General features: G+C 58.3%; 63 protein-coding genes, 2 tRNA genes and 2 pseudogenes. 33 read left to right on the top strand and 34 right to left on the bottom strand.

Annotated features, from left to right (window positions below):
- The 7 genes and pseudogenes from B5D61_RS22985 to hemQ all read right to left on the bottom strand — a co-directional run.
- Window positions 1-4,234: pseudogene (locus tag B5D61_RS22985) on the bottom strand (hypothetical protein); the annotation flags it as partial.
- 1,280 nt (window positions 4,235-5,514) lie between these two features.
- Window positions 5,515-5,600 (bottom strand) — tRNA-Tyr (locus B5D61_RS22980).
- A 116-nt stretch (window positions 5,601-5,716) separates the two neighbouring features.
- On the bottom strand, window positions 5,717-6,775 hold the full coding sequence (locus tag B5D61_RS22975; RefSeq protein WP_176159629.1) for a class I SAM-dependent methyltransferase: 1,059 nt from the start codon (window positions 6,773-6,775) through the stop codon (window positions 5,717-5,719).
- 135 nt (window positions 6,776-6,910) lie between these two features.
- Window positions 6,911-7,699 carry a thiazole synthase gene (locus B5D61_RS22970; RefSeq protein WP_078815786.1) on the bottom strand — a complete coding sequence of 263 codons (789 nt, stop codon included), beginning with the start codon at window positions 7,697-7,699 and terminating at the stop codon, window positions 6,911-6,913.
- A 19-nt stretch (window positions 7,700-7,718) separates the two neighbouring features.
- Window positions 7,719-8,030 (bottom strand): type II toxin-antitoxin system RelE/ParE family toxin, encoded by a 312-nt coding sequence (locus B5D61_RS22965; RefSeq protein WP_078815785.1) that lies wholly within the window; start codon window positions 8,028-8,030, stop codon window positions 7,719-7,721.
- Window positions 8,015-8,266, bottom strand: a complete 252-nt coding sequence (locus tag B5D61_RS22960) for an addiction module protein (RefSeq protein ID WP_078815784.1) — start codon at window positions 8,264-8,266, stop codon at window positions 8,015-8,017. The genes B5D61_RS22965 and B5D61_RS22960 overlap by 16 nt, the downstream gene beginning before the upstream one ends.
- 31 nt (window positions 8,267-8,297) lie before the next feature.
- Window positions 8,298-9,110, bottom strand: a complete 813-nt coding sequence (gene hemQ / locus B5D61_RS22955; protein ID WP_078815783.1) for a hydrogen peroxide-dependent heme synthase — start codon at window positions 9,108-9,110, stop codon at window positions 8,298-8,300.
- A gap of 201 nt (window positions 9,111-9,311) precedes the next feature.
- On the opposite strand from hemQ, the gene B5D61_RS22950 reads away from it, so the two are divergent.
- On the top strand, window positions 9,312-9,545 hold the full coding sequence (locus B5D61_RS22950; protein WP_078815794.1) for a ferredoxin: 234 nt from the start codon (window positions 9,312-9,314) through the stop codon (window positions 9,543-9,545).
- 95 nt (window positions 9,546-9,640) lie between these two features.
- Complete coding sequence (locus B5D61_RS22945; RefSeq protein WP_078815782.1) at window positions 9,641-10,063, top strand: hypothetical protein; 423 nt, start codon at window positions 9,641-9,643, stop codon at window positions 10,061-10,063.
- Between the two features lie 33 nt (window positions 10,064-10,096).
- On the opposite strand, the gene B5D61_RS22940 is transcribed toward B5D61_RS22945, so the two are convergent.
- Complete coding sequence (locus B5D61_RS22940; protein ID WP_078815781.1) at window positions 10,097-11,347, bottom strand: glycosyltransferase; 1,251 nt, start codon at window positions 11,345-11,347, stop codon at window positions 10,097-10,099.
- Between the two features lie 232 nt (window positions 11,348-11,579).
- On the opposite strand from B5D61_RS22940, the gene B5D61_RS22935 reads away from it, so the two are divergent.
- Complete coding sequence (locus B5D61_RS22935) at window positions 11,580-12,308, top strand: PEP-CTERM sorting domain-containing protein (protein WP_078815780.1); 729 nt, start codon at window positions 11,580-11,582, stop codon at window positions 12,306-12,308.
- A 19-nt stretch (window positions 12,309-12,327) separates the two neighbouring features.
- Entirely contained in the window at window positions 12,328-24,369 is a 12,042-nt protein-coding gene (locus B5D61_RS22930) for a beta strand repeat-containing protein (RefSeq protein ID WP_078815779.1), read from the top strand.
- 17 nt (window positions 24,370-24,386) lie between these two features.
- Here the strand turns inward: B5D61_RS22930 and B5D61_RS22925 are convergent, their stop codons facing one another.
- Window positions 24,387-26,597, bottom strand: a complete 2,211-nt coding sequence (locus B5D61_RS22925) for a M60 family metallopeptidase (RefSeq protein ID WP_176159628.1) — start codon at window positions 26,595-26,597, stop codon at window positions 24,387-24,389.
- Window positions 26,598-26,832: 235 nt separating this feature from the next.
- Here B5D61_RS22925 and B5D61_RS22920 point away from each other — a divergent pair, with 235 nt between their 5' ends.
- The 3 genes from B5D61_RS22920 to B5D61_RS22910 all read left to right on the top strand — a co-directional run bounded on the left by B5D61_RS22920 (window position 26,833) and on the right by B5D61_RS22910 (window position 28,833).
- Entirely contained in the window at window positions 26,833-27,600 is a 768-nt protein-coding gene (locus B5D61_RS22920; RefSeq protein ID WP_139373447.1) for a hypothetical protein, read from the top strand.
- Between the two features lie 51 nt (window positions 27,601-27,651).
- A complete protein-coding gene (locus B5D61_RS22915) occupies window positions 27,652-27,930 on the top strand; it encodes a hypothetical protein (RefSeq protein ID WP_078815776.1) in 279 nt (92 codons plus the stop codon).
- A 102-nt stretch (window positions 27,931-28,032) separates the two neighbouring features.
- Window positions 28,033-28,833, top strand: a complete 801-nt coding sequence (locus B5D61_RS22910; RefSeq protein WP_078815775.1) for a TatD family hydrolase — start codon at window positions 28,033-28,035, stop codon at window positions 28,831-28,833.
- A gap of 95 nt (window positions 28,834-28,928) precedes the next feature.
- Here B5D61_RS22910 and B5D61_RS22905 read toward each other — a convergent pair whose 3' ends face one another.
- The 4 genes from B5D61_RS22905 to B5D61_RS22890 form a co-directional block, all read right to left on the bottom strand.
- Window positions 28,929-30,815 (bottom strand): sulfatase-like hydrolase/transferase, encoded by a 1,887-nt coding sequence (locus B5D61_RS22905; RefSeq protein ID WP_078815774.1) that lies wholly within the window; start codon window positions 30,813-30,815, stop codon window positions 28,929-28,931.
- A gap of 52 nt (window positions 30,816-30,867) precedes the next feature.
- On the bottom strand, window positions 30,868-32,112 hold the full coding sequence (locus tag B5D61_RS22900) for a M48 family metallopeptidase (protein ID WP_078815773.1): 1,245 nt from the start codon (window positions 32,110-32,112) through the stop codon (window positions 30,868-30,870).
- 110 nt (window positions 32,113-32,222) lie between these two features.
- Entirely contained in the window at window positions 32,223-32,462 is a 240-nt protein-coding gene (locus B5D61_RS22895; protein ID WP_078815772.1) for an acyl carrier protein, read from the bottom strand.
- Between the two features lie 104 nt (window positions 32,463-32,566).
- The gene (locus B5D61_RS22890; RefSeq protein ID WP_139373446.1) at window positions 32,567-33,295 is read right to left on the bottom strand and encodes a hypothetical protein; all 729 of its coding nucleotides are present in this window, start codon (window positions 33,293-33,295) and stop codon (window positions 32,567-32,569) included.
- A 154-nt stretch (window positions 33,296-33,449) separates the two neighbouring features.
- On the opposite strand from B5D61_RS22890, the gene B5D61_RS22885 reads away from it, so the two are divergent.
- From B5D61_RS22885 to B5D61_RS22875, 3 genes are all read left to right on the top strand, one after another.
- Window positions 33,450-34,142 (top strand): zinc metallopeptidase, encoded by a 693-nt coding sequence (locus B5D61_RS22885; RefSeq protein ID WP_078815770.1) that lies wholly within the window; start codon window positions 33,450-33,452, stop codon window positions 34,140-34,142.
- 166 nt (window positions 34,143-34,308) lie between these two features.
- Complete coding sequence (locus B5D61_RS22880) at window positions 34,309-35,058, top strand: YdjY domain-containing protein (RefSeq protein ID WP_139373445.1); 750 nt, start codon at window positions 34,309-34,311, stop codon at window positions 35,056-35,058.
- Entirely contained in the window at window positions 35,055-36,224 is a 1,170-nt protein-coding gene (locus B5D61_RS22875; protein WP_078815768.1) for a prenyltransferase/squalene oxidase repeat-containing protein, read from the top strand. The genes B5D61_RS22880 and B5D61_RS22875 overlap by 4 nt, the downstream gene beginning before the upstream one ends.
- 196 nt (window positions 36,225-36,420) lie before the next feature.
- On the opposite strand, the pseudogene B5D61_RS22870 reads toward B5D61_RS22875, so the two are convergent.
- From B5D61_RS22870 to B5D61_RS22840, 7 genes and pseudogenes are all read right to left on the bottom strand, one after another.
- Window positions 36,421-37,155 (bottom strand): annotated as a pseudogene (locus B5D61_RS22870) (manganese catalase family protein); the annotation flags it as partial.
- 249 nt (window positions 37,156-37,404) lie between these two features.
- Window positions 37,405-38,238, bottom strand: a complete 834-nt coding sequence (locus tag B5D61_RS22865) for a biotin--[acetyl-CoA-carboxylase] ligase (protein WP_176159627.1) — start codon at window positions 38,236-38,238, stop codon at window positions 37,405-37,407.
- Complete coding sequence (locus B5D61_RS22860; protein WP_078815793.1) at window positions 38,235-38,924, bottom strand: HAD family hydrolase; 690 nt, start codon at window positions 38,922-38,924, stop codon at window positions 38,235-38,237. The genes B5D61_RS22865 and B5D61_RS22860 overlap by 4 nt, the downstream gene beginning before the upstream one ends.
- Window positions 38,925-38,991: 67 nt before the next feature.
- Window positions 38,992-39,750, bottom strand: a complete 759-nt coding sequence (infC, locus tag B5D61_RS22855) for a translation initiation factor IF-3 (protein WP_078815765.1) — start codon at window positions 39,748-39,750, stop codon at window positions 38,992-38,994.
- Window positions 39,751-40,278: 528 nt separating this feature from the next.
- Window positions 40,279-40,776: a hypothetical protein gene (locus B5D61_RS22850; RefSeq protein ID WP_176159626.1), complete on the bottom strand. Its 498-nt coding sequence runs from the start codon at window positions 40,774-40,776 to the stop codon at window positions 40,279-40,281.
- Between the two features lie 190 nt (window positions 40,777-40,966).
- Window positions 40,967-43,501, bottom strand: coding sequence for a DEAD/DEAH box helicase (locus tag B5D61_RS22845; RefSeq protein WP_078815763.1), 2,535 nt, complete (start codon window positions 43,499-43,501; stop codon window positions 40,967-40,969).
- A 71-nt stretch (window positions 43,502-43,572) separates the two neighbouring features.
- Window positions 43,573-44,460, bottom strand: coding sequence for a NosD domain-containing protein (locus B5D61_RS22840; RefSeq protein WP_078815762.1), 888 nt, complete (start codon window positions 44,458-44,460; stop codon window positions 43,573-43,575).
- Between the two features lie 89 nt (window positions 44,461-44,549).
- On the opposite strand from B5D61_RS22840, the gene B5D61_RS22835 reads away from it, so the two are divergent.
- The 4 genes from B5D61_RS22835 to B5D61_RS22820 are packed head-to-tail and all read left to right on the top strand — an operon-like array spanning window position 44,550 to window position 49,163.
- Window positions 44,550-45,854 (top strand): DNA polymerase Y family protein, encoded by a 1,305-nt coding sequence (locus B5D61_RS22835; protein WP_078815761.1) that lies wholly within the window; start codon window positions 44,550-44,552, stop codon window positions 45,852-45,854.
- Between the two features lie 52 nt (window positions 45,855-45,906).
- The gene (locus tag B5D61_RS22830) at window positions 45,907-46,554 is read left to right on the top strand and encodes an SGNH/GDSL hydrolase family protein (protein WP_078815760.1); all 648 of its coding nucleotides are present in this window, start codon (window positions 45,907-45,909) and stop codon (window positions 46,552-46,554) included.
- Window positions 46,555-46,580: 26 nt separating this feature from the next.
- Window positions 46,581-48,473, top strand: a complete 1,893-nt coding sequence (locus B5D61_RS22825) for an O-antigen ligase family protein (RefSeq protein WP_078815759.1) — start codon at window positions 46,581-46,583, stop codon at window positions 48,471-48,473.
- 18 nt (window positions 48,474-48,491) lie between these two features.
- Complete coding sequence (locus tag B5D61_RS22820) at window positions 48,492-49,163, top strand: SanA/YdcF family protein (protein WP_217699052.1); 672 nt, start codon at window positions 48,492-48,494, stop codon at window positions 49,161-49,163.
- Between the two features lie 306 nt (window positions 49,164-49,469).
- On the opposite strand, the gene B5D61_RS22815 is transcribed toward B5D61_RS22820, so the two are convergent.
- A complete protein-coding gene (locus B5D61_RS22815) occupies window positions 49,470-51,068 on the bottom strand; it encodes an arylsulfatase (RefSeq protein ID WP_078815758.1) in 1,599 nt (532 codons plus the stop codon).
- 269 nt (window positions 51,069-51,337) lie between these two features.
- Here B5D61_RS22815 and B5D61_RS22810 point away from each other — a divergent pair, with 269 nt between their 5' ends.
- The gene (locus B5D61_RS22810) at window positions 51,338-52,318 is read left to right on the top strand and encodes a LamG domain-containing protein (RefSeq protein ID WP_078815757.1); all 981 of its coding nucleotides are present in this window, start codon (window positions 51,338-51,340) and stop codon (window positions 52,316-52,318) included.
- An 86-nt stretch (window positions 52,319-52,404) separates the two neighbouring features.
- On the opposite strand, the gene B5D61_RS22805 is transcribed toward B5D61_RS22810, so the two are convergent.
- Window positions 52,405-52,815, bottom strand: coding sequence for an FKBP-type peptidyl-prolyl cis-trans isomerase (locus tag B5D61_RS22805; RefSeq protein WP_217699051.1), 411 nt, complete (start codon window positions 52,813-52,815; stop codon window positions 52,405-52,407).
- 101 nt (window positions 52,816-52,916) lie between these two features.
- On the opposite strand from B5D61_RS22805, the gene B5D61_RS22800 reads away from it, so the two are divergent.
- On the top strand, window positions 52,917-53,327 hold the full coding sequence (locus B5D61_RS22800; RefSeq protein WP_078815755.1) for a hypothetical protein: 411 nt from the start codon (window positions 52,917-52,919) through the stop codon (window positions 53,325-53,327).
- A gap of 126 nt (window positions 53,328-53,453) precedes the next feature.
- On the opposite strand, the gene B5D61_RS22795 is transcribed toward B5D61_RS22800, so the two are convergent.
- Genes B5D61_RS22795 through B5D61_RS22785 form a run of 3 tightly spaced genes read right to left on the bottom strand, consistent with a single transcriptional unit; the run spans window position 53,454 to window position 56,849 of the window.
- Window positions 53,454-55,538: an FAD-dependent oxidoreductase gene (locus tag B5D61_RS22795; RefSeq protein WP_078815754.1), complete on the bottom strand. Its 2,085-nt coding sequence runs from the start codon at window positions 55,536-55,538 to the stop codon at window positions 53,454-53,456.
- A gap of 41 nt (window positions 55,539-55,579) precedes the next feature.
- A complete protein-coding gene (locus B5D61_RS22790) occupies window positions 55,580-56,326 on the bottom strand; it encodes a hypothetical protein (RefSeq protein WP_139373443.1) in 747 nt (248 codons plus the stop codon).
- Window positions 56,313-56,849 (bottom strand): hypothetical protein, encoded by a 537-nt coding sequence (locus B5D61_RS22785; RefSeq protein ID WP_078815752.1) that lies wholly within the window; start codon window positions 56,847-56,849, stop codon window positions 56,313-56,315. The genes B5D61_RS22790 and B5D61_RS22785 overlap by 14 nt, the downstream gene beginning before the upstream one ends.
- 104 nt (window positions 56,850-56,953) lie before the next feature.
- Between B5D61_RS22785 and B5D61_RS22780 the strand changes: the two genes are divergently transcribed.
- Window positions 56,954-58,510, top strand: a complete 1,557-nt coding sequence (locus B5D61_RS22780; RefSeq protein WP_078815751.1) for a PQQ-binding-like beta-propeller repeat protein — start codon at window positions 56,954-56,956, stop codon at window positions 58,508-58,510.
- Between the two features lie 145 nt (window positions 58,511-58,655).
- The gene (gene aroQ / locus B5D61_RS22775; RefSeq protein ID WP_176159625.1) at window positions 58,656-59,225 is read left to right on the top strand and encodes a gamma subclass chorismate mutase AroQ; all 570 of its coding nucleotides are present in this window, start codon (window positions 58,656-58,658) and stop codon (window positions 59,223-59,225) included.
- 36 nt (window positions 59,226-59,261) lie between these two features.
- On the opposite strand, the gene B5D61_RS22770 is transcribed toward aroQ, so the two are convergent.
- From B5D61_RS22770 to B5D61_RS22760, 3 genes are all read right to left on the bottom strand, one after another.
- On the bottom strand, window positions 59,262-59,669 hold the full coding sequence (locus B5D61_RS22770) for an HNH endonuclease (RefSeq protein WP_217699050.1): 408 nt from the start codon (window positions 59,667-59,669) through the stop codon (window positions 59,262-59,264).
- An 8-nt stretch (window positions 59,670-59,677) separates the two neighbouring features.
- Window positions 59,678-59,938 carry a hypothetical protein gene (locus B5D61_RS22765; protein WP_078815748.1) on the bottom strand — a complete coding sequence of 87 codons (261 nt, stop codon included), beginning with the start codon at window positions 59,936-59,938 and terminating at the stop codon, window positions 59,678-59,680.
- Between the two features lie 162 nt (window positions 59,939-60,100).
- Window positions 60,101-61,330, bottom strand: coding sequence for a DUF1015 domain-containing protein (locus B5D61_RS22760; RefSeq protein WP_078815747.1), 1,230 nt, complete (start codon window positions 61,328-61,330; stop codon window positions 60,101-60,103).
- A 410-nt stretch (window positions 61,331-61,740) separates the two neighbouring features.
- On the opposite strand from B5D61_RS22760, the gene B5D61_RS22755 reads away from it, so the two are divergent.
- The 4 genes from B5D61_RS22755 (at window position 61,741) to B5D61_RS22740 (ending at window position 65,851) form a co-directional block, all read left to right on the top strand.
- Complete coding sequence (locus B5D61_RS22755) at window positions 61,741-62,520, top strand: lipopolysaccharide kinase InaA family protein (RefSeq protein WP_176159624.1); 780 nt, start codon at window positions 61,741-61,743, stop codon at window positions 62,518-62,520.
- 34 nt (window positions 62,521-62,554) lie between these two features.
- Complete coding sequence (locus tag B5D61_RS22750) at window positions 62,555-63,520, top strand: hypothetical protein (RefSeq protein ID WP_078815745.1); 966 nt, start codon at window positions 62,555-62,557, stop codon at window positions 63,518-63,520.
- Window positions 63,521-63,554: 34 nt separating this feature from the next.
- Entirely contained in the window at window positions 63,555-64,907 is a 1,353-nt protein-coding gene (locus B5D61_RS22745) for an adenylosuccinate synthetase (RefSeq protein ID WP_139373449.1), read from the top strand.
- 77 nt (window positions 64,908-64,984) lie between these two features.
- Window positions 64,985-65,851, top strand: coding sequence for an alpha/beta hydrolase (locus tag B5D61_RS22740; protein WP_078815790.1), 867 nt, complete (start codon window positions 64,985-64,987; stop codon window positions 65,849-65,851).
- A gap of 231 nt (window positions 65,852-66,082) precedes the next feature.
- Here the strand turns inward: B5D61_RS22740 and B5D61_RS22735 are convergent, their stop codons facing one another.
- Window positions 66,083-67,069, bottom strand: coding sequence for a GlxA family transcriptional regulator (locus tag B5D61_RS22735; protein WP_078815744.1), 987 nt, complete (start codon window positions 67,067-67,069; stop codon window positions 66,083-66,085).
- Between the two features lie 212 nt (window positions 67,070-67,281).
- On the opposite strand from B5D61_RS22735, the gene B5D61_RS22730 reads away from it, so the two are divergent.
- The 4 genes from B5D61_RS22730 to B5D61_RS22715 all read left to right on the top strand — a co-directional run bounded on the left by B5D61_RS22730 (window position 67,282) and on the right by B5D61_RS22715 (window position 70,579).
- Window positions 67,282-68,118 carry an alpha/beta fold hydrolase gene (locus tag B5D61_RS22730; RefSeq protein WP_139373442.1) on the top strand — a complete coding sequence of 279 codons (837 nt, stop codon included), beginning with the start codon at window positions 67,282-67,284 and terminating at the stop codon, window positions 68,116-68,118.
- Between the two features lie 52 nt (window positions 68,119-68,170).
- The gene (locus B5D61_RS22725; RefSeq protein WP_078815742.1) at window positions 68,171-68,974 is read left to right on the top strand and encodes an alpha/beta hydrolase; all 804 of its coding nucleotides are present in this window, start codon (window positions 68,171-68,173) and stop codon (window positions 68,972-68,974) included.
- Between the two features lie 293 nt (window positions 68,975-69,267).
- A tRNA-Glu gene (locus tag B5D61_RS22720) sits at window positions 69,268-69,342 on the top strand.
- Window positions 69,343-69,424: 82 nt separating this feature from the next.
- Complete coding sequence (locus B5D61_RS22715) at window positions 69,425-70,579, top strand: tetratricopeptide repeat protein (protein ID WP_078815741.1); 1,155 nt, start codon at window positions 69,425-69,427, stop codon at window positions 70,577-70,579.
- Window positions 70,580-70,619: 40 nt separating this feature from the next.
- Here B5D61_RS22715 and B5D61_RS22710 read toward each other — a convergent pair whose 3' ends face one another.
- Window positions 70,620-71,273, bottom strand: coding sequence for an RNA polymerase sigma factor (locus B5D61_RS22710; protein WP_078815789.1), 654 nt, complete (start codon window positions 71,271-71,273; stop codon window positions 70,620-70,622).
- 40 nt (window positions 71,274-71,313) lie between these two features.
- On the opposite strand from B5D61_RS22710, the gene B5D61_RS22705 reads away from it, so the two are divergent.
- From B5D61_RS22705 to B5D61_RS22695, 3 genes are all read left to right on the top strand, one after another.
- Entirely contained in the window at window positions 71,314-72,258 is a 945-nt protein-coding gene (locus B5D61_RS22705) for a PIG-L deacetylase family protein (RefSeq protein ID WP_078815740.1), read from the top strand.
- Window positions 72,259-72,369: 111 nt separating this feature from the next.
- Window positions 72,370-73,434 (top strand): hypothetical protein, encoded by a 1,065-nt coding sequence (locus B5D61_RS26485; RefSeq protein WP_078815739.1) that lies wholly within the window; start codon window positions 72,370-72,372, stop codon window positions 73,432-73,434.
- 154 nt (window positions 73,435-73,588) lie between these two features.
- Window positions 73,589-74,518 carry a carbohydrate kinase family protein gene (locus B5D61_RS22695; RefSeq protein WP_078815738.1) on the top strand — a complete coding sequence of 310 codons (930 nt, stop codon included), beginning with the start codon at window positions 73,589-73,591 and terminating at the stop codon, window positions 74,516-74,518.
- A 32-nt stretch (window positions 74,519-74,550) separates the two neighbouring features.
- Here B5D61_RS22695 and B5D61_RS22690 read toward each other — a convergent pair whose 3' ends face one another.
- The 3 genes from B5D61_RS22690 to B5D61_RS22680 all read right to left on the bottom strand — a co-directional run bounded on the left by B5D61_RS22690 (window position 74,551) and on the right by B5D61_RS22680 (window position 76,593).
- Window positions 74,551-75,360: a hypothetical protein gene (locus tag B5D61_RS22690; protein WP_078815737.1), complete on the bottom strand. Its 810-nt coding sequence runs from the start codon at window positions 75,358-75,360 to the stop codon at window positions 74,551-74,553.
- A 14-nt stretch (window positions 75,361-75,374) separates the two neighbouring features.
- The gene (locus tag B5D61_RS22685; protein ID WP_078815736.1) at window positions 75,375-75,725 is read right to left on the bottom strand and encodes a hypothetical protein; all 351 of its coding nucleotides are present in this window, start codon (window positions 75,723-75,725) and stop codon (window positions 75,375-75,377) included.
- Between the two features lie 85 nt (window positions 75,726-75,810).
- Window positions 75,811-76,593: an NIPSNAP family protein gene (locus B5D61_RS22680; RefSeq protein ID WP_078815788.1), complete on the bottom strand. Its 783-nt coding sequence runs from the start codon at window positions 76,591-76,593 to the stop codon at window positions 75,811-75,813.
- A gap of 165 nt (window positions 76,594-76,758) precedes the next feature.
- Here B5D61_RS22680 and rpsT point away from each other — a divergent pair, with 165 nt between their 5' ends.
- The 4 genes from rpsT to B5D61_RS22660 all read left to right on the top strand — a co-directional run bounded on the left by rpsT (window position 76,759) and on the right by B5D61_RS22660 (window position 82,817).
- Entirely contained in the window at window positions 76,759-77,031 is a 273-nt protein-coding gene (rpsT, locus tag B5D61_RS22675) for a 30S ribosomal protein S20 (RefSeq protein WP_078815735.1), read from the top strand.
- Window positions 77,032-77,157: 126 nt separating this feature from the next.
- Window positions 77,158-78,072 carry an aldo/keto reductase gene (locus B5D61_RS22670; RefSeq protein ID WP_078815734.1) on the top strand — a complete coding sequence of 305 codons (915 nt, stop codon included), beginning with the start codon at window positions 77,158-77,160 and terminating at the stop codon, window positions 78,070-78,072.
- A 21-nt stretch (window positions 78,073-78,093) separates the two neighbouring features.
- A complete protein-coding gene (locus B5D61_RS22665; protein WP_078815733.1) occupies window positions 78,094-79,065 on the top strand; it encodes an AraC family transcriptional regulator in 972 nt (323 codons plus the stop codon).
- 98 nt (window positions 79,066-79,163) lie between these two features.
- Window positions 79,164-82,817: a hypothetical protein gene (locus B5D61_RS22660; RefSeq protein ID WP_078815732.1), complete on the top strand. Its 3,654-nt coding sequence runs from the start codon at window positions 79,164-79,166 to the stop codon at window positions 82,815-82,817.
- Window positions 82,818-82,911: 94 nt separating this feature from the next.
- Here the strand turns inward: B5D61_RS22660 and B5D61_RS22655 are convergent, their stop codons facing one another.
- On the bottom strand, window positions 82,912-83,532 hold the full coding sequence (locus B5D61_RS22655; RefSeq protein ID WP_078815731.1) for a DUF2238 domain-containing protein: 621 nt from the start codon (window positions 83,530-83,532) through the stop codon (window positions 82,912-82,914).
- Window positions 83,533-83,678: the final 146 nt, after the last annotated feature.

The following is an 83,678-nucleotide window of genomic DNA, read 5'->3' as shown; positions in this document are numbered from 1 at the left end:
TGTAATTCACACCGATATCCGCGAAATCCAACGACAGTTGGAAGTCTTCGGGATTGGGCGTGTTCGGATCGGTAGGGGGACGCATGCCGGAGTCTGCATTCGACACATTGCCAGGGGTGTTGTTGAAAAACTCCACCTGGTTGCCTTGGCCATCGCCATCGAAATCGCCCGCAGCGCCATTGGGGCCGAGGGCATCGTTGGGATCGAGACCGTTCTCGATCTCCCAGTAGTCGGGCAGGCCATCGCCGTCGGAGTCGGCTTGCCAAGGATCTGTGCCATGGAGCAATTCATCAAAATTGGAAAGGCTGTCCTTATCGAAATCATTCAGATGATCGGAAAGGGTGTCGTCATTTTGATCTGAGTCGTTGGGGTCCATGGAGTGCTGGGTCTCCCACGCATCTGGCAAGATGTCACCATCGGTATCGACCTCAGCCACACCGGGATGAGTGCCCAATTTGAATTCTTGCAGATTGGTGAAGCCATCACTATCGAAGTCATCGTAACCGTCGGGTTCTCGATCTGCGTCTTGGTCGTCACTGCTGGGATTGAGAAGGTAAAGGACTTCCCAGCCATCGGGTAATTCGTCACCATCGGTATCGAGCTTATTCGGGTCCGTGCCTGCGCTGACCTCCTGAGCATTGGTCAAACCATCGGCATCGAAATCGTCCGCCCCATCCGTCTGGCTGTTGCTGTTTTGATCCGCGTTGAGGGGATTGAGGGCATATTGAACCTCCCAGCCATCGAGCAGACCGTCATCGTCGGTATCAGGGTCTGTGAGGCTGGTTCCCGCCTGGATTTCCTGAGCATTGGTGAGGCCATCAGCGTCGGGATCGGCCAGACCATCGTCAATATTGTCATCGTTCTCATCGTCATCGAGCGGATCCGAACCATTCAGGACTTCCCAGCCATCGGGGAGACCATCACCGTCAGTGTCAGCATGGGTTGGATGGGTGCCAGCATTGATTTCTTCCAGGTTGTTGAGGCCATCGTGGTCGAAGTCACTTTCGCCATCGGCCACCAGATCCCCATCCTCATCATACTCGTTCGGGTCGAGCCCCATTAACAATTCCCACTTGTCGGACAAAAAGTCTTCATCGGTATCGTTCTTGGTGGGGTCTGTTCCATGCTGAACTTCTTCAGCATTGGTTAGGCCATCGCCATCTGGGTCATCCAGACTATCGAGGAGGCCGTTGTTGTTTTGATCAGCTTTGAGCGGATCCAATCCATAGAAGAGTTCCCAGCCATCGGTGAGGCCATCATCATCGGTATCAGGATCGTTGGGATAGGTGCCGTTAAGATATTCGTCAACATTGGAAAGCCAATCGGCGTCGAAGTCATTGTTGGCATCGGGAATAAGATCGGCATCTTCGTCCGCATTGTCAGGATTGAGCCCGTGGATAATCTCCCATGCGTCAGGCAAGTCATCGCCGTCGGTATCCAAGTCTGGAAGGTTCGGATTGGTGTGCTGGAGATATTCGTTCAGATTGGTGATGCCATCGCCATCCATGTCGTGATTGGCACTGGAGGGATCCCGCGGGTCCAATCCATGGTCGATCTCCCATCCATCAGGCAGCCCATCACTATCCGTATCGGACGAGCTGGGAGACGTGCCATAAAGCCATTCCTCAAAAAGACTCAGGCCATCATCGTCCGTATCGCTTTGAGCCGTCAAATTAGTCAGAGCTCCTAAAGTAGCATAAATTGTTAATTGCTGGAATTCCCATTCATCAGGAAGACCATCGCCATCCCGATCGAGGTCTTGCCAAAAAGCCGATTCGATTTTGTGATTCAGATGATAAATGGAACAATCAGCAGACAGATTTCCTGTCGCAACGGTGGTTGAGGTGTAAACCACAACGCCGTCCTTTAAATACTCCATGATATTTCCGCTGCGACGCCGAATGCCAAACTGCGTTTGAACGGTGTAAGGGCCAACGTCAAGATCGGTGGCACTCTCAGGCCGCTTCACCTTGGCGGTGCTGCTGGTGAGCACAAAGGCATACTCAAGATCTGTGCCAGTAGGATTGTCGTCGGAATAGGTGAGACCGACATACAGGGTGCCGACCGGTGCCACATGAAAAAAGAAAGCGCTGTTTTCTTCAAAACTCTGGGAGCTGACCGCATCGGCGTTGTAGGCATTGCCGCCGCTGGTTTTTTGAAGGCCTCCTTGGGTACCCAGCAAAGTGATATTGTTGTCCACGGTGGACCAAGTGATGGGGGTAAGTGACGATAGCCCCTGCAGGGGATCCGTGCCCGCATAGTATTCTTCAAGGTTGCTGATGCCGTCGCCATCAGGATCATCTGCGGGCTGAAAGGACTGATCCAACTCCGTATATCCTAACGATGTATTGGACAAAAGGCTGGCCAGATGATGGAGTTCCCATCCGTCATCCATGGCATCTTCATCGACATCGCCACTGTAGAGGCGTGCAGAGCTCAGCTCACTGCCGATGGCATAGAAAGAACTGTCGATCAGCATCGGCCCATAGGCTGGGATCAGGGAGGTGTAAGCGAGAACACCGTTTTTGAGATACTCGACCTCCGTGCCCACTCGGCGGATGGTGAACAGAGTGCTATTGTTGTAAGCGCCAAGGGAAGCTTTGGATGACCCATTTTCGTAAACATTCGCGGTGCCATTGGAAGCCGCGCAGATGCTGTATTCAAGATCCGCGTAGCTGCGGCTGTCGTTGCTGTAAGTGAGCCCAACACCGACGGGACCGGTGCCATGGACGGTGAAATGCAAACAACCGCTGGTGACGATGCTCTTCTCCCCGACCGCATCAGCATTGGTCCAAGCCGAGCTTCCCGATACTTTTTTCACTCCCCCCTCGGTGCCGACCACGTTCACATTGGTGGAGGGTTGCCAGACGATAGGCGAAGGGTAATTGAGAGCCTGAAGCGGGTGGGTGCCATAAACGTATTCTTGGGCATTAGAGAGGTCATCCCCATCACGATCGCTATTGGGCTCAAAACCTGTCAGGCTGGTGAGAGTGGCATTTGCGGGCAGATACTCCAACTCCCAGGCATCAGGTAAGCCATCGTTATCCAGATCTCCGGTGTAGATGCGAGCTTTGGAGATTTGAGTGGCGACGGAGTTGAGAGAGCAGTCCACACGAAGCGGGCCACTGCTCAACGTGGTGGAGGTGTGAATGACGACGCCGTCCTTGATGAACTGGACGCGACCCGCGACCCGCTGAATGCTGAAGACGGTGTTCGCCGTGTATTCCCACAATGCGACATCGGCCGAAGACTCAGGCCTGTTGGCGATGGCCGTGTTATTCGGTAGGAGTTGAATGCGATACTCCAGATCGGTGTAGCTTCGGTTGTCATTGGTGGGGGTGAGGCCGACAAATAAATTGGAAGCTAAGGGTGCGCTGAAGGACACCATGCCATCTTCCACAATCACCTGGCTGCTTTCCGCATCGGCATTCCAACCTGCGCTACCTGTTTTTCGCAGCCCTCCTTCAGACCCTGAGACATTTTGAGTGCCCACGAGATTCTGCCAAGTGACGGGGGTTAAATAGCTCAGAGCGTTGATAGGATTGCTTCCGTCTCGGTATTCCTGAATATTGCTGACGTTGTCGCCGTCAGCATCGCCCTCGGGCGTGAAGGCTGAGAGATAGCTCAAATTCGTTTCAATAGGCAGATACTTCTTCTCCCAGTTATCCGGCATGCCATCGGCATCGGCATCCCCATTATCGATACTCGCCGAGGTAAGCGCTGCTCCATCTGGGGTGTAGAGTCGATACATGGAGCAGTCCACCATCATCGGTCCGGCGCACGGAAAGGTGGAAACAGCCGAACTATTGCCATGCGTAGGATCGGTTTTCGAATAAGTGACGACACTGTCGGCTCGTTCAATTGTAAATAAAGAATCAGCCGTATAGCTACCGAGAGTCGGACCCGCGGTCGCACCATGATACACTTGAGCCGTGTTATCATGGCGCAAGACAATGCAGAAATCTAAGTCGTTATAACTGGCGTTTTCATCGACATGGTTGAGGCCCAAGGCGAATCCGCTGTAAAGCGCGGCCGTAAAAACGACTTTACCGCTACCGACCATTTTTTGACTTCCACTACTGGTGGCATCCCGATCCCAAGCGGTGTTGCTGCCACCCGTTTTTTTAAGTCCGCCCGCACTCCCAGGAAGGATCTCGAGACCGGCATCCACCGTCCATTCAATGGCTTCCAGTGCTGCACCCTTAGATTCCCCTGCACTAAATGCCCAAAACACGACCAAAAAACACCATCTCATCATCCTGTGTCATAAGCATAATCAAGCGCTAGATCTAGTTCTTTTTAAGTCAAAATTAATGGATGTGGCGTTGACGTCTTAATGTGGCATGCTGCTGCAATTGGGTACCCGACCAAGGGATCAAGAGGCTCTCGGGCTGTTTGAATTCGGGAGAGGCTCGCCGGTGAGAAGGTGCTGTGGTGCAAGGCAAGGTCTTGAGCGCGTCCTATCCCTCTGTCACCCGAGTTTGGAATGAAAACAGGGATCGCTGGCAAAGTGATTTTCCAGGGCTGCTCCCCAAGGTATCCTGTATTGGATCGCACCACGAGACTTAGGCCGAGACGGTTAAGGGGACTTGGCAAGTCCCTCTCCGTGCGTTCTCATACCCAACTGATGAAATAATGAGTCAAATTCGTGGGCAAGATCGAGTCCGCTCCTCACCCCAACTCTTTCGCTAAGCGAAAAGTGAGGTGAGGGGGCGTGAGAGTCCTGTTTCTACCCTCTCATTTTCATCAGGGGCTCAGACATCTGCGCGGCCTGAAGGGCCGCTGGATTCAGCCCAGGCCGCAAGGCCTGGGAAGGGACGAACGACACCGAATCACCTGCGGAGCGCTCTGAAGGAGCGCGGGAACGTGCGGCATGTTTTCACCTCTCGTTCCCTCTCCCGCGACCCTTCAGGCCGCGACTTTTGAGAGGTGGGTCTCTTCCCACCCACCCAGGGTTTGCTTCGCTTCGCCCTGAGCTGAATCCGGCGATCCTTTGGACCGCAAGCCCTCTTATACCCGCCTGACGAAACAACGCTTCACATTCGACGGGTGAGGAGCGAGATGAAAGGTTTACCCCTTTAAATTTCACTTTGGTCTCGCCCAAGGTCCCGGGGTAATGGCGATGGCGGTTAAGGGGACTTGGCAAGTCCCTCTCCTTGCGTTCTCAGCTCAGGTCTCGGGGTAATGGCGATGGCGGTTAAGGGGACTTGGCAAGTCCCTCTCCTTGCGGTCTCACCCCAGGTCCCGGGGCGAAGGCGATGGCGGCTTGCCCAAACGTGTTTCGCCAAAGCTTGGTTTGATAACTCACGTCGAACCTTATGCCGAAAGGAGGCAGGGCTTTTGGATGGTGGGGTCTAACCAAAAGCATGGGGATAGAAATGATGCCTGAGTCCTAAGCGTGCGAGTTTCGGCGTGGACGAAGAGAACAGGTGGTTTCGACTCCTTGCTTGATTGATGAGCACAAAAAAGCCCGGCTTTGGACCGGGCTTTTTTTGTCTCACGCGAAGATGAAAATGGTGGGCAGGGCTGGGTTCGAACCAGCGTAGGCGTAAGCCAGCAGATTTACAGTCTGCCCCCTTTAACCACTCGGGCACCTACCCATTTCACTTTCGTGCGGGACGTGGAGTTAAGACGAGCCGCTGATCTTTGCAAGAAGCTTTTGCTGTTTATGAACGAAAAAATGCACGGCCTTGGGGAGTGTCATGGAATGACGTGCTTAACGACGGCTTTTGCGTCGCACTTGACGGGTCACCAGGGTGGGTTTGACCCCATGGATAACCTTGAAGCTGCGGGTCTCAGCGATGAGGCTGATGTGCTCGAAGGCTTCACGCAGCAGGTTCTCATAGGGCAGGTGCTTGTTGGCCACGAGCCAGAGGTCACCTGTAGTGCGCAGGGCCTGGGCGGCGACGGTGATGAACTTCAATCCCAGGGTGGGATCGGCATCGCGTCCGTCATGAAAGGGCGGGTTCATCACGACATGGTCATAGCTGGCCGTGCCGACCCCTTGCGTGACATCTTTCCAGAGGATGCGGGGCCTGACGGGGACGGGGATGAGGCCGGTGTTACGACGCGCACATTCCAGAGCACGGGCATCGGCCTCATACATGTCCAGCGTGCGGATGTTGGGGCACTTGCGCAGGAGATGATCACTCAGGTAACCCCAGCTCGCGCCGAGGTCTGCGACATTGCCACCGATGGTGTGCGGGAGATGCTCGGTGAGCAGGGCGGAGCCTTCATCGATGCGGTCCCAGTTGAACAAGCCAGGCTGTGACCAGAAGCGGCCGTCCAGCACGCGGCGCATGGCCCCACCGGCTTTCCATTGCTCGAGCACCTCGGTTTTCCATGAGGCGGGCTGGGTGGCCCAAAAGACGCGGCTGTGATGCTTGGAGAGGGTTTGGACTTCGCCGGCCACTTCGGCCAGATGCTGCTCCATGCGTTTGGCACCCCAGTCGTTGTGAAGTGCGGTGACGAGCATGCCGCCCTCGGCCAGGAGCTCGTGAGCGCGGGCAAAGTCGGAGAGGATGCTATCACGCTGGCGATCTGGCAGCAGCAGGATGAGATCGTATTTCCCCTCGGCCTGACGGGTGTGGCGCTGGCCGGACTCCACCAGGGCATCGGCATGGGGTTTCCAGGTCTGCTCGCAGGTCAGGCGATCTTTGAAGGCCTCCAGGCCGGGGTGAGCCTGCGCGCGGAGGAAGAGGATGCGGGAGGCGGTTTCGACCGGGATCTCCGGCTGGGTATCGAGCGCGTGAAAAAGGGCAGTGAGGGCGTGCATGGAGGCGGGGAGGTCAGCGATCTGAAAGGAGAGGGCTGGGAAAGGGAGTGCGGACACTCTTGTCCGCCGGTTTGGAGTGACTCGTCGCACCCAGATGCGGATAAGTGTATCCGCGCTCCGCTCAAGATCTTGGGACTAGGATTGCTGGTAAAGGAAGGTCGTCAGGGGGCTGGTGGCGCTGGCTTCTTCACTGTGATCGGCGAGACCGATCTCATAGGCGGCCCGTCCAGCTTCGACGGCGGCTTTGAAGGCCTCGGCCATGCGGGAGGGATCGCTAGCGATGGCGATGGCGGTATTCACCAGCACGGCATCAGCTCCCATTTCAAAGGCCTCGGCGGCATGGCTCGGGGCACCGATACCAGCATCCACGACGACCGGCACGGTGGCCTGAGAGATGATGATCTCGATCTGCCGACGGGTGGTGATGCCCTGGTGGGAACCGATGGGGGAGCCCAGGGGCATGACGGTGGCGGTGCCCACGTCCTGGAGGCGCCGCGCCAGCACGGGGTCGGCATTGATGTAGGGCAGCACGGTGAAGCCTTCCTTCACCAGGATCTCGGCGGCTTTCAGCGTCTCGATGGGGTCGGGCAGCAGGTAGCGGGGATCAGGATGGATCTCCAGCTTCACCCAGTTGGGCAGGCCCGCGGCGACGGCGAGGCGGGCGAGGCGCACGGCTTCCTCGGCATTCATGGCACCGCTGGTATTCGGCAGCAGCAGGATGTCCTTGGGGATGAAGTCCAGGATATTGGCGAAGGGGTCGCCTTTGCCAGTGAGATCCGCCCGGCGCAGGGCCACGGTGACGATCTCAGTGCCGGAGGCGATGATGGCTTGGCGCATGAGTTCCCCAGAGGCAAACTTACCCGTGCCCAGCATGAGACGGGAGTTAAAGGTGCGGTCGGCGATGGTGAGGGGCTGATTGGGCATGAAGGGGAAAGGCCGCGGATTAAATGATCCGCCGAAGTTTTTGGAGATTGTAAAGTGGATCGCGACGTTGGTCCAAGACCATCAGCACGACAATGCCATCGTTTATCAGGCGATAATGCACTGTGAAATAAGGGAAGCGTCCCAAAACGACTAGTCGGTGCATTCGATGATGGATGGGATGCAATCCACCTGTAATCAGCAAAGCGTCAATGTGTGTCTCCAGAAATTCGTAAACCTCGGCTCCTAGCCCAAGCTCTTGTTCTTCATAGAACTCCGCGATTTCTTCCAGGTCGACCTGCGCCTCGGGGATGATGATTATTTTTTTCCCCATTTCTGCTTTAGGCGGGCTTTAGCTTCCTCCCATGGAATTGGAACGGAAAGACCTTGCTCAAAAAGACGCAATCTTTCCTGCGCTAGTTGAGCCTCCCATTCGGAGGGCTCTGACACTTCGATTAATTCTGCCTCCAACTTTTCCACGAGGGCCACCTTTTCATCTCTTGAAAGCTTGGCTGCTGAAGCCATTACGGACTCCAGCAGCGGAGAATAAGATATAGAGGCGGCGCTCATGGACGGGATTTTAATCCCAAAGGCTCCGAAATCAAGCCAGCAGCAGGCGCTGGAAGAGTTCCTGACCGTTGAGCTGGATGCCGATGTAGAAGTCTCCAAACTCACCGTATTGGGTGGTCACTTCATCCCAGCGCATCTCGTAGACGATGGTTTTGATCTGGTAGATGTCGTGGGCAAAGAGGGTGACACCCCACTCATGGGTATCCAGGCCGGTGGAGCCGGTGATGAGCTGGCGGACCTTGCCGGAGAACTTGCGACCGGTGCGGGCGTGGCCGCTCATCAGTTCACGGCGTTTGGCGAAGTCCTGGGCATACCAGTTGGCGCCCACGTTACGGCGCTTGCTCATGGGGTAAAAGCACATGACCTGCCAGTCCGGCATGTTGGGATACAGGCGGTCACTGTAGTATTTGTCCATGTGGCCCTTCCACTCGGCCAGGCGCTTGGTGTGAGCTTCGGAGCCGACCTCCAGGTTCTCGGTGCGGGCGATGCGCTCGGAGGCTTCCTCTTCCTTCTCGCTGTATTCCGTCCACTCCGTCATGGAGAGGTAGCAGTAAGCGGGGGTGAGGACTTCAGGCCCGAGGGCGAGGGTCAGCTCTTTTTCAAACTGATTGGCGTCCTGCAGGTCGGGGGTCAGGAGCATGAAGCCGAGATCGAACTTCGGGGTGACCATGCTGAAGCTCAGGAGCTGAGTCTTCGGGTGGGAACGGATTTTCTGGACAGTGGCGTCGAAGTGCTCCATGCGCTCCGCTTTCTCTTCAGGGGTGAGGGCAGCCCAGAAACCGTGGTCGAGGGTATAAAACAGATGCTGAACGATCCAGCCTTCCTGAGGGATGATGGGGGTCATGGCGAAAATGGAGGGGTAGGTTGTGTAAGGGCAGGGGGTGCAGCCAAACAGAGGCCGGATGCACCCACCGTCAATATTCCCATACGCTGGAATGCCTTCTGCTCAATGGTCAGGCGCAGTGATTCGCAAAAAGTGATTGAAACCCCCCAGGCGGGAATTATTTATCCAGTCCGCAAATCCAAGATAAGGAGACATCAAAACATGGCAGACGTAGAAAACAAGTATTCCCAAAACACCCCCGGCGCCTACTACGTGGACGACCAGTGCATCGACTGCGACCTGTGCCGTGAAACTGCGCCCGCCAACTTCAAGCGCGACGACGACGGTGGTCACTCCTTCGTTTACAAGCAGCCTGAGACCGACGAAGAGCGTGAACTCGCTGAGGAAGCCCTCGCTGGCTGCCCTGTCGAAGCCATCGGCCGCGACGGCGAATAATTCTTTTGAGCTTTGACTGAAAGCGCAGCCTCTTCCCGGAGGTTGCGCTTTTTTTGTGCCCTTGTTGTCCCGCCGCCTCTGACTTAGCTTGGGCGATGTCTTCTACCGATTACGTCCTGTTGGCGGAGCAGATCGCCACGGCAGCCCACGCGGGGCAGTTTCGTCGAGGGGGTGAGGTGCCTTACATCGAGCATCCCAGGGCGGTCGTCAGTCGGGTGGGGGAGGATTGGGAGGCTCAGGTCGTCGCTTGGCTGCACGATGTGCTGGAGGACTGTGATCACACCGAGGCCACGCTCGTGGCGGCGGGGATCCCTCAGCACTTGGTGGAAGCCGTGGCGCTGCTGACCAAAACGGGCGAGCTACCGTATGAGGATTACCTGGAGAAGGTGGCGCAGAATCCCATCGCCACGAAGGTCAAGATCGCTGACATGATCTCCAACCTCGCCGATGCACCCACGCCGAAGCAGATCCAAAAATACGCGAAGGGCCTGCATCGCCTAGCGCGGGAACTGGCGTGAAGCAGCGAGAGCGATGCGTTGCTTCGAGTTGGCCTAACCTAAAGTGCGGGATTCGATCCACTCCGTCAGCGCTTCCACGGCAGGACGTTGCTGGATGTGTTGCTGACAGCGCAGGGCGGCTTGTTGGTAGCGAGGCTCGGTCAGCAGTCGGTGCAGGGTTTGACTCACCCGCCGAGGCGTAAAGGTGCGCGGGCTGAGGCCGATGCCGGCACCGAGTTGCTCCAGCCGGTAGGCGTTGTCCGGCTGATCGTGCGCCATGGCCATGATGAGCTGGGGCACCCCGGCGGCGAAGCCTTGGGACAGGGTGCCGATGCCGCCGTGATGGACGAAGACGGAGGCGTGCGGGATGAGGGTGGAAAACGGGGCGTACTCCACCGCTAAAACTCGGGAGGGTAAGGGGGAGGGGAGTTGGCTGAGATCCCGGGTCACGAAGATGGCGCGCTCGCCGAGGGTGGTGACGGCGCTGAGGGCGACCTCGAAGAAACGCCGGGCCTGGATATTGGCGCTGCCAGGGGTGAAGACGATGGGGGCTGTCCCTTCAGCCAGGAAGTCAGTCACTTCGCTCGACAGGGGCCTCTCGGTGGCGATGTCTTCCAGCGGGAAATGCCACTGGAGGAGCTGCGGTGGCCAGTCGGGCTGTGGACGGGCAAACCACTCGGGGAAGAGGGCCAGCACGCCATCGGGAGAGTCGGCCCACTCCCACCAGAGGCGGCGCGGTGCGGCGACACCATGACGGGCGCAGGCGGCCCGCACAGGGGCGGCGGCAAAGCGGTCGGCAGGGTTGGGCAGGCGCACCAGCCACTGCCGAAGTGTCAGCGGCAGTTTTCGGAAGTGCTGCATGCCCGGGAAGAGCACGGGCGTCTCGTGGGCACTGATGAGCACAGCGGGCTGGACATGGACGGAGATCAGCGGGATGCCGTGTTTTTCCCGCGCCAAGCGGGCGCCGAAGACGGTGCAGGGGGCCAGCAGGAGATCGGGGCGGGCTCCCTGTTGGATGAGGGACTCCACCACCGCCAGCACGGGCTCGGTGTTTTCTCCCGCAAATTCGAAGACGAGCTTGGTGCCCTGGTAGAGCTTCCAGACGCGGGGATCGGAAATGAAGCGGTCAAAGAGTTCCGGGGTGCCCATGGGAACCACCTCCAGGCCGGCTTTCCGCACCACCTCCTCGAAAACACAGGCCACCACAACGGTGACACGATGCCCTCGCGCCCGCAGATGCCGCCCGAGCCAGAGGAAGGGGAAGACATCACCGGCACTGCCAAGAGGAAAAAGAACGACGTGCATGGGAAGGGATTCGAACCGGACCCCACCCCCGGTTTCACAGCAAGAGAGAGCCGGATTTGGTTAAAAGAACTTTAAAATCTAGATTTTATTCTTTTTGATAATTACCAAATTAAGATATAATTTCCATATTGTTAACTGGTCCTTAGATGGATTACCCCAAGTCAGAGCCCTTTTCACCCGAGTTTCTTCGCCTCCTTGCCCGAGATGAAGGGGCTCCCAGCCATTCCTCGCTATGAAACCACCCCCCCTCCGCCTTTTGTCCCTGGCCTCCGCGATGGCGGTAGCCATGCTGGGGCTTGCGCAGCCTGCCGTTGCCAGCACCATTTTCTGGGGCAGTTCCATCGGGGTGGACGTATTGATCGACTCCAATGGCCAGCCGCTCGGCGGCGAGTTTTCGTTTGAGATGGGTGTGTTTGACAATGGCTTCGTGCCGACGGTGACGAACATCAACGATTGGGCAGCCAACTGGCGGGTCTTTGACATTGCGTTTGACCCCACACCGACGATTCCGGATGATGGTGATCCTGAGGGATGGTCGGAGGAAAACCAAGCCTTCGCGGGCACGGTGGATCACCTCTCGGATGGCACCTCCGATTCGCCTTATGCCACCCCCGGGTTCCAATTTCAGCAGGGCACGGTGGTTTATCTGTGGGTGTATAACACCAAGGATCGAGTCACGGAAACGGAGTGGGCTCTGGTGACGGATGGGGTGAATACCGGGGATACGCTGAGTGACTGGGTCTTTCCTGATCCGGCCGAGGTGGCAGGCTCTTATGATTGGATGCTGGGAGACGCGGACTCGGCTGTCTATGGGGGGCTGAGTGACAACGGCGGTGGTGGAGTGACGCTCCAGACGCTGGTGGTGCCTGTGCCGGAGCCTGGCTCAGTGCTGCTGCTCGGGGTGACTGTGTTGGGGGCTCTGCTGCATCGCCGCCGCCCGATCAAGACCACCACCTGTTGATCGCGCCTTCCCTGTCGATATGAGTCAACGCCCTCGCCCCTCTACCTCAAGCCATGGCGGTTTCCGGCTGCCATGGTTTTGGCGTTGTTTCGGCGCGCTGGCGGTGGCCTATCTGATGATGGCGGGAGCCGCCATGGGGCAGACCTACGACTTCGGGGATTACAATGCTTTTTCCAGCGCCAGCAGCACGCGGAACTCCAATCTCTACATCGGAGCCACCGTGGATGCGGAAAACACGGCCCAAACGAATGCCACGGCCACGGGCGATGACCTCAATGGCACGGATGATGAGGACGGGGTGACGGTCCCAGCCAGTGTGCAGCGTGGGGAGTCAAGCTCGCTGAAAGTGGTGGTGACGAACAAGCGTGGCAGCACCTCCTATCTGCATGCGTGGATCGACTGGAATAACAATGGATCACTCACGGATTCGGGCGAGCAAATCGCCTCCAACGTGAGCATCAGCAATGGCACGTCCAATTCCACGAAGACCCTCAACTTTACGGTGCCCTCCACGGCCACGCTGGGGGATGTGGGCGTACGTGTGCGCTTGACCTCGGGCTCCAGCCCCGGGCCGACAGGCCTGGATGGATCGGGTGAGGTGGAAGATTACCTGATGACGGTGGGCACCAATCTGAGCATCGGTAACCTCGTCTGGAATGATGCCAATGATAACGGCCTCTATGACAATGGCGAAAGTGGCATCAGCAACGTCCTGGTGGAGCTCTGGAGCCCCGGTGCGGATAATGCCATTGGCGGGACCAGTGGCAACGCCGATACGAAGGTGGCCTCGACGACGACCACCAATGGAGGGGCCTACAGTTTCACGGGGGTAACGGCAGGGAAATACTTTGTCAAAGTGCCCACCCCACCGCTCTCCCGCAGCAGCTCGGTGGTGGATGGTGCGGACAATGGCGACGACAATGACAATGATGGCTCGCAACCGGGCGGCTCAGGCACCTCCGCCTACAGCGGGGTCTTTACCATCGCGGCGGGCACGGAGCCCGGCTCCAGTGGCGGTGGCAATGCGGAAACCACCATCGACTTCGGTTTCGTGTCCAACGTGGGCGCTCCCTTCGTCTGCGATAACCGCTTTTACATCATGCAGAACTGGGAGCCCGTGCCGGGATCGGGCAACTGGGACACGAGCTTGAACTACATCGATACGGATCAGTCCATCGTGCCGATCTTCATCTTCACCGGCAAGAAGCTGAATGGTCTCGTGGCTTACGGGGGCTACCTGTATTGCGTGGATCAGGCGGGCGGGCATCTTTACCGGATCAATTCTCTCGGCACCCTGGTGGACATGGGCGAGATCGAGGGGCTGCCCAACTCGGCCACAGATGGTCAATGGGGCGGCGGCACGGCGCTGACTAACGGGACGATGATCATCAACCGCTACACGTTTAGCAACTCGCGGACGACCCTTTACTTCATCGATCTCGGTTCGGCCTCGCTGATCGGCAGCGCGGTCTCCACCCGCTATGCCAGCACGGGGAGCTACACCACCGGTAACTTCGGTGACATCGTCTGGGACCCGCTGACGGACAAGGTTTACGGCTACAACACCTATGACTCGAGCAACCTGGGCTTGTTCGAGATCAACACCTCCACGGGCTATTGCACACGGGTGGCGTCCTCTTATCTTTCCACCTTCGGTTCCCTCACCATTGATGCGAATGGTTTGGCCTATGGTTATGGTAGCGCCAGCAGTTCCACGTCTCAGGATACCCTGTATGTTTTCAATCGCACGGATGGAGTGCTGAATGGTACGATGACGGCGGTGGGGACAGGGCCGGTCGTGACGAACTCCGATGGCGCGGCTTGCCCTGGTGCGGCACCTTCCATGAAGATCGGGAATCTGGTCTGGAATGACGTGAACAACAACGGTGCCAAAGACAGTGGCGAGGCCGGCATCGATGGCGTGACGATGAAGCTCTTCCTCGGTGGCGAAGATCCCACCACGGCGACTCCGGCGGCGACCACCACAACCTCCGGCGGCGGCCTCTACACCTTCAGTGATCTGTCTCCCGGCCAATACTTCGTTTACATTCAGACCCCGCCCGCATCCTACCCGCTCAGCAGCAGCGTCACGGACACGGCGGATAACTCGCAAGATAACGATGACAATGGTATCCAAACCGCTGCCGGTCAGCCCGTCCGGAGTCCTCTGATCTCCTTGGTGGCAGGCACGGAATCCACCAGTGATGGGGATAGCGATAGCAATACCGACCTAACCATCGACTTCGGCTTCCGCGCGTGCCCCACGGTGACGCCGAGTGGTTCTCCCACGGCAGCGACGGTTGGTTCAGCGTATTCCTTCACACTCAGCGCCACCGGCGGCACCAGCCCCTACACCTGGGCCGTGGCTAGCGGTAGCTTGCCAGCCGGGCTCACGCTCAGCAGTGCCGGGGTGATCTCGGGCACGCCGACGACGCCGAATACCTCCGGCGTTAGCCTCACCGTTCGGGCGACAGACGCGCTCGGTTGCTCAGGCACCCTCACCATCAGCATCGTGGTGCAGCCGAATACGGATTTCGGTGACTACACTTCTTTCCCCAGTGCCTCCAGCGTGGTGACTACGAACTTACGGATCGGTGCCCTGGTGGATGCGGAAGTGAGTGCCACCACGAACAGCACGGCGACGGGCGATGACATCACCGGGAGTGATGACGAGGATGGTGTGACGGTGCCGTCTAACTTTGAGCGTGGTACGTCCAGCAGCATCAGCGTGACCGTCACCAATAGCACCGGCTCCACGGCGTATCTGAATGCCTGGGTGGATTTCAATCGCAACGGCAGTCTCGCGGATTCCGGTGAGCAAGTCGCGACGAACGTTTCGGTGGCCACGGGCAGCTCGAACTCGGTGCGGACGATCACCTTCACCGTGCCATCGGGAGCCAGTCTCGGTGCCAGTGCGGTGCGCGTGCGTCTGACCAGCGTTAGCAGCCCAGGCCCCGACGGGGCGGATGGCAACGGTGAGGTGGAAGACCATGCGGCGACCATCGGCCTCCCGGTCAATGACTTTGGCGACTACTCCGGTTTTGCTTCCGTCTCCAACGTGGCGAATACCAACCTGCGTTTCGGCGCGAGTGTGGATACGGAAGGCACCGCCACCACGAATGCGACGGCCACGGGTGACGACATCACCGGCACGGATGACGAAGACGGGGTGACCTTTGACAGCATGACGGCGGGGCAAACGGTGACGGTGCCGGTGATCGTGACCAATCTCACCGGCAGCACGGCCTATCTGAATGCGTGGATCGACTTTAACAACGATGGCGATGTGCTGGATACGGGTGAGGAGATTGTGACGAACCGCTCCATCGCCAACAGCACCAACGGCGCGACGATCAATGTGACCTTCGATGTGCCGGCCAATGCCGTAACAGCGACGCCTGTAGGCGCACGCTTCCGCCTCACGAGTGCGGCTTCACCGGGATCCACGGGCACGGGCACGACTGGGGAGGTGGAGGACTATGTGGTGACCATCTTGGCTCCGATCACGGACTTCGGCGACTGGACCGGAGGCGGTTCCGTCTCCAATACGGCGGACACGAGACTGCGCTTGGGGGCCACGGTCGATGCGGAATATTCGGCCACCACGAATGCGAGTGCCACGGGGGACGACCTCACCGGTGTGGATGATGAAGACGGCGTCACCATCCCTGCTCTGACCGCAGGTGGACCGGCGACGCTGGTGATCAACCGCACGAACACCACCGGCGCGATTGCGTATCTGAACGCCTGGATTGACTACAACAACAACGGCGTCTTCACCGATGCCGGAGAGCAGGTCATCGTGAATACTTCTGTGGCCAACGGCACCAGCGATGCCTCGGCCAATTTCAGCATCACCGTGCCCGCCTCCGCCGTCACCGGCACGGCCTTGGGCGCCCGTTTCCGCATCACCTCGCAGAGTAATCCCGGGGCGTCGGGCATCGGGGGAGTTGGCGAGGTGGAAGACTATGTGGTGACGATTGCACAGCCGACGACGGATTTCGGGGACTATTCCTCCTTGGGTGCAGCCAGCAGCGTGGTGGTGACTGGTTTGCGGATTGGAGCCACGGTGGATGTGGAATACGCCGGCACGACCAACACCACGGCGACGGGGGATGACATCACCGGCACGGACGATGAAGACGGTGTGACCCTCCCTTCCATGATCGCTGGAGCCCCGGCCACGATTCCTGTGGTGGTGACGAATACCACCGGCTCCACGGCCTATCTGAATGTGTGGATGGATTTCAATGGCAATGGCAGCCTGACCGATGCGGGAGAACAGATCGCCACCAACGTGGCGGTCACCACGGGCTCCAGCAATCTCACACGGAATATCAGCTTTACCGTGCCAGCCACCAGCTTGACCGGCGTGAATCTCGGCGTGCGCGTGCGTTTGACCAGCACGGCAAGCGCCGCATCCACAGGAGCCGCTGGCAATGGGGAAGTGGAAGACTACGTCGCCATGGTGTCAGCGCCCACCACGGACTTCGGGGACTACAGCGGCTTTGCCGATGCCTCGCAAGGGGTGAGCAGCACTCTGCGAATGGGGGCCAGTGTGGATGCGGAATACGTGTCCACTTTGAACAGCACGGCCACCGGGGATGATCTCACGGGCATCGATGATGAAGACGGCATCACCCTCCCCGCGCTCACTGCGGGTGCGCCTGCAACCATCACCGCCAGCGTGACCAATAGCTCCGGGGCCACAGGTTATCTCAATGCCTGGATCGACTACAACAACAACGGGGTGCTCACGGATTCCGGCGAGCAGATCGCCAGCAACATCAGTGTCGCCAGCGGCACCACCAACGGCACAGTGACACTCAACATCACCGTGCCTGTAGGCGCCACGACTGGCACGCCTCTGGGGGCACGTTTCCGTTTGTCCGCCCCGCTGTCTCCCGGCCCTGTCGGCGCCAATGCCGCTGTGGGTGAGGTGGAAGATTATGTGGTGACGATCGCCGCACCGACCACGGACTTTGGGGATGCTTCGGGTCTGGGTTCGGCCAGCAGCCTCGTCACGAACTTGATGCTCGGCAGCAAAGTGGATGCCGAATATGCCGCCACCACTAACGCGGCGGCTACCGGGGATGATATCACCGGGATCGATGATGAAGACGGTGTCACGATGCCGACCTCCATCGATCCAGGAGCGAGCGTGACCCTGCCTGTCACGGTGACCAATGGCAGCGGCACCAATGCCTACCTGCATGCGTGGATCGACTTCAACAACGACGGTGCGCTGAACAACGCCTTAGTGACTGCCGGTGGTGAGCGGTTGGAAGCGGCGCGAATGATTCCCAAGACGACGCGGGGAACGATCTTGTTGGAATGGTGGTTAGGCATTGGTGGCACGGCCGTGTCGGATCTCACTTCGAACGCCGCCTATCCGAACAGCCCGACCGGATCGGAGCAGCGCACCAGCTTCGAGGCACGCACCGACTGGGAAAACAATATGGGGCAGCGCATGCGCGGTTGGGTTTACCCACCGGTGACGGGGCAATACACCTTCTGGGTGGCTGGGGATGATGAGACCCAACTCTTCCTGAGCACCGACGATACACCGGCGAATGCGACGATGATTGCCAACGTTCCTGGATGGACCAGTTCACGGGCCTGGACCACCTACTCCCAGCAGAAATCCGTGAGCATCACGCTTCAAGCGGGGCGTGCCTACTACATCGAGGCGCTCATGAAAGAGGGCGGCGGCGGAGATAACCTAGCTGCGGCTTGGGAAATCCCCGGCACGGGCTCTGGGCCGGTGGTGATCGATGGTCAATACCTCTCCCCATGGTCGAGCGCGGATGCTTCCGTGAGCACGGAGCAGATCACGTTCACCGTGCCTGCCAATGCCAGCCCTGGCACAGGCCGTGCCGTGCGTTTCCGCCTAACCAATCTGGACACCACCACCGGCACTGGAGCCTCAGGCAATGGTGAGGTGGAAGACTATGTCGTGACCATCACCTCTCCAGTGAATGATTTCGGGGATCACTCGGGCCTGGGCAGTGCCAGCAACGCCGCCAGCAATAATCTGCGCCTCGGGGCGACAGTGGATGCGGAAGTGAGTGCGACGACGAATGCGACGGCCACAGGTGATGATATCACCGGCATCGATGACGAAGATGGAGTGACTCTGCCGACGATGACGGATGGCCAAACCCTCACGGTTCCGGTGATCGTCACCAACACGAGTGGCAGCGCCGCTTACCTGAATGCGTGGATTGATTTTAACAACAACGGTTCTCTGACCGACTCGGGCGAGCAGGTCATCAGCAACCTCAGTGTCGCCAATGGTAGCTCCAACGTGACGCTCAACCCGAGCGTGACCGTGCCAACCACCGCCGTGACGGGCAGCAGCCTGGCGGTGCGTTTCCGTCTCACTGCCGTCAGTTCACCCGGAGCCACAGGGGCTCTCGCCAGCATCGGTGAGGTGGAGGACTATGGGGTCACCATCCAAGTGCCCACCACGGACTTTGGGGACTACTCCGGCTTTGGCTCCGCCAGCAGCATTCGGGATATGGCGCTGCGTTTCGGAGCCAATGTCGATACTGAGTATGCCCCCACCAGCAATGCCACGGCCACGGGTGACGATACGACTGGCATTGACGATGAGGATGGGGTGACGATGCCTGCTCTGATGGCGGGTGCGCCCGCAAACATCCCCGTGGTGGTGACCAACACGACTGGTGCCACGGCTTATGCGAATGTCTGGATCGACTACAACAACAACGGCGTGCTGACGGATCCAGGGGAGCAAATCGCCGCCGATGTGGTCGTGCCGACAGGCATCACCAACGCGGCCGGGAACCTGCCCTTCACGGTCGCCGCAGATGCCGTCACCGGAGCCAATCTCGGGGTGCGTTTCCGCCTCACCAGCGTGCCAAACCCAGGCCCGACCGGGGCTGCCGGTATCGGTGAAGTGGAAGACTACGTGGTGAACATCGCCGTGCCTCCTTCGGACTACGGGGACTGGAGCGGAGTGGCGGACGCCTACTCCACAGCGATTGCTGGTTTGCGGTTGGGCAGTTTGGTGGATACAGAGTTCACGTCCACACGCAATGCCACGGCCAATGGGGACGATATCACCGGAGCGGATGATGAAGATGGCGTGACGCTGCCTGCCTTCACGGCTGGCGGTCCAGCCACGATCTCCGTGGTGGTCACCAACACCACCGGCAGCACGGCCTACCTGAATGCGTGGATGGATTTCAACAACAACGGCAGCTTCACCGATGCCGGGGAGCAGATCGCCACGAATACGGCCATCACCACCGGAGTCACCGGACTGACGCGCACCCTCAGCTTCACCGTGCCCACGACGGCGGTGACGGGGACCACCATCGGTCTGCGTTTCCGTCTCACCGATGTGAGCAATCCGGGCAGCGTTGGCGGTGCGGGGTCAGGGGAAGTGGAGGATTACACCACGACGATTGCCATGCCGATCACTGATTTCGGTGACTGGAGCGGTGCGGGGGATGCCTGGAGCACTGCCAGTAACAACTTGCGCCTGGGAGCCCTGGCCGATACCGAGTATGCCTCGACGCTCAACGAAGCAGCCACGGGAGACGATGCCACCGGCAGTGATGATGAAGATGGTGTGACCCTACCTAGTAGCCTGAATTTGGCATCGTCCGGCACACTGACCGCCGTCCTCACCAATAATTCGGGAAGCTCCGGGTATCTCAATGCCTGGGTGGACTTCAACGGCAACGGCAGCTTTGGCGACAGTGGCGAGCAGATCATCACGAACAGTCTCATCTCCAACGGCACCAACGGGGCAAGCCGCGGCTTCAACTTCAGTGCACCGAGCAATGCGATTCCCGGCGAGCGTGGCGTGCGTGTGCGTCTCACCAGCGTGCAGAATCCCGGCCCGACTGGCGGAGCCGGCACCGGGGAGGTGGAAGACTACCTGATCACCATCAACTGCCCACAGATCTCCATCAGTCCTTCCTCCTTGACGACTCCGGTGATCGGCAGTTCCTACAACCAGTCCTTCACCGCCAACGGAGGCACGGGGCCTTACACCTTCACGGTTAGCAGCGGTAGCTTACCGGACGGTTTGAACCTCAGCAGTTCAGGCGTTCTCTCGGGCATCGCCACCTCCACCACGACGGTCGGCTTTGTGGTGACGGCTACCGATGTGAATGGCTGCTTCATCACGCAGAGTTACACGGTGACCCCGGTCTGCCCGGCCATTCCGCTCAGTCCTTCATCGGTGATGAATCCGACGGTGGGCAGCTCTTACAGCCAGACCATCACGGCCTCGGGCGGCACGGCACCTTACACCTTTGCCCTGACCAATGGCAGCCTGCCCCCCGGACTCACCCTCGGCAGCAGCACCGGCACCATCAGTGGCACGACGACACAAGCTGGCGCGGTGACGTTCACCCTCCGTGTGACCGATTTCTATGGCTGCTCCGCCACCCAGAATTACTCCATGACACCGTCTTGCCCGACGGTGACTCTCACGCCTTCCAGCGTTTCCGCCGGGGCGGTGGGCACGGCTTACAGCCAGACCTTCACCGCCAGTGGCGGTGTGGCTCCTTACAGTTATGTGATTAGCAGCGGCACCTTACCCGCAGGTCTGAGCCTGAGCTCGGGCGGTGTCCTCGGTGGTACTCCGACGGCGGGGAATGGCAGCGGCACGGCCTTCATCGTCCGGGCCACCGACTCTCGAGGGTGCTCAGGCACTCGGGCTTATTCGTTGAAGATCTGTCCCGTGGTCAGCCTGAGTCCAGAAACGCTCCCGACCCTCACGGTGGGGACGAGCTACAGCCAGACGATCACCGCCGGAGATGGCACGGCACCTTACACCTTCAGCGTGGTCAGCGGCAGCTTGCCAAATAGCTTCAGCCTCAACAGCAGCACCGGGGTGATCTCAGGCACGCCCTCCAACACCAGCGCCTCCACCTTCACCATTCGTGCCACGGATGCGAATAGCTGCACGGGCACGCGCAGCTACACTCTGCAACCGGTTTGCCCGACGCTGAGCATCACCACCAGCAGCCTTGCCATCGGTCTGGTGGGGTCGTCTTACTCGCAGACCTTGGCCGTCAGCGGTGGCACGGCGAATTACACCTGGAGCCTCGCCAGTGGCACTCTGCCGAACGGACTGAGCCTGAACTCAGGCACGGGTCAGATCACTGGCACCCCTGCGGCAGGCAACGGCTCAGGCAGCAGTCTCACCTTCCGCGTGACGGATCAGTATGGCTGCTCAGGCACGGCCACCTTGACTCTCCAGATCTGTCCGGTTATCTCGCTGACACCGACCTCCCTGACGGCACCACGCACGGCCACGGCTTACACAGAGACCGTCACGGCCTCCGGAGGTGTCTCTCCCTACACTTTCACCCTCAGCTCAGGCAGTCTGCCGGCAGGTCTCAGCCTCAGCTCCGCCGGGGTGATCTCCGGCACTCCAACCAGCACCGCCTCGGCCTCCTTCATCATCCGGGCGACGGATGCCAATGGCTGCAATGGCACTCGCGCTTACAGCTTGACCCCTTCCTGTGCGGTCATCGCGGTCAGCACCAACAGTGTGCCGACGGCTTACCTCAATACGTCTTACAGCACCACGCTGGCGGCTGGGCCTGGAACGACGCCCTTCACCTGGACGCTCAATAGCGGCACGCTGCCTGTCGGTCTGTCCTTGAGCACGGCTGGGGTGATCTCCGGCACTCCGACGGCGCTGGGCAGTAGCACCGTCTCAGTGCGGGTCACGGATGCGAACGGATGCACCGCCACAGGGTCGCTTTCACTCACGGTGAAAGGCATGACGTTAGGCAATCTCGTGTGGCTGGACAATGACAATGACGGGGTGAAGGATGCCGGTGAAAACGGTGTGGCCGGGGCTGTGGTGCAGCTTTTCTCCACAGGCACGGACAATGCCATCGGCGGAACTGGCAGCGCGGCGGATACACAGGTGGGCAGCAGCATCACCACCACCAGCAATGGTCTCTACAGTTTCACCAATCTGACGCCGGGACGCTATTATGTGAAGGTGACTGCCCCGGCTGGTTATACCCATGCCAGTGGCACTCCGGCCACGACGGATAACAATGTGGATAATAACAACGATGGCACGCTGACCAGTGGGGTAGGCACGGTGTTAATCAGCCCCGTCATCAATCTCCAGCCCGGCACGGAATCCATCACCGATGGCGATACCGATGCCGATACGAACCTGACGGTGGACTTTGGCCTGTGGGCTCCGATGGCCGTGGGCAACATGCTGTTTGCCGACATCAACAAGGATGGCTGGATGAACGCGAATGAGGGCCTCGAAAACGTCTTCATTCAGATCTTCGCGGAAGGAGCGAATGTGAATACGGATGCGGCAGTCAGCGCGGCCATCACGGATGTCAAAGGTCGCTACATCATAACCGGGCTCAACCCAGGTCGGTATTTCCTGCACTTGGCCGCGATCCAATTCGATCAAGGTGGCGTTCTGGAATGCTACATCCCGATGGGCAGTGTCGTGGCGGGGGATGATGATAAGGGGCAGGATCTTCAGTTTACCAACACCCCGGCGGTGGCCGGTGCCAGCACGGCGGTGTTCTCCCTGCTTCCGGGTCAGCTTCCAGCCGGCAATGCGGAGTCGGGCATCGAAGGCACGACCGATGATGAGGGCATGACGGATGGCCTGAGTGTGGATGCCAATACCGACATGACCTTGGACTTGGGGCTGGATTGCCTGGATTGCGCCGGAGCCGCCTTGTCGGAGCGTGAAACCGCCGTGCTGGGTCAAAGCCTGATGGCTGCCTCCCCCTCCGAATCGGCCTCGCCCACCACCTTTGCCTCCTGGCAGGCGGCCAATCCTCTAGGCGGCGCCAATGGGGCTCTGGATAACCCTGACGGTGATCTTTACCCGAACCTCTTGGAATATGCCTTGGGCACCAACCCTGCCGATGGCACCAGTGGCGCAGGCCGCTTCCGCATGGAGACGCAGAGCCTGACCGGCACGGTGGATATCACCGTGCTCCAAGCAGGCTCGACCGGTCAAGACATCAGCCTCACGCTGGAAGCCAGCAGTGACGGGCAGCAGTGGGTGGCCTCGCGGGTCGCTCCTGAACGGACCTATAACCAAGCCGGTCAGCTCGTGCTGCGTTATGCTCAGGTGGATAGCACTCTCTTTGCCGGGGCCGCGCAGGGCATGATCCGCCTGAGAGTGAACCTCGACGCGGATCTCAATGGCACCCCCGAGGCCTCGGCGACCGCGCCTGCCTGGATGTTTAGCCGCGAGACCTTCCCCGTGGGCACACGCACCTTCTCCATGCCTCTGGAGCAGCCGGAACTTTACGCCGGCACCGTCATCGGCCGGGAAGGGGAGACCAGTCTGCGTCTGAGCGGCCTCAGTGGGCTGACGCTGACGGGACCGACCGTGCTGGAGATTCTGGAGGGCGCGTCATCCGGGCAGCGCTTCACGGTTACGGACATCGCAGGCGGTCTGGTGCAGACGGCAGAGCCGTTGCCTACGGGGCTGGCGGGTGCCCGTGTGGCGATGCGCCGCTTGTGGACGGTGGAGCAACTGCTGCCTGCGGAATCTTTTGTGGCCGGTGATGCGGCAGAGACGGCAGATCGGGTGCTTTATTACGATGCCGAGACGAATGACTTCGTGCCTGTGTGGCTCAGTGCCTCCGGTTGGGTGCATCCGGCGAAAGGTGTGTTTGTCCCGGCGTCCGGTCAGGGGCTCTTGGTGCAGACACGTAGCCAGGAGGTGACCACGCTGGTGGTCGGTCAGATGCCTCAGGTGGCTGCCTCCCTCCCTCCGAAATCGGGCACTCGTTTCCTGGGGCTCACCCAAGTGATGGAAAGCTCTCCTGCGCTCTTGAAGCTGACGGCGAGTGCGGGTTACCCCGCCAATAGCGATCCTGCCTCAGCCACACGCCTCCGCCTTCTCAAGGCCGATGCGGGAGGCTCTGAGTCGGGTTACGAAAGCTACTACCTGCATGCCAACGGGGAGGACTCGGCCTGGCTGCGCGAAGGCGATGCCTCAGGTCTGGACCTGAGCCAGGAGAAGCTGCTGAAACCCTTCCGGGCATTCTTCCTGGTGCAGCCTTAGCGTGCACTCGTGGGAGATCACATCTCTGCAGGCATCCAGGTCTCCAGGCTGCTGACTTCAGCCTTGGCCTGGGCGCTGACAGGGATGCCCCAGGCATCAAAGAAGGGGCCGAGATTGCGTTTCGTGATCTTGGAGTAGCGCACGAGGAATTGATCGCGCTTTTCATCATCGCTTTTCGGGGCGGGGCCGAACTGAGGATCGGCGAAGCTGTGCAGATAGGCCCGCCAGCTTTCCCAACCGAACGCTTGAACCAGTTGGATGTAACTATGCAAGGCATAGAAAGGATCGCTCTTCCACTGCGCCCATTTGTCCGAGACTTGCTTGAGCTTCTCGAGATTGGCGCGGCGGCGTTCAGGAGCGATGGCGGTATGTCCGATGAGCCAGTCTTTTTTCAACACCGCTTCATAAACATACATGCCCATGACGTTGTTGGTGACTTCCACAGTGCCATCGAAGGTGAAGTCGCCACGTTGATGGTTATGCCCGATCTCATGATGGAAACCCCAGCCGGGGAATTTGATGCGGTTGAAGGTGACCATCTCCAGCGCCTCAGGCAGATGCAGCATGATGGGGTAGCCGCTATGCATGAAACCTGCGCTGATCTGGACATCGGCCACCATCCGCTCAGGGCGTTTGCGTTCGGCCCTTTGGTTGCTGATGTCATCTTGAGCCTCCACCACGCGTTTCCAGAATTCCATGAGCAGAGTCGGGGTGGTGACGGTGCGCGCCACCTCGCTCGGCACGGTCAGGATCATTTGGTCACACGCCAGTTCAGCCCAGGGGGCTGGGCGCTTCTTGAGGTCGGTATTCCACTGCTCATCTGTATCTCGGACTAACACGAAGTAGGGAGCTTGGATGCCACCTTTGATTTGGACACTGAAAGCGGCATCTGTTTCCACACGGGAAGGCACTTCAATGTAGATGAGTCCGCCAAAGGCACTGGTGATGGAGGTGATCGGGGTGGTGAGGGGGAGAGATTTGGTGATGTCAGGGGCCCTGCTCCAGCGGTCGAGGTCATACAAAAGATCGGAATGGCTGCCGATACGCACAGCATAGCCTTGATCGGCCATGGCTGCGGGCACGGTGACCTGGATGGTTTCTCCTGCGGCCGCATAGAGGCCGGTGCTGGTCCAGCCTGGGACGGTGGGTTGAACGGGAACTTCGGCGGAGACTCGCGGTGCGTTCGTTGGGGCCTTACCCGGAAAGACCTCATGCGCTGGGTGGGCGTTGACCGCTCCCGGAGCGAGCTTGAGCATGCGCGTCTCCATGCCGAGTTGCACACGTGCATCCGCGTCTTTGGCTTGTGTGAGCGGCTCTTCTTTGGTGGGGATGGGCTGCCGTGCGCTGGGGTTTGCCATCGCGGCGGTCACGGCTTCTTGCAGGCTGTTCCGGTCCGGCGGCTGGGCGGCCATGGCGATTTGGATGGCGCTCGTTGCCTGTTTCATGTCTTCAGGAGTTAGCGCCCGGCCCCCCGTCTTTTGCTGCTTCAGTGCGTTGATGGCCTCGGCGGCATTCAGCAGGAGGGGTAGTTCGATTCGGGCTTGGAAGGCCTGTGTTGGATCAAAGCCGCTCTGGTCCGTGAAGGCGATGCCGGCGGGCATCAACGCCTGATTCAGGCCATGTGAACTGGCGAGTTTTTTGCCACCGCTGGTTTGGCCAAAGGCCCAGCCCGTCATCCCCGCAATGAGTCCTCCGCCACGCGCGACCCATTGAACGATCTGGTCGCCCTCGGCGGGATCGGTGATGCTCTGGGCATTGAGAAGGATCACGTCATAACGAGCCAGGGACTTCTCACTCAAGTCCGAGATGGCTTCCGCTTTGAACCCGAGTTTGTCGAGTTCGGCGATGGCATTGACGTTCTTGAGGCCGATGCGTGGCTTTTGTTTCTTAGCGCTCCACTGGATGCAGTTGCTGAGCAGGCGTGCATGGTCACCGCCGGCCTGTCCATTCAGGTAGCTGTTGTGGCCAAAGAGGATGATGCGCCCCTTGCCATGACCTGCCACTGCAGCGACGGCGAGTTCGATGCCTTCTCTTCCTCCAGGCGAGGCCAGAATGGGGAAGGCCAGGGTGCCCCAGATGGCCACCGGACCCGGTGCGCCTGCTTTGGGGATGCTTTTGACCCCGGCGAGGAGCTTTTCCCGCTCGGCTCGAATAATCTGCTCAGGAAGCTGTGTCCACGCAGGGCGGACGAGGGCTAAAGACAGCAATAGAAGACTCAGAACACGCATGGGTTGGGATGGGCTGGTATCTGTAAAGCGTGGTGGAGGTCCGTTTCTTAGATCTGGCCCCCAGTTTACATCCCGTCGCGGACTTGCTCTCATCGCTTCCAGTGTTACGCTGTTGATGCAATGACTTACGAGCAACTGCCGGACGAATGGAAGGAGTGGGTGGACCTCTCTCCCCTGGAGCGTTTTCGGCGTAGCGAGGAGCTCTTTGCACAATACCTAGCCATGGGAGGTAGCCTTGATCCCGACCCCGATCCGACAAGTCCTTTTGACGATCCAGAAGCATGGCGTCCAAGCGCTGCTCATGGGCGGGCAGGCCTGCGTCTTTTACGGCGCGGCGCAAGTTAGTAAGAACGTTGATTTTGTTTTGTTGGCCGATGAGTCGAACTACTACCGACTGCGCCAAGCTCTGGCTGAATTGAAAGCAGAACGAATTGCGATTCCTCGTTTTAATTCCGAAGTTTTAGCGCGCGGACATGCCGTTCATTTTCGTTGTCAGGCACCCGGGGTCGAGGGGTTGCGTCTGGATGTGATGACCAAAATGCGGGAGGTCGATGAATTTGATCGTTTGTGGGAAAGGCGGACAACTTTTGGTGATGACGCGGGGGCCGAATATCATCTTCTTAGTGTCCCAGATTTGGTTCGTGCAAAAAAAACTCAACGAAGCAAAGACTGGCCTGTCATTGAGCTGCTTGTTGCGATCCATTTCCGTGAAAATAGGGACTTTCCGACGCCCCAGTGGATCGAATTTTGGTTATTGGAATCGAGAACACCTGAGTTGATCATCGACCTCTGTGATCGCTTTCCCAATGAAGCCCGGGCTCTGGCGACCAAACGACCGCTTTTGGCTCATGCTTTTGTCGGTGAGATCGATTTGATGCGTGCGGCACTTGATGCTGAGGTCCGTGCCGAGCAAGCCAGAGATCGGCTTTACTGGGAACCATTGCGCCAAGAGATGGAAGTTTTTCGCCGCCAGGAGCGGGACGCAGGCAACGCTAGTTCCTAGAGTCTGCTTTCCACCCCTTGCCAGCCTTCAAACGTCGTCTAATCTGGTTTTATGCCAACCTGGACCGCCCCTAACCCCGTGAACCTTGTGGACCTCGGTTTCATGGATGCTCGCAGCAAGCTCATTGATCTGGCCGCTTTTCTGGATCGCGTCCAGAAGGCAGGCCAGGATGGAGATTTCCGCGTGCAGGCCCTAAAGGCAGCTCTGGAACAGCTCTCTCTGGACCAACCGATCCGGGCTAAAGAGGTGCTGCTCACCTTCAGCGATCCGAGCACGGAACCGATCGAGAAAGCGACCATGCAAGGCGCCATCGGCGCGTTTAAAGGCTGATCCTTGCGGAGCGGTGGCTGAACCATGGGTGAGCCATTGTTTTTGTAAGCCATCGTTTAACCATTGCTCAACTATCGTTCAACCACTGTCAGCACTCCTTTCATGAATTACATCGAACCCCACGGTCACATGGTCAGCCGCACCACGGATGACTATGAGCGCATGGCCATTGCTGGCTGTCAGGCCATCTGCGAACCTGCTTTTTGGGCGGGTTTTGATCGGGCTTCAGCCGATGGTTTCTACGACTACTTTCGCCAGATCACCGAGTATGAACCCAAGCGAGCGGCCAAGTTTGGCATTCAGCATTACTGCTGGCTGTGCATCAATCCCAAGGAAGCCGAGGACCTGAAGCTGGCGGAGGATGTCATCGCTCTGATCCCTGAATTTTTGGAGAAACCCGGTGTCCTTGGCATTGGCGAGATTGGCTTGAACAAGAACAGCCGCAATGAGCTGAGCATCTTTGAGCGGCATTTGCAGGTGGCTCAGGATCACGATCAACTTGTGCTGATCCATACCCCACACTTGGAAGATAAACTGAAAGGCACCCGCCTCATCGTCGAGGCTCTGAAGAACTTCTCAGGCATCAAGCCGGAACGCGTCATCATTGACCACGTGGAGGAGCACACCATTGATCACGTGCTGGATCATGGTTTCTGGGCAGGTATTACGCTGTATCCGGAAAGCAAATGCACCCCGCATCGAGCCATTGATATGCTGGAGCATCGCCAGGGCGAGCGTATCTGGATGAACAGTGCCTGTGACTGGGGCGTCAGCGATCCTCTTGCGGTGCCGAAGACCATGCAGGCCATGCGCCAACGCGGGTGGACACCGGAGATGATTCAGCGCGTGGCCTGGGATAATCCGCGCGCTTTCATGGGCCAGTGTGAGAAGTTTAAGATGTGATCGATTCGGGGGAGTCTTTTGCCCCTCCGTTCAGAGAGCGAAGGGAAAGAACTGCATGGCAACCTTTCCCTATAATACTGGCCGGAATCGAAGGCTCAGTGGTTCTCTTTTGCCGAGCTGATTTTATCCCCGTTCAGCAGATGATCATGCAGGCGGGCAATGTATTCTTTGAGCCGTTGTTCAGTGTCCGCAGGTGCCTTGCCAGGGAGGGCGAGGATGGCGTCTTTCCAGGGGGCCAATTGCGTCAGATGGCGATCCATCGCATTGACGGCCTCGACTGCGGCAAAGTAAGGCTGCTTATTGACGTCACCCATCGCCAACAGCGTGCGGGCGCATTGCTCCAGGAGATCCGGGCTGGGTTGGGTGGCCAGGAGGGCTTCCGCCGCGGCGACGCGGACGCTCGGAGAGGAGTCACTGAGAGCCTTCTGTAGGTGCGCCGAGTTGGCCTGAGTGATCTGGCTTCCCTGGATGAGATGCCCCATGGCAGCCCAGTAGCGAATCATCGCATGAGGGTCCTGAAGCAGGGTGGCTAGAGCCTCGGGAGTGGCTTTTTTCGCATCGCTGGCCAGGGATGCGGCATCTAGGACGGCTGAGACCGGATAAGCCTCTTCGGAGGCATAGGTGTCCTTGGGGGATTTACCCGAAGAAGCCGCCAAGCGCTCGCCTTCAGGGATGAAGCCGAGGTCACGCACTTTGATGAGCCATTCACGCTGGCCCTGGGCAAGACGGGCTTTGATGTCTGCATGTTCAGCAGAGTCGGCGAGATTGACCGTCTCCCAGGGATCGGATTCCAGGTCATAGAGTTCTTCGGAGGGTTTGGCCTTCCAGAAGCGACTCTGCAGTTCATTGAGCTTGCCTTGATCGAAGAGGTCTTTCCAGACGCGGGTGGTGGCCTGCTGGAACATGTAGTTGAGAAACTGCCCGTAAGGAAGGTGGGGCATGTAATTGCGAACATACACATAGCGCCCGTCGGTGGTGCTGCGGACGAGGTCATAGCGCTCGTCCATACGGCCTCGGAAGCCGTGCATGAGGGCATTGGCGGGTTGCGCAAACTCACCGCAAATCGCGCGGCCTTGGAAGTAGGCAGGCGGTTTCACCCCGGCGATGCTCAGCAGCGTCGCAGGGAGATCGATGAAGCTGACCAGTTCTTGGTTTTCACCGCCTGGGGCATAACCTTTAGGAGCGAGGTGTTTCCACTTCTCTGGGAAATACATGATGAGACCCACTTGAAGGCCGGTGTTGTAGGGCCAGCGCTTGAAGCGGGGCATCCCCGCACCGTGGTCACCGTAGTGCATGATGATGGTGTCCTCAGCCACCCCCCCAGCCTCAAGCTCCGCAATGGCTTTGCCGAGCTTGGTATCCATCAGGGTGATGTTGTCATAATACTGCGCCCAATCGTGACGCACCTCAGGGGTATCGGGATGGAACGGGGGGAGGGGAGCCTTGGCCGGATCATGGATCAGGGTATGCGGGCGACGGCGGATCTGGCTTTCGTGCGTGATCTGGTCGTTAAAGACGGCAAAGAAGGGGTGGCCATCCGGGCGATTTTTCCAGTGGGCTTTGCCATTGCTTTCATCCCAGACGAGATCCTTTTTGCCCTCCTTGGGCTTCTCCAGATTGTAGTCTTCCTTATTGTTATTCGTGCAGTAGTAACCGGCGGCACGGAGGAACTGAGGATACATCTGATCCTGCTGTGGCATGGGCACGTAGCTGCGCATATGCTCGCCCCCATCCGCCGGCGCCCAGCGGCCACTGATCAGGCAGGTGCGAGCGGGCGCACAGACGGGCGCATTGGACCAGCAGCGCTTGAAGCGAATGCCTTTGGCGGCCAGGGCATCGATGTTAGGCGTGGTGGCGTAAGTGTCTCCGTAGCAGCCGTAGTCGGGCCCGTTGTCCTCGCTGGTCAGCCAGAGGATATTGGGGCGATCAGCCGCAAGGCTTGAGAGCGTGAAAAGGCAGAGAAGCGCGAGTGGTCGGAACATCGCGCTCTGTAACGTGAGGAAGGGTGGGCTCTTGCCTGGATTTCGGGAATCCTCAGAGGCTTATTTTTGTCAGCGCAGCCAGCCTCTCGATCAAAGGCGGATGGCTGTAGTGCAGCCAGACGGTGAGGGGATGGGGCTGCGGATGGGCAAGGTGATCTCGTGAAAGACGTTTGAGGCCTTCGGTCAGCGGTTCGTGGCTGCCGACAGCTTTGGCGGCAAAGGCATCCGCTTCAAATTCATGCTTCCGGCTCATGGCCAGACCGAGCAACCCGGTCAGCACGCCGAAGGGTTTATAGACCAGACCGAAGAGGATGAGGCCCATGCCAACGGGGGTGCCCCGAACACCAAAAGCGGCGAAGAAATCCGGGGACTTCAGCACCCAGCCGAGCAAGGCCAGCATGATCCCCATCTCCGCCAGATGCAGCGCCATCATCACCGGCACATGACGGCATTTGTTGTGACCGATTTCGTGCGCCAGGATGGCCACGATTTCTTCCTGACTGTGGCTTTGGATCAAGGTGTCGTAGAGCGCGATCCGGCGGGTTTTGCCAAAGCCGGCGAAGAAGGCATTGGCTTTCGTGGAGCGGCGTGATCCATCGACGATGCTGACTTCCTGCACAGGGAAATCCAGCTTGCGGGCAAGAGCAAAGATGGCTTCCCGCAAAGCGCCTTCTTCCAAGGGCTGAAACTTCAGGAACAGGGGCATGATGACGCGCGGAGACAGCCAGGTCATGAGGATGCTGAAGCCGGCGATGAACACCCACGCATACAGAGCGGCTAGCGCCTGCGTTTCAAAGAACCAGACCAGCACTGCCGCCACGGGTAGGCCGAGAATGGCCATGAGAGTCAGGCCCTTGATGTGGTCCTGGATGAAGGTGGCCGGGGTGGTCTTGTTGAATCCATAACGGGCCTCCACGCCGAAGGTGTCCCAGGCTTCAAAAGGCAGGCTGAGCCAAGTCTGCGCCAGCATGATGATGGCGATGACGAACACGCCGGTGACGACAGGGCCGTGACCTTGATTCTCCGCCCAGGATTGCAGCCAGCCAAAACCGCCACTCCACCAGAAGACGACCACGAGGCCGAGGGCGGCAATGTCTTGGGTGAAACTGATGCGGGTGGACTCGCGGATGTAGTCCGCCAGCTTGGCCCGGGTCTCCTCGGAGAAGACTTCCGCGAGTGCCTCAGGGATGGCGCGGCCTAGGCGACCTAGGTTCAGCAACGTGGCGATGAACTCGAGGTGGAAGACTCCGATAACGCTGACCAGAGCGGCGATAAACCAGGGATTGGACCAAGACATAATCCGAAAAGGGCTGACTGAGTGGCCCTGGAAATCTCCAAGGGCAATAAAAAAGCAGACCGGGGGACCGGTCTGCTGGTTCAATTGAGGAATCGGCTGATTCGGGAAGATTATTCAGCGTTTTCTTCGACGTAGCGAACGACGTCGCCCACGGACTGAAGCTTCTCAGCTTCTTCATCTGGAACGTCGATGCCGAACTCTTCTTCGAAGGCCATCACCAGCTCCACGGTGTCCAGGGAGTCAGCGCCGAGATCTTCGATGAACTTGGCTTCCGGTGTCACCTGCTCAGGGTTCACGCCGAGCTGTTCGACGATGATGTCACGGACTTTTTCTTGGATGTTGTCTGCCATAGGTAAAGAGGGGGATGTGCGGCGGAGAGGTAGCGGCTGGTTTTAGTTTGGCAAGGGCGAATTCGCTCTTTTTTTGGCTCGGCTCAAATCGTGAAAGTTTAGCCCTAATCGTCAGACGGGTTTTTTTTAGCCGTATCGTCTTCAATCTCGGGCTGTTTCTCAATGAGTTCGCCTTTGAAGTGAACCATCAAGCGTTCCAAGATTCGCACGGCTCCATCGTATTTCAAATCATCAATCACGGCCTTTTGGGGGCTGACGGAGCTGTCTGAGCGGTGCCACAGATAGGCTAATCCTTTATTATCCCACTTGCGTGTGTCCACCTTGAAAACCTGGGCGAAGGGGATGCTCACTCCCTCCGGTGTGATCAGGTGATCCGCCTCGGCGCGCAGCACTTTGGTGCGATTCAGCAGCATCGCCACGCCGACGCCGAGGCCGACGAGAATGGTGGCTCCTCCCCACCAGAATTGAGCGGTGATTTCACGTTCCGTGTAGCGATGCGGCTTCTCAGGCCAGCCTCGCTCCGCCGCGTAGGAGACCCAGCGTGGAGGCTCACCATTCTTCCCTGCCGGCAGGCCTTTGGCTTCGGTTTCCTTCACCCATTCCTCCAGCCGATTGGCCGCCTTGGCTTCATCGTATCCCTTCAGCAGGGTTTGCTCAAACCAGTCCTTTTGATCGGCGATCTTGTTGGTTTCGGGATAACCATATTTGCCGTCATAAAGGAAATACAATCCCATGGCGATCAGCATGGCCGTCATCATGCCCATGCGGCGGAAATACCAGGGGGTAACCCGGCACACGATAGGGCCTGAGGTGGCGGCAGGTGTGGACTCCATGTGGCCACTCAAAGCCGTGTCCGTGCCGGGATGCAACCCGGGATTTCAAAGAGGGCTTTCCAAATTTGAGGTCAGTTTCTACCTGCGCGGATTTTAAGGCCGGATAAGGATTGTCCATCGTAATTCCTGACAAATACCCCCCAACATTCCTGATATGACAATGTTACTCCTATTCCTCGGAACCATGGCCCTCTCGCTTTACGCCTCGATGAGGGTGAAAAGCGCGTATAATCAATACTCCAAGGTCCGGGCTTCCAGCGGCTACACCGGTGCCGAGGTGGCCCAGCGGATCTTGGATCTGAACAACATCCGTGATGTTTCCATCCACGCGGCCCCGGGTCACTTGATCGACCACTATGACCCCTCGAACCGCCGTCTCGTCCTTTCGGAGGAGAACTACTACGGCACCTCCGTGGCTGCGCTCGGCATCTCGGCTCACGAGTGCGGTCATGCCATCCAGCATAAGCAGCTCTATGCGCCGCTCCAGTGGCGTATGGCGGCCGTCGGCATCACCCAGATTGCCAGCCAGGTGGTCATGTGGGTGCCGCTGATCGGGTTGTTTGGCGGCTTTTTCCCTTACAAGCTGGCCATCACCATCATGGCCCTCGGTTTTGGTATCATGATGCTGTTCCAGCTCGTCACCCTACCGGTGGAGTTCGATGCGACGGCGCGTGCGAAAAAGGTGCTCGCCAGCACAGGCGCGGTGGCCATGGGAGGCGAATACAATGCCATGAGCAAGGTGCTGGATGCGGCGGCGCTCACCTACGTGGCGGCCTTCGTGAGCACCCTGGGTTACCTGCTCTACTATGTGCTCCAGCTCACCGGCATGCGCAGTAGCGACGAATAACCAATGGTTCTGGCTGTAACGATTCCCTGAACTCATGGCACGCGGCGGATGGTTTCTATCCGTCGCGTGTTGTTTTTAGGATAAAGGTTGCTCGGTTGGCGATTGCGCACGCAGGCGGGTGCCGTCAGGTTTGTTCATGTTTGGCCACTCTTTTAGCTTCCTGAAAATGCTTCGTTTCCTTTCAGCACTCCTGCCTTTGTTGTTCGTCGGTCTGGCGATGCAGGCGCAGGAGGCTACCGACGTGGCCAAGGGGAAGGCGGATGCGGGGAAGCAGATGGAGGCGGTCAAACAAAGGCTGAAAAAGCTCTCTGCCACAGAGTATGATTTGGACGGGATCAAGATCAATGCCGCTAGCCGCGAAGTTCGCATTCCCGCCAAGGTCGAACTGAAGAAGGCCCCCATCGAATACATGCTGGTGCATGAGACCGGGAAGACCCATGAGAGCGTGCTAACGACCGCCATCAGCCCGACGGCGATTCAACTGGCCTTACTGCTGGCCAATTATCAAGCTGCCTCCCAAGGCCTCCTCACGCACATGCCTGAGGCGGAACTCCCACCGTGGAAGGAAGTGGCGCCCACCACCGCCGGTGCGAATCGGCTCATCATCGAGGTGGAGTGGCAAGCCGGGGGGAAAACGCAGACCACACCGCTGGCAACGTGGGTGCAGAATGTCGATACCCGACAACCACCGCCGGATCTTGAGACCTGGGTGTTCAATGGCTCCTATGTGGATGAGCGTGGATTCATCGGTGAATACGAGGGCTCCATCATCGCTGTCTGGGTAGATCGCGGAGCTCTGATCAATTCTCCCGCTGAAGGCAACTGGCGAGACGAACTCTGGATCTCCCGACCTGACACCATTCCTGACGAAGGCACCCCCGTCACCGTTATCATCCGACCACCCAATCCATCATGAAATTGATTGCCACGACCCTGGCTCTGACCCTGCCATCCATGCTTCTGGCTCAGAGCGCCACTCAAGCGGCCCGCCACGAGTCTTTGAAGCAGGAAATCCGCCTCGCCTATGACCGCGGTCTGGCCTTTTTGAAGAGCCAGCAAAATGCGGAAACGGGTCAGTGGGGAGAAGCTGAACCCGTCGCCTTCACCGCACTGGCCGTCATGGCAGAGGTCTTGGCCCCGGGCCGCAAATCCACGGATGCCGTGCCTGCCAATGCGGAGAAAGGCTATGCTTTCCTGCTGAAAAACGTGCAGCCGGATGGGGGCATTTACGTGAAAGCGCGAGCCAACTACAATACCTCCCTGGCGCTGACCGCCCTCATGCTGAACCCGAAGCAGGAAAACGAGCCCACTCTCCTGGCGGCACGCAGATTCGTCGTTGGGCAGCAAAACGACTTCGATGAGAAGGGAAAGACGGATAACCCCTTCGATGGCGGCATTGGCTACGGCACGCCCAAGCCGGATAAGCCTGCCCATGCCGACCTGTCCAATACCCACTTTGCCCTGGAGGCCCTGTATTACTCTCAGGCACTGCTGGCCGATAAAGGTGATGCTGGAAAAGATGAGCCTCAGCTCAACTATGCCGCCGCCATCCAGTTCATCCAAAACTGCCAGAATCGCCCTGAAACCAACCAAGCCCCGTGGGTGAGCACGGATAAAGCCGATGCGGGGGGGTTCATTTACAGCCCAGGGGAGACCCGTGGCAAGACGGAGGAGACGAAGGATGGACGCACCGCTCTGCGCAGCTATGGAAGCATCAGTTATGCAGGTATGCTCAGCTTCATCTACGCGGGGCTGGAAAAGAGTGATCCTCGTGTCCAGGCGGTGATGCAGTGGCTAAGCGAGAACTACACGCTGGAAGAGAATCCCGGCGTGGGCCCCGAAGGCCTTTATTATTACTACCACACCATGGCCAAGGCGTTGGCGATCGCAGACGTCGGTTTCTTGAAAACGAAAGACGGCAAGACCGTGGATTGGCGTGCCGATTTGGCCGAGAAACTTCTCAACCTCCAGCAAGGCAACGGTTCCTGGGCCAACAGCGCAGGACGCTGGATGGAGAGTGATCCTGTGCTGGCCACCTGCTACACCTTGCTCGCTCTCGCGCGTGTGCATGAGAGCTTGTAAGCGATTCACAGGGGGCAGGGAACTTGCATCCCAATCATCCGTTAGGCCATGGTGGCCCAGCCGTCGCAGGTTGGACCACCCAGCCGAGTAGGCATTCTGACCGCGCAGTTAGATCTTAGTCGTCGCTGTCAGGCGGTTATTTTTTCAAGGTGGTCTTGCCGGACTTCGGGGAGGCTTTCATGACTTGGAAACCGCTGAGCGCGGGGGATTCTACGACGGTGATGTCATCGCCCGTATTCCATGGGCCTGTGGTGTCGATCTCGCCCTGATCTCCCTCACCCGTGGAGTCATTGTAATACTGACTGACGATGCCAGGGGTGGGGGGAATCTGTCCGACCGAAAGCGCTCCCTTGCCAGGAATCAGATTTGCAGGTGAAATCACGGCTTTACCTAAGCTATCCAAGGCTTGGGTGAAGGCCTTCATATGAGTGATCTCACGCGTCATGAGAAACTGCAAGGCCTCCTTCGAGCCAGGATCATCGCAGAAGTCGATGAGGCGTTCGTAAACGATTTTGGCTCTGGCTTCAGCAGCAATGTTGCTGCGGAGATCCACATCCAATTCGCCGGTGATTTTCAGATAGTCCGAAGTCCACGGATTACCCATGGAGTTGTGGAGAGCCACGCCGCCTCCACCGGCAATAATGATGAGCGGGTCCTGCTCAGCTCCGTCGCCATTCAGCTTCATCGGTTTCAAATGCATGCGGGCTAGGGTGCCGATGACTTCCAGGTGACTCAGCTCTTCGGTGCCGATGTCCATCAGAAGGTCCTTGCAGGCCATATCCTCGCAGTTGATGCCTTGAATAGAGTATTGCATGGCCGCCGCCAATTCGCCATTAGCTCCGCCGAATTGCTCCAATAGCATGTTGCCAAAACGCGGATCTGGAGTGCCGACTCGCACGGTAAACATGAGTTTCTTGATGTGATGATACATAAAATGAAAGGGGGTTGTGGGAAAGGCTGGGCACCCGTCCCCAGTTTTTCGCTCACGCTCCCTTGAGCGGTTGTGTGCAATCACAGCCCTTCCGAGATACCGAGCTTTCTGAGCCTTTGCGTGGATGAGCTCAGCATTGGAAGTCGGGCCTCACGTTGGTAAAATCGGTTAGGTGAACCCAGACTCCACGATCCTCAGGGCATCCATTCGTGGTGTCGTTCGTGGCCTTTGGCTACACCCAGGGTCAAGTTAGGCTGATACCACCTGGCGCACGCTGTCTGCACTGGCGAGGGTGCGATGGGTGCCGTCAGCAAGGGCGAGGATGAGATGGCCTTCGGGAGAGAGATCTAAGGCACGGCCATAGACCTCGACCCCGTCCACGGTGGCGCGGATTTGTTTCTGCAAAAGCCAGCTTCTTTCGCGCACGTCCGAGATCACTTCGGTAAAGCCGTGGGCAAGCCGCTGAAACTGGGCCTCCAACTCCCTGAGCAGGCTGAGGGCGATGGCCTGGCGGTCTAGCTCACGGACTAAAACGGTGCCGGGTAGTGCTTGGCTCAGGGAGGTGGCGGTGGTGGCGAGCTCGCCGGGGAAGTCCCGGCTGTTCACATTGAGACCGATGCCGAGAACCATGGCCATGCCGGACGGCGTGTTGACCGCTTCTGCGAGGAGGCCGCTGACTTTTTTACCGCCCAGATACACATCGTTAGGCCACTTGATCTGGGGCTGCAGGGGGAGTTCGGTTTCCACGGCGCGGCAGATGGCGAGGGCAGCCAAAGTGGTGAGGCGCGGCCAGAGCACCATGGGTTCGGCGGGACGCAGCAGCAGAGAAAACATGAGGTCCAAGCCACGCGGAGCGACCCAGCGATTTTCACGGCGTCCCCGCCCTGCGGTTTGAGATTCGGCAAACAAGACTTGGCCGTGGCTTCCTCCGTCTAGCGCATAGGCTCGCAGGGCATCGCTGGTGGAGGGGATCTCGTCGGCGACACGAATCTGCCAGGGCAGGCCGCGCTCCAGGCATTCCTGCTGGAGCCAGGTTTCATCCAGGGGGCTGCTGCCCGGGACAGGGGCGCTGGATCGATTCATGAGAGCAGGAGTTTTGTCACCTGGGCGGCATCTGCCAGGTCTTCCAGGCATTGCCAAGGCTGATGCTGGGCAAGGGCATCCGCCTTAAAATGACCGGTGCCCACGGCCAGACAGCGGGCTCCAAAAGCATGTGCACAGGCAATGTCTTTGGGGGTATCTCCGATGACGATGATGTCCTCGGGCTGATAGGTGTGCCCAGTCACATGCTGCATGCGCTGAAGGGCAAAGGGGCCGAGGCGATTGCGGTCTTCATGGTCATCGCCAAAGGCACCATCGAGAAAGTAATCGTGCAGGTCGAAGCGCTGGAGCTTGAGCGCGGCCCCGGCACGGATGTTACCGGTAAGAAGACCGAGAGCGACCTCCTTCTGCGGCTTTAACACTCCCAGGAGAGCCTCCACCCCTGGCATGAGATGGCCGGTGAATGTTTCCAGATGCAGCCGCTGCTGAAGGCGCTCCAGATAGCAAGTGTAGTAGCGGCGGACGAGGTCGGGCTCCAGCGCATGGCCCGACTGCTGAAAAAGCGTGCGTACGACACCGCCATCCGTGGCACCGGCTAGATCCAGCGGGGGCAGCGTGTCACGGCTGACTCCCAGCACCTCCTCGACGGCATCGAGGAGCGAGGCTCCGCCTGCGCCGCGGGTGTCGAGCAGTGTTCCGTCGATATCAAAAAGCAAAAGGCGAGGCATGGAAAAGAAAGGGCCGTGGTTTGTCGAAACCACGGCCCAAGCCAGCAGGCAATCAAAATGTCAGGGTTTAAGCCTGAGTCGGAGACGCTTCATTCACAGGCGGCTGTTCAGCGTGGTCGTCATGATGATCGTCGTGGTCGTCATGCTCGTCATGCTTATCTTCCCGTGGATCATGATCCCCATGGTGCATGTCCTTATGTTCCGTCACACCTTTCAGGTGAGTCTTGAACTTACGAACACGCTGGCGCTCAGGCAGGGGGCTGATCTGCATGTTGATGTTACGGCCAGCCATCTTAGGCTCTTGGTCGGCGTGACCCATGGTGAGCAGATCGGCTTTGATCTTGGCTGCCAACTCATGGCCAAGCTCTTGGTGAGCCATCTGACGGCCACGGAACTGAAGCTGAATGCGCACCTTGTGACCTTCTGCCAAGAAGTCCTCTGCGTGGACGATCTTGATGTGGTAGTCATGGGGGTCGATGCCGATACGGAACTTCAGTTCCTTCAGCTTACCACCCTTCTGGTGCTTGTGAGCTTCCTTCTTGTGCTTCTCCTGGATGTATTTGTATTTGCCGTAATCGACAATCTTGCAGACGGGAGGCTCGGCATTCGAGGCCACTTCGACGAGATCGAGACCACGTTCACGCGCCATGCGCAGGGCCTGGGCTGTGAGCAGCACACCATACTGCTGATTGGTGATGCCATCCACCACGCGGACTTTCGGCGCACGGATGCGCTCGTTGACGCGGGTTTGGTCGGCATAGCGGCCGTTATTACGACGATCAGGGCCACGGTTGCCACCGGGACGGCTCGGTCCTCCGCTGTTCATGCGGGGCTGGTAGCCACCTGCGGGAGGGGCGGGACGACTTGGAGCGGGAGTTCCTCCGGCACCTGCAGCGGCACCCGCGCCTGCGGGCTGTGCGGGAGCTGGGTTGTTGTTCGGACGTCCTCCGGCGAAGTTGCCAGAGTTCAGGGTATTGAATGGATTGCTAATGGCTAGACCTCCAGTTGGGTTCGCGTCAGAGGCCGGAAGGAGGAGGCCCCTGACAAAGGATTGATGGTTTCACGGACCATGTTAAACATAAACGACCGTGAGTCCTGCGGCATGAAGTGCAGACGAGCCTCCTTGCTCCCGGTCAAGCGGGGTCAGAGGAAATAGGCTCAAACAAATCATGCGGTAAAAAACTTGTGGAAACAACAAGGCAAGTGATGCCATGAATTCGCGGGTAAAACCGCGCTTGGATGCCACAACGCTATAAATAATCAGTTTCTTAGCAGGGAGCAAGAGATTTTAGGAGAAAGTCGGCTGCGATAAAGAATTCCATCTTTGGTTGTTGGACGGACACTCTTGGCCTCTTCATCGGGCATCTTCGACATCCAAGATTTTGGGCGCCTTGGTTCGCCATTGAAAAGGGAAAGCTGAATCTGGCAACACCAAGCCCTCGCGGCCTTGGTCCAGTCTCACCGCATTCATGCTGCCATCCATGTGATAAACCAAGACTGTGCCTCTCCAGGTGCGGCCCCTGATTTCTGGCATGTTCCATCCGTCTCGCCATTGCAGCGGCCAATTCGGAGAAAGGGCATTTTCGAAAAAGAGGGGGGTGTTCCCAGCACTATTCATTTTGAGATGTCCCACCAGCATCCAGTGGTTTTCACCCGGACCCACGGCTTGGGCAAAGTCGGGTTCCACCCCCAAATCACCATCGGCGAGATAAGGGCTACGAATCCCTGAGAAAACTTGCTCGTCCATCAGGAGACGGTCTTGGAGCAAACGGCGGAAGGCTTGATTGGCTGTGGCTCCCGGTCCTAGATCGTGATCTGGAAGCACGTTCTCATGATCAACCGACCACGTCATAAGAGCATGGTATAAATCTCTCCCATGTTGTGACAGCCGCATTTGAGCTGATAGGTCTTGCACTTTGATCCAGGCCGCAATGCCAAGCAGAAGGCCGATCAAGAGGAGGGTGGCCATGGCTATCAGGCAACCTTTGTTGGTCGCGTGAGAAGTCTGGGCTGGGGGCGGTTCCATGCGAAAGAGGATGCGTTTATGCCACCGGTCCCACACTCTCCAGGCGGAGCGTGGGTTTACCGTCTTCGCGGGCTTGAGCGAGATCGACCGTGAAGATGGCCTGCCAGTCATTGAGCCCATCCAGATCCACCAGCACTTGAGAGACTTTCCAGGTCTTCTGATCTTCGCTGGGTTCCACAAAGGTGTAGCGGCCATTGCGGGCTTCGTTATCCAGCAGGATGCGGTCGTGATCTGTGTAATACGGATCCAGGGTGGCAGCCAGGGTATCAGCGGTCCAGGGGGCAGCGTGCGTGCCGAGTGCGGCGATGGCGGCGGGGTAGTTTTCCTGGGAGAGGCTGCGCAGGAAACGGAAGATCTCGGTGCGGATGAGGGCGGTAAATTCGCGTTTGTTACGCGTGATGTCGGGGGCCTCTTCCTCCTCGGGTTTCTCCTCGGGCTGCCAATCGGGATTACGCAGGCGCTCCCATTCATCCAGCAGACTGGAGTCCGTGCCGCGTAGCACGCCCGCTAACCAGGCTTCCATTTCCTGCACGGGTTCGGTCTTGAAGGACTCGGGAACGGTTTGCGACAGGACCTTGTGAACGCTGGAGAGATGCCTCAGCAGCACACCCTCGGTGCGGTGCAGTTCATAGTCGTGAATGTAATCCGTGAAGCTGCGGAAGTTCTCAAACATCTCGCGGACGATGCTTTTGGGGCGAATGTTTTCCTGACCGACCCAGGGGTGCAGCGCGGCGAATTCGTTGAAGGTGCTGTAAATGAAATCACGGCAGGGTTTCGGATACTCCAGCTCTTCCAGTCGGGCGATGCGCTCCTCATAGGGAATGCCCTCCTCCTTCATGGCGGCCATGGCTTCATCCTTCACCTGGCTGAGTTGACGCCGCAGGATGAGGTCTGGATTTTCTAGGATGGACTCACAGAGCGTGAGGATATCGGCCGCATAGGTGGCTGAGTTGGGATCAATCAGCTTGAGGGCATCGATCAGATAAAGCGAGAGCGTGTGATTGAGTGAGAAGTCATCTTGCAGCTCCACATTGAGTTTCAGCTTCTGCGACCCTTGGCGTTCTTTTGGAGGGATGATGCTGATGATCTTGCGCTCGACGAGGGCACGGAAGAGCTGCCAAGCACGTTTCTCATGCTGCTTCTTAGCTGCGGCCGATTCGTGGGAATCCTGGATGAGCTGGCGCATGGCGGCGCAGCCATCGCCCTCCCGACTGAGCACCTGGAGCATCATGCCGTGAGACACCTGGAAGCGTGAAACCAAGGGCTCGGGGGCTGCGGATTGCAGTTTCTTAAAGGTGTCGGCATTCCAGCCCACAAAGCCTTCCGGGGCTTTCTTCTTCACCATCTTGCGCAGCTTTTTCGCATCTCCAGCCGCCTTGGCTTCCATCTTGGCGTTTTCGATGATGTGCTCAGGTGCTTGCGCCACCACGAAGCCGATGTCGTCGTAGCCTCGACGGCCTGCACGCCCAGTGATCTGGTGAAAGTCACGCGCGGAGAGAGTGGCTACCTTTTGCCCGCCATACTTGCTGAGGCGGGTGAGCAAGACCGTGCGGATGGGGACATTCACTCCGACGCCGAGAGTATCCGTTCCACAGATGACTTTGAGCAGGCCCCGCTGTGCCAGTTTCTCCACCAGCATGCGATATTTCGGCAGCAATCCTGCATGGTGAATGCCCACGCCATGCTGGAGATACTTCTTCACTTCCTTGCCATAGGGGCTGGTGAATTTCTCTCCCACCAGCATCTCTTTGATGGAGCCTTTTTCGGCTTGCGAGCAGAAGTTCAGGCTCATCAAATCCTGCGCGGCTTGAGCAGCCTCATTTTGCGTGAAGTGAACGAGGTAAACCGGGGTCTTGTTCTCCGCTACGAGGTCTTGTAGGGTCACGTCCACCGAGGTCTCTGCATAGCTGAATTCCAGGGGCACCGGCCGTGTTTGGGAGGAGATGATGACGCTCTCTTGGCCCGTGAGCTTGGTGAGTTCCCTCTGGAAGAAATCGGTGGAGCCCAGCGTGGCGGAGATGAGGAGAAACTGAGACTTCCGCATCGTCAGCAGGGGCACCTGCCAGGCCACCCCACGCTCATGATCGGAGTAGTAATGAAACTCATCCATGATCACCTCGGTGAAGGGGGCCTTCTCACCCTCTCGGAGGGCGTAGTTGGCCAGGATCTCCGCCGTGCAGCACAGGATGGGCGCATCCCGATTGACCGTGGCATCCCCAGTCGCCATGCCGACATTCTCCGGCCCGAAGTCCCGACACAGGGCCAGGAATTTTTCATTCACCAGCGCCTTGATCGGGCAGGTGTAGATGGACCGATGCCGCCGCGCCAGAGAGCGGAAATGCAGCGCCGTGGCCACCAGGGACTTACCGGACCCCGTGGGGGTGTTGAGGATGACGTTCTTCTCCTCAAACAGCTCCAGAATCGCCTCCTCCTGGGCCGGATAAAGCTCCAACCCGCGCTCGGTGACATAATCCAGGAACCGGCCTAACAACTCATCATTGGTGCAATCGGGAGTGGTGGGGAGACGGTTCAGCAGCGGATGGGACGACATTCTCACGCCAGTCTCCCGAGATGTGGGGAATGGGCAATCGGGAGTTTGGTGACGCTATGATCCGATACGCTTCAATGGTTGCCCCCACCATCATCCGCGCTGTTGTCGGGGTTGTAATAGCTATTGATGGTCCGGACAACGGCGTTATCCCGATAGACGGTCCAATCGCATCCCGAGAAATAGAACCCGGCTGCATAAGCGGCCACATGATTGGTTTCGACCACACAGGTATCACAGTTCGCCATGCGAATACCGCTGGCATTGAAGTTCAAAAAGGATGCTGTGGTGTTCATGATATGGTTGTCTGTGACAATGGCAGATTCACTGTTCTCCAAATAAAGGCCATGAACGCTGTTGGTGTTGACGGAGGTATTGCTGGTGACATCCAGGACTCGATTGTTGCTAACCAGAGCTCCCGTGCTGGCAACGAAGATGCCATAACGTAGGGCGGTGTAATTGGTATAACCATTGGCTCGGCCCACAACATTGACGAAGTTATCTTTGATCTTCGCTCCTTTGCCTTTCACTTGGATGCCTAGGAAGGTGGAGTCTGTGATCTCCATATTTTCCACGATGTGGTTGGCTCCATTCGTTCCCTCCAGAAAGATACCGCGGCAGTAATTTTCAATCGTGCCGTTGCGAATGGCGATGTTTTTCCGGTCGAGAGCAAAGATGCCCACGGTTTCACTGGCCACGCTGAGCTGACGGTCAATGCTCAGCTTGTTGCCGCGGAAGTCGATTTTTACATCGTCACAGTTGATGGTGATGGCGACGAGCGACTGGCCGGCCTTGGGAGCATAGGTGATGGATTTCACCAGCGCGTAGTTACCCGGTTTGGTGATCGTGCAGGGGAACTTGGAGATGGAGGTTTGTCCCTGACAGAGGGTGGAAGTGCCGATGATCAGCACCAGAAGGATAATCCAAGGGGATTTGGCGACCGACAGAAATGAAGTGTTCATAGCCGTATGATCCAAGAATCGCTGCGCCGAGATCGAGGTTACACAAAGTGTTCTATTGAACACTTTAAAAGTGATGCTTTGTTCTCGCCGTGACTCCTTCCGCCCCAGAAATCTCCACGGCTTCGCCACCCCGCTGGCTATTCGTGGATCTGAACAGCTACTTCGCCAGTGTGGAGCAGCAGGAGCGGCCGCATCTGCGCGGAAAGCCCATCATTGTGGTGCCCGTCATGTCGGATCATACCTGCGCGATCGCAGCCAGTGTGCAGGCTAAGAAATACGGCATCAAGACCGGCACGAATGTGGGAGATGCCAAACGCAAGTGTCCTGGTCTGGTGCTCGTGGAGGCCAGCCATGAACGCTATGTGGAGTATCATGAGCGGGTGAAGGAGGAGGTGGAGCGGCATTGGCCCATTCAGGTGGTGGGCTCGATCGATGAAGTGGGTCTGCTGCTGGATGATAAGCGGGCCAATGAGAACGATGCTGTGGATTTGGCCCGGCGTATCAAGCGCGGCCTGCGCGAGAATGTGGGAGAGGTGATCACCTGCTCCATCGGCATCGCGCCGAATCGGTATCTGGCCAAGGTGGCGAGTGATCTGACCAAGCCGGACGGACTGGAGGTGATTCGATTGGAGGATTTGCCGGGCCGACTCGCGCATCTGAAATTGACGGACTTGCCGGGGATCGGACGGCGGATGGAGCCACGATTGAGGGAACTGAAAATCGAGACCTTCCTTGATCTCTGGCATGCCGGGCCGGGCGTGCTGCACCAGGCCTGGGGAAGCGTGGGCGGCGAGCGCTTTTGGCGGCATCTGCACGGGGGAGATCTCGATGGAGACTTCGACGACATGGAGGCGGAGGCACCCAAGAGCATCGGCCACAGCCATGTGCTGGCACCGGAGTTTCGCCGACCTCCTGAGGCGGCGATTGTGGCGCAGCGTCTTTTGTTGAAAACGGCCAGCCGTCTGCGTCGAGCCAAGCACCGAGCCTGCGAGCTTTACCTGAGTTTGCGCACGGAGAATGGGGCGAAAGGGAAGGCGCATCTGCGATTTCCTCCCGTGTCCGACAGCTATGCCCTGACGAAAAACCTGGAGGTGCTTTGGGGGCGGGCCTTGAGTCAGATCCCTGGCCACCGGATCAAAAAAATCGGCGTGACGCTGTTCGGTTTGGAGTCGGATGCGGAGCCTGTTCAGCTCGACCTTTTTCCCATGCTGGGCAGCGCTTTGACGGCGGATGTGGAACGGCGAGATCGTCTGTCGAAGATTATGGATGAGATCAATCAGGACTTCGGACGTGACAGCATCGCCCTCGGCTTCGCCCCCGACCGGGTGAAGACGTTTTCCGGCACCAAAATCGCCTTCACCAGGATTCCAGATTTGCAGGAGTTTAAAGAGTAACGCAGCCCTCACTTGCGTGAAAGCCTGAGACTGTGGAGATTGAGCGCTCTGCATGAAGACTGTTCTCTGTTTTGGCGACTCCAATACCTGGGGGTATGACCCTGCTAGCATCACGGAGCCTTATCCACGTCGGCACCCCCTGGAAGTCCGCTGGACGGGCGTGCTGGCGCAAGGCTTAGGGCCGAAGTGCCGGGTGATCGAGGAAGGGCAAAACGGACGCACGACCGTGCATGAGGACCCCCTCAACATCGCCCGTAAAGGGAGCGACTATTTGCCTGCTTGCCTGGAGAGCCATAAACCGATCGATCTGGTGGTAATGATGCTCGGGTCGAATGACCTGAAGGCGGCCTTCAATATGACCCCGGTGGATATCGCTACCGGTGCTGGAGTCTTGGCTCGCATGGTTCTTTCCAGCACTGCCGGACCGAACAACAAACCCCCGAAGCTGCTGTTGGTCTGCCCGCCTCCGGTGGGAGATATGTCTCACCTGCCCGAGCTCGCCGCGCGGATCCCCAATGGGGCTGAGCGGAGCGCACTCTTCCCGCGCTATTACAGTGCTCTGGCAGCCTCTCTGGGATGCGAGTTTTTAAACAGCCAAGACATTGTCAAACCCAGCCGCTTGGACGCGCTGCATCTGGACGCAGATGAGCATCTCAAGCTGGGAACGGCCATGGCGCTGAAGGTGCTGAGCTTGCTGTAACAGTTGCCGCTCACTGAACGCCCTGCATGCAATCCCTCGCGCTGATTTTCTTTCTCTTTGGGTTCCTGGTGGCCGGCGTGCTTGGCACAGAGACTCGGCTGCTCTTCTTTTGGCCGGGGGCCGCCCTGCTCGGGTTAGCCGGGCTGCTGGCGACGCTGAAGTGGCGCTTGCGAGTCGTCTTCCCGCCGAGTGAAGGTTGTCTGGCGGCGGCGTCGCTCTTTGCTGGATACATCGCGGCACGATGTTTTGTCTCGCCGGTGGCGGGTTATGCCCGTGAGGATTTGTATATCCTGGCAGGAGCATGGGTGACTTATATGCTGACGGTGACGGCTGCCAGCCATCCGCGTTGGCGCACAGCCCTGCTGGCGGTGTTGCTGGTGTTGGTTTTGGGAAATCTCGCCATGGGATTCATTCACTTGTCGGGCCACTGGGAGTACCACGTGGTGCCCAGCTTCATGCGTGCGGCGACTGTGGGGCGCATTGGCGGTTTTTTTGCCAATCCCAATCACCTGGGGGCTTTCTTCACCATGGTGCTTTTTCTCACGGGCGGGTTTCTCTGCTTCGGTCGCGGCGGGGCGGCGCTGAAGATGTGCCTGGGTTTCCTCTGCGTCTCTATGATGCTGGGGGTGGCGCTGACGGCGAGTCGAGGTGCCTTGATGGGGCTGGCGGCGGGCGGTGTGATCTTTTTCCTGATGAGCCTGGGCATCGTCTGGCAGACGCAGCGGCAGTTTTTCTGGAGTCTAGCGAGTGGTGGACTGGTGGTGGCCCTCCTCGGCGGGGCGGTGCTCTGGAAAGTGAACGAGGAATATCTCAAGGGCAGGGAAATGACGAGTCCCATGGCCAACGATGTGCGATTGGAGATCTGGAAGGCGGCACTGGCTCAGCATGCGCAATCACCCCTGATCGGGACGGGATCTCGGATGTTTTATGAGGGCAGCATTCAATATCGCTCGACGGAGCTTTCAGGCTCTGCCGGCGAAGCCCTATTTGCGCACAATGAATACCTCCAGATGCTGGCTGATTATGGTTGGGTAGGTCTCGGTTTACTGGTGCTAGTGCTGCTGACCCATCTGTGGAATGGCGTGGCCTTTTTGCGTTGGTTTGTCACCCATCGTTTTCTGCAAACCGGCCGGGTGCTCAGTAACAATTTGGCTCTCTGTCTCGGCGCACTCACTGCCGTGATTGCGATGATGGTTCATGCCTTTTTTGAATTCCAGTTTCATGTGGCCATCCCGGCACTTACGGCAGCCCTTTTGCTGGGGTTGCTGGCCAATCCCGGAATAGAGGCCACGGAGAAGCGGGGCGCGAAGTTGCCTTCGGTGAGGCTGCTCTCGAAGCTTTTGCTGACGGGAGCTTCTGGGTTGCTGCTAAGTGGACCCTGGCTGCACGGACGCAGCGATTACCATCTGGCCCGGGCTGAGATCGCTCAGGTTCAAGGAGTGGATTTCGAGAGGCTGCAGCACCTGAATGCGGCTGTGGACGCCGATCCCAGCAATGCCGAGGCACACTATCAGCGAGGTCTGGCGCTGCTGGACAAACTGACGGCGGATCAGCGCTCTCCTGAGCATCCGGTGCTGAAGCGGGCGACGGTTGATCTGGAGCAAGCGGTGGCTCTCAACAGGTTTCATTATCTGTATGCACTGGCACTGGCGGATGCTTATGATGCCGTGGGCCGTTATGAAGAAGCCCTGCATCAGATTCAGCACGCCATTGCTCTGGCTCCGCTGCATGAGGAATCCCGCATGGCCCTCGCGGTGCATTGGCATCGTCTGGGTGATTTTGTTCAAGCTGAGCAGGCTTACCTCTGGGCGGGTGAAGCCCCAGCCTGGAACGAAGAAGGCACCAGTCGATGGATCGATAACTATCGTCTCCTGCTCCAGCATGCGGCTCTGATGCGTGCAGCGCCGCCTCAACCGTGATTTTTAACCCGGGCTATTATGATGCGTTTTCACCTAAACCTGCGGCGAGTGTTGGTGCTGTTGCTGATCGTAGGGGGGGTGACGGTGGGTGGACTCTGGGGCAGTCACGCGTGGGTGAGGGCGGTGTCTTCCGGGCGTTGCCTCGCGGATACGGCTCTTTTACCCCAGGTGGATGTGGCCCTGGTCCTGGGTTGCTCACCGAAGATCGGTTCACGGCCTAACATGTTTTATGAAAATCGAATGGAGGCCGCGGCGGCGCTTTATCGGGCGGGTCGCGTAAAAGCGCTGATCGTGAGCGGAGACAACAGCACCCATCAGTATGATGAGCCGACAGCGATGAAGGAGTCCCTGATCGCTCTCGGAGTGCCTGCGGAGCGGATCTACTGCGACTATGCGGGCTTTCGCACCCTGGACTCCGTGGTGCGTGCCGAGGCCATCTTTGGCCAGACGCGTTTCATCATCGTGTCTCAGCGCTTTCACAATGAACGAGCCGTGTTTCTGGCGCAGCGCCACGGTCTGGAGGCCTGGGGTTACAATGCCCAGGACGTCTCACGCTCCATCGGTCTCATGACCCACCTGCGAGAATACTTGGCCCGTGTCAATGCGGTGCTGGATGTGACGCTGCTGCAGACCCGCCCCAAGTTCGATGGGCCGAAGGTGGAGATCCATTCAGAGCGTTTGGGGTCTTGAGGTCGATTGGAGTGTGCGGAGATCTTTAGACCGGATGAACAAGATTTGCAGAACTCTCCGGAGGAGGCTGAAACCCTGAAGCCCCTCCGAGTGATGCGGCCACTCTTGGCCGCAAGGTGCGTGCCTATGGCGCGCCGAGAGCCTGGGGCGAAGGCGTGGAGAGGCGAAGCGCGAAGCGGGAGGCGGTGTGACTGAGTGGGGCGGGCTTGAGGAGCGAAGTGGGGGCGAGAACGTGCGGCCAAGAGTGGCCGCACCACTTCGCTTTGGTTCCCTCCATCCAGCGCACGCTGATCCTGTCAATCCTGTTTAAATATCTCCGCACCCCTCCAATCGACCCGAGTTCTTCACCGCTTTCTTGGCGCGTTGGGCCTCGAAGGTCCAGGCTTTGTCAGGGTCCATGCGGGCCAGATCTTCGGCGCTGGGGCTGCCGCCGAATTGCTTCCAGTATTTCTCCGCAAAGGGGTTCAGCTTTGGGCCTTTGGCGGCTTCATTGAGATCGGCCTGACCTTTCAGGGAGGCCCACCACTGGTCATAGCTGGCCAGCATTTCTTTCACCACCTCAGGCTTCTCCTCGGCGATGTTGCGGGTCTGGGAGGGGTCGGCCTTCACATCAAAGAGCTGCCAGCCTGGAACCGCAGGCTGAGCGGCGGCTGGGGCCTTGGCCTTGGCTTTCGCTTTGCCGGGTTGAGGGCGTGCGGCTTCCGCCACGAGTTCATACTGCGGGGTGCGGATGCTGGCGTTGCGGGTTTTCGCCAGGTTGTAGTCCGTGCCTTTCTGCCAGCGGCCCACGTGGGTGAAGAGGGTGCGGGGCTCCCAGGCGCTCTGCGGATCTTCGAGCAGGGGCAGCAGGTTACGACCTTCGACTTGGGCTTCGGCAGCAGGGCTCAGCTTGGCCCCAGCCAGCGCGGCCCAGGTGCGGAAGACATCCACATGGGCGGTGAGGGCCTCACAATCGGCGGGTTTCAGATGGTTAGGCCAGCGCCAGAAGGACATGGCACGGGTGCCACCGATCCAGGGACTGCCTTTGGAGCCACGCATGTTGGCGTTGTAAACCTTCACGCCAGCGGTGCCGCCATTGTCATTCATGAAGATGACGAGGGTGTTTTCGGCGATGCCCCATTCCTGGAGCTTGGCCATCAGCTTGGCCACGTTTTCATCGATGTTGTGGATCATGCCAAAGAAGTTGGCCACATCATCATCCGGCACTTTACCATCATACAGGGCCTTGTCTTCCGGACGGGCGATGTAGGGGCTGTGCGGGGCATTGGTGGCCAGATGGCAGTAGAAGGGCTGCTTGCCTTTGACGGATTCGATCCACTCCGTGGCTTGCGTGAAGAAGATGTCGGTGCAGTAACCCTTGGTTTTAACAAACTTGTCGTTATGGAGAATGGCGGGGTCGAAATAACCATTGCCCGGGGCATCGCCACAGCTTCCAGGGTAGCTCTGGCCGATGCCGCCGCCGCCGTGGATGAATTGTTCGTCAAAGCCACGGCTCGTGGGTCGGTATTCAGGCTCATCCCCGAGGTGCCACTTGCCAAAGATGCCGGTGGTGTAGCCGGCGTCCTTCAGCACTTGGGCGATGGTGATGGCCTTCGGGTCCATGCGTTCACGCTCCAGGATAGTGTGGGTGATGCCGTTGCGAAACTCATGCCGTCCCGTCTGGATGGCGCTGCGGGTAGGGGCGCAGGTGGGGCTGACCATGAAGTCGCTGAAGCGCACGCTTTCACTCCGCAGTTGATCGAGATGGGGCGTTTTCAGGATCGGGTTACCATGCGCGGAGAGATCGCCATAGCCCTGGTCATCGGTGAGGATGAAGAGGATATTCGGCCGCGTGCCGCTGAGGTCGGCCAAAGCTGCGCTGGTCAGGCAGAGCGAAATCGAGAAGAGGAACAGTCGGCGGATCATGAGACCCGCATCAACGAACTCCGAGGGGATGAAATTTCACCGTCTGAGGGCTTCATGACCTCGCTGGAGCCGACTCAAATCCAGAAACCTTGGATTTGGCAGGTATCCACCTCTCAGGTGACAAGCGCGTCTATTCGGATTCATGTCGAGGCGGATCGCTCGGCATGCAGGTCCAAAGATGTCGGGCTTTCAATCCATAGAATTCGGATTCGATTCAATAAAGTGTTGATAAAGGGCGTTGAATTGAGGAAAACTGGTTCCCCCCCGCCATGAAAGTTTGTGCATCCCTCGCCACCCTTGCGCTTGTCCTGATCACTTCGCTGAGCCCAGCAGCGACGTTGTTGGAGGCGGACTCGCTTTGGCTCTTTGATGGCGGCACGGTGGGCACGAGTGCGACCTACACCCAGGTCATCGACTCCTCAGCGAATGCCCATGCGGTTTCGTCATCGAACTTCAATAACCTCTCCTGGGTCTCTGTTCCCGGCACAGGCCCCTACGGCGGCACGGCTCAGTCGGCTTCAGGGCATGGCCTGAAATTCAGCCCGGTGGTGACGGTGCAGAATCCTGGCTCTACCAATGCCGACACGGTCTCTGCCGCGACCTTGCAATCCATCAATGCCAGCGTCACGGGCTCCTCGACCATGATCACCCGCATGCGCTGGGATGGGGCCATCTCTGGCCTGGATGACGGCACGAACCAATGGATCGTCAGCAACGGCTTTGGGGGGTGGTCGGAACCCGATCTCGCCTCCAAGGGCTACATGTTCGGACTCTCCACCACGGGGCAGCTCTACTACTACACTGCGGCGGCGAATACCGGGATCGGGCAGACGGCCTCCGGTGCCAGCCACTCTTACATCACCTCGGCATTGAGCTTGGTCGTGGGCGAATGGTATGACATCGCCATGGTGCTGAATGATTTTGGCGATGCAGACAAAACCACCGGGCAGGTGACCTTCTATGTGGTCGGTCCGAATGGCCAGATGCAGACCTTCTCCAGCAACACCACCACCTGGATCAGCCCGAACTCGAACACGACCCTGCAACTGGGAGGCGAATCCGCAGGCACCGGCACGACCAATCAGCGCAAGTCCTTCAACGGCGCCATGGATTACCTCGCCATGTTCGATACCGCGCTGACGCAGTCCGAGATTCAGAACATCATCGCCGCGCCGGAGCCGTCCCGAGGGATGCTGATGTTGGCAGGGATCGCCTTGGCCTGCTTCCGCCGTCGGCGCGTGGGACGGTGATCAGTGTTCAGTGTTCAGTGTTCAGTGTGACACTTGGATCGAAACCGATCACTGTTTACTGAACACCGTTTACTGAAACTCTGCCCTCAATCCGCCCACACCTTGAGCAGGTGCACCTCAAAGATGAGGCTCTCATGCGGGGCGATCTCCAGCCCTGAACCACGGGCTCCATAGGCCAGCTTGGTGGGGACGAAGAATCGGAATTTATCGCCTTCCTTCATGAGCTGCAGGCCTTCCTTCCAGCCCTTGATGACGCGCTTCAGCGGAAACTCAGCGGGCTCGTCCCGGCGGTAGGAACTGTCAAACTCCACGCCTTGAAGCGAGGTGCCGCGATAATGCACCACCACCGTGTCTTTTAAGGTCGGGCGGGTGCCTCCTTCAGGGCCTTCCTCCAGCACGAGGTATTGCAGGCCGCTGGCCGTGGTGATGACGCCAGGTTTGCTGGCGTTTTCTGCGAGGAAGGCTTTACCGAGTTCGAGAGGAGAGTGACCTGACATGAAGGGAATGACTGAATTTGTCCATGCCTGCATGTGCGGGGATTGGCAACTGTCATCTCGATGCTTTAATGAGGGGAATCGCGAGAACCCCTTCACCCGTCATGCTGCTGATCCACACCTTCATCACTTGGGCATTGGTGGGCCTCATCTGGCATGTGCAGATCGTCCAGTATCCGCTGTTTCTGGAGGTCGGGCGTGAGGCTTTCGAGCGTTATCACGTCGGGCACTGCCTGCGCATCTCCTTCGTCGTAGGCCCCTTGATCCTGCTGGAGTCGGCGACTGCCGCTTGGCTGCTATGGCAGGGAGAGACACAGCCTCTTTTCTTGGCGAGCTTGGGCTTCATTGTCCTCGCCTGGGCCTCCACCTTCTTCATGCAGGTGCCCGTGCACAATCGCCTGACGCTGGAGGGCTGGTCTGAGCCGCTGATTCGTCGGCTGATCCGGACCAACTGGCTCCGCACCCTGGCCTGGACGGCCCGTGGGCTGATGCTGGCCTGGCTGCTCCTGCGATGAGGTGGGTGGAGTATGACGTGTTGTGACGATCTTGCCCGGTTAACCTTTATATCGATAAAACGGACGAACAAAAAGCCCGGTCGATGAGACCGGGCTTCAAGTGCAAACGAATCTCTCGGTTTTCGCTTAGCGGCGGATCCACTGCACGGCGTCGAGCACCACGTAGCCATCGGTGCCTGCGGTGGAGACGCTGACCTCGGCGGTGGTGTCAAATTCGAACATGCCCAGGGAGACGCTGAGGCCGTCTTCGCTGGTGCCGGGTTCTTTTTGATTCACGATGACCTTGGTTTCGCCACCTTGGTGTTTGACGACGACTGGCACATTGCTGGCGCGGTTGGTGGTGGCGGGATAGGCGAAGAAGACTTCGTAGCGGCCAGCCTGAGGCAGGGTGGCGCGGAAGGCGGCGGTGTTTTCACCTTTGCTGCTGTTGCCATCATGGCTGTAGCCGTTGCCGATGAATTTCTTGGCGGCACCGCTTTCCTGCCAGTGACCGGCTTTGAGCGCCTGCTCGTCATCGACGATGACGCCCTTCATGCCTTTCGGATCGACACCACGCACGCTGGTCGGGCCGCTGTATTCGAGGATCTGACCATCCTTCAGCAGGCGCTCGCGCAGCTTGTCGTAGGACACCTTCTGGACGGGGATGTTTTCCTCCAGGGCAAAGACGGCGGCGGTGGCGGCGGACTGACCCAGGATCATGAACACAGGCTCCATGCGGATGGAACCGTAGGCGATGTGGCTGGCGGACATGGCCACGGGAACGAGGAGGTTGGAGGCCTGACCTTCTTTCGGCACGAGGGAGCCGTAGGCGATGGCATACGGGCCATTGGTGCTCACGCCGATGTCGCCTTCGTTTTGCACATAACCCTCAGGGGTGATGTAGCGCTGCACGTTGTGGCTATCGATGGTGTAGCTGCCCATGCCGACAGAGTCGGGGGTGGGTTTGATCTTACGCAGTTCGTTCTCCGTCATCACGAAGTGGCCGATCATGCGGCGGGCCTCGCGGATGTAGAGCTGGTGAGACCAGTTGCCATTGTCGGTGAATTCATCCTTGGGCAGGCCCCAGGTGTTCATCTCCTTGCGCACGTCTTCCGGCACGCGCGGGTCATTGGCCAGGAACCAAAGCAGGCCCTGCTGATAGGTGCGGTGCTCTTCGATGATCTCTTTGCGCTTTTCATAACTGGCTTCGGGATACTCGTAGTTGTAGCCGATGTTATCAAAGCTGAAGGGGCCGTGGTTGTTCGTGTCGGTCTTGTGGTTAGGCACGGGATCGAATTTGTGGAAGACTTCCCGCCAACCGGCATCGAGGACGCGCAGGATCAGTTCATACTGGCTGGCATCATACTTCTCGGGTTTGGGGAAGGGGATGAGGTTGCCGGCATCGTTGGTGTAGCAGGCGCGGAAGCAGTAGGCCTGCACGCGCTTGTCGCCCTCGCCCTTCACGCCGGGATCTTCCGTGCTGATGCGGGCCAGCACGCCGCTTTTGGGGTCGCCAGGGACCTTGTACGGGCTGATGGGCTTATCCACCGCACCGAAGTGGTGGCGATGGTGCAGCACGCCCACCTGGATGCCATTGTGCTCCTCACCATACACGCTGTTGGCCTCGCGACCGACGTGGTAGTCCAGCCCGGCTGCGGCCATGAGGTCGCCCTCATAGGTGGTGTCTAGGAACATCTTTCCGGCATAGGTGTTGCCGTCCAGGGTGGTGATGGCGACGATCTTATCGCCCTCTTTCTTCACGCCCTTGGCGCGGTCCAGCCAAGCGTCACGGACAACCTCGATGCCTTCTTCCTTCACCCAGGCTTCGAAGACTTTCTCCGCAGCACTTGGTTCAAAGATCCACATGGTGCGGTTTTCACCATCCATGGCCGGGGTGCCCTGGCCCTTGTTGCCATACTCGCTCTTCTTCTGCTGCACCCAGGATTCATCCTTCTGGTAGTGCATGTAGATGCGGTGGTAAAACTCACGGGAGAGACCGCCGATCACGGCTTTGTTACCGGTATCGGTAAAGCCCAGACCGCCACTGCTGAGGCCGCCGATGTGCTTATCCGGGCTGACCACGATGACGGACTTGCCCATCTTTTTCACCTGCACAGCAGCGGTGATGGCGGCGCAGGTGCCGCCGTAGATGACGACATCACGCTCCGTGGTGGCCGCTTGCGCGGCGAGACTGAACGACAGTAGGGCCAAAAGGCTGGTTGGGACTCTCATGAGGGGTGTTACTCGGCCAGAATGCAGGCCGCTTGTCAACCCTACGGGGATGAGGGCGGGTCACCTTTCCTTCGCTTTCGAACTAGCCCTGCGACGGTCTTCACCAGATTCCAGGTGATGATGAGGAATAGGAGCGTCGTCACACCGGGTAAAATCCGCACCGTCCAGGCAGTTGACGCCGGGACCGAGGGAGCAGGTGCTGCGGCGGGCTGGAAGAGTGATTCCACGGCGAAACCCGTATCATAGAGATAATCCGGCTCTCCAGGGGTAAAGGGCACCTGGGTCAGCAGCTCGCCCTGCTCATAGGTGGCCTGGATAGAGGCGGCCTCCCCCAGTTGCGGAAAGCCCGCGAACTCCATCCACAAATTGGCCACGACCTCCGAGGTGGTGAGCTGAAAGGTCACATCCACCGCCCGATCCATCTCCCGTAGATCCACGCTCGGTGCCGGTGGCCACAGCGGTTCAAATCGCACGATCTCACCCAGAGTCACCGGCTGGTCATTGATCTTCAAAAGCACATGCTTCTGCAGAAAGGCCATCATCGGCCCCTGGCTAGCCTCGAGCTCCTGCGGGCTGAGTTGGTGGTCGCCGTCGGGGTCCAGATTCGCCATGCGGCCTAACGTGAGTAGGGTGAGCGTGAAGCGAAGGTCCACACGCTGGGGCTGGATCTGGATACGCAGCGGCGTGATATCCGCTGGGTGGGCTGCGAGGCATGGTGCCAGGAACAAGCTGACCAAGCCTGCCAGCATCACGAGCCCTCTCTGGTGCTGGCGCTTACACGGACACATGACGGGCTTTCCTGATGCGACGGAGGGCGACCAACAAAAGGAGTGCACCGGGAATGATGAAGAGCACTTCATCCAGCCAAGTCTCGTCATCCAGCCCCCCACACATACAAGTGTGCATGGAGATCCAGGGGGTAAATAAAGCAAACAAAACCGTGGCGAGGACAATGCAGGTCCATCGGAATAGGCGACTGTGCAGTGCCTCTGGAATTCGTGAGCTTAAAAGCCCAAAACCGATGCCTGCTAAGCCGATGCCCCCGAGCGTGGACCAAACGGACTCAGGATGCAGATAAAGGATAAAGCTGCTGAGCTCTGACTTGAGCATGATGGTCAATGCCCTGGCCTGCTCCTCTGGAAAACCGTCGTGGTTGAGTAGGCAGATTTTCACCCGCTCCATTTTATAAACCACCAGATAACCGATAAGCAGGAGCCATGAAAAAGCGAGACCTTCGATGATCGCGAGCCAACGTCGGCGCCCGTTGAGGGTGGGAACGAGAGTCGGAGGGATGTGATCGGGGGAGTTCACACGCGGCAGTCTGCCAAAAGCCTTCCTCGTCGCCAATCTTAATCTCCTGCTGTGACTGAAAGGCTTCTGCCAGACTCTTCGTTGACGCTACAGACTTCACCCTCATGAGACTGCCTCTTTCACTCTCCGTCTCCCTCCTCACCCTCTCCACTGCGCTCGCGGATTGGCCCCAGTGGCGCGGGCCTGCTCGGGATGGGCTGTCCACCGACACCACGCCCATTCGCGAAAGCTTCCCAGAGGAGGGGCTGAAAAAAGTGTGGGAGAGTGAGTTCATCCCCAGCGATCACTATGGCGGTCACGGCAGCCCCGTCGTCGCTGGCGAACAGGTCTTCATCTCTGTCGTCTGGCATGACAAGGTCGTCTCGGATCAGCGCGAGATCGATACCGAGGTGATGCAGCAGCTCAACTATCGCGGTGCCTCTCCCGAGCTCATGAAAAAGCTGGAGGAATCCCGCCTCAACATGCCCGCCATGCGTGGCAGTAAGCTGGACGAGTGGATGGCGGCCTGGCGTAAAGAAAACCTCACCCCGAAGGAAGACATCAGCCTCGGCAAGTGGGTGGAGTCTCGCTTCAAAGCCGGGAAAACCGCCCTGCCTCTGGAGGAACTGAGCAAGGTGGCCAAGCGTGAGGGCAAGCCCTTTGCCAATGTCGAAGCCTTTAAGCAATGGATGGAAGACGAGCAGTTCTCCCAGCCTGTGAAGGACAAGCTGATGGCCGCCGTGCCCAACACCATTAAGGTCGCCAAGGACGTGGTCGTGTGTCTGGACCTGAATACGGGTAAGGAGCTGTGGAAATTTGAAGCGCAGGGCAAGCCCACCGGTCGCAGCTCTAGCAGCACCGCCGCCGTGGTGGATGAGAAAGTCTATGCCGCAGGCAGCACCCATCTGTATTGCCTGAACCAAAAGGATGGCAAGATGCTGTGGCAGGCCGAGCTGCCTGTGGGTGGCCCTGCCGCCTCCCCCCTGGTGGTGGATGATACGGTGTATATGGCGGCCGGGCGTGCCCAGGCCTTCTCGACCAAGGATGGCAGCCTTCTCTGGGAGCAAAAAGAGGCGAAGGGAAATACCGGCAGCCCCATGCTCTGGAATCCCGCCTCGGGTGAACCCGTGCTGCTGATCGTGGGGAGCAATGCGGTCTATGGCCTCTCTCCTGCCGATGGCAAGGTGCTGTGGAGCGTGCCCGGTGGCGGTCAGTCCACCCCCGTCACGCAGGGCGATTGGCTGGTCATCTACAGCGGGGCTAAGGACGTGGGCCTGCGGGCCTATCAGTATGTGAAGGGAGCCGAGCCCAAGGCCGCGTGGTCCCACTACTGGGTGACCATGCGCTACAGCGGCAGCCCCATCATCCATGAAGACCACGTCTATCTCACCTGTGGCAACAAACATCAGTGTGTGGAGCTGGCCACGGGCAAGGTGAACTGGCTGGAGAACGAGGTGAACAGCACCATCACCTCCCCCATCATCGCCGATGGCAAACTCATCGTGTATGAGAACAACGGCAGCCACCTGCGCATGGTCAAAGCCTCCGCCGATGGTTACCATCAGCTCGGTCGCGCCAAGGTGGAAGGCATGGGCTGCTCCTCCCCGGCCTTGAGCAACGGTAAACTCATTGTTAGGCAGCGCGAGAAGCTGGCCTGCTTTGATTTAAGGCCTCAGCCGTAGAAAAGTGATGCGGGCACTTTTGCCCGCCATTCGAAGTCTAAGCGACCCTCATGGCTCGCACCCTCGTGTGATCGTTCGTTCTGCCCTTGCGGCCAGGAGTGGCCACATCACTTTCTGTCGCTTCCTCGCTCCCTCCGACTTTTTCATGATGCCCCGCCGCCTTTTCACCACCCTCTTGGGACTGTGTTTTATCCTTTCCAGTCTCACACGTGCCGCTCTGCATGCGGAGACGGCCTCGCCCCAGACTCAGGATCCTCTGGTCACCCTCATCCTGGAACGTCTGTCGTGGATGGATGAAGTGGCTGAAGTGAAGCGGGCCAAATCCGCCCCCGTGGCCGATCCCGCACGCGAGGAAGCCTTGCTGAAGGCCATGGAGCAAAAGGCGACGGAGGCCAAGCTATCCCCGACACACGTGCGTGCCTTTTTCCAAGGTCAGATCGAGGCCGCCCGGGCCTTTCAGGAGGAGTGGCTGGCACGACCTCAGCCTGCGGAGTGGAAGACACGCCCCGTGCCGGATCTCACCCGCGACGTGCGACCGCAACTGGATGCCATCGGCACCCGCATCCTCGAGCAACTGAGCCTGCCCCGGATCGCAGCCCAACGTGCGGCCATCCTCACCCAGGCTGAACAAACGATGCAACAAAAGGGCTATTCCAAAGCCGTGATCCAGCCTGCGCTGCGAGGTCTTGCTGCGGGGTTGGAAGCGATGCGATAGCCAGATTGAAGTGAGTGTCGCATCACTGGACCTATTTTAAGCGTAGGAGGTAGGATCAATTTCTCCAGCATCCAGAAGAATGGAACGGAGTTCGAGTCGTTCCTCACCATTCATCTCGAGCAACCAAAGGGTCGTTTTACCGATATCTGTCAAACCCACAATGCGGACACCTTCTAACCGAAAGTGATCTGGCCACTTATCCTGCCTGGGGTGGAAGAGCCGAGTCAGCGCATTCGTGTCAGGGTCAAGGCTCGTCAGATTGGGACCTTTGTGCCAATTGCAGAGGTGAAAGGCTAGAGCTAGGTTTTCCAGGTGATCATCGCCGCGATGCTGCCGAGCAATGATGTGCTCGATATGGAAGGGCCGACTGGGTTCGTGGTCCTGGTGAAGATGACAGTATTCGCAGCGGAATTGCGCTCGCTCACGAACTAGCTGGCGCGTCACCGCATCCCTTATGCAGCTGCTGTTTTCTTGAGATAAAGACGCGCTTTGGCTTGGAGGATCGAGATCAGCGTCCCTGCTCTTACCCAGGATTCATACTCACGAGCTTCCTCTGCATTGAGAGTGCCTTCGTTACTCTTTGAGGCCAGTTCCTCCATACGAGCTTGAGTTTCTTCGTCCGAGCGCAAATCAGCCAAAATCCGAGCCCCATCTTCCGTAAAGCACTGACGATCAGGATCGAACAAGCGATCGAGTGCGGTAAAGGCTGTCATGCGAACGGAAGATAGACTTCTTCGAGCCTATTTCAAGTGCGACACTTGGCGTGTCATGTTGATGCCCACCGTGATTTCACCTCTCTACCCCACAAAAAACCGGTCAGGAATCGCTCCCTGACCGGTTGGCATTCGTGGTGTTAAGCCGCGGATGGATTCACATTAAAACGTGTGGATGAACAGGCCGGAGCGCAGTTTGGGCTCAAACCAGGTGCTCTTGGGCGGCATGATCTGTGTGGCGTCCGAGATCGCCATGAGTTGGTCCACAGTCACCGGATACATGCTGAAGGCCACGGCGTGGTCGCCGCCATCCACCAGCTTCTCCAGCTCCGCCGTGCCGCGGATGCCGCCGATGAAATCGATGCGCTTGCTGGTGCGGGGATCATCGATGCCTAACAAAGGTTTCAGCAAACGATCCTGCAGGATGCTCACGTCCAGTTGATCGATCGGGCTGGCGTCTTCCTCGGCCTTCCACTCCAGGCCATACCACTTGCCACCCAGATACATGCTGGCTTTACCAGGGGCGGTCGGGGTTTTCTCCTCCGTGGGGGTGACTTTGAAGATCTTACCCACCTCAGCCAGGAAGCTGGCTTCATCGCGACCGTTCAGATCCTTCACGGCGCGGTTGTAGGGCAGGATGTTCAGCTCATTGCCAGGGAAGAGCACGCAGAGGAACCAGTTGTATTCCTCGGTGCCATTGTGCTCCGGATTGGAGGCCTTGCGCTGCTTGCTCACGCGGAAGGCGCTGGCGGCACGGTGGTGACCATCCGCCACGTAGGCCGCAGGGACCTGGTGGGAGAAAAGCTGCTCGATGTCCGCACTCGGCCCGGCAGGCAGACGCCAGACCTGGTGCCGCACGCCATCCGGTGCGGTGAAGTCATGCACAGGCTCATTGTTCAGGCGGAAGTCATTGACGATGAGATCAATGGCAGGCACTCCGCGATAGGTCAGGAAAATGGGGCCGGTATTGGCACTCAGCGTATCCACGAGGCGGGTGCGGTCGTCTTCCTTATCCTGGCGGGTCTTCTCGTGCTTCTTGATCACGTCGTTCTCGTAATCCTCCGTGTGGCACACGCCCACGAGGCCGGTCTGGCTGTGCTCGCCGATGGTCTGGCGGTAGAGGTAGAGGCTCGGTGCCACCTCACGCACCAGGGCACCCTTGGCCTGGAGACCTTCGAAGTTTTCCCGTGCTTTCACATACACCTCGGGGGAGTAGGGATCCACCTCCAGCGGCAGGTCGATCTCCGCACGGTCCACGTGCAGGAGGTTCAGCGGCTTGTCATGGGCGAGGGCGTAGGATTCCTCACGATTGACGACATCATAAGGCACGGCTGCGACATCGGCAGCGTGTTCAGGGGCAGGGACGAGACCTTGGAAAGAACGAAAGCGCATGGGGAGCGCACCCTTGCAAGCCAGCGGGACGCGTCAAGCGACGGGGTGGACGTTTTGGCAAAGCGGGAAAATAGGGGCTTGAAAATGAATGTGACCTAAAACGCCAGAGAAAACAGTCCCGCATCCGATTGGAAGTGCGCGAGGATGTTTTCTCTAGCGGCAGAACATTGTGCTTGAAGTCACACGAGGGGTCGAGATGCTTAGGCATGCAAACCATGCAACTTGGCAGGGGAGGAAGACTGTAGATGGCCTGGACAGCCTTGGCTTGCCCACAGTGCTCGGCTCCACTGCCGCGAGTGGCTTTATGGCGCTCGGTCAAATGTGCATCGTGCGGTGCTCTCATCACGAAAACGGAGAGTATCGTCTCACGCGAGACGTTTCGCCAGGCACTGATTCGGGCTCGCGAAGGCATGGTTTCGGGCTCTGAGTTGGTTTGCCGAGGGCAGAGTTATCGCCTGAGTCAGAAGTTGGGGGCCGGGGAGATTTCCGAGGTTTATCTCGGTCAGCGGCTGGGGCCGATGCCACTGCTGGTCACCATCAAGTTATCGTCCTCTCCAGAAGCTGCGGTGCACTATGCCCGGGAGGCGACGGTGCTGCGGGCGCTGCATGAGCAGGCGACGGAGCAAGCTGGGGTGTATGCGGCACGGCGTCTGCCGGTGGTGGTGGCGCAGGGCAATGTGGAAGGGCAGGGGGCTCGGCAGGCCTTGATTTTGCGGCATCCGAATGGTTTCTGGGGAAGCTTGGCTGAGCTGAACGCGCGGTTTCCTCAAGGGCTGGATCCTCGGCATGGCGTGTGGATCTGGAGACGTCTCTTGGATCTTCTGCATTTCATTCATGCGCAGGGCTGGTCTCATGGCGATGTGCGGCCTGAGCATGCACTGGTCTCGCCTCAAGATCATGGAGCGAGACTGATTGGATGGGCTTCAGCCACGCGGACCAGGGATGCGGCCTTCCAGGCTCATGATCTGCGACGCAGTGCCCGGGTGATTGCCGTGCTGATGAGTGGGGCTGGCGATCCTGAGGCAGGGGTGAGACGCTTGGTGCCTGCACCCCTTGCAGATCTCTTGCTCCAGGCCAGTGAAGACTTGGCTTTTTGCCAAATCCAAGGGGCAATGGGCCTAGATCATGAGCTGCGTCGCGTAGCGCGGGAGGTATTTGGCCCCCCGACATTCATACCTCTCGAACTTTGACGATTAACTCTCAACAAGAACCTAACTAACGATTATGGGATTTGGAAACTACTCTTTTGCTGCCCACGCGGCTTTAGCCGCAGGTCGCTCGAACCAGTCCAGGACGGAGGTTTTTAAACAAACCCAGTGCCACGTGCTGATGAATCCGAAAGGGCTGAAAGTGCGTGAATGCCGCGACAGTGCCGACCACCCAGATGCCTTGGGGATCGTATTTGCCCTGGATGTAACGGGCTCCATGGGGGACATTCCCCATCTGCTGGCCAAGGAAGAACTGCCGAAGCTGATGAAACTGATCACCGATACGGGAGTGGCAGATCCGCAAATCATGTTCATGGCGGTGGGGGATGCCACCTCAGATCAGGCCTCCTTGCAAGTGGGGCAGTTTGAAAGCACTGCGGAGCTGATGGATCAGTGGCTGACCTGGAGCTACCTGGAAGGCGGAGGCGGCGGCAGCGGGCATGAGAGCTATGAATTGGCCTTTTATGTGGCCGCCCAGCACACCGATATGGATAATTGGGTGAAGCGGAAAAAGAAGGGCTACTTCTTTGTGACCGGGGATGAATGGCCTTACCCGGCAGTGTCACGCCACCAGATTGAGGCGTTGATCGGGGATAAGCTGGATGAAGATATCCCCATTGAAGAAGTCATCGCGGCGGCGGCGGAGAGTTACCATCTCTTTTTCCTCATTCCCGATGAACGGCGTGCCCAAAAGGTGAGCGCGCGCTGGCGCGAGCTTTTGGGTGACCATGTGATCTGCATGGAGTCGGCTAAAGATACCTGCACGGTGGCGGCAGCCGTTGTGGCCTTGACTGAAAAGCGTGTCCTTGATCTGAATGAACTGGCTAAGGCCCTTTCTGCTCATGGTCTTGATCCATCGCATGTCGGTTCCACCATCCGTGCCGTCCAGAATTACGCCGCCCTGCTGAAACTCCCGCCGGTAAGCCCGGGCCTAGTTAATTCAGTGAGCCAAAGTTCATGGTGGAAGCGATTGTTTGGCTGATCTGGTTTCTGTGGGTTTGACTCCAAAATCCTTCGTGAGTGTGACTCGTTATGCATCGGTGCTCGGGCTCGGTTTTGGAGACTGTGGCAAGGGGCTGTTCGTCGATGCGCTGACGCGTCGCTGGCAGGCCCATACCGTGGTGCGTTTCAGTGGGGGCGCTCAGGCAGGGCACAATGTCATCGCGCCCGGGGCCGGGCATGGGGCGGTTGCTCGGCATCATACTTTTTCACAGTTTGGCTCGGGTTCATTCGTGCCCGGGACGAGGACGATGTTGTTAGCGCCCATGATCGTGCATCCCACGGCGCTTTTGGTGGAGGCTGAAGCTTTGCAGGCCGTCGGAGTGGGAGATGCCCTCCCACGCCTAACCATCGATGCTCAATGTCTAGTGACGACGCCTTTTCACCAAGCTGCGGGTCGGCTGCGAGAAGGATTGCGGGGAGGGGCGGCCCATGGCAGCTGTGGCGTAGGGGTTGGAGAAACGATGCGTGTTTCCTTAGATCACCCGGAGCTGGCGTTGCGGTATGAAGAGTTGGCCGAGGCGGGAGGAGGGCGGCGAAGAGTGGTCTTGACCAAGCTGGAGGCTCTCCGGGAAAAGCTGTTGATGGAGTTCCAGCCTCGCCTTCCTATGAAGGGTCCTGAAGAACTGCAAAAGGAACTGTCCTACCTCCAAGATGCGGGGCTGGCTCAGCGTTGGCTGAATGCCGCGTTGGCTTTAACGAGGCAGTGCCCGCCTTGTGGAGAGGAGACTCTCGCGGCACGGCTTCAAGAGCCGGGTTGTGTGGTGTTTGAAGGTGCCCAAGGGCTGCTCCTGGATGAGTGGCGGGGATTTCATCCGCATACGACGTGGAGTTCGATCACCACGAAGGCTTTGGAGAAAAGTTTGGCCCGTTTGAGCTTGTGCGTGCCCATAGAGCACTATGGGGTGCTACGCACCTATTTGACTCGGCATGGAGCTGGGCCTTTCCCCACGCATGACGGGGCGTTGGATGTCGTTTTGCCCGAGCCCCACAATGCCAGTGCTGGCTGGCAAGGGGACTTTCGGCGGGGCCACCCTGATGCCGTCCTGCTGCGTTATGCTCTTGAGACGGTGGGGGATTTGTCAGGGCTCTTCGTCAGCCACATGGATGCGTTGGGGGCCCAGGTGCCCCTGCGCTGGTGTCAGGCCTACCGGTGTGGTGGGGATCTTATCCAGCGATTGCCGGTCGGTCCGATGGGTGATCTTGATCATCAGCGCTGGCTCACACATCGGCTGAAAGAGGCGATGCCTGTGTATGCTGACGACGAGGTGAACTCTGAGGCGAAATTCCGGGAGCGGCTATCGACCGTGACAGATCTTCCCATCGTCTTGAAGTCCTACGGGAACACCCATGCCCATGTGCGATCGTGAATGTACGTGGAGCCGGAGCGCTTGGCGGATCAATGAAACTCACTGACAAAACCTCGCTGGGGTGGCGTTTGGTCTGCATGCGTTCACGCCATTGTCTTTTTGCTTGGGTTTCTTTCTCGTTGCTCACCCTCGGTGCCTCGGTCCTGCAGGCGGCGGAGCCGGTGGTGCACAAGGATCTGTTTTACACCGAGGCGAAGGATAAGCTGCAGGCGCTGGATGTGTATGCACCTGCGGAGGGGAAAAACCATCCCGTGGTGATCTGGATCCATGGCGGCGGCTGGAAGAAGGGGGATAAAGCCGGGATGCAGAAGAAGCCGCAGGCCTTTGTGGATAAGGGCTATGTGCTCGTCTCGCTGAACTACCGCTTCCTGCCCGAGGTGACGCTGAAGGACATGATGGAGGACCTGGCGAAGGGGATCGGCTGGGTGCATGAGCATGCGGCGGAGTATGGTGGAAACCCGGACTCCCTGGTGGTGATGGGGCACTCGGCAGGGGCGCACCTAGCCGCGCTCATCTGCACAGATGATCGGTATCTGAAAGCGGCGGGAGTCTCCTTCACCTCCCTGAAGGGCTGTGTGCCGCTGGATGTCTCCGCCTATGATGTGCCGAAGCGCATGAAGGATGGCGGGAGCGAGGGGATCACGAAAAACTTCATCGCCATCTTCGGCGCGGAGGAGGCCTCTCAGCGGGAGTTTTCACCCGTCTATCACATCGCCAAGGATAAGCACATCCCCGCCTTTCTGATCCTGCATGTGGCCTCTCGTGATGATACGAAGGCGCAGGCGCATTGGCTGGAAGGCAAGCTGAAGGAAGCGGGCATCAGCGCCCAGGTGCACGCGGCCGAGGGGAAAACCCACGGCACCATCAGCACCGACCTCGGCGGTGAAACCGACGTGCCCACGCAGGTGCTCTGGAAGTTTCTGAGTGAGGTGGTGGGGAGTTGAGGGTTGAGGGGTTCTTGGTTCCTTGTGCTTTGTTCTTGGTTAAGATGGGGGCAGGGAGTCTTTTTGACAGGATTAACAAGATTTGCAGGATTCCCAGGAAGGGGAGTTACGGCAGCGATTCGTGCGCTTTCAGCCTTCAAAAAATCATGTGAATCTTGTCATCCTGTAAATCCTGTCTGAACCGCCCCGAATGACCAAGAACAAGGAACAAGGAACAAGGAACCCCATCTCCTAAATCCCTGACGAGCGGAAGCGGGAGCGATACTCGGTGGGGGTGATGTGGAGCTGGCGCATGAAGCTGCGGCCCATGACATCGGCACTGCTGAAGCCGCAGGCTTGGGCGATCTCCTCCATGCCTTGAGTGCTGCGCTCCAGCTTGCGGCGCACGGCTTCGATGCGCATCTCTTCGACGTATTGGGAGGGCGGCATGCCGATCTCGCGAGTGAAGACGCGTTGGAAATTTCGCTCGCTCATGGCGGCCTTGGTGGCGAGTGCGGGCACGGACAAATCTTTGGTTAGGTTTTCCTGCATCCAGACTTGCAGATCCCGCAGGGGCCGGTCCTCCGTGGTTTGCTCGCGCAGGGACACGCTGAACTGCGCTTGATTCCCCGGACGGCAGAGGAAGACGACCAGCATGCGGGCCACCTCCAGGGCGATCTTGCGCCCGTGATCTTCCTCCACCAGGGCGAGGCTGAGATCGATGCCTGAGGTAGCTCCGGCGGAGCTGTAAAAGCAGCCGTCTTTCACCCAGATGGGATTGGGATCGACGATCACTTTCGGGAAGCTGCTGGCCAGTTCCCGTGCATAGGCCCAGTGCGTGGTGGCGCGGCGTCCATCCAGCAGGCCCGCTTGCGCCAGCAGCCAGGCTCCGGTGCAGACGGAGCCCATGCGGCGTGCGGTGGTGGCTTGCTTACGCAGCCAGGTCAGCAGCTTGGCCGGAGGCTCACTCAGTTCACTGCCCATGCCACCGGGCACGATGACGGTATCGATGCGGCCCCGTAGGGTCGAGTAGTGGGGACCATTGCGCAGCCCCAGGCCATACATGCCCTCGATCTGCTCCGCCGCCTCGGTGGCTGCGTAGGTGATCTGGTAGCGCCGCTCCGCCGGGAGCAGGGTATTGGCGGTGGAAAAGACATCCGTCACGCCCGCCACATCCAGCTCTCGGACCCGTGGATACATGAGGATGACGATGCGGCGATTGGAGGCGGAAGGTATCATGGTGGCAGGTTTACTGCTGCATGATCCACGCCGAACCAACAATCAAATCCTGGGGCAGGAAGGCGAAAAGGCAGAAAAATGAAAATGGCGCGAATCGTCGGATGCTTGTCGTTCACGCCAGAGGCTTTAGCGATAAGATATCTCCAAGCAGCGAGCCACACGGCCCACTGAAATCTCCGAAAAACAAACACACTCAACGAAAGCCAAACATCATGAACACGAACACCATCACCACCCAAGACGGTACTCAGATCTACTTCAAAGACTGGGGTTCTAAATCCGGTCAACCCGTCGTCTTCAGCCACGGCTGGCCGCTCAGCTCGGATAGCTGGGAAGCCCAGATGCTCTTCCTGGCCAATCACGGCTACCGCGTCATCGGTCATGATCGCCGGGGCCATGGCCGCTCCAGCCAGTCCTGGGAGCATAATGACATGGATGGTTACGCCGATGACCTGGCGGAACTCATGGAGCAGCTCGACCTGAAAAACGTGGTGCTGATCGGTTTCTCCACCGGTGGGGGTGAGATCACCCGCTACATCGGTCGCCATGGCTCCAGCCGCGTGGCTAAGGCCGTGCTGGTTTCCGCTGTGCCACCTCTGATGGTGAAGACGGAGGCGAACCCCGGGGGCCTGCCCATCGAGGTCTTCGACGGTCTGCGTGCGGCTTCCTTGGCGGATCGCTCCCAGCTCTACAGTGACATCGCCAGCGGTCCCTTCTTTGGCTACAATCGCCCGGGAGCGAAGCCTTCCCAAGGGATCATCGATGCCTTCTGGATGCAGGGCATGATGGGCGGTCACAAGAACACCTTCGACTCCATCAAGGCCTTCTCAGAAACCGACTTCACGGAGGACCTGAAGAAGTTTGATGTGCCCACCCTCATCATCCATGGCGATGACGACCAGATCGTGCCATTCCCCGCTGCGGGCCTGGCTTCCTCCAAGCTGGTGAAGGATTCCCAGCTCATCGTTTACCCCGGTGCTCCACACGGCATCACGGATACTCACAAAGACCAGCTCAATGCCGACCTTCTGGCCTTCATCCAAGCTTAATCCCTCCTTGCCTCACGCATGATTTTTCAACCTCAACGATTCTCCATTCCTCATGAAAACTTCATCGAAAACCATCCTCCTGATCCACGGTTTGTGGGTGACCCCACGCTCTTGGGAAAAGTTTCAGAGCCACTATGAATCCCTCGGCTATCGCGTCCTGGCTCCCGCCTGGCCCGGCATCCAGGGGGAGGTGGAGGAGATGCGCAAGGATCCCTCCTCCTTTAACAACATCGGCATCGAGCAGGTGCTGGCGCATTACACGAAGATCATCGAGGCCCTGCCGGAGAAACCCATCCTCATCGGCCACTCCTTCGGGGGCTTGATCACCCAGTTGCTGATGGATCGCGGTCTGGGGGCTGCTGGGGTCGCCATCGATTCCGTGCCGCCCAAGGGCATCGTCCTGCTGCCCCCTTCCACCATTGAGGCTCTGACGCCCGCTTTGCTGAATCCTTTCAAGGTCGGCGGCACCTATCTCTTCCCCTTTAAGCGCTGGTGGCGGGTCTTTGCCAATACCTTGAGTGAAAGTGAAGCCCGCGCTGCCTATGAGCGCTACGCCATCGCCGCCCCTGAGCGGGCCATCTTCCAGGCCGCTTTATCGAACGTGACTCCAGGCTCGAAAGCCGAGATCAACTTCCGCAATGGTTCCCGGGGTCCCTTGCTCTTTATCGGCGGTGAAAAGGATGTGATCATGCCCGCCTCGTTGAATCGCAAGAACCACCGCAAATACCGCCGCGCCAAGGCCGTGACTGAATACAAGGAATTCCCCGGCCGCAGTCACTTCATCATCGGTGAAAAAGGCTGGCAGGAAGTGGCCGATTACGCCCTCGATTGGGCGCAGGAGAAGGTTCCAGCTTAATGGATCACGATAGCTTCTGAATGAAGGATCAAAGCCCGGCGTTGAGCCGGGCTTTGGATTTGATAGGCAGAGCTTTGAATGAGAGAGGGAAGGGGGCCTTGATCTATGGTTGAGCGATTTTTTTACATCAAAGTAAACGGCATCAGAGTATAACAAGAAGGATGTTTGAATGGCGTGATGGCTTGCTTCCGTATGTGAATGAAGCAACTCGCGAAAAAATGCAAAAAAGAGCAAAAATCTAGTTGCACGGTTCTGGTTCCCGCGCACTATAACGGCCCGCTCAAACAGAGCATGACCCCTTCGTCTAGCGGTTAGGACACATCCCTTTCACGGATGCGACACGAGTTCGATTCTCGTAGGGGTCGCCAACTTCTCAAAATAACCATGAGAAGTTCGACTTGAGAAGCTGACTTTTCTCGGTCATGCCACTTACTCAGAAGGGCAAAATCCATGAGTGCTGACTTCGAGGCTGAACAGGATGCGTTTCATCAAATGGTGGATCATCTCGCGTGTGCAGCGCAATGGGAGAGGCTGCTGAAAATAACGAAAGAGCGATTGGGTGGGCGACCGGATGATGACACCGCGCATCGAGGAGCTGCGCTTGCGTTGCTACGAATGCGTCGGCCTGATGAAGCTAGCCTTCATGTGGATTATGTTCTGCGCGGCGATGCTGGGCATTCTTTTCACCATGAATTGGCAGCACAGGTCGCCATGCAGCAGCGACGCTTCCGTGCGGCCGAGGATCATCTGGTCCAGGCTCTAGCGATTGACCCGGAGAAGGTGAATTTGCATCGTCTCATGACCCACGTGAAAAGTGTGTTGGGTCAATTAGCTTCAGCTCACCAGCATGCTCAGCGCGTGTTCGAATTGGAAGGAGGGAGCATTGGCGCTTGGTTGAGTCAGGAGGCGGCCTTGGAGGGCGCGGGGTTCAACGGGCAATCATTGGAGGAAAGAATTCGCGCTTTGGAGGAAGCTTTGAAAGAAGGCCCTGAAAACGCTTACCTGCTGTGGCGAGTGGGACGCCTTTTGCTACAGCTTGAACAGCCTGCAGCCGCTCTTGTGTGGCTGTCGAGGGCGCTGGCGGGCGATCCTCTCAGCCCTCGCCTAAAGGCTGACTGGAGAAGAGCCAGTGAGAATCGATTCCTCGTCTATCAAGCGCTGCTCTTTCCTTGGAGAGCTTGGCAGAAAGTCGCTGCGTTTTGGGGCGTCGCTCGTCTGCGGCCAGATCTCTGGGCGTCAATGTTTTGGGTGGTATTGGGTTGGCTGCTGCTGTTGCCATGCTGGCTGCTTTCCTGGGTGTGTTTGGCGCCGTGGGCTGTGGTGGCGAGATATTTCCTGATGCCGCATCCGGCTTTTGACATTCCAGGTTTTTCGCGACGATGGCTGGCCAAGTTTTCCTTGAAGAGAAGGGCTGTCCTGATGGTCGGGATGACCCTCGCGGTGTTGCTTGGCCTGGGCTTAGTCTTGCCCTGGCGATATTTGCTGGCCTGGCTTGGGCTCGGGTTGGTGGAGGGGTTTCTCGTGCTATATTGTCTGGATGCCGCCATGCAACAGAGGCGGAGCGAGAGTCCTACCCTACCTGTGAACTGGCTTCGTTCGGAGTGATTCTTCAGCCCAGCCCGACCAAGCGAGGGCAAACTCTACATTACGGCTCCTCACCCAGATAAGCGGCGAGATGTTTTCGCAGTTCCGCTCGGGCTCGGAAGAGCAGGCTCTTCACGGCGGGGAGAGACATCTGGAGGATCTCGCAGATTTGCTCATACGGCATCTCTTCGTGACGGCGGAGGACGACGGCGAGGCGTTGTTTTTCGGGGAGTGCGGCGATGGCGTGGTCCAGAGCTTTTTCCAGCTCTTCCTGTTGGCTGATTTCATCCGCTGCAGGCGCGGTGTGATCTTTAAACTGAGCCGTGGGTTGGTCGTCGTTTTCTTGTTCGAGAGGAATCTCGCGGCGCCGGGAGCGGCGGCGGCTTTCATTGAAGACGAGATTGCGCAGAATGGTGAAAAGCCAGGTGGTAAACTTGGCGGTGGGCTCGTAGCGATGCGCGCTTTTCCAGACCCGGAGGAAAACCTGCTGGGCGATGTCGTGGGCATCATCCAGGCTGCCGAGCATGCGGCAGGCCGTGCCGATGACCATGCTTTGATGCATTTCCACCAGTTGCTCAAAGGCGTGCACGTCCCCTTCACGGACACGCAGCATCAGCCGGACGTTTTCTTCATCGTCAGAAAAGGCGTCGTCGGCAGAGCCCTGGCCACGTGAGGCGGGCAGGGGAGAGGAGGCTGGCCATTCCGGTTCCGGCATGACAAGGGTGGGAAAAAGGCTCACGACGCTAACGGCGGTCATGACCGCGATCAACCCCACGGAGCGGGATTGGTTGCAGATTTGTTCTCAGGACTGTGATTGCATCGCAGGACAGTCTGCGCTTAAACATGCCCCTGTGACCTTCCGCCACCCTAAACACGATATTTTCATCCCCGATCACACCGACCCCTGGACCTCCCTCCGCCGTGTGACCCACCTGGGGATTGTTTCCCACCAGGATGATTTGGAAATCGCCGCCTATCACGGCATCACCGAGTGCTTTCACAGCGGGGACAAGTGGTTTGGTGGTGTGGTGGTGACGGATGGCGCGGGCAGTCCACGTAAGGGACCCTATGCCGACTATACGGATGAGGAAATGCAGGCGGTGCGGAAGATGGAGCAGCAGAAGGCGGCCTTCGTGGGCGAATACAGCTTCATGGCCCAGCTCGGCTATCCGAGTGAAGATGTCAAAACCCAGCGCCAGGGGCCTGTGGTGGAAGATCTGAAATTCATCCTGGAGCATTCCCAACCGCAGGTCCTGTATGTGCACAATCCCTGTGACCGTCACGATACCCATGTGGCCACCTTTCTGCGTTGCCTGGAGGCTATTCGTGCGCTCCCTCTCGAAATGAGGCCCAAGAAGGTGTATGGCTGCGAGGTGTGGCGTAAGCTGGACTGGCTGCTGCATGAAGATAAGACCATGCTGTGGGTGGATAAGTATCCGCACCTGCTGCGTCCGCTGTTAGGTGTTTTTGATAGCCAGATCAGCGGGGGCAAGCGCTATGACCTCGCCGAGGAGGGGCTGCGCCACGCGAATGCGACGTATTTTGACTCCCACACCACGGATAACACCAGTCTGCTTACCTTTGCCATGGATCTGACACCCTTGGTGGAGAACGATCAGCTCGATGTCCAAGAATACACGCTGGGATATGTGCGGAGGCTGGAGGCAGACGTGGCTCAGCGGATGAAAAAGTTCATTTGATTCACTTTTTCACGCCTTTTGCCGTGTCTTTGTCGAAATGGCATTGACGCAAAACGTGCGGTCCCGCTAAATACATAATTCTATAATATTTCGTCGTTTTTCCCTGTCATCATGAGCGAATCTGAAAATACGCCAATCCCGCCACCGCCGAGCACCCCGAAAACGGCTGCGGTCCCTTTGAAAAAGGAAACGGTGCGCATCACCCTGCGTTCGCGCCCAGGTGCCGGGGCTACTCAGCCACGTGAAGCGACGGCTCCCGTGGTGCCGGTGCCCATGCCACCACCGAGCATCTCTCCGAAGCGCGCCACGGCTCCGATTCAGCTGCCCTCCGCTCCGCTGCCACCTCCTGCGCCTAAGTCCGCCACCGTGCCGGTGAAGCTGCCTCCAGCTCCGATGGATGTGCGGAAGACCACTTCCACGATTCCTCTGGCCGCAGCTCCGATGCCGAGCGCACCCCCTGCAGGTGGCATGCCGATGCCGCCTCCTGCTCGTCCGCTGGGCGCTCCGCCCGCAGCCACGGTTCCCATGGCCGCACCGCGCCCCCCTGTGGCCCCCGGTGCACCTGTGCCTCCTGGAGCCCCACGGCCTCCGGTCGCACCCGGCGCTCCACGCCCACCGGTGGCCCCGGCTGCTCCCGGTGCTCCACGGCCTCCTGTCGCCCCCGGCGGCGCTCCTGTGGCTGGGGCACCGATCGCTCCTGGCGCCCCACGTGTTGAAGCTGGCGCGGCGACTGTGCCAATCGCCAAAGGACCTCCAGGTGCCCCAGGAGCTCCCCGTCCTCCTGTGAGCGCACCCCGTGCTCCCGGTGCGGCTCCTGCCGCAGGGGCGAGCACAGGCGCTCTGCCGAAAGCCACCGTCAAGCTGCAGCAGACGCAGCCGATGGCCCGCCCAAGCATTTCTGCTCCTCCAAGCGCTCCTGTGAAAAGAACCGCAGCAGCGGATTCACAGCAGTTTTACGAGGAAAAAGATCCTGAAGAAGGCTTGGTGCCGCTCTCCGTGATCTGCTTGCTCTTCTCAGTCGCTTTGCTGGTCATCCAAATGTTCGGCAGTGACGCGATCACCTCCAGTGCCAATTCGCCGATCATGGTGCCTCCGGCAGTGCCAGCGAAGTGGGAGATGAAAAACTCTGACAATAGCTGGTCCAACAACTTCACGTTGCCTCCTCTGCCCCAGTAATGGGCAGACGTTTTCAGAAGTTTCTTCGATAATCTTTTACTCTCTCTCTTATGGTTCTCGCCTGGGTTGTTTTCCTGCTCTCCATTGCAGTTTTGGCTCTGAACTTCATCGCCAAAAGCGGTGGAGCAGGGCTTTGATTCCTCTTTGAATCGAAGTGTCCGGCCTGCTTCCTGCCAAGCTTACCGAGGTTCCTGCCTCGACTGAGCCTGTGGAGGTGGTGGGTATCGGAGCAGCGACTTGGGACGATCTTTGGATCGTCCCTTTTTTTCGGTCGGATGAGGGGGTGACGGCGGCCATCGCTCGTGCGCAAATGGGTGGCGGCCCCGTGGCGACAGCTCTCTGTGTTTTATCCAAGCTCGGTCATTCGACCGCGTTGCTGGACGTGGTAGGGGGCGATGAGACGGGCCAGCAGATCATAGCTGATCTGCATCACCACGGTGTCTCTACCCAGGGAATTCGTTGGGCCGAAGACAGCCGCTCTGCGGTGGCGGTGATCCAGGTTCGTCAATGGGATGGAGCCCGGCAGATCACTTACCTACCTTCGGATGCCGGGGAACTGAAGTTGGATGCGGCTCAGCGTGCTCTGCTGGCCCAGGCGCGCCTCCTTCACATCAATGGGCGCCATGAGGCGGCAGCTCGTGAGGCCATTGGGGTGGCGAATGAACACGGCCTTGTCATTTCCTTGGATGGAGGAGCCGGTCGCTATCGAGAGTCCATCCGAGATCTGGTGGAGATGAGCCACTTGCGGATTGTGTCACGGGACTTTGCCCGGCAATTTTGCGGATCGGATGATTTAGCACAGATGATGGCGATGCTTTTGGAGCCACCGGCCCAACTTGTGGTGATCACGGAGGGGTTGGCCGGCAGCCATGTGGCCTTACCGGATGGCTTTCGTTATCATCAGCCCGCTTACCTCGCCGACCCGGTGGTGGACACCACGGGTTGTGGAGACGTTTATCACGGGGCTTTCCTGCATGGCTGGCTGGAAAAGAAAACTGCCACTGAATGCGCGGAGTTCGCGAGTCGAGTGGCAGCTCAAAATGCCCAAGGGTTAGGCGGGCGTTGGATGTGTCAGAGCTTTTGACTGGGCGCTGATACCGATCCGTCTTGGTGTGATTAACGAGATCCGGTGGCTTGCTCAGCCTTTCTGACTTCCAAGGTGGCTTCGTCGATACGCTTCCGCAGAGAATTGGCTTGTTGATTGTATGCATCTTCTCTCTTTTTGGCATAATAACGCCGGGTGGGAGAGGTGCTCGCCGAGTCGGTTTGGGCTTGAGCGCGGTCCCTTTCGAGGTGAGTCAATTCCATTTGGAGCTTTTCCAGGCTTAATTTGGCCGAGTTTAGCCGTGCTTGTTTAGGGGAGGTTCCCCCGTTGGAAGGCACTTCCACCTCAGGTTTTTTGCTGACAGGGAGCTGACTGGAGTCATCGGAAATTTCAAATCTGAAGCGATCCTTTAACTCCTTAGGCAGTAAGGAGGGTTCCAGTTTGACGATACCTTCGGAGTGAAGGATGCTTGTGATGGTTCCATCCACTTTGTTGACCCGAGAGTTCTTTAAGATGGTACCGTTGGCCAGGGTAATGTCACCGAGTTGCAGACCCGCAGAATCTTCACGTGTCTTCAGCACGGTTTCCAGCAAAGACTTTTCTGTCCTTGTTTTCCGTTGGCGTAACTCCTCCACTTCGCCATGCAGCGCATCGGCCTCCTTGCGGATGATCTCGAGAGCGCTGGTGAGAGCGAAAGCCTCTTTTCTCAGTTCGAGGTATTCGGTCTGGCCTTTGATGTGGTTCTCGAGATTGCTCAGACTAAGGTTTGTGGTCTGAAGTTCGCGATTTATTTCATCAATCGCAGTGGTTTCATAGATGATCCCTCCAAAAGCTCCGACGAAGAGGAGGACAAGAATGAATGCAAAAGCTTTAGCGTCCATAATGACTCAGTAAATTAACGATATTTGACGCGATGCTGCTCAATGTCCGTGCGAATGGCATCGACTTCTTTGGTCAGTTCTTCCTTTTGACGTTTGTAATTTTGCACCTCGGCTGTGGCGGAGGCCACTTCACCTTTGAGATCTTCCAGATGTTTCGGTTGAGTTGTGTTGTAACGGCCGAGGTTCCCCGTATTTTCGATCGCAGTCTGCACTTGCTTCTGCTGGAGCTTCAATTCCTCAATCTGGGCCTGTTTTAGGGCCACTTCTTGTTTGAGTTGCTCTCGTTTATTACACTGGGTTAAACTCAGAGCCGCTATGGTTATGAGGCCCATACGAAAAATGCGATGATTCAAGTCGGAATCCATGGATTAGTATCATTCACGTAGTTTTGTCAGACAAAATCCGCAAGCCATTTCTTCGTTCAAATCCGATTGATAGCGGAAAGCTTTATCAACGCGTAGGCGAGAAGTCGGTGGGCCTGAGATAGATGCTTTTGACCCCCTCAGGTTGAGGCAGTGTGAGGGAGCCGTCTTTTTCACTGGCTGCCTTCGCGGTGATCCATTCAGGATCTTGGCGAAAAGCTGTAAAGGATGCCAAACCTGCCTCATGGCTGGCGTGAGAGAGAATGTAAATCAGTTTGTGGTCTGCGTCAGGAGAGGATGGAGTGGGTGTCCAGTAACCGATATGAGTCATGCCATGTTTGCTGAAGAGCTTCATCGTATGATTTCTGAAGCGCTCATGCAAAGCATCTAGCTTGCCAGGAGGTGTTGTATAAGTCCGTAATTCGAATACCCGGCTCGAATCTGCGGAGCCCGTCTGGATCGGAGGAGAATAGTCCGTAGTCTGCATGAAGATGGATTGCGGGGGCTTGGCGAGAATTTTACCACCTTCCTCACTGGCTTTGCGTGCGGCTTGCCACTCGGGATCTTTACCGAAAGCTGCGAAGGAGGTTTTGGCCGCTTCTTCGCTGGCGTGTTTTAGGATGTAAATCAGCGTATTGCTGGCACCATCTTCCTCGGCCAGCGGCACCCAATAGCCAATGTTGGTCATGCCGTGTTTTTCGAAGAGGCGGCAGGTATGATCCCGGAAGCGGGCCAACAGGGCATCGAGTTTGCCTTCATTGGTGGTGTAGATGCGCAGCTCATAGACCTCGGACGGTGCAGCGCTGACACTGGCGGGGAAACTGCTGAGGGCGAAGACGCTGGAGAGAGTCAAGAGAAGGCGGCGAGTCATGAGGAGGTTGGCGAATGTGGGTTCAAGGGGCATCTACCCACCAAAGAGATGGCTGTCACAACTTTTGTCATAATAAGCGAACCACATTTTCGCTGCATATTCCAGTTTGACAGCCTCGCGAGACTGCTCTATAAACTCCGCCCTCTCCAGCAGACCGACTTTCATATGGCAAACATTCGCTCTTCAGAAAAAGACATCCGTAAGACCGCTAAGCGCACAGCGGCTAACCAGGCCGTGAAGAGCCGCATCCGCACGCTGCGCAAGAAAGTGCTTTCCGCCATCGAAAAAGGTGACGCTGCTGCCGCTGCTGCCAGCCTGAGCGAATTCTCTTCCGCCTCTGACAAGGCTGCTAAGACCAAAGTGCTCCACAAGAACACTTCCTCCCGTCTGAAGAGCCGCTTGGCTCTCAAGGTGGGCGCTCTGAGCAAGTCGGCGTAAGTTCGATTTTCATCCACCGTTTTTAACCCACTTCGCCTCGGTGAAGTGGGTTTTATGTTTTCCAGCCTCGGCTCATTTTAAGGTTTCCAAGTCCGCCGCTTTCTCCTTCAATCCTGTTTTTCTCCCATGATTTCGCGTGTTTCCCTTTGTCCCCATGGTCCTGAAGTCTCCCGTCTCGTCTATGGCACCTGGCGTGTGCTGGATGATACGGATACGGCAACGACAGAGAGCCTGTTGAAGCGTCTGCACACCTGTTTGGAACTCGGCATCACCACGCTGGATACCGCGGAGATTTACGGCCTCTACAAGGTCGAGGAATTCTTGGGCCAGACTTTCAAGAAAGAGCCTGGTCTGCGGGAGAAATTTGAGATCGTCACCAAGTGCGGCATTTACGTCCCCTGCGAGTTTCATCCTGATCGTAAAGTGGCACACTACAATGCCACGGCGGCGCGCATCGTGAAAAGTGCGGAGAAGTCTCTGCGCTTACTCGGCACTGATTATCTCGATGTTCTCCTGGTGCACCGTCCCGATTGGCTCACGAGCGCGGATGAAACGGCAGAGGGGCTGAACAAGCTGCTGAAAGAAGGTAAAATCCGTCATGCGGGGGCCTCCAACTACAATGTGCATCAGTTTGATCTGTTAAACTCGCGGATGGATCAGCCACTGGTGACCAATCAGATCGAGTTCAGCCTCCTGCACATGGACCCCATCTACGACGGCACTGCGGATCAATGCCAGAAGCTGGGAGTTAAGCCGATGGCTTGGTCTCCCCTGGCCAAAGGGGCCTTGATGGACTCCTCCAATCCCGCGGCCGTGCGCCTGCATGTCAAGGCTGCGGAACTCTCTCACAAGTATGGCGGTGCCACGCTGGATCAGCTGGCGTATGCCTGGATCATGGCTCATCCGTCTCACTGTCTGCCCATCATCGGCACCAACAAGCTGGAGCGTCTGCTTGCGACGGCGAAGTCCGCAGACATTAAGCTGGAGCGTGAAGATTGGTATGGCCTCTGGGAAGCGGCCCAAGGACAGAGCATTCCGTAAAGCCGATTCGTCTCGACGTTCATGAAGCTGCTTCCGGCTGCGACACGTGAATTGCTGGCCTTTCTGACCGCGCAAAAGGCCGAGGTCTTTGATCTCGCCGGTCGTATCGATTCCCGCCGTTATCTGGGACGACGTTTTCCTGAGCCGTTGCCCCTGATCATGACCTTGCAGCAGTATCCGGGCTACCGCCGCATGGTGGGGGAGAACTGGATGCACTGGCATGACTACTATGAGTTCTTCGTGGCCCTCAGTGGCCGTGGGGACTTTTCGAGCGGCAATGACCGGTTTCTTTTCGAGCCCGGAGACATCGTCATCGTGGACCCTTTGAAGATCCATGGGGTGATGCGGATGGAGGCAGCTCACAGTGCGTTGGTGATCCTTTTTCCAGCCCACCTCATCGCTCAGGCAGGGGCCGTGGTGGAGCAGGGGTTCCTATCACCGTGGGATCGCAGGGAGCCTGGGGTGCTGCCTCTTTTAAAAACGGCTCATCCTCAGGCTCCAGCCGTGCATCAGGCCCTTTTGCAGTTAGCTCAGGTGTGGTTCGGCCCGCTGGCCGGGGAGGAGCGCTGGGTGGCGCTGAAGTTTCATCTCACGGCTGTTCTCTTCGCTCTGCGGCACGCTTTCACCACCTCGTCATGTCAGGCAGTCCCTGCGGCTGATAAGGCTCAGCGTGAAGAGCGGCTGCGGCGTTCATTGGACTATGTTTCCCTGCATGCACATGAGTCTCTCACCCAGCCAGCGGTCGCGCGAGCTGCGGGCATGAGCACCAGCCGCTTTCGGGCGTTTTTCAAAGAAACCACAGGCTGGGGGTTCGCTCAGTATGTACGTGAGCTACGGGTGGAACGTGCGGCGAAACTGCTGCGAGATACCGATGACTCGGTGGCGGAGATCGCTCATCGCACGGGCTTTGCCGATCAGAGCCATCTCCTGCGCTGTTTCAAAGCTAAGTATGGCATCGCGCCATTGGGGTATCGCCAGCGTCATCACGCGTAAGAAGCGAGCGAAATGTTCGAATCTCCAAGCGATTCGTTCAAGCCACTGAGGGGCGAATTCTTCTAGTGTGACAGGCACCAACCCTAACCGTGCCCATCATGAAATGGATTTCATCCTTTGTCGTGGCTGCCTGTCTCTCGTCAGGTGCCGCCTTCTCTCAGCAGGCCATCCCAGAGTCGCCTTCCGTTTGGCGAGAGGTCACCGGCGTGATCAAAAACTACTCAGGCACCACCTACCTGAACAGTAGCTTTACCCGACCTCATATTCCCGGATTACGCGTCACTTCAGACGGGCGTGTCGGTGTGATTGTGGAGGGTGGGGGCACGGAAGGAGGCACCCCACGCTTTGCCCTGATGATGCCGGAAAAAATGTCGCAGCCGTTCCTGCTGAATCCGGCGGGCTCGCACACGATGAGCAGCACCAGTTTCAAATGGATGGATGGTTATTCCAGCGCCTCGGCCAGCCGCTTCCAATACACCGATGGCGTCAAAGGCGTGTCCCATGCTTGCATGTGGGATGACTCACCACCGACGGTGAATGCCAATGGTGATGATGTGTATGACATCAAGATCTTTGTGACCAGCAACACCACGGATGCAGTCACTGGTGATAAACGCACTCAGTTTTTCGTCACCCCCATCCGTGTGGTGGTGAGCAATCCGAAGACGACCAGTGCGGCCATCACTTCCATCACTAAAACGGGCACCACCTTAGCAGGCCCCGTCTTTAGCTTCACGGCTCAGGCCTTTGAGCCGATGGTGGTGGGGGACGGCAGGCTCCTCGTCGTCCGTGTCGGATCGCCCTCCATGCCATGGACAGATCCCGTCACGGGTGTGGCTAAAACGGGTCAAGGCTGCGACATCGTGTATTCCTATTACACTTCTGGCGCGACGGCTGATCCGACTCAATGGAGTAACCTGATCCCGATCACTCACGCGCCTTACGATACGCGGATTAACAATAAGTTCGGTTTTGCCCGGGAGCCTTTCCGTGACACAGAGGGGAATCTGATCCCCGACGGTGAAGACATCGGTGGGTCTTATCCCTGGATGGATCGGCATGCGAAGAACCTCATCATCGAAGCCGGTTTCGATCGCCTGCATTATCTCTCCGGCGGGAGCTGGAATAACAGCCGCTATCCCCAGACGGGAGTGCCGGAAGAGACTCCGATCTATGATGTGGAAGACGGCGGTAAACATCAGTGCCTGTCCGTCATCGGTCTATGGACCCATGGCAAGCTGGTCCAGTTCGACAACCTCAACAATGACATGGATTACGCTGTCGGAGCAGGGGATACCACGATGGGCCCGCAATCCCGCATGGTGACGCTTTTCCAACCTGGCACCGGCCCCCTGGGCACGGAAAACGGCAAGATTCGCCTGGGTTTTGGCAGAGCCACGAAGCAAATGCCGGTCGGTGAAAACGACAACGGCAACATCATTGATTCTCTGGAAAACCTCTTCAATTACCGCACCAAGTTCATGCCCATCAGCTTGCGGGATGTGGCCTGGCCCATCACCAATGGCAAGCAGACGGATGAGCTTTCCTTCGATGATTATCTCGATCCAGATGCCTTCATCATCGCGAACATGACAGGCCTGCTCACCTTCGTGAACAGCGGGTCGAACCAAAACTATTACACGCATCACAGCGGCTGGAATACCTCCACGAATAGCTTTTCCAATCCGGTCAAACTTCAGAATGCGGCGACTCCTCTGTCCACACGCTGGATCGTGCCCAAGCATGGCTTGGTCATCGGCAATGGCCGACTCGAACCCGCCGCTACCGGTGGCGTGCATGGCAAAGGTTTCTGGATGAATGGTAGCATCGGTCTGGAATTCAATGTGCTCACCCAACCTCAGAGTGTGAGCGCTAAGGATTGGTATATCGGCATGTTTGTGGATTGCCGCACGGCGGATGATGCGGTGGAGCGTCATCTGGTGACTTTCCCAGATGGCAGCTCCATTCGCCTCAGCGGCCGCCGCCAACTCTTCTACGCCAACACTTCTGGAACGATCGTACAGAAGATCACGCTGCCACCTGTGAGCACCACCACGCCCGCGAGTGCCATGGATGATCTGCTGCCAGACACGGGCTGGGCACATTTCGCTTTCCAAGTGCGGAAAAGCGGCACGGAAGTGGACTTCCATCTCAATGGCATCCTCTATCATCGCTGGCAGGATCTCTACACCTCACTGTTCCAACCCACGGTGGGTAAGCTGACTCTGGGCAAGCCTGCGAGCTCTTCAGTGACAGGCTTCACCGGGTGGATGGATGACTTCAAGATGATCGCTCACGCGGTCGATTATGAAACCGCGTGTAACCATGCCGGAGGCACCTTGATCGGCCTGCCCTCAGCCTACACGGGCGAATGGAAAACGAAGTTCGCGGATCGTTATCCCACCTGGGCTCATGATGAGATCACGGCCATCCTGAAAAACAACGGTGAGACCACCTATCCGAAGTATGCCAACTTCTACAACTACAAGCAGGACAATGGCGTGCATCGCGGCAACATCCCCAGCGGCACCGTGACACTCCGCCAGAGCATCCATTTCCCTGAGGGGCCTCTGTATTACAATGCGCCTCGCCCGCATTCGGTGCAGAATCAGTTCTGCGTGACCTGCCATCACAGTGCGGCAGAGCCTGGACTGGATCTCGATGCCATCACGTGGGACAACACCTTCAATGCCGCCGATGATAACCGTCGTCAGCCCATGCAGCCGCCCAAGCGCATCTATGGCAAGATCCCTGCCGGCTTGATCGATAGCACGAATCAGCCCGCCTCCACCACCACTCTCGGTGCCGGTGGTAAACTGATCGATGAATGGATGCTACCAGCCTTCAGCGGCGCTGCCACGGTGCAGACCTTCACCCTCGTGGATGCCAATACCGGCAAAGATCTCATGCCATTGACCGCAGGGGCTACCGTGGACCCGGCCAAGCTGGGCACCAATAACCTGACCATCCGCGCCAATCTGAACAGCGCTCAGGGAGCCGTCGTCATGCAGTATGACACAGGCGCTACGAACTCCCGGCCAGTGCCACCCTATGCCGTCTTTGGCACGGGCACCAATCCTCTCCAAGGTGCCGTGCTCACCGCTGGCAGTCATACGGTGAAAGCCACCCCCGCTGGAGGTAGCATGGTCTCCGTGTCGTTCACAGTGGCCGGTGGGACGACGCGGGTCGTCGCTGATTATCGGGATGACTTCAAACCGGTATCACCACTTCCCGGCTGGAGCTATTCTTGGAATGCGGCCTCCGCCATCAATGATCCATCCGGCTACATCTCGCTGAACTGGAGCCCGGCGGCTAATCGCTACATGTCAAACGGCCTGGTCTTCCCCGACACCACCAGCTACTGCTCTTATGGGTCCTTTACCTCCACAGGGGGGCATCCTGGGAAAGGCTCCAGCCAGGGGGCTACGGTTGATCGTTTTGCCATCGTTGGTTATACCGTCAAGTATGCAGGTTACTATGGCGTTAACAATAGCTTTGTGACCCAGAGCAGCGCTCTAGGCAACGGCGGCCAAGTCGTCATCTACAAAGACATCGACAACGGTGCCACCTTCACCAATACCTTCAGCGGCACTTATCCTCCAGCCAGCACGCTGAACTTCAATGGCAACGTCGGCTATCTCGAGCCTGGCGATACGATCTACATCGGCGTCGGGCCTAATCTCACCGATGGCAATGATAGTTTCTCCATCGATTTCAGCATCGTCTTCAAAGAGACCGGTAATCCGCTGTAAGCCGCAGACCTGACCATCAACAACTCGGAATCCTCAAGCCGCAGACGACCATGGGTTGTCTGCGGCTTTTGTTTGTGCCCTGGTGCCACCTCTTTCAGGCCTGTCGGTAGCGCCAACGGATGAACAGGGCGGCAACGACAGAGCCGATGAGATTCGCGACGAGATCCCATCCCGTATTTTCATACCCCCCAACATTCGTATCGGGAAGCGATAAAACAGCGATGAACTCAATCACCTCATTCAGGGCCCCAAAGCCCACCCCAGCCGCTGTGCACAGGGTCAGTGGACCCAAGGTCGGTGGCAGGGTGACTTGAAAACGCTGACGGATGGACCCACTCAAGGCATGCCAGCACAGCCAGGTGGTGACACCGAAGCCGTAGGCATGGACGATCTGATCATACTTCAAGAGATTGGGGATGAACCAAAGACTGTAAAGCACCGCGTGCTTACCCTCATAAGGCCACCCCTGGGGCAGGGGCACTAACCCGCCCGCCATGTGAAGCAGCCCCCATAAAGACAAGGCCCAAAGTAAGGGAACACTCAGTCTAACCAACCTGTGCACCAGAGCCATCACAGCGATGAGCACCAGCATGATCACAATGTAGAAGACGAACTCACGGTTGCCTTGAAGCACTGCGCCTGCCACGGCCGCAGAGATATAGGCACCATTGAAGAGCACAATGGGGAAGAGAGAAGGTGTGTGTTTCTCCAGCATGGTCTCACGACATCATGCTTTGGTGCCACTGTCGAGCAGTCATCTCGCCTGACAACAGCGCGGTAACGGAAGCCGGACCCCCTGAATTGACAGGCGATGAAGTCGACCTCGCTTCAACGGAGCCACGCTTCTTCAAGCGTGGAGAG

Source organism: Prosthecobacter debontii (assembly GCF_900167535.1).
GTDB lineage: Bacteria > Verrucomicrobiota > Verrucomicrobiia > Verrucomicrobiales > Verrucomicrobiaceae > Prosthecobacter > Prosthecobacter debontii.
Note: the sequence above shows the minus strand (reverse complement) of the source record. Positions and strands in the feature narration are given on the sequence as shown.

Excerpts from the sequence above, each read along its gene's own strand:
- B5D61_RS22975 (WP_176159629.1), bottom strand. The coding sequence starts at position 6,775 with ATGCACGCCCTCACTGCCCTTTTTCACGCGCTCGATACCCAGCCGGAG.
- B5D61_RS22970 (WP_078815786.1), bottom strand. The coding sequence starts at position 7,699 with ATGCCCAATCAGCCCCTCACCATCGCCGACCGCACCTTTAACTCCCGT.
- B5D61_RS22965 (WP_078815785.1), bottom strand. The coding sequence starts at position 8,030 with ATGGGGAAAAAAATAATCATCATCCCCGAGGCGCAGGTCGACCTGGAA.
- B5D61_RS22960 (WP_078815784.1), bottom strand. The coding sequence starts at position 8,266 with ATGAGCGCCGCCTCTATATCTTATTCTCCGCTGCTGGAGTCCGTAATG.
- hemQ (WP_078815783.1), bottom strand. The coding sequence starts at position 9,110 with ATGACCCCCATCATCCCTCAGGAAGGCTGGATCGTTCAGCATCTGTTT.
- B5D61_RS22950 (WP_078815794.1), top strand. The coding sequence starts at position 9,312 with ATGGCAGACGTAGAAAACAAGTATTCCCAAAACACCCCCGGCGCCTAC.
- B5D61_RS22945 (WP_078815782.1), top strand. The coding sequence starts at position 9,641 with ATGTCTTCTACCGATTACGTCCTGTTGGCGGAGCAGATCGCCACGGCA.
- B5D61_RS22940 (WP_078815781.1), bottom strand. The coding sequence starts at position 11,347 with ATGCACGTCGTTCTTTTTCCTCTTGGCAGTGCCGGTGATGTCTTCCCC.
- B5D61_RS22935 (WP_078815780.1), top strand. The coding sequence starts at position 11,580 with ATGAAACCACCCCCCCTCCGCCTTTTGTCCCTGGCCTCCGCGATGGCG.
- B5D61_RS22930 (WP_078815779.1), top strand. The coding sequence starts at position 12,328 with ATGAGTCAACGCCCTCGCCCCTCTACCTCAAGCCATGGCGGTTTCCGG.
- B5D61_RS22925 (WP_176159628.1), bottom strand. The coding sequence starts at position 26,597 with ATGCGTGTTCTGAGTCTTCTATTGCTGTCTTTAGCCCTCGTCCGCCCT.
- B5D61_RS22915 (WP_078815776.1), top strand. The coding sequence starts at position 27,652 with ATGCCAACCTGGACCGCCCCTAACCCCGTGAACCTTGTGGACCTCGGT.
- B5D61_RS22910 (WP_078815775.1), top strand. The coding sequence starts at position 28,033 with ATGAATTACATCGAACCCCACGGTCACATGGTCAGCCGCACCACGGAT.
- B5D61_RS22905 (WP_078815774.1), bottom strand. The coding sequence starts at position 30,815 with ATGTTCCGACCACTCGCGCTTCTCTGCCTTTTCACGCTCTCAAGCCTT.
- B5D61_RS22900 (WP_078815773.1), bottom strand. The coding sequence starts at position 32,112 with ATGTCTTGGTCCAATCCCTGGTTTATCGCCGCTCTGGTCAGCGTTATC.
- B5D61_RS22895 (WP_078815772.1), bottom strand. The coding sequence starts at position 32,462 with ATGGCAGACAACATCCAAGAAAAAGTCCGTGACATCATCGTCGAACAG.
- B5D61_RS22890 (WP_139373446.1), bottom strand. The coding sequence starts at position 33,295 with ATGGAGTCCACACCTGCCGCCACCTCAGGCCCTATCGTGTGCCGGGTT.
- B5D61_RS22885 (WP_078815770.1), top strand. The coding sequence starts at position 33,450 with ATGACAATGTTACTCCTATTCCTCGGAACCATGGCCCTCTCGCTTTAC.
- B5D61_RS22880 (WP_139373445.1), top strand. The coding sequence starts at position 34,309 with ATGCTTCGTTTCCTTTCAGCACTCCTGCCTTTGTTGTTCGTCGGTCTG.
- B5D61_RS22875 (WP_078815768.1), top strand. The coding sequence starts at position 35,055 with ATGAAATTGATTGCCACGACCCTGGCTCTGACCCTGCCATCCATGCTT.
- B5D61_RS22865 (WP_176159627.1), bottom strand. The coding sequence starts at position 38,238 with ATGAATCGATCCAGCGCCCCTGTCCCGGGCAGCAGCCCCCTGGATGAA.
- B5D61_RS22860 (WP_078815793.1), bottom strand. The coding sequence starts at position 38,924 with ATGCCTCGCCTTTTGCTTTTTGATATCGACGGAACACTGCTCGACACC.
- infC (WP_078815765.1), bottom strand. The coding sequence starts at position 39,750 with ATGAACAGCGGAGGACCGAGCCGTCCCGGTGGCAACCGTGGCCCTGAT.
- B5D61_RS22850 (WP_176159626.1), bottom strand. The coding sequence starts at position 40,776 with ATGACGTGGTCGGTTGATCATGAGAACGTGCTTCCAGATCACGATCTA.
- B5D61_RS22845 (WP_078815763.1), bottom strand. The coding sequence starts at position 43,501 with ATGTCGTCCCATCCGCTGCTGAACCGTCTCCCCACCACTCCCGATTGC.
- B5D61_RS22840 (WP_078815762.1), bottom strand. The coding sequence starts at position 44,460 with ATGAACACTTCATTTCTGTCGGTCGCCAAATCCCCTTGGATTATCCTT.
- B5D61_RS22830 (WP_078815760.1), top strand. The coding sequence starts at position 45,907 with ATGAAGACTGTTCTCTGTTTTGGCGACTCCAATACCTGGGGGTATGAC.
- B5D61_RS22825 (WP_078815759.1), top strand. The coding sequence starts at position 46,581 with ATGCAATCCCTCGCGCTGATTTTCTTTCTCTTTGGGTTCCTGGTGGCC.
- B5D61_RS22820 (WP_217699052.1), top strand. The coding sequence starts at position 48,492 with ATGATGCGTTTTCACCTAAACCTGCGGCGAGTGTTGGTGCTGTTGCTG.
- B5D61_RS22815 (WP_078815758.1), bottom strand. The coding sequence starts at position 51,068 with ATGATCCGCCGACTGTTCCTCTTCTCGATTTCGCTCTGCCTGACCAGC.
- B5D61_RS22810 (WP_078815757.1), top strand. The coding sequence starts at position 51,338 with ATGAAAGTTTGTGCATCCCTCGCCACCCTTGCGCTTGTCCTGATCACT.
- B5D61_RS22805 (WP_217699051.1), bottom strand. The coding sequence starts at position 52,815 with ATGTCAGGTCACTCTCCTCTCGAACTCGGTAAAGCCTTCCTCGCAGAA.
- B5D61_RS22800 (WP_078815755.1), top strand. The coding sequence starts at position 52,917 with ATGCTGCTGATCCACACCTTCATCACTTGGGCATTGGTGGGCCTCATC.
- B5D61_RS22795 (WP_078815754.1), bottom strand. The coding sequence starts at position 55,538 with ATGAGAGTCCCAACCAGCCTTTTGGCCCTACTGTCGTTCAGTCTCGCC.
- B5D61_RS22790 (WP_139373443.1), bottom strand. The coding sequence starts at position 56,326 with ATGTGTCCGTGTAAGCGCCAGCACCAGAGAGGGCTCGTGATGCTGGCA.
- B5D61_RS22780 (WP_078815751.1), top strand. The coding sequence starts at position 56,954 with ATGAGACTGCCTCTTTCACTCTCCGTCTCCCTCCTCACCCTCTCCACT.
- aroQ (WP_176159625.1), top strand. The coding sequence starts at position 58,656 with ATGATGCCCCGCCGCCTTTTCACCACCCTCTTGGGACTGTGTTTTATC.
- B5D61_RS22765 (WP_078815748.1), bottom strand. The coding sequence starts at position 59,938 with ATGACAGCCTTTACCGCACTCGATCGCTTGTTCGATCCTGATCGTCAG.
- B5D61_RS22760 (WP_078815747.1), bottom strand. The coding sequence starts at position 61,330 with ATGCGCTTTCGTTCTTTCCAAGGTCTCGTCCCTGCCCCTGAACACGCT.
- B5D61_RS22755 (WP_176159624.1), top strand. The coding sequence starts at position 61,741 with ATGGTTTCGGGCTCTGAGTTGGTTTGCCGAGGGCAGAGTTATCGCCTG.
- B5D61_RS22750 (WP_078815745.1), top strand. The coding sequence starts at position 62,555 with ATGGGATTTGGAAACTACTCTTTTGCTGCCCACGCGGCTTTAGCCGCA.
- B5D61_RS22740 (WP_078815790.1), top strand. The coding sequence starts at position 64,985 with ATGCGTTCACGCCATTGTCTTTTTGCTTGGGTTTCTTTCTCGTTGCTC.
- B5D61_RS22735 (WP_078815744.1), bottom strand. The coding sequence starts at position 67,069 with ATGATACCTTCCGCCTCCAATCGCCGCATCGTCATCCTCATGTATCCA.
- B5D61_RS22730 (WP_139373442.1), top strand. The coding sequence starts at position 67,282 with ATGAACACGAACACCATCACCACCCAAGACGGTACTCAGATCTACTTC.
- B5D61_RS22725 (WP_078815742.1), top strand. The coding sequence starts at position 68,171 with ATGAAAACTTCATCGAAAACCATCCTCCTGATCCACGGTTTGTGGGTG.
- B5D61_RS22715 (WP_078815741.1), top strand. The coding sequence starts at position 69,425 with ATGAGTGCTGACTTCGAGGCTGAACAGGATGCGTTTCATCAAATGGTG.
- B5D61_RS22710 (WP_078815789.1), bottom strand. The coding sequence starts at position 71,273 with ATGCCGGAACCGGAATGGCCAGCCTCCTCTCCCCTGCCCGCCTCACGT.
- B5D61_RS22705 (WP_078815740.1), top strand. The coding sequence starts at position 71,314 with ATGACCGCGATCAACCCCACGGAGCGGGATTGGTTGCAGATTTGTTCT.
- B5D61_RS26485 (WP_078815739.1), top strand. The coding sequence starts at position 72,370 with ATGAGCGAATCTGAAAATACGCCAATCCCGCCACCGCCGAGCACCCCG.
- B5D61_RS22690 (WP_078815737.1), bottom strand. The coding sequence starts at position 75,360 with ATGGACGCTAAAGCTTTTGCATTCATTCTTGTCCTCCTCTTCGTCGGA.
- B5D61_RS22685 (WP_078815736.1), bottom strand. The coding sequence starts at position 75,725 with ATGGATTCCGACTTGAATCATCGCATTTTTCGTATGGGCCTCATAACC.
- B5D61_RS22680 (WP_078815788.1), bottom strand. The coding sequence starts at position 76,593 with ATGACTCGCCGCCTTCTCTTGACTCTCTCCAGCGTCTTCGCCCTCAGC.
- rpsT (WP_078815735.1), top strand. The coding sequence starts at position 76,759 with ATGGCAAACATTCGCTCTTCAGAAAAAGACATCCGTAAGACCGCTAAG.
- B5D61_RS22670 (WP_078815734.1), top strand. The coding sequence starts at position 77,158 with ATGATTTCGCGTGTTTCCCTTTGTCCCCATGGTCCTGAAGTCTCCCGT.
- B5D61_RS22665 (WP_078815733.1), top strand. The coding sequence starts at position 78,094 with ATGAAGCTGCTTCCGGCTGCGACACGTGAATTGCTGGCCTTTCTGACC.
- B5D61_RS22660 (WP_078815732.1), top strand. The coding sequence starts at position 79,164 with ATGAAATGGATTTCATCCTTTGTCGTGGCTGCCTGTCTCTCGTCAGGT.
- B5D61_RS22655 (WP_078815731.1), bottom strand. The coding sequence starts at position 83,532 with ATGCTGGAGAAACACACACCTTCTCTCTTCCCCATTGTGCTCTTCAAT.